Origin of the sequence: Prauserella flavalba (assembly GCF_003202235.1) — a bacterium.
In the GTDB taxonomy this organism is placed as follows: domain Bacteria; phylum Actinomycetota; class Actinomycetes; order Mycobacteriales; family Pseudonocardiaceae; genus Prauserella_A; species Prauserella_A flavalba.
The window spans coordinates 1-92,796 of the sequence record NZ_MASU01000020.1 but is presented as its reverse complement, the minus strand read 5'-3'; the positions used below and the strand labels follow the sequence as shown (position 1 = coordinate 92,796).

Sequence of the window (92,796 nt, the reverse complement as noted above, 5' to 3'; positions counted from 1 at the left end):
TGTCGACGACGCTCGAAAACGAGGCCGTAGCGACGCTCGAAAACGAGGCCACCCAGACAGATTGGATGGGTGATCTCGGTGGAGGACTGGGCGTTGATCCGGCGGCTGGTCGCGGACGGTGTTCCGCGGCGGCAGGTCGCGCGGCAGTTGGGTATCGGGCGGGCGACGGTCGATCGGGCGGTGGCGTCGGACCGGCCGCCGAAGTACGAGCGCAGGCCGGTGCCGACGGCGTTCACGCCGTTCGAGGCAAGGGTGCGGGCGATCTTGGCGGAGCATCCGGAGATGCCGGCGACGGTGATCGCTGAGCGGGTGGGCTGGACCGGCTCGATCACGTGGTTCCGGGACAACGTGCGCCGGTTGCGGCCGGGGTATCGCCGCCCTGATCCGGCTGACCGGCTGGTCTGGGAGGCGGGGGACGCGGCGCAGTGCGATCTGTGGTTCCCGCCCAAGCGGATCCCGTTGGAGGATGGGTCCAGCGCGTTGTTGCCGGTGTTGGTCATGGTCGCCGCGCACTCGCGGTTCATCACCGGGCGGATGCTGCCCACTCGGCGGACCGAGGACTTGCTGCTCGGCTCTTGGGAGTTGATCGGGCGGCTTGGGCGGGTGCCACGCCGGCTGATCTGGGACAACGAGCCGGGCATCGGTCGCGGTGGTCGCCTGGCCGCCGGCGTCGCGGCGTTCACTGGCACGCTGGCCACGAAGGTGGTGCAGCTGCCGCCGAACGACCCGGAGTCCAAGGGCATTGTCGAGCGCCGCAACGGGTTCTTTGAGACTTCGTTCATGCCCGGCCGTTCCTTCACCTCACCAGCCGACTTCAACACCCAGTTCGACCAGTGGCTGAGCCGCGCGAACGCGCGCATCGTGCGCACGATCAAGGCCCGCCCGGTCGACCTGATCGAGGCTGACAGGGCACGGATGCTCGCGCTGCCGCCGGTTCCGCTGCTGCTGGGTTGGCGGCACCGGGTCCGGCTCGGCCGCGACTACTACGTCCGCCTCGATGCCAGCGACTACTCCGTCGACCCGACCGCGATCGGGCGGATGGTCGAGGTGAGCGCGGATCTGGACCGGGTCCGGGCCCGCCTCGACGGCCGCGTGGTCGCCGACCACGCCCGGGTCTGGGCCCGCGGCGCCACCGTCACCGACCCGGCTCACAAGCGGATCGCGCAGGCGCTGCGTGAGCAGGCACGACAGCCACGGGTCGCCGCCACCGCCACCAACGCGGATGACCTGACCCGGGACCTGGCCGACTACGACCGCGCATTCGGGCTCAGCGGGGAGGTCGCGTGATGGCTGCCAAGACCACCCCGGAGTCGGTCAAGCAGATCCACTACCTCGCCGCCGCACTCAAGGCACCGCGGATCACCGAGACCGCGCAGCGGCTGGCCGACCAGGCCCGTGACGCGGGCTGGACCCACGAGGACTACCTGGCCGCCGTGCTCGAACGGGAAGTGTCCGCGCGCAACGCCTCCGGCGCCGAACAACGCATCCGCTCGGCCGCCTTCCCCGCCCGCAAGACCCTCGAGGACTTCGATTTCGACGCCCAACCCGCCATCCGGGCCCAGGTCGGCTCGCTGGCCTCAGGCGCCTTCCTGACCGAGGCACGCAACATCGTGCTGCTCGGCCCACCTGGCACCGGCAAGACCCACCTGGCGATCGCACTCGGCGTCGCTGCCGCCCGCCACGGCCACCGCGTGCTGTTCGCGACCGCGACCGATTGGGTCACCCGGCTCACCGAAGCCCACCGCTCCGGCCGACTGCCGCAGGAACTGACCAAACTGCGCCGCTACGGGCTGATCATCGTCGACGAGGTCGGCTACCTGCCCTTCGAGCAAGACGCCGCGAACCTGTTCTTCCAACTCGTCTCGTCCCGATACGAACACGCCTCGCTCGTGCTCACCAGCAACCTGCCGTTCTCTGGCTGGGCCGGCGTCTTCGGCGACCAAGCCGTCGCCGCCGCGATGATCGACCGCATCGTCCACCACGCCGACGTGCTCACCCTCAAAGGCGCCAGCTACCGCCTCCGCGGACGAGGAATCGACAGCCTGCCCAGCATCAGAACACAGAACCAGGCAGACTAGACACACCGACCGGTGGCCTCATTTTCGAGCGTCACAACGGCCTCAGATTCGGGCGTCGTCGACAAGCACCGTTGGTGCCGGCCAGCAGTGCGTTCTCCGCTCGTTGTCCGAACTGGGTGCAGACGGCGATGAGGTAGACCGCCAGGTCCGAGCAGATACAACAGCGCTGACGTTCGTCGCCATGTCACACGTGAAGGCTCTCGCTCGAATGTGGCTTCCGGGAACGAGCCAGGGGTGTCCGGAGGTGTGGATCGGTTCGCGGATCGTGCTGCGTCCTTGCTTCTTCCCGTCTGTTCCGCGGACCCCAGTTCTGGGACGTGTCCCCGGCTAACGCAGGCCGATGAGTTGGCACAGCGCGCGCCGAGCGACGACGGAGATCGCCGCGACCGTAGCCTGGTCGGACTCGGTATGCGTGGTGACCACCGTCGGCCCGGCCCGGTACAGGCTTTCCGCCGCCCTGGCGGCCCATAGAGCCGGACTGCCGCAGCACCCGTCAACGAAGGCACAGATCTCGACGTCCTGTCGGCGTTGAACGACTACGACCATCCGCAGCGGCGTGCCGTCGAGTCGGTCGAGCCGGGGCAGACACTCGTGATGGACCGCCGGGGTGCCGGGCGGGCCACCTCCGCCGGGCATATTCTGATCACCCGGTTGCTGCGCCTTGGTGCGGCGGCGATCATCACCGACGGCTCGTTCCGCGATTCACCGAGCCTGCGCGACCTGGAATTTTGCAACTTCCCGGCGAACGTCTCGGCCATGACAAACCTAGCCCTGCACAACGCCGTGGACGTGCAGGTGCCCATCGGCTGCGCCGGAGTCCTGGTCTTTCCCGGCGACGTACTCGTCGGTGACGAGGAAGGAATCATCTGCGTTCCCCGGGACATCGCCGAATCGGGCGAAGGACGCCGTCGAGCAAACCCGGCTCGGGGAATTCGTGCTCGCCAGGATCGACGACGGCGCACCACTGCACGGAACCTATCCACGCGACGAGAAAACTCTGGCGGAATACCCGTGCTGGCGCGAACAAGGCCAGTCGTGATGCTCGTCAGCCCTCGGCGTCCGCGACTTCCGGCGGGCGCGTGCGCCCGGCCATGAACAGGGCGAACGCACCGCCCAGGGTGGCGATGGCGGCACCGGCCAGCAGCGGGCCGTAGGAACCGAGCATGGTCACCACGAGACCGGCCGCGAACGGGCCCGCCGCCCGGGCGATGACGACGAAAACCGACAGCAACCCGTTGACCCGGCCGTAGTTCAGCACGCCGTAGTACTCGGCGACCATAGTGCCCCGCAATAACTCCGACAGTCCGAACCCGATCCCGAACAGAACCACGAACAGCGCGATCGACACGGTCGACCGGGTGCCGCTGCCGGCCGTGGTTAACGGGAGGAACAGCGCCACGCCCTGCGTCGCGAAGACCAGGCAGCTGGCGCGGTCGACCGGCATCCGGGCCCCCACCGCGGTCATCGCCAGCCTGCCGAGCACCTGCAGCAGCCCGATCGCCGCGGAGGCCAGGGTCGCCATCGCGAGCGAGTATCCCCGGCCGAGGAGGTAGGCCACGAGGCTGATGATCACCGCGAACTTGGCCGCGTTGACCAGGAACAGTGACATCGCGATCCACCGGAACGATGGCGTGTGGAACACGATCGAGCGCAGGCTGACCGGCGAGGTCACGGCGTCCTGCCGGGTGCGCGCCGTTGCCGCGGCGGCACCGTCCGGCACCAGCCCCAGGTCCGAGGGCCACCGGCGCAGCAGCAGCGCGTGTATCGGCAGGCCGACCAGCGCCACCGTGCAGGCCAGCACTAGCAGGGCGTCGCGCCAGCCGACGGTATCGACCAGCACGCCAGTCAGCGGGACGAACACCGTGCTGGACAGCCCGCCCACGACAGTGATGATCATGACGGCGCGGGGGCGATGCACCCGGAACCACGACGTCGTCACCGCGAAGGCCGGCTCGTACAACGTCATCGCCATCGCCACGCCCGCGGCCACGAACAGCCCGAAGAAGCCGGGCAGCGTCTCCACAAAGGACCATCCGACGAGCACCCCGATGCTCAGCAGGCTGCCGGTGGTCATCACGCTGCGCGCCCCGCGCGCGTCGATCCACCTGCCGACCGGCACCGCGACCAGCGCGGACACCAGCAGCCCCGCGGCATAAGCCGTGTTCATCTGCGACAACGACCAACCCAGCTCGAGCTTCATCGGCCCCACCAACACCGAGAAGCCGTAGATCAGCACGCCCCACGACACCAGCTCCGAGACGCTGAGGCCACCGACCATGAGCCAGCCGTAATAAACCCGACCACGCACTCGTTTGTCTCCGAAGATCGCTAGCCGGCTTGACCCAGGCACCGCCGTGCGATCTCCCGGCCGATGGGAAACGCCGCGGTTGCGGCCGGCGACGGCGCGTTGAGCACGTGCACGAACCGCTCGTCCTCGGCGAAGGCGAAGTCGTCAACCAACGTGCCGTCGTCGCGGATCGCCTGCGCGCGGACGCCGGCCGGTGCAGCGACCAGGTCCGCGGAGCGCACCTCGGGCACCAGTCGGCGTACCGCGCTCACGAACAGCGGCTTGATCATCGACCGCAGCACCTCGCCCCCGCCCTCGCGCCAGTAGCGCCGGGCGAGCACCCGCAGGCCGCGGTTGGTGGCCACGTCTCGCACGCCCGCCCAGTCGACCGAGGTCTTGCTATAACCCTCCCTGGCGAACGCGAGCACCGCGTTGGGTCCGATATGGACGCCACCGTTGATCATCCGGGTCAGGTGTACGCCCAAGAACGGGAAGGCGGGATCCGGCACCGGGTACACCAGGCCGCGCACCAGGTGCTCCCGATCGTGCCTCAGTTCGAAGTACTCCCCGCGAAACGGCACGATTTGTACCCCGTCGCGATGCCCGCCGATCCGCGCCAGCCGATCGCTGTGCAGGCCGGCGCAGTTGGCCACCCGCCGCACGACCACCTCGCCCCGATCGGTTTCCACCACGACCTCGCGCGCACCGCCGGAGAACCCGATCACCCGTGTCGAGCTCATCATGCGCACCCCTCGTTCGCGCAAGATGTCCGCGAGCTTTTTCGCCACCGCGGCGAAATCACAGGTTCCGGTGGCGGGCACGTGCAGACCGGCCAGGCCACGAACGTGCGGCTCGTGTTCCCGGATCTGCTCAGGCGTGAGCGGTGCACGGACAGCCCGTGGTGGATCACCCCGCTGTTGTGGCCGGTCTGGTGCTCGGCCCAGCCGTCCTCCTTCTCCAGCACGACAACCGAGCGGGACGGGTCGGCGTCGGTGATGGCTAGCGCAGTGGTCAGCCCCAGGATCCCACCGCCGACCACGGCGATGTCATGCGTCGGTTCGGTCATGACGCCCGCTCACACCCTAAACTCGAGCAGGGTCGGCCGTTGCCCGGCCAGGAACCGGTCGAGTTGTACGTCCAGCTCCTCGAGCGAGTCCACCACCTCGCCAACGCAGCCGAAGGACCGCGCGTACTGCGCGAAATCCGGATTGACCAGCGAGGTGCCCACAACGCGACCGGGGTACTTCTTCTCCTGGTGCGCGCGGATCGTGCCGTACATCGAGTTGTTGATCACGACCACGAGCACCGGGAGCCCATACCGCACGGCGGTGGCCAGTTCGTTGCCGGACATGAGGAAGCACCCGTCACCGGCGAACGCCACCGACGTCCGCTCCGGGAACGCGACCTTCGCCGCGATGGCAGCCGGGAGCCCATAGCCCATCGATCCGCTCGTCGGCGCCACCTGCGCCGGGAAGCTGCCGAAGGCAGAGTTCCGGTGCACGGAGACGGCGTAGTTCCCGGCGCCGCTGGCGATCAACGCGTCCGCGGGTAGCTTGGCCCGGACCGCGCGGACGAACTCCGCCAGGCGCGAGGCGTCGCCCTGGTTCTCGATCGCAACCCAGTCGCGGTACCGAGCCCGGGCGTCCGCGGCCCAGTCGGCCCACCGGGGCGCCGCCGGCGCCTCCGCGGTGCCCAGCTGTTCGCAGAACGCTTGGAGATCAGCGTGGATGGCCAGTTCAGGCTGGTAGACCCGGCCCAGCTCTTCCTCGCCGACATGGACGTGCACCAGTCGCTGGCGCGGGCGCGGCGACTTCAGCAGACGGTATCCGGCGGTGGTGATGGCATCCAGCCGGCAGCCGATCGCGAGCACGACGTCGGCGGAGGTAACCTGCTCGGCCAGGCCGGGGTTCACCTGCACTCCCAGATCACCGACGTAGCAATCGGAGGCGTTGTCGAAGGCGTCCTGCCGCCGGAACGCGTTGGCCACCGGCAGCCGCCACGCTTCGGCGAATTTCTTGAGCGCGTCCGCGACCCCCTGACTCCAGCCGGGCCCGCCGACGATCGCGATCGGACGCTCGGCCTCGGCGAGCATCGCCGCTACAGCGGCGATCTGCTCGCCGGACGGGCGCGGGCGGGCTACCGTGGTGGCCACCACTTTCTCAGCCTCGGCCTGTCCGAACAGCATGTCCTCGGGCAGCCCGATGACCACCGGACCCGGGCGACCACCGGTGGCCACCCGGAAGGCGCGGCTGATCAGTTCCGGCAGGCGTTCGGTGTCCCGGATGGACACCACCCACTTCGCCAGGTCGCCGAAGGTCTGTTCCAGGTTCACCTCTTGGAAGGTGTCGCGATGCCGGGCCCGGTTCGGCGGCTCGCCGACGAACAGGATCATCGGGCTGGAGTCCTGGGCTGCGTTGTGCACGCCGACGCTGGCATGGGTGACCCCCGGCCCACGGGTGACCAGGCAGATCCCCGGCCGCCCGGTGAGCTTGCCGGTCGCCTCGGCCATCGTCGCGGCACCCGCCTCGTGCCGGCAGGTGACGAAGGTGAACGGTGGCGTGGAGTCGTACATGGCGTCCAGCACGGGCAGGTAGCTCTCCCCGGGGACGCCGAACGCCGTGGTGACCCCGTGCGCAAGCAACTGGTCGACGACGAGCTGACCGCCGCTTCTTGCGGTAGGCATGTGAAACCCTCCCAAGGGTATGAAAAGGAAACCGACCGTGTGCCGCCGTCCGCGGGCAGGAGCCAGCCACCGAAGCGATACGCGGGCAGACTCACGAATGAATAGGCGATCTGTCCTAGCTGGCTACTGGCCGCCAGCTTCTTGTACTGGCTACTTGCCGGAACTCTCTTTCTCGGCAACGCGATCCGCGAACTTCAACAGCACCTGGATGTGGCCGCGCAGCAGCTTGCGCACCGTGGCGGCGTCCTTGCGACGGACCGCCGCGAGGATTTCCTTGTGCTGCGCGCCCTCGTCGATCGGGTCGGCGTTGTCGTCCCAGCTGGCGAGCGCGATCAACGCGATCTGATCCTGCAGCTGATCGAGGAAGGAGATGATGAGGTCGTTGTCGTGCTGTGAATAGAGCACGCGGTGGAACTCACGGTTCTCCGCGGCCACCGTGACCCAGTCCTTCTCCTTGGCGGCCGCCGCACTGCGCTCCAGCGCCGCCTTTGCCTTCGCCAGTGCTTCCTTGTCGAAGTTCGCGAGCGAACCGGCGACGATATCCGGTTCCAGCATCATCCGGGCCTGCTGGACCGACCGGATCATGTGCGAAGTCACCTTGCGCACGGTCATACCGTGGTAGGTATTGGACTCGACGAGGCCGCGCCGGGACAGGATGATCAATGCTTCCCGAACGGGCGTCTTGGACGTGCCGAGCACCAGCGCGAGTTCGCGTTCCACGAGCTGCTGGCCACTACTCAACTGACCGGTGAGAATCCACTCCCGCAATGCCGCCTCGACCAAGTCGGTGCGTGACACGGTCTTACCCAGAGTCGGGTTCTTCAGCTGCCGCAGATCGGGCATGAACTCATCACCACTACGCTGATTGCACCATTCGACTGGTTTGAATTGTTGTTCCACATCATATGTGTCCTCCGGTCATCATACCGATCGCCAAACCGACCAGAGTCGGTGTCCTCTGCAGGCGAGGAGCACGCCCGTGTCACCACTCAGCGCATCCCCGCTTTGGAGGGCCTCCCTAGCCAGGGCCGCTGAAGGCGGTCGAGCTATTCCACCCCCACCGGCGGCGCGGCCGCGGTGGAAAAGGTCGTCTCGAGCTGTCCCGCCGGGCCCCGCAGCCGGGTCTCCAGCTGGCCGCGCCAGCGGGAGTCGTCCCGGTCCGGGTAGTCGACGCGATAGTGATCGCCCCGGCTCTCCCGCCGGGCCAGCGCGCCTCCCACGATGGCCGAGGCGAGCAGGACCCGGCGCCCGGCGTAGCTTGGGCCGTCCCCCGCGCTGGCCAGCCGCGCGGACAGCTCGCCCAGCCGTTCCGCAGCCGCGGCCAGCTCGTCCTCGGTGCGCAGTATGCCGCACGCCGAGCTCAGCGCGGACCTGGCCGTGCCGAGCAGCTTCTGGTGCTCCGGCGTGCTTCCGGCAGGCAGCAACTCCGGTCGCGGGCCCTGCCGAGGCCCGCCGATCCCCCGCCGGTCGGCAGCGAGCTTCGCGGCGGTGTCGCCAGCGATCGCGCCCATCCCCACCACCTCGGCACCACCTGCACCGGCGAGCCGATGCGCACCGTGGATTCCACCGGCGACCTCGCCCACCGCGAGCAGCCCGGGGACGCTGGTACTGGCGTCGGAATTGATCCGCACACCTCCGTTCATGTAGTGCTGCGCCGGAAATACGGGAAGAACAGCGTTTTCCGGGCTCAAATCGAATGCGTTGAGTGCCTGGGTCAGGCCGGTGTATTGCGCGAGCGTCTCCGGTGCCATATCGCGCAAGTCGAAAATCAACGCGCCGTCCACGCCCCGCCCGGCGTTGACCTCTTCCACGATTGTCCGGCAGATTATGTCTTTACTCGGGGGGTTCGTCTCGGAAATCACCGGTCGCCCGTTGCTGTTGCGCAGCCGGGCGCCCTGATGCAGCACCGTGGTCGGCAGATCGTAACTCTTCTTGTGCGCCGAACTGAGCGTGACGAACGGTTCGTAGGAGATGAACTCCATCCCGACAAGCTCGGCACCGGCTTCCAGTGCCATGGCGTACCCGGTGCCCTGACTGCCGGGCGGGTTCGTGGTGCGCTCGAACAGCGCGCCCGCGCCACCGGTCGCCAGCACGATCACCGATGCCCGCACATCAAGCCAGTCACCGGTCCGGCCACGATGGACCAGGCCACCGCACACCCCTTCGGTTCCGGCGTCGAGCGCGACCAGCGTCGCGCCAGTGAGCAGGATGGCCGGAGCCGGACCGGGTTCGGCAAGCTGATCCAGGAGCACCCGGCAGATCTCGTGCCCGATCATGCCCTCGGAGTAGACCGCCCAGTCCGCCGAACTCCCGGCGCCGCGGCGACGCGCGAGCTTGCCGTCGACGCGGTGGAACCCCACGCCCAGGTTCACCAGCTCCGTGACCACCGCGCCGACGCGCCCGGTCAGCGCCCGCACCACCGCAGGATCGGACAGTGCCCCGCCCCCGATGAAGATGTCCTCAAACAGCCGCTCCGGGGTGTCCCCAGGGCTCGCTCCCAGCGCGGCGTTCAGGCTGCTGATCCGCGCCGACGCGCCGCCCGAACCCAGCGCGACAGCGACCCGGGCTCCCGCCCGCCGCGCCCGATAGGCCGCCATCAAACCGCCCAGCCCGCCGCCCGCGACCAGCACGTCGATGTCCAGGATCTCGATCTCACCCATGCTGCTCCCTCCGCAGGCTCAGGCGACGTCGCGGCGGGAGGCCAGGTTGCGGAACACGATGCCTTTCTGCACCTCGTCGGTGCCGTCCACGATGCGCAGGATCCGGGCGTCCCGGTACATCCGCTCGACCGGGTTCTCCTGGGACCAGCCCATGCCCCCGAAAATCTGCACCGCCAGGTCGGCGACCTTGCCCAGCGCCTGGGTCGCGACGAGCTTGGCCACCGCGACCTCCTTGGCTAGCTCACCAGCCAGCGCGAGGTCGTCCATTCCGCTTGCGCGTGCCTCGTCACACAGCTCGCACACCCGGAACGTGGTCGCCCGCGCGGAGAACCGCAGCGCCTCCATCTCCGCCAACATCCACTGGATGCCCTGCTTGCGGCTCAGCGTGTCGCCGAACACCACGCGGTTCTGGGCGTATTCATGGGAAAGTGTGATGAGCCGGTCCATCATCCCGCACGAGAACGCGGCCATGTTGAGCCGCCGTTGCGCAATGCCGGCCATGGCGAGGCGCATCCCGTCGCCCCGTTCGCAGAGCACCTGTTCGTTCGGCACGAAGCAGTTGTCGAAGATCAACTCGTGCTCATGCACCCCGCGCCAGCCCATCATATCCTGCTTGCCGCCCACGGTGAACCCGGGCGTGCCGCGATCGACCAGGAACGCGGTCATCTCCGGCTTGCGCTGACCTTCCTTGCGGTCGGTCACCGCGAACAGAATGGCGAAGTCGGCGTCTCCACCATGAGTGATGAAGTGCTTGACACCGTTGATCACATAGCCGCCGTCGACCTGCATTGCGGTGGTCTTCATCGAGGCGACGTCCGACCCGGCACCCGGTTCGGTCACCGCGAAGCAGTACTGCGCCTGGCCGCCGATGAGCGGGTCGAGATATTTCTTCCGCTGGTCCGGCGTGCAGGTGACCAGGATCGGGTGCGGGCGGCCGAGCAGGTAGGTGAACGGCCAAGAGGTGTGCCCGAACTCCTCCCACAGCGAGCTGAGCTCACTGAGGGTGAGGTCAGGCCCGCCGAAGGCCGACGGCATGTTCGCAGTCCACAGTCCCAGGTCCACCGAAGCCGCGGACAGCTCCTTCCAGACCTCGGCGGGCAGCCGGTCCTCGGTGTCCATCGTGTGCTCGAGGGGCTGTAGCCGATCCCGCACGAAGCTTCGGGTCACTGTTCGGAACTCGCGCAGCTCCTCGGTTGACAGCGGCATCGCTCGCGCTCCTCCTCAAAAGACGACGAAGTGCCCGGCCCCGAAAGGCTTGCTGAGCACGCATACTCCGCGCGATCGATGAACCTGAAGAAGCCGGCTTACGAATCGGCGGTCGGACTCGTCGGCAGACGGGCATGCCGACATCTCATGTATGCTACGCTAATATCTCATATTCCGGGTGTCAAACCCTTTCCCGAGGTTCCTCCGCCCCCTTCCCACGCTGGTAGCCGAACCTCGAGATCCTGGAGGTTCCCATGTCGGCCGTCGTCAGCCTGAACCCGCGCACCGGAGCAGTCCGGCAGCTTCTCGGCGAAGAAGCCAGTCCCAACGACGTGTCCGCCACCGCCGGTGCCGCGGCGGCGGCGGCACCGGAGTTGCAGCGACTCGGCCGGACCGGGCGCGCATCGATGCTGCGACTCATGGCGGAGGGTCTGGAGGCGGACGCAGCCGGCATCGTCGAGGTCGCCGACGCGGAGACGGCGCTGGGCGCGCCCCGGCTGCGCGGCGAACTCGGCCGTACCACCTACCAGCTCCGGTTGTTCGCCGACGCCCTCGACGAGGGTTCCTATGTGGAGGCGACGATCGAACACCCCAGGGAGACCGCGCTGGGCCCGCAACCGGACCTGCGCCGCATGCTCGTCCCGCTGGGGCCGGTCGCCGTCTTCGGGTCGAGCAACTTCCCGCTCGCCTTCTCGGTGGGCGGCGGCGACACCGCGTCCGCGCTCGCCGCCGGCTGCCCGGTAGTGGTCAAGGCGCACCCGTCCCACCCGGCCACCTCCGAGCGCACGTACGCGGTACTGGCGAAAGCCGCGTCCGCGGCGGGTGCCCCGGACGGGGCCATCGGGCTCGTGCACGGCCACCATGCGGGCGCGATTCTGGTGCAGCGCGGTGAGATCACCGCGGTCGCCTTCACCGGTTCGCAGCGGGGCGGGCGTGCCCTGCTCGACCTGGTCAACGCCCGACCCGATCCCATCCCCTTCTACGGCGAGCTGGGCAGCGTGAACCCGCTGGTGGTCTCGCCCGGCGCGGCGCGCACCCGGGCAGCAGGCATCGGGACAGGGCTAGCGCAAGCGCTCACCCAGGGCGCCGGACAGTTCTGCACCAAACCGGGGTTGGCCTTCGTGCCGGCCGGCGAGGACGGTGACCGCCTGTGCGCCGAACTGGCGCACCGCCTCACCGAACTCGCCGAGCCGCTGGTGGTCGCCAATCAGGGCATCCGCGACGCCTATTTCGACCAGGTCGCCGCGCTGTCCCGCCACCAGGACGTGGCTTGCCTGGTCGACGCGGTCCGGCCCGGCGGAGCCGGGTTCGCGGTGGCACCGCACGTGCTGAGCGTAGGCACCACGCAGCTGGACCAGAGCCTCCTGGAAGAGGTCTTTGGACCATACGGGCTGATCGTGCGGTACGGCACCGAGGACGACCTGCTCGCCGCGCTGCGCCTGCTCGAGCCCGCGCTGGCCGGAGCCGTGCACAGTGAAGCGGACGAGGTCGAGTTCACCCGCGCCGCGTTCACCGCGCTGGCCGAGCGTGCCGGCCGCATCCTGTGGAACTCCTACCCGCCCGGGATGGCGGTGACCTGGGCGACCCAGCACGGCGCCGGCTGGCCCGCGGCGACCGCACCGCACACCTCCGTCGGGGTAACCGCGGTCCGGCGGTTCCTGCGTCCGGTCTGCTGGCAGGACGTGCCGCCCGAGCTGCTGCCCGAGGAGCTGCGGGAGGACAACGTCGCGGGCATTCCCCGGCGCGTCGACGGCAAGCTGAGCGTCGGCTACTGAGCGCGAAAAAGGACTTCGCCCGCATCCTCGGTTCCTCACGCTGGCGGAGCGAGAGCAGATCGCTGACTGCGTCGGGCGGGCGAGTCGCTGCGGGCGCTCAGGCGGGCACTGGGGCGGCCGGCACGCACGATCAAGCGCGAGATCGATGCCCGTTCCGTCGGTGGTGTCTATCGGCCGCGCCGGGCGCAGCTTGCGTGGCCGCAGAGCCCCCGCGGCGCGAGGAGTTCAAGCTCGCCCGGGACGGTCCCTTGCGGGACTACGTCGCTCAGGCTGCCCAGCGGTGGTCGCCCGAGCAGATCTGTCACGCTCTGGCAACGAGTGCCCCGAGGGCGGCGGCATGCAGGTGACTGCGCAGAAGATCTACCAAGTTATCTATGTCCAGGCTTGTGGCGGGCTGCGGCGCGAGGTCGCTCCCGCGCTGTGCACCCCCTGGGCATCGACCTGTCCATCCACAGCGCCGCGGACCTTGAGCACGGGACCCAGCAACTGAACGGCCGACCACGCAGAACGCTCGGCTGGAAACTTCAGCCGAGCGTCTGCGTGATCTACTGACAACCACGTAGGGCCATCAGGTGTTGCGACGACCGCGAGAATCCGCCCTCGCACGGCGAGGCCCTTCTTCGTGTCTGGCGAGCCGTCCGCCGGTCATGACGTCGGGGGCTTGGTCAGGTAGACCCCTCGGCCGCTGGCGATCAGCACGCCGTCCGCGTTGATCACCGTCGCCTCGGCGACGGAGATCTGACGGCCGAAATTGACCACCTCGCCTCGGACGGTCAGGTCGCCCGGAGCCGCCGCGCGGTGGTAGTCGACCCGCAGGTCGATGGTGGGCACGCCCCGCCCGGTCCGGGAGTACAGCGCCCAGTCCGCCGCCACGTCGACCAGCGCCGCCAGGATCCCGCCGTGCGTGGGCTCGCCTTTCGGGCGGACTACCCACTCGGGTCGCCACCGCGCGGAGATCTCGATACTGCCCGGCCCGACGGCCTCCGCCCGTAGCCCCAGCCATCGGTGGAAGGCGCTGCGGTCGAACATCTCCTGCACCGCAGCCGTACTCAGTTCATGGGTTTCCACACTCACCCCGGTCTCCTCTCTACGAGAACGTCCGTATCAGCTCGCTGACCATCAGCACGACGAACAGCACGGCACTGAGCGCGAGCACGATATTGACCAGCGAGAACGGCGACTCACCCGGTCGCCGGACCCCGTATTTCTTGGCGTTGAGCAGGTACAGCAGGGCAATCGTGAGGAATGGCATGAAGAACGCGCCGAGCGTGACCCAAGCCAGTACCAGGAACACCGGCGAGCCGAGCAACATGACGGGAATGGACGGGAAGGTCAGCAGGAGCAGATAGACGCGGTAGGACTTGGTCTTCTGCAGGGGCGCCTTGTCGCCTTCGCCGCCAGCGTCGACTTCCTTGCCCTTGTTCACCACGTTGCGGACGAGGTCGGCGAACAGGTACGAGACCCCGCTCCACACGCCGAGGACCGAGCTGAACGCGATGGCCCAGAAGCCGACGAGGAAGAACCAGTACGCCGCGTGCCCATAGCTGTCACGCAGCGGTTCGGCCAGGGCGAGCAGTCCTCCTGCGGAGTCGACGGACCGGCCGAAGCCGTAGAGGAACGTGGCACCGATGACGAGCACCGAGATGGCGAAGATCGCCGTGGCGATGTAGCCGATCGCCGAGTCCAGGCGCATCATCGGCAGGAACTCCCGCCCGCGCCAGCCCTTGTCCCGCACCCAGTAGCCGTACGCGGTCAGCGTCAGCGTGCCGCCCACACCGCCGATGATGCTGATGACGTAGAACAGCGAGCCGTCCGGGATGCGCGGGACGATGCCAACGGCGATCGAGCCGAAGTCCGGCCGCACCAGCAGCGCCGCCCCCACCATGCCCACGAACATCAGGCCGACGCACACCTTCATGATCTGTTCGATCACCCGGTACCGACCGACGAGCACGATGATGAAGGCGGCGACCCCGTGAATGATCGCCCAAGTGTTCGCGTCGAACACTGGGAACATCGCGGTCGCGGAGAGCCCGACTACCGCCGGGCCGGCGGCCCCGAACATCAGCCCCCAGATCACCGCGTAGACCGCCACCAGCACGATGGCGACCACGCTGATCGCGCGGAATCCCTGCACGATGGTCTTGCCGGTGGCCAAATTCCATCGGCCGATGGCGATCGTGACGTAGTACTTGATGATCACGGCCACGAGGAAGGCCCACACCAGGCCGTGCTGGGTCTTCTCTCCTGCCACGATCGCAGTGACCATGTCGCCGACCCCGACGCAGGTCGCCGCGAGCACCAGGCCTGGCCCGACCTGCCGCAACGAGGGCCGGACCGGGTTGGACACGGCCTCCGCCGGCCCGGTTCTACCGGTCAGTGGCGCCGGCGGATCAATGTCCGACTTTTCCACCATTACGTGCAAACCTCCTGTGCGGTGGGCATTTCGGGGGGCGCGGCCGCCCAGGACGGCGACAGCGGAAGGAACCGGGACAGCCTTGAGCCATACACCGAAGACGCCGGTCGCGCCACCCGAATCGATCGGGTGCCGGAATGTGCCGGACCCCGGAAAAGACGGGAGAAGAAACGTCCAAACTCGCCGTGAAAATCAGCTCACCCAGCGAGTGCGAACGGGGGGTCGCGGATCAGTCCGTCCTGCCGGACGGCCGCGGAACCTGCAGTCCCGATGATCGGCGTGGTATCAGGAACCCCGTGTCTGACCGCACATGCATAGTGCCTCCTTAGCGCAACGCTGCTGACCTAGGAAGAGGCCGGCCCCGGCGATGCCGCCGAGTTCAGATACCACTAGCCGGCTACGGCTCGCCCATTCCACCTGGACGGCCGATCGTGCGGCCGTCGGCCACGGGTAGCCGGCGCTTTCTCGATATCCGCACCGACACGGCCGCCCGACGGCGGATATCAAGATATTGATATACCAGATGACGTGTCAAGGGCCACTTTGACAGAGCGCAAACCTCCTGCTTTGGACAGCATGGTGGTGACATATTGCATCTTGAGATATCATGTGCCAGCATATCGATGCTCGAGCTGGAACGTCCGCGGTCGGCCAGACCGCGACTCAGCCGCCATCCACGACCGCGTCCCGGTGGACCGATCAAAACCGGCACGGCCCCGCGAGCAGCTCGCACCCGCGACGACTAGTTGGTCCATCGCAGGTCTCATCTTCCAGGAACGGGTGAGAAAACAATGAAAAACGCTCCGCCCCGGCCACTCGACGGAGTTCTCGTCATCGATCTGACCAGGGTCCTGTCCGGCCCGTTCTGCACGATGCTGCTGGGTGACCACGGTGCCGAGGTCATCAAGATCGAGCAGCCGGAGGTGGGTGATGACTCCCGACACCAAGGCAACCCGAGGATGGGCGAGCAGAACACCGCGTTCCTCGCAGTGAACCGCAACAAGAAGAGCGTCACGGTCAACCTGCGCACACCCGAGGGCGTGGAGCTGATCAAGAAGCTGGTCCGCAGCGCGGATGTCGTGGTCGAAAACTTCCGCCCCGGCAAGGCGAGCCAACTCGGCATCGGGTACGAAGATCTGAAGGAGCTCAACCCCCGGCTGATCTACTGCTCCATCTCCGGCTGGGGACCGGACGGCCCGTGGGCGCAGCGCGCGGGCTACGCGACGACCGCCGAAGCACTGTGCGGGTTGATGAGCCTGACCGGCGAGGCCGACCGCGTCCCGGTGAAGATCGGCGTGTCCATTCTGGACAACCTCGCCGGGCTCTACGCTAAGGACGCCATCACCAGCGCCTTGCTACTGCGCGAGCGCACCGGCAAGGGGCAGAAGATCGACACCTCTCTGCTGGAGGCGGGGGTTTCGTTCACCAGCCTGAGCGCGATGGCCTACCTGTGCGCGGGGGTCGTGCCCGGGCGCTGGGGTAGCGAGCACCAGTGGAACGTGCCGTGGAAGGCCTTCCAGACCCTCGACGGTCACGTGATGCTAGCCACTGCCAACAACCGGCAATGGGAGAACACCTGTCGGGCCCTGGGCTGCCCTGAGCTGATCGACGATTCCCGTTTCGTTACCTCGACCGCACGGGTGGAGAACCGGCGCGAGCTCTACGAGATCCTGGACAAGGTCTTCGCCGGCTGGACCACGGACGAAGCGCTCGCGGCGCTGGAACGGGAAGGTGCCTCCGCCGCGCCGGTGAACACGTTGGACCGAGCGTTCTCCCACCCCCAGCTCGTAGCGCGGGACATGGTCATCGAGGTCGAACACGAGACCCTGGGCAAGATCCCCCAGCTCGGGCACGCCCAGAAATTCAGCGACAGCCCGTTGCAGGTCACCGCGCCGCCGCCGGTGCTGGGGGCGCACACCGACGACGTGCTAAGCGAGCTGGCCGGGTACGGCGCCGAGGAGATCTCCACGTTGCGTGCGCAGGGCGTCATCTGACCCGGCTCCGCAGGCGACCAACCCGACACCGACGATGGGAAATTCAATTGGCTGAGCACGGCACACGACCAGACCTCTCGTCCGGACCGCTGACCGGGATCACGGTGCTCGACCTGACCACCGCGTCCCCCGGCCTGTACACGTCCATGATCCTCGCGGACATGGGCGCCGAGGTGATCAAGATTCCTGCGCCCGGTAAGGCCCGGGCCAAGGCGACCTCCGGACCGGCCACCGAGTACCGGGCGGTCTCCCCGGGACACCTGGACCGCAACAAAAAGAGCATCCGGCTCAATCTCAAGAAGCCCGCGGGCAAGGAGGTTTTTCTTCGGCTCGTCGAGAAGGCTGACGTGGTGATCGAGGGTTTCCGCCCCGGCGTAACCAAGCGGCTCGGCATCGGCTTCGAAACCCTGCGCGCGAAGAATCCGGGACTGATCTACGCGGCGATGAGTGGCTACGGCCAGGACGGCCCGTCCGCACTCCGGCCCGGCCACGACCTAAACTACCTGGCGGAGTCGGGGATCCTGTCCCTGCTCGGTCCGCGCGGCTCCACGCCGAGCGTGCCGCTGAACCTGGTGGCCGATCTGGGCGCCGCGGCCGCGCACACGGTCGCGGGGATCCTGCTGGCGCTGTTCGCCCGGGAACGGGGGCACGGCGGTCAGCTCGTCGACGTATCCTATGTGGACACCTCGATAGCGTTGCTGTCCGCCACCCCCACGGCACGTGCGCATTTCGACGGGAATCCATGGGTGGAGCGTGGTGGCGACGCGATGTCCGGTGCGTTCGCCTACTACGGCTTGTACGCCACCGCCGACGACGAGCTGCTGAGCGTCGGCTGCCTGGAACCGTGGTTCTGGACCCGGTTCTGCGAGGCAATCGAACGGCCCGAGCTAGCCGAGTTCGCCTTCACGCCCGACCACTACTCACGGGGCCCCAACGACGACGAACTCCGGATTCGCGACGAGGTGGCGAAGATCCTGGCCGGGCGCACCGCCAGGGAGTGGCTGAACCACCTTGCCAAATACGACCTGCCAGTGTCGCCGGTCCGCGGCCTCGACGAGGTGGCCCGGGATCCGCAGACGCGGCATCGCGGCATGTTCGCCTTGACCGGCGACACCCCGGTGGAGCGCCGGCTGGGTATCCCGATCGTGCTCTCCGAAACGCCGGGCACGATCCGGTCCGCTCCCCCAGTCGTCGACGGGGATGCCGAGGCAATCCTGCGCGGGCTGGGCTACTCCGAGGAAGAGGCACGGTCTCTGCGCGGGGAAATCGGCCTGGGCTGACTCCGGCGGACGCTGAGGACGGGCGTCTCGCGAACCGGGTGGGAGCCTCCATCTTCGCCCACCCGCGGTACGGAACGCCCGTCCTCGTCTTGGGAGTGGCTACGCCTCCGCGCCGATCACGCCGCCGGGCTGGGGGGTGGGACGAGATCTTGGCGGCCGCCTCGCACACCTGTCGGCCGATCTCGACCTGCTCGGTGGCGGAGACCTTGGTGCGGGCGCGTCAGATCATCGGCTGATGCGCCCCGGGTTCTGTGCAGGCTTTGATTCCAGGAAGGATGCAGAGCATGCCGGCACCGAAGAAGTACAGCGACGAGCTGCGTGAGCGGGCGACGCGGATGGCGTTGGATGGGATCGCGGCCGAGGGGCAGCGGATGGCAGTCATCCGCCGGGTCGCGAGTCAGTTGGACGTGCACCCGGAGGCGTTGCGGACGTGGGTCAAGCGCGCCGAGATCGACGCCGGCACGGCACCTGGCCGCACCAGCGACGACGCTGCGCGGATCGCCGAGCTGGAACGCGAGGTGCGTGAATTGCGGCGGGCGAACGAGATCCTGAAGACGGCTTCGGCGTCTTTCGCCGCCGCGGAGCTCGACCGCAAGACCAAGTAACCTCTGACGATTCCGCCCATCGGCGGGAGGTTCCGCTCGCGGTGGTCTTTGACTATATCGATGGCCACCGCGAGCGTGTTGTTGAGGGGAAGAAACTCGGGGTCGAGCCGATCTGCGCAGTCCTGAAAGAATCGGGTGTACAGATCGCTCCGAGAACGTATTGGGCAGCGAGGAAACGCGCACCATCAAAACGCGTCCTGCGGGATGCGGAGCTGCTCACCGAGATTGAGCGCGTGTTCCGTGAGAACTACAGCGTCTACGGGGCACGGAAAGTGTATGCCCAGCTCAACCGTGAGGGAATCCGCGTGGCTCGCTGCACGGTCGAGCGGCTGATGCGGCAGAAGGGCCTGCAGGGTCTACGGCGGGGCAGGCGCCCCAGGACCACTATCGCCGCGGCCTCACCTTCGTCGGCAGACCTGGTCGGGCGCCGCTTCACCGCCGATCGCCCGAACCAACTCTGGGTAGCGGATATCACCTATATCCGGACGTTTTCGGGATGGGTATATGCCGCGTTCGTCATCGATGTGTTCTCAAGAATGGTCGTGGGCTGGCAGGTCTCGACCTCGTTGCACACGAATCTCGCCCTTGACGCGTTGGAGATGGGGATCTGGGCCAGGAAACGAGCCGGGCAAGACGTGACCGGACTTGTACATCATTCCGACCGTGGAGTTCAATATCGTGCGATTCATTATACTGAGCGCTTGGCCGACGCAGAAGTGGTCGCCTCCGTTGGTTCGCGTGGGGATTCCTACGATAATGCGATGGCTGAGGCATTCAGCTCGTTGCTCAAGGGCGAGTTGATCCATAACCCGATCGTTCTTGGTCGCGGATGGCAATCGATTCGGGATGTTGAGCTCGCCGTGGCCGAATACGTCGACTGGTACAACCACCGCCGCCTCCACGGCGAGCTCGGCCAACGCACCCCGGCGGCCATCGAGGCCGCCCACCGCACGTCAAGCTACGATCAACCCTTCCAGCCCGCCCGGGCTGGGTGACAGACAACAAGACCTGCACCAGACCCGGGGCGCATTACTGTGGACTGAGCCATCGCCTTGCACTCGTGAAGCTTGCACTTCGCCTTCTTACAGTCGTGTTCGCCCTCAACCTTGTGCTCAATGAACGGCATCCCATCACAACGCACCCGGCATCGCCGCAATTCGCCATAGAGCGTCTCGAGATTGCGCGCGCTGAGCTTGTTCACCGGCATCTCGCCCAGCGCAGGCCGAATCGTGCGCCCGATGTACCCGACGTACACATGTCGCGTCGTCGGCTCGATGTCGGCCGTCCGGAGCCACTCGTCAATCGCGTACGAGAACGACACCGTCGTGCTCGGTGCGCGCTGCTGGTCAACCTGCGCCTGCAGCTTCGTCATGACCTTGTCGGCGACCCGGTACGCCGCCTTGTCGGTGCCCTTGACGGTCTCCGACAGGTAGATCTCCTTGCCGGTCACCGGATCGACACCCGAGTACACCCGCACCTGCAACGAGCCACCGCGGCGGCGGATGTTGCCCCTGCCTCGGCGGTCGCTCCCCTGCCCTGCCCCAGTCATGACACACAGCGTCCGACGACAGCCAGGGCCACGTCAACGATCCACCCATGGACACGGCCATGGACAGATGATCTTGGGGCTTGGGGAGAATGCTGTTTTGACCTGGTCAGAAGGGTGGGCCGGGCGGGGCTCGAACCCGCGGCCAAGGGATTATGAGTCCCCTGCTCTAACCAACTGAGCTACCGGCCCCTGGGAGCGCTCCGGCTCCCGCTTGAGCCCGTGGTGACAACCTCCGAGCCCAGCGAGTCGCACTATATCTGGTGCTCCCGTGCCTCGAGGTAGCGCTCCAGCAGATCCGCTTTCGCGTCGCGGCCGAGCAGACGGTACGCCCTCGCCCACACCTCCGGGTCCCCGATCGGCAGGCCCTGCCACTCCCCCGTCACCCTGGTCGGCAGGGCTTCCACGCCGGCAGGGCCCGGCAGCGCGAAGTCGACCATCAGGTCCACTTCGCCGATCGCGTAGCGGCCCTGGTCGAGTGGGCGGTAGCTCAGGCCCGCCGCATCGAGTGCCGTCGTCACCGTTTCGGCGTCCGCGTCGACCGTCACGTCCCAGTCGTTGGCGACCTCCGCCAGGCCCAGCGCGACCAGCAGGCCGGAGCCGCCGACCGCCGGCGCCAGGCCAGCCTCTCGCAACGCGGTCACGACACGGGCGGCGGGTTCCAGGGGCGGGATGCGCATGCGTCAAGCCAAGCACAACCTCGCGGCCGCGCGCCGGGAACGCACAACTCGCGGCCGGGAACGCACAACTCGCGGGCCGGAGCGCACGACTCGCGGTCGGGAACGCACGACTCGCGGGCCGGAGCGCACGACTCGCGGTCGGGAGTGCACGACTCGCGGGCCGGAGCGGGACTCGCGCAGGGGGTCACCTCAGCAGGAGGGTGCCCGCCAGGATCACCGTCGGAGGGGTTTCGAGGGCCGCCGGGTCGGTGAGGGGGTCGCCGGTCGCGAGGAGAAGGTCGGCGTCGTAGCCCTCGCGGATCCGGCCCTTGCGGTCGCCGAGGCCGCAGGCCTCGGCGGCCAACGAGGTCGCGGTGGCGAGCGCGTCGGCGGCGGCCACGCCGCCCCGCGCGAGTTCCGCGATCGCGTGCGGGAGCATGCCGTGCGGTTTCGGGTCGGCGATGCCCGAGTCGCCGCCCGAGATCAGCCGCACGCCTGCCTGGTGCATCCTGGCCACCTGGCGCCGCCGGTTTTCCTCCGTCAGGCCGGTGCGCTCCAGCAGCTCACGAATCCTCTGTGGCGGTTCCAGATCGCCGACCACGCCGAGCGTCGGGCACACCACGATGCCGCTCGCGGCGAGCCTGCCCAGCAGCTCGTCGGTCATGCGGACGCCGTCCGGCACCAGGCACGAGCAGTGCTCGATGCCGTCCACCCCGGCCTCGATCGCCTGCTCGACGGTGGGCAGCCCGTGCGCGTGGGCGGTCACCCTCAGGCCCGCCGCATGCGCTTGCGTGACGATCAGCCGCAGCTCCTCCAGCGTGAACTGGCAGGCCATGATGTCGGTGCCCTCGGTCACCACGCCCCCGCTCGCCATCACCTTGACGACGTCGACGCCGCGCTCCACCCGCTCGGCCACCGCCGCCCGCAGCTGCCGCTCGCCGGACACCTCGCCGCCCATGTTCCAGCAGTGCCCGCGCGGCGTGGTGATCGGCGGGCCCGCGGACACGATCGAGGGCAGCCCCGGCGTGCCCCGCCAGCGCAGCGTCGCGAACCTCCGGTCACCGAGGTCGCGCACCGTAGTGACGCCCGCGGCGAGCTGCGCCCGCAGCCCCTTCTCGATCACGGCGTCCAGCTCGGCCTCGGTGTAGGAGGCGATCCGGTCCAGCGCACCGACGGCGCTGTCGCCGCACAGGTGCACGTGCGCGTCGATCAGCCCGGGCAGCAGTGTCGCACCGAGCACCTCCACCAGCTCCCAGCCGTCCGGCACGGGACCGAACGCCCGCACCGAGCCGATCCGACCGTCCTCCACCAGTACCAGCGCGCCGCCGCGAAGCACGCGTCCACCATCGAACGCGCGGCGCGCGCGAACCGCGAATCTGCTGCTCATGGCGACTCCCTCGCCCGGGAGTCGCGGCGAACCCGACGCCCGTTACACGTGTGCGGGCTGCTGCTGTCCAGTCTCGGTCGCGAGCGGGCGCTCCTTGATGAACAGGCACACCACCAGTGCGGCAAGAAACAGCGGCGCGAGGTACAGGAACGTCGGCGTCAGCGCGTTGGCGTAGGCGTTGACGAAGAACTCCCGCAGGTCGTCTGGCAGCGACTGCACCAGCTGCGGCGTGATCGCGTTGGCGTCGACCTGCGCGGGGCCACCCGCCGCCAGCTCGGGCGGCATGTCACGCAGCCCGTCGGTCAGCCTCGCCACGAAGATCGAGCCGAACACCGCGGTGCCGATCGAGGCGCCGATCTCGCGGAAGAAGTTGTTGGTCGACGTGGCCGTGCCGACGTCCTTGGCGGGCACCGCGTTCTGCACCACGAGCACCAGCACCTGCATCATGAGGCCGATGCCTGCGCCGAGCACGAACATGTACGCGCCCGACTGCCACACAGGCGTGGTCGCCGTCATGGTCGCCAGCAGCAGCATGCCGGCGAAGGCCACGATGCTGCCCGCGATCGGGTAGACCTTGTACCTGCCGGTCTTGCTGATCAGCTGACCGGACACGATGGAGGTGACCAGCAGGCCGCCCATCATCGGCAGCATCAGCAGGCCGGAGTTGGTCGCGTTCTCGCCGGTGACCATCTGCAGGAACGTCGGCAGGAAGGCCGCCGCGCCGAGCATCGCGAACCCCACGATCACACTGGCCACAGTAGACAGTGTGAACACGGAGTCCTTGAACAGCTTCAGCGGCACGATCGGCTCGGCCACCTTCGTCTCCACGAACACGAACAGCGCGGCGGAGACGACGAAGGCCACGCTCAGCCACAGGATCACGGGCGAGGACCACGCGTAGTCCTTCCCGCCCCAGCTCGTGACCAGGATCAGGCAGGTCACGGCCACGGCCATGAGCACGGTGCCGACGTAGTCGAGCCTCGGCTTGCTCTGCTCACCCTTCGGCAGCTTGAGCGACACGATGGCGACGACGAGCGCGATCAGGCCGAGTGGCAGGTTGACCCAGAAGCACCAGCGCCAGTCGAGGTGGTCGGTGAAGAACCCGCCGAGCAGCGGGCCGCCGACGGACGACAGACCGAACACGGCGCCGAACACTCCCATGTAGCGGCCGCGGTCGCGGGCGGGAACGACGTCGGCGATGATCGCCTGCGAGAGGATCATCAGGCCGCCGCCACCGAGGCCCTGCAGGCCGCGGAAGAAGATCAGCTGCGTCATGTTGGCGGCCAGCGCGCACAGCACGGAGCCGATGAGGAAGATCGCGATGGCGGCGACGAACAGGTTCTTGCGCCCGATGAGGTCGCCGAGCCTGCCGTAGACGGGCATGCCGATCGTCACCGCGAGCAGGTACGCGGTGATCATCCAGGCCTGGTGCTCGATGCCGTGCAGCTCGCCGACGATCGTCGGCATGGCCGTGGACACGATGGTCTGGTCCAGCGAGGCCATCAGCATGGTCAGCAGCAGCGACACGAAGATCGCGCTGACCTGCTTGCTCGTGAAGGATTGCCGGTCACCGGTTTCGGTGATGGTCACGGGGGTGCTCCAGTCGTTCAGCGCGGGGGGCGCGCGGCCATGAGCCGCCGTGCCGTGTCGGTGGCGGTGCGCAGGAAGCGATCGAGCGGGTGCTCGCCGTCGTCCCGGATCCAGCGTTGGAACGCGACCCGCATGAGCGAGGTGACGACGGATGCCGCCACCTCCGCATGGGGCCACGCCGAGTCGCCGCCACTGCGCCGGAGCAGTTCCTCGACCAGTTGCCGCTCCGCCGTCTCGAAGGCGCGCAGCTGTTGTGACACCAGCTCGGGATGGCGCTCCATGAGCTCGTGGTGCGCCTTGACGTCCTCGATCACCGTCGGCTCGGCGGGGGTGTGCCGCTGCACGGCGTCGAGCAGGGTCGCGACGAGCTCGTCCGGCGCGATCCGCTCTGGCAGGTGGCCGAGCACGTCGTCCACACCCTCGCCGACCTCGATGATCAGCGCCGTTTCCTTGGTCGGGAAGTGGTTGAAGAACGTCCTCGGCGCGTAGCCCGCCGCGGCGCTGATCTCGTCGACGGTGACGTGGTCGAGCCCCTTCTCCAGAGCGAGGCGCACGGCGGCCCGATGCAGGTCGTGCCGGGTCTGCCGCTTCTTGCGCTCACGAAGGCCGGGAGTGGTCGCTGGTTCCACTCCAACGATTGTTGCAGAAACTGCATTGATGCAGCAACTGCCTCGAATGTCATCGGCCCGAGGACCTGCGGAACGGGTCCTCGGGCCGATGACGCGGCAGCGTCACCCCCGATCGGCGGGGCGCAGGTCGAGCCTACGGAGCAGCTGGGCGTTGAGGGCCACGATCACGGTCGACAGGCTCATCGCGATCGCGCCCGCGGCGGGCGGAAGGACGAACCCGACCGGCGCCAGCACTCCGGCCGCCAGCGGCACCGACAGCAGGTTGTACCCGGTCGCCCACGTGAGGTTCTGCCACATCTTGCGGTAGCTGGCCGCCGACAGGCTGCGCGTCGCGAGCACGCCGCGCGGGTCGTCGGAGGCGAGCACCACGCCGGCCGACTCGATGGCCACGTCGGTGCCCGCACCGATCGCGATGCCGACGTCGGCGCGTGCCAGCGCGGGCGCGTCGTTCACCCCGTCACCCACCATGGCCACGCGCTCGCCGCGCTCCCGCAGCTCGCTCACCGCCGCGTCCTTGTCGGCCGGCAGCACCTCGGCGAACACCTCGTCCACGCCGAGGTCCTTCGCCACCGCCTCCGCGACATTGCGGGCGTCGCCGGTGATCATGACGACCCGGATGCCCTCCGCGTGCAGCCGTTCCACGGTCTCGCGCGACTCGGGCCGCACCTCGTCGGCGAGCGCGAGCGCCCCGGCGATCTCACCGTCGACCAGCACGTGCAGCACGATCGCGCCCCGCTCCGCCCACTCCCGCGTCTCGCGGGCCAGCTGCACCGGCGGCTCGGCACCACGTTCGCGCAGCAGGGCAGGCCCGCCGACGGCCACCGCATGACCGTCCACTGTGGCCTCGACACCGCGTCCGGTCAGCGACCGGAAGTCCTTCGCCTGCGGCACGGCACCGCGCTCGGTGGCCGCCTCCACGATGGCGCGGGCCAGCGGGTGCTCGGAGTCGCGCTCGGCGGCGGCCGCGAGGGCGAGGACCTCGTCCCGCGTATGCGTGCCCGCCGTGACGGTCGCCGTGACCGAGGGCCTGCCCTGGGTGAGCGTGCCGGTCTTGTCGAACAGCACCGCGTCGACCGTGCGCATGCGCTCCAGCGCGAGCCGGTCCTTCACCAGGATGCCCGCCTTGGCCGACAGCGCCGTCGAGATGGCGATCACCAGCGGGATCGCGAGACCCAGCGCGTGGGGGCAGGCGATGACCAGCACCGTCACCGTGCGTTCCACGGCGGTGGTCGCATCGCCCAGCGCAAGCCACACGGCGAAGGTGATCGCCCCGACGCCGAGCGCGAACCAGAACAGCATCGCCGCGGCCCGGTCGGCCAGCGCCTGCGCGCGCGAGCGCGAGCCCTGCGCGTCGGCGACGAGCCGCTGGATGCCGGCCAGCGCCGTGTCCTCACCGACCGCCTCGACGCGGACGCGGATGGCCGAGTCCGTCGCGACGGTCCCGGCGACCACCCGGTCGCCCACGTCGCGGCGCACCGTGCGTGACTCCCCCGTCACCATCGACTCGTCCAGCTCGGCAGTGCCCTCGACGACGCTGCCGTCGGCGGGCACCCGCCCGCCGGAGCGCACGAGCACCGTGTCGCCCACGCGCAGCTCGGCCAGCGGGACCTGCCGGACCTCGCCGTCCTCCACGCGTTCGGCCGTGTCGGGCAGCAGCTCGGCGAGCGCCTCCAGCGCGCCCGACGCCTGCCCCAGCGCGCGCATCTCCAGCCAATGGCCGAGCAGCATGATCACGACCAGCAGCGCCAGCTCCCACCAGAAGTCCAGCTCCAGGCCGCCGATGCCCAGTGTGGTGAGCCCACTGGCGACGAACGCGACCGTGATGGCGAGCGCGACGAGCGTCATCATCCCGGGTTTGCGGTCGCGCAGCTCCCCCACGGCGCCGGACAGGAACGGCCAGCCGCCGTAGAAGTAGACGACCGTGCCCAGCACCGGCGAGACCCAGCCCGCCCAGCCGGGCACCTCGTAGCCGAGCAGGTCACCGACCATGCCGGACGCCGCGACCACGGGGATCGCGAGCACCAGGCTCAGCCAGAACTTGTCACGGAACACCGCGGCGTGGTCACCGTGACCACCATGCCCGCCGTGGCCCGCGTGTGTGTCGTGCTTCTCGTGTTGCTGCGTCTCCACGACGACCTCCCTCTGCCGAACGTACGCCACCATACCCCTCGGGGGTATCAATGCCAAGTACCCCCCGCCCGTATTTGACCGCCGTCCTCCTTCCGTGTTGAGTAAGCGCATGCGAACCGTTCTGGTCGTTGGTGGGTACGGCGCCGTGGGCGCCACCGTCACGCGCTCGCTCGCCGGGTGGTCACCGGGCCGGGTGGTGTGCGCGGGCCGGGATCTCGCGCGAGCCCGCGCGCTCGCCGACGAGGCGGGGGCCACGGCGGCCCGCGTCGACGTCACCGACGTGGCCGGGTTCGAACGACTGCTCACCGAGCAGGACGTGGGCGTGGTGGTGCTGTGCGTCGAGCCGCCCGACGGGGCGCTCGCGCGCGCGTGCCTGAGCAACGGCGTGCACCTGGTCGACGTCGGCGCGTCGTACCACCTGCTGGCGCTCACCGAGGAGCTGACCGAGACCGCCCTCGCCGCGGGCACCACCGCGGTGCTGAGCGTCGGGCTCGCACCGGGCCTGACCAACGTGCTCGCCGGGCGCGCGTGCCGCGACCTCGGCGGGGCCGACCGGATCGACGTCACCGTGCTGCTGGGCGCGGGCGAGCGCCACGGCGCAGACGCGCTGCGCTGGACGCTCACCCAGCTGGTCGCACCCCGGCAGCGAGCGCCCCACGGTGCCGCCAGGGTGTTCCTGCCCGGGTACGGGTACCGCACGGTCCACCCGTTCCCGTTCTCCGACCAGTACACGCTGCGGCGCACGCTGGGCGTGGCCGACGTGACCACGCGGCTGTGCCTGGACTCCCGTGTGCTGACCACGCTGCTGTTCGGCCTGCGGCGCACCGGTCTGCTGCGCCTGGCGAGCAGGCCGGACGCGCTGCGGGCGCTCACGGCCGCGGCGGGAAAGGTCCACTTCGGATCAGACGGCTTCGCCATCTCCGCCGAGGCCGTCCACAACGGACACCAGGTGGCCTACGCGCTCACCGGCAACGCCCAGGGGCACGTCACCGGACTGGTCGCCGCGCACGTCGCGCACACACTGCTCGGCCGCGGCCTGCCGCCCGGCGTGCACCACCTCGACGAGCTGACCGCGTTCGCCGGGCTGCCCGAGCGGCTCGGGCTGCGCGTGCTCACCAGAACGGCCCCGTGAGCCGGTTCCGCCAAGGATTCACCACTGCCGACATCGAGTTGGTCAAGGAAAGCTGACTGCTAGGTTCAGCGCCACAACTACACGAAAGGTGTACGCCCATGCGCAGGCGCACGCTGTGGATCTCGCTGGGCTCGGCGGCAGCCGTGGTGCCCGCCGCGGCACTCGCGATCACGCTCTGGCCGACGGAGACCGCCACGCCGGAGCCACCCGCGACGCGACAGGCCACGGTGACGGAGTCCGCGGTGGCCGTGCGGGATCTCGACGAGGTGAGGGAGCTGAAGCTGCTCGCCACACCCGTCGCGAAGCCGGCGCCTCCCCCGCCGCCCCCGGTGACGGCGGCACCCGTGCCGGTGGCCGAGGACGCCGTGGTTGCCGTGGAGCCCGAGCCCGCGCCGGCGGTGTCCGCCGACAGCGGCGGCGACGGTGACAGCGACGACATCGCCAGGCAGCGGGCGATGGAACCCGCTCCGCGCCCGCCGATGACGGACTACATCGCCCCCGACATTCAAGAGGACATCGACGAGGCCGAGAACGGACCCGGCATCGATCTCGGCACGCTGGTCCCCGATCCCTAGGAGCGCGCTGAACAACCGCTGCCCTACTGCGCGACGCCCAGACGGCGCCTGGATCGCCGCTCGCTACGGGCGGAGTCGTTCAGCACGCTCCTAGAACGGCGCCGTGCCGTCGATCCAGCCCTGCAGCAACGGCGCCGTCCTCGCGATCACCCGCTCGCGGGGTTCGGCGCCGATGCGCAGCACGAGCCGCGTCGCGCCGAGGCCGATCAGGTGCGCGCAGACGAGCTCGGCGCGCAGCCTCGGCTCGGCACCGTCCAGGCGGCGGCTCAGCTCGGCGACGAACTGCCGCTCGAAGTTCTCGCGGAACGTCGCACCACCGGGGCGCGACGACGTGAACAGCGCGCGCAGCAAGGGATCGGCCTGCGTGCGCTCGTGGTAGTCGAGCAGGGTGCGCACGAGGTGCTCACCGAGTTCCTCCAGCGGGCAGTCGAGCAGCACCGCGGCGTCGGCCTCGAAACTGGACGCCTCGGCGAAGAGCTCTTCCTTACTGCCGAAGTACTTCAGCACCAGCGCGGCGCTCACGTCGGCGTCGGCGGCGACATCGCGCAGCTTCACGTCGGCGTAGCCGTGCAACGAGAACCGGCGGCGGGCGGCCTGGAGCACGGCGGCGCGGGTCAGGTAGGCGTCGCGAGGCGCTGTAGCGACCGGTTCCGGAGTGGACACGGCGTAAGGCTAACGTGACCCGCTCGCGGTCGCGGCCACCCGTGAGGGCACCGTCACGGCCTCGGCGCCCTTGCCCGGCCCCGGGATCAGCAGACCGATCACGCCGGCGAGCGCGGCGGCGCCACCGGCGATCACGAAGATGACGGTGTAGGCGTCGGTGGACGGGTACACGTGACCGCCGACCTCCACCACCATGCCCGCCGTCACCGTCGCGACGATCGCGCTGCACGTCGAGGTGCCGATGGAGCGGGCCAGTGCGTTGAGGCTGTTGGCCGCCGCCGTCTCCGACATCGGCACGGCGCGCATGATGAGCGCGGGCACGGCGCCGTAGGCCAGCGCCGCCCCGATGGCGGTGACGGTGACCACCACGATCACCCCGGCGAGCGGCGAGTGCACCAGCGGACGGGCCAGGTTGCCGACCGCGAGCACACCGACCCCGAGCACCATCGTGACGGCCGGACCCCAGCGGGCCGAGATCTTCGCCGACAGCGGGGAGAACGCCACCATCGCACCGCCCACGGGCAGCAGCGCGACCCCGCTGAGCATGAGTGAGAGGTCGAAGCCGTACCCCGTTCCGCTCGGCGCCTGCAGCATCTGCGCGCTCACCATGAACGACGCGAACATCGCCACTCCGATGAGCACCGAGGCGAGGTTCGTCAGCAGCACCGCAGGACGCGCCGAGACCCGCAGGTTCACCAGCGGCGAGGAGGGCACGCGCAGCTCGTAGTAACCCCACGCGAGGAAGAGCACGAGCGCCGCGCCGAAGAGGCCGAGCACGAGCGGGCTGCCCCAGCCCCACTCCGTCCCGCGCGACACGGGCAGCAGCAGGCACAGCAGCGCCGCCGACAGCCCGATCGCGCCCACGGCGTCGAACCGGCCGCCGCTGCGCACCGGCGACTCCGGCACGAGCAGCCACACGAGCACCATCTGGATCACGGCGAACACCGCGGAGCCCGCGAAGAGCCAGTGCCAGTCGGCGTGCTCGGCGACGAGCCCGGTGAGTGGGAGGCCGACGGCACCACCGGCTCCCAGGGTGGAGCTCATCACGGCGATGCCGGTGCCGACCCGCTCAGGAGGCAGTTCGTCGCGCATGATGCTGATGCCGAGCGGGATCACGCCGATCGCGACCCCCTGCAGGCCGCGTGCGATGAGCACCACCACGAACTCGCTGCTCACGGCGCCGAGCGCGCTGCCGACCGCCATCGCAGCAAGCGCGACGAGCAGCATGCGCCGCTTGCCGTACATGTCGCCGAGCCTGCCGAGCACCGGCGCGAACACGGCCCCGGTCAGCAGCGTCATCGTGATCAGCCACGCGGCGCTGGAGGGCGTGGTGCCGAGCAGGCGAGGGAACTCCGGCAGCAGCGGGACCGCCAGCGTCTGCATCAGCGACACCACGATGCCCGACGACGCGAGCACCCCGATCGCCGCTCTCGACCCGGTGGACGACCGTGCGGCCACGACTGAGCTCCCCTTTCCCTCGGCTGGCTGGCGACGGCGGTGAACCTCTGTTCACCGCGCCCGTTGAAGTAAACCTGTGTTCACCACCGGGGCGCAATCCGCCGACCAGCGGAGGGCGAAAGATCCCGCATGATTCCCGTCACCGGGCGGCGCGGGACTCCAGGTACCGCCGCTCGGGCAGGCTCAGCGTGCGGCGGGCGGCCCTGCGGTAGTGCTCGCGCGCGGACTCCGCGTCCCCGGCCAGCTCCAGCAGGTGCGCCCGGACGGCGTCGACCCGGTGGTGCCCCGCGAGCGCCCGGTCGCTTTCGGCCTCGGCCAGCTCGGCAAGGCCGCGCTCGGGGCCGTGGACCATCGCCACCGCGACCACGCGGTTGAGCGTCACCATCGGGCCCGGCGCGACGGCCTCCAGCAGGTCGTACAGCGTAAGGATCTGCCGCCAGTCGGTGTCCTCGACGCTCGCCGCCTCGTCGTGCACGGCCGCGATCGCGGCCTGCAGCTGGTAGGGCCCGATCGGCGCCCGCTCCAGGGTGCGGGTGAGCAGCTGCGTGCCCTCCGCGATCGCGGCGGCGTTCCACCGCGACCGGTCCTGCTCGGCGAGCGGCACGAGCGTGCCGTCGTCGCGGGCACGCGCGGGCCGCCGCGCGTCGGTGAGCAGCATCAGCGCGAGCAGGCCCGCCACCTCTCCGTCGCCGGGCACCAGCTCGTGCAGCTGCCGGGTGAGCCGGATCGCCTCCTCGCTCAGCTCCACGCGCTGCAGCGTCTCCCCCGAACTGGCGGTGTAGCCCTCGTTGAAGACCAGGTACAGCACGTGCAGCACCGCGCCGAGCCGCTCGGAGCGCTCCGCCTCGGGCGGGAGCCGGAACTCGGCACCGGAGGCCCTGATGCGCTGCTTGGCCCTGCTGACGCGCTGCGCGATGGTCGCCTCCGGCACGAGGAACGCCCGTGCGATCTCCGCGGTCGTCAGCCCGCCGACCGCCCTCAGGGTCAGCGGCACCTGCGACGCGGGCGTCAGCGACGGGTGAGCGCACAGCATGAGCAGCGTGAGCGTGTCGTCGACGCCCGGCGCGGGCTCCGGCTCGGGTTGCGCGGCCACCACCTCCTCACGCCGCCTGCGCGCCGACTCGTTGCGCCACAGCTCGATCAGCCTGCGCGAGGCGGTGGTGACGAGCCAGCCCATCGGGTTGGCGGGCACACCCTCGTCCGGCCACTGGCGCACCGCGGCGAGGAGCGCCTCCTGCACGGCGTCCTCGCACGCGTCGAACCCGCCGTAGCGGCGCACGAGCACGGCGACGACGCGCGGGGCCAGCTCGCGCAGCAGGCCCTCGAAAGCGGCGGGCTCGTTCACCCCGCCAGCTCGTCGAGCTCCACCACGGGACGCACCTCCACAAGGCCGAACGCGGCCTCCGGCACCCGCGCGGCGATCTCGACGGCCCGCTCGGTGCTCTCGCAGTCGACCAGGAAGAACCCGGCGAGCAGCTCCTTGGCCTCGGCGAACGGCCCGTCGCTGGTCAGCGTGGTGCCCTCGCGCACGGTGACCCGCGTGGTCTTCGCCGGATCGGCGAGCGCCTCGGACACGATCATCTCCCCCGACGCGGCGAGGTCGGCGTCCAGCGCGGCGTAGTCGGCGAGCCCCTCCCGCCGCTGCTCGGGCGTGAGCCGCGACCAGAGCTCACGCGACGCGGGATTGCCGTAGATCAGGATCACGTACTTCACCGATGCCTCCCGGAACTCCCGCGAATTCTCTCACCGATGGGCGTCGAAATCGCCGCTCCGGCTTCTACACCCCGGTGAGCGGCACCGAGAGGGGTGCCCGACCGAGGAGGATCCGATGAACAGCACCGTACTGAGCCGGGCCGAGGCCGAGGTCCGCGACGTGATCGCGGAACAGACCGAAGCGCTGCGCGCGGGCGACGCCGATGCGCTCGTCGCCCGCTACACGGCGGAGACCGTGAAGTTCGACCTCGCGCCGCCGCTGCGGCACACCGGCGCCGAGGTGCTCGACGCGGACGGCGTGCGCGCATGGCTGGCGACGTTCGACGGCCCCGTGGACGCCGAGGTCCGCGACCTCGACGTCACCGTGGGCGGCGACGTCGCCTTCTGCCACAGCCTGAACCGGATGTCGGCCGTGCCGCGCGGCTCGGCGGAGGGCTTCGACCTCTGGTACCGCGCCACCGTGTGCCTGCGCCGGATCGAGGGCACGTGGCGGATCACCCACGAGCACACGTCGACGCCGTTCTACATGGACGGCTCGTTCCGCTCCGCGATCGACCTCACGCCGTGACGGCGAGGCGGGCGGGGCACCGGCGAGCCCTGCCCGCTCTGCCGTAACGCCTTGCGTGCCGACCGGTTCCCTGCGAACTGGGCCGCCTGTACGAGCACGACGGTCACGGTCGGCGTCGAGGCGCTGGTAGCCGCCCTTCGCCGCCCCACCGCTCCGGCGACGGCCGGTCATGTCCACCACCGCAAGGCAAGTGATCCGCTGCTCGCTCACCCGGTCGTGCTATCCGGAATTCCTTTCTCTCCAGGAGAAATCCGCGTTCGTTCCGCGTGCTGGGAAGGGGTGTCCCGCACACCCCGCGTCCGCTAACTCTGGTCCGGACACAGAGTTTTCCGAACACAGAGGGAGATCCCATGACGCAGACACCGGCGAGCTGGTCGTTCGAGACGCAGCAGATCCACGCCGGGGCCACCCCCGACCCGGCGACCGGAGCGCGGGCGACGCCGATCTACCAGACGACGTCGTACGTGTTCCGGGACACGCAGCACGGCGCCGACCTGTTCAGCCTCGCCGAGCCGGGCAACATCTACACGCGCATCAACAACCCGACGCAGGACGTGTTCGAGCAGCGCGTCGCCGCGCTGGAGGGCGGGGTCGCCGCCGTGGCGTTCGCCTCGGGCCAGGCCGCCGAGACCGCGACCATCCTCAACCTCGCGCGCGCAGGCGACCACTTCGTGTCCAGCGCCTCGCTCTACGGCGGCACCTACAACCTCTTCCACTACACGCTGCCGAAGCTCGGCATCGAGGTGTCCTTCGTGGACGATCCCGACGACCTGGGTCAGTGGCGGGCGGCGGTGCGGCCCAACACCAAGCTGTTCTTCGCCGAGACGCTCGGCAACCCGAGGTCCAACGTCCTCGACATCGAGGCGGTCGCCGCTCTGGCTCACGAGGTCGGCGTGCCGCTCGTGGTGGACAACACGGTGCCCACGCCGTACCTGCTGCGCCCGCTGGAACACGGCGCGGACATCGTGGTGCACTCGGCGACGAAGTACCTCGGCGGGCACGGCACCGCCATCGCCGGCGTCGTGGTGGACGGCGGCACGTTCGACTTCGGCGCCCACACCGAGCGGTTCCCCGACTTCTCCGAACCGGACCCGAGCTACCACGGCCTGCGGTACTGGGAGGCGCTCGGCCCCGGCGCGTTCGCCGCGAAGCTGCGCGTGCAGCTGCTGCGCGACACCGGCGCCGCGATCGCCCCGCTGACGAGCTTCCTGGTGCTGCAGGGGATCGAGACGCTGTCGCTGCGACTGGAACGGCACGTCGCCAACGCGCAGGCCCTCGCCGAGTGGCTGGAGGCCCGCGACGAGGTGGCGGCCGTCTACTACGCGGGGCTGCCGTCGAGCCCGTGGTACGCGGCGGCCCGGAAGTACCTGCCGAAGGGCGCGGGCGCGGTGGTGTCGTTCGACCTGCGCGGCGGCGTCGAGGCGGGCCGGGCGTTCGTCGACGGCACCGAGCTGTTCAGCCAGCTCGTGAACATCGGCGACGTGCGCAGCCTCATCGTCCACCCGGCGAGCACCACCCACTCGCAGCTCACCGCCGACGAGCAGACCGTCACGGGCGTCACCCCCGGCCTCGTGCGGCTGTCGGTGGGACTGGAGCACATCGAGGATCTCAAGGCCGACCTCGAGGCGGGTTTCCGGGCGGCCAAGGACAAGCTGTGACCGACCGGACGGGCGGTCTCCTTCCGGTCAGCGGCGCCTGGCGCGAGGGAGACCCGCCCGGCCGGCGGCGGTGGTTCCGCTCCCCGCGGCCGCTCGCGCTGGAGCGCGGCGGTGTGCTGCCCGGCTACCGCCTCGCCTACGAGACGTGGGGCGAGCTCGCCGCCGACGGCTCCAACGCGGTGCTGGTGCTGCACGCGCTCACCGGCGACAGCCACGTGGCGGGACCCGCGCAGCCCGGCCATCCCGGCCCGGGCTGGTGGGACGGCCTGGTCGGGCCGGGCAGGGCGCTCGACACCGGCGAGCTGTTCGTCGTGGCACCCAACGCGCTCGGCGGCTGCCAGGGCAGCACCGGACCGGCGTCGACGTCGCCGGACGGCCTGCCGTGGGGCAGCCGGTTCCCGCACTTGACGATCCGCGACCTCGTGACCGCCGAGGTCGCGCTGGCCGACGAGCTCGGCATCGCCTCGTGGGCGCTCGTGCTCGGCGGGTCGATGGGCGGCATGCGCGCGCTCGAATGGGGCGTCTCGCAGCCGCGGCGCGTGCGGCGGCTCGCGGTCCTCGCCGCACCCGCCCGCTCCGGCGCCGACCAGATCGGCTGGACCTCGGCCCAGCTCGCGGCGATCAGGGCCGACCCCGGGTTCCGGGGCGGTGACTACTACTTCGCCCCGGACGGAGACGGGCCGCACCGCGGGCTCGGGATCGCGCGGCGCATCGCGCACCTGACCTACCGCAGCGAACCGGAACTGGCCGCCCGGTTCGACGGCGACCCGCAGCCCGGCGAGGACCCGCTCTCCGGCGGCCGGTTCGCCGTCGAGTCCTATCTGGACCACCACGCGGCGAAGCTGGCCCGCCGCTTCGACGCCAACAGCTATCTGCGCCTGGCCGAAGCCATGAACACCCACGACGTCGGCAGGGGCCGGGGCGGCGTCGCGGCCGCGCTGCGCGGGGTCACCGCCACGACGGTCGTGGCCGGAATCGACAGCGACCGGCTGTACCCGCTTCGGCAGCAGCGTGAGCTGGCCGCCGCGCTGCCGGGTTCCGGACAGCCGTGGGTGCTCACCTCGGAGTACGGCCACGACGGGTTCCTGATCGAGACCGGCCAGGTGGCCGAGCTGGTGACGACCCTGCTCAAGACCGTGTGATCGTCGTCATCGAACCGGACGTACTCAGAACGAGGATCGGAAGTTAGGGTAGCCACAGCTAAGAGCCGTCCCGCGAAAGGCCACCCGCCATGCGCACTGCCCTCTCCCCGGTCCGTCGAGGTCTCGCCGTGCTGCTCGCCGGTGTGCTCGTAGCACTCGCGGGCTGCTCGACGGGCGGTGACGAGGGCGGCGAGGACACGGGCCAGGCGCAGACCAACACGGGCACCGGCTTCCCCGTCACGGTCGACACCAAGTTCGGCGACGTGACGATCGAGAAGGCGCCGCAGCGCGTGGTGGCGCTCGGCTGGAGCGACGCCGAGGTGGCGCTCGCGCTCGGCGTCGAGCCGGTCGGCGTCAGCGACTGGCTCGCCGTCGGCGGCGACGGCCTCGGACCGTGGGTCGAACAGCGCTACACCAACCCGCCCGCCCAGCTCGGCACGATGGAACCGAACCTGGAACAGCTCGCCGGGCTGAACCCCGACCTCATCCTCGACACCCGCGCGAGCGGCGACCGCGAGCGCTACGACCGCCTCAGCCAGCTCGGTGTGCCGGTGGTGAGCGTCCCCGAGGGCGCCGACGCCTACCTGACCTCGTGGCAGGACCAGCTCGACCTGATCGGCAAGGCACTGGGCAAGCAGGACGAGGCCAGGCAGCTGCACGACGACCTCGAGGCGAAGTTCACCAGGGCCGCGCAGGACCACCCCGAGTTCAAGGACACCACGGTGGCCGTCGCCGCGCGCACCGCCGAGTCGTGGGGCGCCTACGTCAACGGTGACGGCCGGGTCGAGTTCCTGGAGCAGCTCGGGTTCGTCAATTCGCCGACGGTGCAGGAGCTCGCCGGTGACGACTTCTGGGTGCCGATCTCGAACGAGCGGCTCGACCTGCTCGACGCCGACCTGACGGTGCTGTTCCCCATCGGCGTCGAAGCCGACCAGGCCACCCGTGACCCGCTGTACCGGAACATTCCCTCGGTCAAGGACGGGCGCAGCGTGGTGCTGAGCGACCCCACGGTGTCGCAGGCGTTCTCGAGCGCCTCGGTGGTCGGCCTGTCCTACGCGCTGGACAAGACGGTGCCGATGTTCGCCGACGCGCTCGCGGGCTGACCGCGACGTGCCGGACCAGCCGGGTTTCACCGTGATCGCCGGGCCTCAGGGCTCCGGCAGGTCGGCTCTGCTGCGCGAGCGGGCGCGGGCGCTGCGGTCGGCCGCCACGTGCCTCGACGGCAAGGCCATCCACACGCTGCCGGGCGTGGAGGTCGCGGGGAAGCTCGGCCTCCTGCCGTCCGCGCCGGAGGGCATCACGGTGGCGGATGTCGTCGGCCTCGGCCCGGGTGCCGGCGACGAGGCCGTGGCAGGGGCCATGCGGGCCACCGGCACGCTGGAGCTGGCCGACCGGCCCGTCGACGAGCTGTCCGCCGCCTGGCGTCAGCGCGTGTGGATCGCGATGGCGCTGGCCCAGCGCACGGGCGTGCTGCTGCTCGACGAGCCGACGACGTTGCTCGACGTGGCCGAGCAGGTGGAGCTGCTCGACCTGCTCGCCGACCTCAACCACGCCGAGGACACCGCGATCGTCACCGTGCTGCACGATCTCAGCCTCGCCTGCCGCTACGCCGATCACCTTCTGCTGCTCAAGGACGGCGAGCCGGTGGCCGAGGGCGCGCCCGCCGCGGTGGTCTCGGAGGAGCTGGTGCGCGAGGTGTTCGGGCTGCCGTGCCGGGTGGTGCCCGACCCCGTCTCGGCGACCCCGCTGATCGTGCCCATCGGCAGGCACCACACCATGAAGGCGGTGTCCACGGAGGACGAGCTGCGCGAGGTGGTGGAGGAGCCCGCGCAGGTGATCCTCGACAAACCGGTGGCCGGGATCGACGACGAGTCGCGGCGGTTCCTGGAGGCTTCGCCGTTCTTCCTGCTCGCCACGAGCGCCGACGACGGCACCGTGGACGTGTCACCGCGCGGCGACCCGGCCGGCACCGTGCTCGTCCTCGGCGACGGCCGCACGCTCGCCTTCGCCGACCGCAACGGCAACCGGCGCGTGGACAGCATGCGCAACATCCTGCGCAACGATCAGGTCGGCATGCTGTTCGTCGTCCCGGGCGTCGACCACACGCTGCGGGTCAACGGCAGGGCCACGATCGTGCGTGAGGGCCCGCTGCTGGAGCGGCTGGCGGTGAACGGCACAGCGCCGGACCTGGCGATCACGGTGGAGGTCGGCGAGCTGTTCGTCCACTGTGGCCGGGCCTTCACGCGCTCGTCGTTGTGGGACACGGAAACCTGGCCGGACCGCGACGCCCTGCCCACGGCGGGCACGCTGTTCAAGAGCCAGGCGGAGCTGCGAGCCTCGCTCACCGAAGCCTAGGCGCGGGCACCACCACCCCGACCGCAGTGAAGGCCACCTTCACTGCGTTGACCGCAGTGAAGGTGGCCTTCACTGCAGCGGCGCCCCCACCTGCGAGGCCACCGTTCTACCGCACGCTAGGCGCCAGAGAGGAGGGCCCGGGCCAGTTCGTCATCGGCCACGAGGGTGTGCACGCACCCGGTCGCGACCGCCGCGCGCGTGGCCTGGGCGCGGTGGGCGCCGTAGCTGGACGTGATGAGCTTCGGCACCGCACGCAGGGTCTGCGAGTCGATGCCCACCACCCGGTCGTCGAGGTCGCTGGGCACGGGCTTGCCGTCGCGGTCGAAGACGCGGCCGGAGAGTTCCCCGCACGCGCCCGCGTCGGCGAGCCGCTGTTGCTCGGCCGGGGTGAGCAGGTCGTACACCGCGGATCCGCCCGGCTGCCACGCCCCGACGGAGATGAGCGCGATGTCGAGCTGCCGGAACCGTTCCATCGCCGCCGCGATCTCGGGCTGGCGGCGTAGCCCCTCCGCGGTGTCGACGTCGGACACGACGAGCGGCGCGTAGATCGGGTGCGCCGCGGCCCCGCCCGCGGCCGCGGCGACCGTGCGCACGACCTCGACCGACCCCGGCACGCCGTCCGGCGGGTACAGGGCTCCGGCGAGCTGGAGCACCGAGTGCGCGCTGAGCCTGCGGATGTGCCGGGCCATCGACACCAGCGCACGGCTCCACGTCAGCCCCACCACGCTGGCCTCGGTGGACTCCTCGGCCAGCGTGCCTGCCAGCGCCCTGCCGAGCTGGTCGACCCCGCCGCCCGCGCTCTCGATCACCACGGCCCTGTCGATGCCCAGTTCGTCACGCAGCCGGGCGGACAGGTCCGCATCGACACGGCCGGGCCTGCCGATCTCGATGCGCACGAGCCCGTCGCGGCGGGCCTCCTGCAGCAGCCGCGCGACCTGGAAGCGGCTCAACCCGAGCGCCTTGCCAATGGTGACCTTCGACTGTTCCTGGAAGTAGTAGCGCCGGGAGATCGTGATCGCCAGCGTGGTCTCGTCGCCGCTGGCGAGTGCCTCGCGTTCGACCGCCGACGGTTCTCCAGCCGGCAGCGGCGCGGATCCGTCATCGACCACGTTTCGTCCTCCTCCTGGCACGATTCCCGCTCTCAAGTCTCCCGCCCGTCGCGCCGTGAACCGCATCCGGGCTTGACTCCGCCCGCCGCCACGATCCATGATGCCTCACATCTGAGAGTTAAGTTCGCTCATATGAGAGCCCAACGGCGGGAGATCACATGGCCGAGGCGAGCACCGGCACCGCGACGGCGAGCCGGGCCACCACGCGACGCGCGCTCATCGCGTCGGTGTCCGGGTCGTTTCTGGAGTGGTACGACTTCTACCTGTTCGGCATCGCCGCGGGGCTGGTGTTCCCGACGCTGTTCTTCCCCGGCTCCTCGCCGACGGCCGCCATGATCCAGTCGTTCGGCGCGTTCGCGGGCGGCTTCGTCACCCGCCCGCTCGGCGCGGTGCTGTTCGGCCACTTCGGCGACCGCGTCGGCAGGCGGCGCATGCTGATGATCACCGTGAGCCTGATGGGCGGCGGCACGTTCCTGATCGGCCTGCTGCCCACGTACTCCTCGATCGGCGTGCTCGCCCCGATCCTGCTGATCACGTTCCGCCTGGTGCAGGGGCTCGGCATCGGCGGCGAGTTCGGTGGCGGCGCGCTGGTGGCGCTCGAGAACGCACCGCGAGGCAAGCGCGGGATCATGGGCAGCATCCACCAGATGGGCACGCCGATCGGGCTGCTCACCGCCACCGGCGTGTTCGCGCTCGTGCAGCTGCTGCCCAGGGACGTCGTCGAGGGATGGGCGTGGCGCATCCCGTTCCTGCTGAGCGGCCTGTTCGTGCTCGTCGCGTTCTACATCCGCAGGAACCTGCCCGAGACCGCCGCGTTCACCGGCGAGGAGCGCAGCGCGCCGCGGTTCCCGTTCCTGGCGCTGCTGCGCGAGCACCCGAAGAACATCCTCATCGCCACGGGCGCGCGCCTGGCCGATGCGGTGACGTTCAACGTCATCAACGTCTTCGGCATCGCGTTCGCCACCACGCAGCTGGGCCTGCCCGAGCACGTGATGCTCACCGGCTTCGTGATCGCCTCCGCCGTCGAGATCGCCACGATCCCGCTGATCGGCCACCTCTCCGACCGCGTCGGCAGGCGGCCCGTGTACCTGTTCGGCATCGTGCTGTGCGGCGGGCTCGGCTTCGCCTACTTCCCCATCCTCGACGGCGGCAACACACTGGCCGTCTGGGCGATCATCGTGGTGATGCTCGCGGTCGGCACCGGTTGCATGTTCGCGATCCAGGGCACGCTCTTCGCGGAGCTGTTCGCCACCCGCACCCGCTACACCGGCCTCGGCGTGGCCTACCAGTCCTCCGCGCTCATCGGCGGCGCCCCGACCCCCGCGATCGCGACGGCGCTCGCGGCCGCGTTCGCCCAGTCCTACTGGCCCGTCGCGATCTACATGGGACTCGTCTGCCTCGTCAGCTTCGGCTGCATCCTGCTCGCCTCCGAGACCTATCGCGACGAACTCGTGAACACCCCGCAGTGAAAGGAACGCGTCAGCACATGCCGTCAGCCAGCCGCCCGAACATCGTTCTGATCATCACCGACCAGCAACGGTTCGACACCATCGCCGCACTGGGCCACGACCACGTCGACACACCCAACCTCGACCGGCTCGTGCGCGAGGGCACCGCGTTCACCCGCACCTACGTGAGCGCGCCGTCGTGCTCGCCGTCGCGGGCGAGCCTCTTCACGGGCGTGTACCCGCACAGCCTCGGCGTGCTGCGCAACGAGGAGGTGTGGCGGCACTCGTGGGTGGAGACGCTGGCGGAGTCCGGCTACCGCTGCGTGAACGTCGGCAAGATGCACACGCACCCGTGGGAGACGCCGATGGGCTTCCACGAGCGCACGGTGGTGGAGAACAAGGACCGCGACCACCCGAACGTCCCGTTCTTCCACGACCAGTGGGACAAGGCACTGTGGATGCTCGGCGAGCGCAAGCCCACGCGCACGACCTACCGCGAGCGGGCCGACTACGGCGAGCGGCTCGGCGCGTTCGAGTGGACGCTGCCCGAGGACATGCACTCCGACGTCTTCGTGTCAGGGCACGCCCGCTGGTGGCTCGACACCTATCCCGGCGACGAGCCGTTCTTCCTGCAGATCGGCTTCCCTGGCCCGCACCCGCCCTACGACCCGGTGCCGCGGCACCTGGATCCCTACCTCGACCGCGACGTCCCGCTGCCCGTGGTGTCCGATGAGGACCTCGCCGGTCAGCCGAGTGCGCTCAAGGAGCTGCGCGAACACCACCAGGCCAACGACCACGACGCGATCGTGCACCTCGCCGCGCCCACCGAGGAGCAGTCGGCACGCCAGCGCAGGCACTACTACGCCAACATCACGATGATCGACGAGCAGCTCGGGCTGCTGCTGGAAGCGCTGGAACGGCGCGGAGTCCTCGACGACACGGTCATTCTCTTCACCTCCGACCACGGCGACTGCCTCGGCGACCACGGGCACAGTCAGAAGTGGACGATGTACGAGCCAAGCGTGCGCGTGCCCGCGATCGTGTGGGGACCCGGCCGCGTGGCGGGAGGCAGGAGGATCGACGCGCTGACGTCCATGATGGACCTCGGACCGACGATCCTGGAGCTCGCCGGGGTCGAGCCACCGGGGTGGATGGAGGCACGTTCGCTCGTGCCCGCGCTGCGTGGCGAGGACTGGCAGGGCCGCGAGTACGTGTTCTCCGAGCACGCGCGGGACATGATCCTCACGGGCACCGAGCTGATGACGATGGTGCGCGACGAACGCTGGAAACTGGTCGAGTTCATCGACTCCGAGGAGGGCCAGCTGTTCGACCTCGACGCCGACCCCGGCGAGCTGCGCAACCTGTGGACGGCGGAGGACGACGAGGCGAAGGCGGCCAAGGAGCGGCTGCTGCGGGTGCTCGCCCGCTGGCGTGCGCGGAGCGCGCTGCACACGGCCGACATGCACAGCGCGCACCGCTGAGCGGGGATCGCTACAGCGCGAACTCCACCCCGGCCCGCTCAGCGACGTCCCGCAGCTGGTCGACCAGGGGCCGCGGCATCGGGATTCCGTCGCGGGTGCGCTCCTCGCGTGCCCGTGCCTGCGGGTCGCCCGCCACCAGCACGGGCGAGGACGGATCGAGCGGCGGGGTCTCGTGCAGGAGGTCGATGGCGTCGTCGAGGTCGTCCTCGAACACGCCGGCCGCGCGGAAGAACGCCGGGTCCAGCGCGAGGAAGAAGTGCCCGATGTTGTGCGGCGCGTCCGGGTCGTCGCGCTCCCGGATCGCCGGGAACGTGCCGCCGCACAGGGTCGCGCCGAGGATGTGCGCCATCATGCTGAGCCCGTAGCCCTTGTGGCTCGACATCTCCGGCGTGCCACCCAGCGGGGTCAGCCCGCCGAGGTCGTCCTCCTTGATGATCCGCATCGCGACCGCCGCGTCCTCCACCGGCCGCCCCTCCTCGTCAAGGACCCAGCCGGGCGGCAGCGGTTTGCGGTGGTAGTCGTAGACCTTCACCTTGTTGACCGCGGCGGTGGTGGTGGCGATGTCGAGCAGGAAGTGCGGGTTGCGGCGGGCCGGGGCGGCGAACGCGATCGGGTTGGTCGCGAGCCGGGGCACCACGGAACCGGTCGGCGACGCGCACGAGAGGTTCGCCGAGCTGGTGACCAATCCGACGAGGCCCTCGGCCGCCGCCAGCTCGGCGTAATGGCCCGCGGCGCCGAAGTGGTGGGAGTTGACCACCGACACCACACCGACCGCGCTGGCGCGGGCCTTCTCGATCGCCTTGCGCATCGCGAACTCGCTCGCCGGGTGACCGATGCCGCCACCGGCGTCGACGAGCGCCGACGCGGCGTTCTCCCGCACCACCACCGGCCGCGCGCGCAGGTCGATCCTGCCCTCGCTCCGGAACTTCTCGTACGTCATCAGCATCGACACACCGTGGGAGTCGATGCCGGCGAGGTCGGTGCCGACCATGACGTCGGCGGTGGTCCCCGCCAGGTCGGTGTCCATGCCCCACGCCGTCAGGACGTCGACGATCAGCTGCCGCACCCGCTCGGCGGGAACTCGCACCGGCTTCTCCTTCGCTGTCAGGCCGCGGCGGTGTCCGCGCGGACGGTACGGGCGAGGTCGTTCTCGCCGAGGTGCTCGAAGACGTCGGCCGCGATGTGGGCTCCGATGTGGAGGCTCGACGTCGCCGCGGGCGACGGGGCGTTGAGCACGTGGATCGCGCGCGCGGTGCGGTCGATGACGAAGTCGTCCACCAGCTCGCCGTTGTCGCGCACCGCCTGTGCGCGCACGCCGCTGCCGTGGCGGCGCAGGTCCTCGCCGCCCAGCGTGGGCACGAGCTTGCGGACCTCGCGCACGTAGAGCCGCCACACGAGCGAGCGGGCCATCTCGGTGAGCCCGTAGCGCCAGTACCTCCGGGCGAGGCCGCGTAGCGCGGGGTCGCGGGCGAGCTGTGCCAGCAGGTGCCGGTCGACGTCGCGCCAGCGGTAGCCCTCGCGCGCGAACGCGGGCACCGCGTTGGGTCCCACGTGGACGGAGCCGTCGAGCATCGGGGTCACGTGCACGCCGAGGAACGGCAGGTCCGGATCGGGCACCGGGTACACGGGGTTGCTGACGACGTCCCTGCGTCCGGGCCGCACCTCCGTGTACTCGCCGCGGAACGGCATGATCCGCACCGTCGGGTGGTCGCCTGCCGCGCGCGCGACCACATCGCTGTGCAGGCCAGCGCAGTTCACGAGCACACGGGCACGGAGCTCCTCGCCGTCGGTGTGGATGACCGTGCGGTCGCCCCCGCCGGCGAACGACAGTGCGGGCGCGTTCGTGCGCAGGGTCGCGCCGAGCCCGGTCAGCTCGTCCGCCATAGCGCGGCACACGGCGCCGAAGTCGGTCATGGCGGTCTCGGCGATGGCGAGCGCCGCGATCCCGGCGACGTTCGGCTCCTGCTCGGCGATCTCGCGCCGGCCGAGCCGCCGCACGGTGACGCCGTTGGCCTGCCCGCGCTCGGCGAGCATGTCCAGGCGGGGCAGCTGCTTCTCCGCGGTGGCCACCACGATCTTGCCGGTGCGCCGCACGGGGACGTCGTGCCGCTCGCAGTAGCGGATCATCGCCTCGCCGCCCGCCCGCGCCAGCCGTGCCTTGAGGCTGCCAGGGCGGTAGTAGAGGCCGCTGTGGATGACGTTGCTGTTGTGGCCCGACTGGTGGGCTCCCCAGCGAGGTTCCTTCTCGAGGACGGTCACGGAGCGGCGCGGATCGGCGAGTAGGACCGCCCTCGCCGTGGCGAGGCCGAGCACCCCTCCCCCGATGACGGCGACGTCGACAGCACGGGACATCTCGCGGACCCTCCTCGCTCGCAGCCCACTGCAGTGAAGGCCACCGCTGTGTTGATCCACTGCAGTGAAGGTGGCCTTCACTGCAGTGGCGAACCGCTGCGAATGTATACAGTCGCAGCGTCCGTACGCAAGGGGTTAGACTCCGGCGGTGAACACAGCGGCCAAAACGGGCAACAGCGCGAACGTCATCGCCGAGCGGCTGCGCACGTCGATCCGGCACGGTGAGCTGCTCCCCGGCACCCGCCTCGTCCAGGAGAAACTGGCCGCGGAGCTGGACGTCAGCCGCATACCCCTGCGCGAAGCGCTGCACACGCTGGCCGCCGAGGGCCTCATCGAGGTGCTGCCCCAGCGCGGCATGCACGTCGCCGAGCTGAGCCGCGCCGACATCGTCGACCTCTTCGAGCTGCGGCTGCAGCTGGAGCCGCCGCTCGCCGACGAGATCGTGCGCGGCTGCCGTGATCGGGACATCGACGAGCTACAGGCGCTCGCCGACGAGATGCGCGCGATGGGCGCCGACGCGGCGGGCAGGGCGGTGGTCAACTACCGGTTCCACCGGCGGATCTACGAGCTCGCCGAGCGCAAGCTGTCGCTGCGCTTCATCGACCAGCTGCTGCACCTCGTGGAGCCCTACAGCCGCCGCTGGGTCCGCTCCGGACACGAGCTGGACCGCATCGACGACGAGCACGCCGCGATGGTGGAGGCGTTGCGCACCCGCGACGCCTCGCTGCTGCGGCGCGTGATCACCGCCCACGTCGAGGGCGCGCGGGACCACGTCCTCGCGCGCCACTCGGAGTAGGGCTCAGATCCCGAACAGGGCCGAGGCGTTCTTGCTCTCGATCAGCTCACGGTCGTGCGCAGGCAGGCCGCCGACCAGGCCGGCGATCTCCTCCATCCGGCCGTTCTTGTGCGGATAGTCGCTACCGAAGAGCACGTTCTGCGCGCCGAAGACCTCAACGGTGAAGTCGAGCGCCTGTCGCGTGTAGACGATGCTGTCGACGTAGATCTGCGACAGGTAGCTGCTCGGTGCGCGGTCGATCCGCGCGCGGCACTGCGGGAAGGCCTCGAAGCCCTTGTCGAGCCTGCTGATCAGGAAGGGCAGGTAGCCGCCCGCGTGCCCGCCGATGATCTTCAATCGCGGGTACCGGTCGAAGAAGCCATCCATGATCATGCGGGCGAGCGCGAGCGTCGTGTCGAAGGTGAACCCCGTGCTCCACACGAGGTGGTAGTCGGTCAGCGACATGTCCTCGAGCCCGGGAGGGGCCGTGGGGTGCACGAGTACGGGCAGGCCCAGCCGGTCGATCTCGGCCCACACCGGGGCGAAGCGCTCGTCGGTGAGCGGGACACCGTTGACGTTGGCGAGCACCATCACGCCGACGGCGCCCGCCGAACGGGCCCGGTGCAGCTCGCGCACGGCGTCGTCGGCGTACTCCCAGGGCAGCGACGCGAGGTAGCGGACGCGGCCGGGTGCGGCCGCGGCGGCACGGCCCATCTCGTCGTTCATCGCGGCGGCCGTGGCGGCGCTGGTCTCCCGCCCGCCCCAGTACACGTTGGGACACGTCAGCGACACCACGGCCACGTCCACCCCGGCGGCGTCCATGTCCCGGATGCGCGCGTCCCAGTCGAACATCTCGGGCGTGAGCGTGACGAACCCTGTGTCGCCGCGGAAGACGGCGTCGGCGCCCGCGGCGTTGCGGCGCACGGTGTACGGGCAGTCGGCGGTGTTCCTCAGCGTCTCCAGGTAGGCGGGGGTGAGCATGTGGGTGTGCACGTCGATGATCGGCACGGGATTCCTTTCTGCGGTCGCGGGGTTTCTCAGCGGATCGAGGCGAGGTCGCGGCGGCGCCCCTCGGTGGCGAGGTACGCGGCGAGCAGACAGACGGCGAGCGCGCCGATCCAGACGCCGCCGAGCAGGAGGATCCCGCCGCCCGCCGCGCCGACCAATGCGGCGGCGATGGCAGGCGTGAACCCGGCGCCGAGGGTGGAGGCGCCCTGGAAGCAGAGCGACGAGCCGGTGAACCGGACCGAGGTGGGGAACAGTTCGGCGAGGAAGGCGGCCAGCGGACCGAGGATGACGCCCTGGATGCCCTGCCCGACCATCACGGCGACGGTGAACCCGGCGACGGTGCCGCTCTGCACCAGCAACAGCAGCGGGTAGGCGAACAGCATCGCGGCGACGATCCCGCCGATGAGGATCGGCCTGCGCCCGAACCGGTCGCACAGCCGCGCACTGACGAGGGTCGCGAGGAACAGCGCGATGGCAGCGAGCGCCTTCGAGTTGAGCACGCCGGTCTTGTCGGCGCCCTGCGTCACGGCGTGGTTGACGGCCCACACGCTCGCGATGCCCGAGATGGTCAGCTGGCTGATGGCCACCAGCGTGCCCAGCACCAGGTTTCTCGGATGCCGGGTCAGCACCTCCACGATCGGGATCCGGCGGTGCTGCGCCTCGTCCTCGAACTGCCGGAACAACGGGCTCTCGGCCACCTTGAGCCGGATGAACAGGCCGATGCTCACCAGCAGGACACTGAGCAGGAACGGGATCCGCCAGCCCCAGCTGAAGAACTGTGCGTCGGGCAGGAGCGAGGCCAGCGACAGCGCACCCGCGGCCAGCAGTGATCCCGCCGGGGCGCCCAGGTTGGCGAACGACGCGGCGAACCCGCGTTTGCCGCCCGGCGCGTGCTCGATGGCGATGAGCATCGCTCCGCCCCACTCCCCGCCGACCGCGATGCCCTGGACGACACGCAGCAGCACGAGCAGCACCACGGCCACCGAACCGGCCTGCGCGGTGGAGGGCAGCAGGCCGATGAGGGTGGTGGCGATGCCCATCGCGAGCATCGATGTCACGAGTACGCCCTTGCGCCCGATCCGGTCGCCGAAGTGGCCGAACACGAGCCCGCCGAGCGGGCGGGCGACGTAGCCGGCCGCGAGCGTGCCGAACGCGGCGAAACTGGCCAGCGCGGGGTTCAGCTCCGCGAAGAACACCCGCGGGAACACGACCGCGGCCGCCGTCGCGTAGAGCATGAAGTCGTAGAACTCGATGGCGCTGCCCATGAAGCTGGAGGCGAGGATGCGCCGCATCTGGGGTCCCCGCAGCGTCTCCGGCTCTCGCTCGGGCGCCGCTGCCCTGTCGGTGTCCATCGTCAAGCCCTTCTTCTCCCCTGCCGTCGCAGGCCGGTCGCGCACTCACTCTGCGTGGCGGGCTTGATTGAGACAATGACAAAAGTCCGGAGAAGTTCTTTAAGATCCTTGAAGTGACCGGTTACACGCTCCGCCAGCTCCAGTACTTCACGGCCGCGGTCGAGGAGGGCTCGGTCACCTCCGCCGCGCGCCGCCTGCACGTCTCCGCCGGCAGCGTGTCGCTCGCGCTGAAGGACCTGGAGTCGACGCTGAAGGTGCAGCTCACGCTCCGTCGGCGCGGCAAGGGCGTCACGGTCACGCCCGCAGGCCGGTGGGTGTACGAGCACGCGCGTGAGCTGCTGGCCCGCTCTGCCGACATCGACTCCGTCGCACGCATCGTCAGGGGCGAGCTGGCGGGCCCGTTGCGCATCGGCTGCTTCAGCACGCTCTCGCCGTGGCTGTTCCCGCGCATCGTCGCCCACTTCGTCGAGCACCACCCCGGCGTGGACGTGCAGATCTCGGAGGGCCCCTCCGCGTTGTTGCTGGAACGACTGCGCGCGGGAGAGCTGGACGTCGTCCTCGTCTACCGCAACCACCTGACGCCGGGCATGGCGAGCGAGGAGATCGTGCCCGTCCGCGTGCAGATCGCGCTCGCGCCCTCACATCGGCTGGCCGCGCTCGACGAGATCCCCTTGCGCGAGCTGGAGGACGAGACCGCCATCCTGCTCGGGTTGCAGCCCGCGACCGCGCACGTCGAGTCGATTCTGCGTTCCGCGGGCTTCGAGCCGAAGGTCCGTTGGCGCAGCACCAACGTCGAGACCATCCGCTCGATGGTCGCCAGAGGCCTCGGCTACACGATCATCATGGGCCGCCCGCACGGCGACTTCACCTACGACGGACTGCCGCTGGCCTACCGCCGTATCGCCGACGACGTCGAGCCCAACGCGATCGTGATCGCCTATCCCGAGGGCACCATCCCGACGGCGACGGTCCGGGAGCTGATCGGCTTCTCCCAGCGCGAGTTCGCCCGCGAGGGCATGCCGATGCCGTGAGGGGCCTAGCCAGGGTCGAGGTTCTGGGCCACCTGGCTCGCGAGTGCGTCCAGTGCGCGGGGCGCGAGGTCGCCGTCACCGCTGAGACGTAGCCGTGCCGTGCTCGCGCCCGCGCCCTCGCCGTCGACGCGCAGCTCCGCCTTGCCTTCGGGCCACGCGAAGTACGCGCGCGGCGGGTCGAGGTGGCAGCTCACGTCGCCAGGGCTCACGCCGAGCACGTCGCACAGCCACGCCTTGGACTGGGACGGGTCGGCGGCGGTGTTGAGCACGATGGCGGGCACCGCGGCGAACCCCCGGCTCGCCTCGTGGCTGGGTGTGCGCTCCATCAGCGGTGCTCGCCGATGGGCGCCGTGGAGAGCAGGTCGTCCCGGTAGTCGCGGGGCAGCTGCGAGACCAGGTCGTCGAACTCGCCCTTGCTCACGCCCTCCTTGAGCGTGGCCACCACGGCACGGGCGTGCTCCCGTGCGCTGTCCTGGGTGCAGTCCCGACCCTCGGCCTCGGCCACCCTGCGGTAGAACTCCTCCACCCCGAACGGCTCGCCCCCGCCGGTGGTGGGCAGGGCCTCGGCGATAGCGGGCGGCAGCTGCGCCGCCAGGTCCTTCGGTTCGCCCCCGGCGAGCCGCTGTCCCAGCACTGACAGCGTGGCGCGGGTCGCCGACTCCGCGTGCCCGGGGTCGGAGAGGTTCACGGTCCTGCGTACCGCCGCAACGATCTCGTGTTGCTTCATCGCGCCTCCTCGTCACGTCGGGTTGCGCTCTACTCCCTCCGCCTACCCCGCCCGCGCCCGCGATACACGGGGTCTTCCCGAGATCGTCTCCGAGCGGGCATAGTGCGTGGGATGGCAGCAGAGTTGCGCAGTGCGGAGTGGTACTCGGGCGACGACCGCAACGCCTACATCCATCGCGCGTGGATGCGGCGCGGCCTGCCGGGCAGCGCGTTCACGGGGCGCCCGCACATCGCCATCGCCAACACGGCCTCCGACCTCACGCCGTGCAACGCGCATCTGAACGAGGTGGCCTCCTCGGTCAGGGACGGCATCCACGAGGCGGGCGGGATCGCGCTGAACCTGCCCGTCGTGTCGCTCGGCGAGACACAGCTGCGGCCCACCGCGATGCTGTGGCGCAACATGGCGGCGATGGCGACCGAGGAGATGCTGCGCGGCAACCCGGTCGACGGCGTCGTCCTGCTCGGCGGCTGCGACAAGACGATCCCGGCGCTGCTGATGGCGGCGGCGTCGGTGGACCTGCCCGCCGCCGTGGTGCCCGGCGGGCCGATGCTCACCGGCACGTTCCGCGGCACGCCGCTCGGCTGCGGCACCGACGTGTGGCGCCTGTCGGAGGAGGTCCGTGGCGGCACGCTCGACCGCGAGGACTTCACGCGCTCCGAGTCGGCGATGATCCGCAGCCGCGGTCACTGCAACACGATGGGCACGGCGTCGACGATGGCGATCCTGGCCGAGGCGCTCGGCACGGTGCTGCCCGGACTCGCCGGTACGCCCGCGCCCGACAGCAGGCTGCTCGAATCGGCGCACGAGACCGGCAGGCTCGTCACGGACCTGGTCGCGCGGGACCGGCGGCCCAGCACCGTGCTCACGCGCGCGTCGTTCCACAACGCGATCGTCGCGCTCGCCGCCACCGGGGGCTCCACCAACGCCGTCGTCCACCTGCTCGCGATCGCGGGACGGCTGGGCATCGAGCTGACCCTCGACGACTTCGACCGCATCGGCTCCCGCGTGCCGCTGCTGGTGAACCTGCAGCCCGCGGGCAAGTACCTCATGGAGGACTTCCACCGTGCCGGCGGGCTCCTGCCCGTGCTGCGCGAGGTGCGCGACCTGCTCGATCCCGCGGCGCTGACCATCACCGGCAAGGCCCTCACCGACCACCTCGACGACGCCCGCAGCTGGGACCCCGACGTGATCCACTCCCGCGCCGAACCGGTGCAGGAGGAGGCCGGAATCGCCGTGCTGCGCGGGAACCTCGCCCCGGACGGCGCGATCATCAAACCGGCGGCGGCGTCCCCGCATCTGCTCCGCCACCGCGGCCGGGCGGTCGTGTTCGACTCCATCGAGGACTTCCACGCGCGCATCGACGACCCGGACCTCGACGTCGACGCCGACTCGGTGCTCGTGCTGCGTGGCTGCGGCCCCAAGGGCTACCCCGGCATGCCGGAGGTGTCGAACATGCCGCTGCCCGCGAAGCTGCTCGCCGACGGCGTGCGCGACATGGTCCGCGTGTGCGACGGCCGGATGAGCGGCACCGCGTACGGCACCGTCGTGCTGCACGTCGCTCCCGAGGCGGCGGCGGGCGGCCCGCTCGCGCTCGTGCGCACCGGCGACGTCGTCGTCCTCGACGTCGCGGCACGCAGGATCGACCTCGACGTGCCCGAGCCCGAGCTGCGCGCGCGGACGCCGAACCGGGCCACCCTCGACGGTTTCGCCAGCCCGCGCCGTGGCTGGGAACGGCTTTACGTCGACCACGTCGGGCAGGCCGACACGGGCGCCGATCTCGACTTCCTCCGCGGCTCCAGCGGCTCGAAGGTCAGCCGCGAATCCCACTGAGACCCGCCTGGCCCGCTCGTCCGGACCGCAGTGCCGGACCGCAGTGAAGGCCACCTTCACTGCGTTGAGCGCAGGCAGGGTGGCCTTCACTGCGGTTGGGTCCACTTCGGATCGTGGCACTTACCGGCCAGGGTCGCTCAGCTCAGCGGCGCTCGCGGCTAGCTTTACCGGCATGGGATGGACCAATCGGGCCGCGCTCGCCCTCGCCACGGGCGCTCTGCTCGCCTCGTGCGCGGGCGAGCAGGACGCGGCGACCCCGCGGAGTTCGGCGGCCGCGTCGCCCACGACCACGACCTCCGCTCCGGCGCCCACACCGGAGGAGCTGCCCGTCGAACGCGACATCCGGGACGCCTACGAGGCCGCGCTGGCCGCGCATCCCGGCACCGAGGGGCTGGATCGCTGCACCCGCCAGACGCCGCTGACCGACACGGTGTGCGGCACGGCGTTGTCGGCGGCGGCCGACGTCGCCGACGCCACGGCGCAGACACTGACGGCCGGAAACCCCGAGCACGCGCACCTGCTCTACGGCGCGGTGCTCACCACCGCGAGCGAGATCCGGTCCACGGTCGGCCAGCTCGCCGGGTCGATGCCCTGCTACGGCCTCAACGACGAACCCGCACCGCCCCCGCAACTGGCCGCCGAGGCGCAGAGCATCTGCGCCGAGGGCGCCGACATCGCCAAGGCCCAGTGGCGCATTTTCCTGAGCACCGTGGGTGCCTGACCATCGGAGGAACGCACATGGAACAGACGCAGTACCGGCCCAGCAGGGTCTCGACCGTGCTGGCCGTGGTGTTCGGCGGCCTGGTCGGCCTGCTCTGCCTGCCGGTGTTCGTCAGCGTGTTCGGTGTGCTGGGCGACGTGCTGGTGCTGAACCCGCTGCTGGTGACGCTCTTCGCCGCGCTCTACGGCGCCTGCGCCGGGTTCTCTCTCACCGGCTGTGTACTACTGCTCCAGCGCAAACCCGCCGGTGTCAGGGTGAGCTCGATCGGCAGCGTCCTCGCGCTGGTGATCGTCCTCACCGAGCTCGTGGTGAACGCGCTGCCGGAGTACGCGGGGAGCACCACTCCGGCGGACAGCCAGCGGGCCGGAATGCTCGTGCTGTTCGGGGTGCTGGCACTGGTGCAGGCGCGGCGCAGGGACACCAGGCACTGGGTGGGGCTTGACGCCTGACCTACGCCGCAGGCCCGTAGCCGAGGACCTTCACCGCCGCGCCGTTCTTGCGGTTGGACAGGGAGATGTCCACCCACGTCGCGTTGTTGCCGTGGTCGCTCTCCACGAACGTGCCACGCGGGTCGGCGGTCGCGATCAGCCGGTACTGGCCGTTGGAGAGGTTGGTGATGTCGATGTACTGGTCGGGCAGCGTCCAGGGATAGCGGTCGCCCCAGCCGACGGACAGTCCCATGGAGACGGTCAGCGAGCTCTCCACACCGCAGCCGCTCGCCGAGTGGACCGGTGACTGCGGTGCGCCCGGCAGGGAGAGCCGGTATGCGGTCGTGTCGAAGAAACAGAAGCCGCCCTTGGAGCTGGTGCCGACCTTGACGCCGTTGTCGAGCCGGACGAGCTCGTAGGACTCGAGGTCCCTGACGTGCCAGTGGCCGTGGCCGTCGCCGCCGAACTGCAACGTGGCAGGCACATCGGTGACCGTGCGTGAACCGTCCGTCTGCGCCACCGCCTGGGAGACCGTGAACGCCGAGCCCGTGGAGGTGCGGCTCGCCGACAGTTCGAACGGGCCCCTGCCGACGTTGACGATCGTCGCCGAGAAGCGCAGCTGGCGCTGCCCTGCGGCCGTGGTCGCCACGGTCAGATCGGAGATCGGTGCCATGCCCAGATCCGGGGGCAGCGGCTCAGTGGCACCGCCGAGCGTGGGCGCGGAGGTGAGCAGGGCGGCCGAGAGCATCGAGACCAGCGCGACCGACCGAAGACGACGGAACACCGCGATACCTCCTGGAAAGGGGTGGGCCGGGCGCGGGTGCGCCCGGCCGGACCGCTACTTGGGGTCGGGGAACTTCTTGTCGTCGACCGAGAAGCACAGGTGGCTCAGGCCGTAGGGGCGCCCGTTGTTCGGGTTGATCGGCGCCGTGAGGCCGGAGTCGGCGGTGACGGCGGGGTCGTAGTGGTACCAGTTGGCGTTGGGTCCGCCCTTGACGATCACGTCGGACACCAGGGAGCCGTCCGTGGTGAAGCTGAACGACGAGCCCGTCACCACGATGGTCACGGGTCCGTACGTGCCGCTCACGACGGGGTCGATCTTCAGCCCGCCCTCGCACGACGGGTTGCCGCTGATCTGGATGGGCTCGGTGGAGGTGGCCGACGCGCTCAGCGTCGCCCCGAACAGGGCGAGCACGACGGTCATCAGCCCGAGCACAAGGGTTCTGGAAAGCCTGGTCACGGTTACTCCTCGCTCCGTTGCGACAGCGTGGTGGGGATCGCAGCCACAGAAACCGTTGTTGCACTCCGTGATCTGCATCACTCGAATGGAGTAACCGGTAGGTTCGGGGCATGACGACATCCGCAAGGTCCGTCCGCATCGAGCGCGTCGCCGCAGGACGCTACGTCGCGCACAATGCCGGCGGCGCCACGCTACCCATCGGCGGCGACGACTTCAGCCCCGTGGAGCTGCTGCTCGCCGCGATCGGGGGCTGCACGGCGATCGACACCGATGTGGCCACGAGCAGGCGCACCGAGCCGACCGGGTTCACCGTGACCGTCAGCGGCGACAAGGTGTCCGACCGCGAGAGCGGCAACCGGATGGAGAACCTGTCGGTGACGTTCCACGTGCGTTTCCCCGAGGGCGAGCAGGGCGACGCGGCGCGCGCGATGCTGCCGCGCACGGTCGCACTGTCCCACGACAAGCTGTGCACCGTCAGCCGCACCGTCGAGCGCGGCACGCCGGTGCGCACGGTCATCGAGTAGCCGCGGTCAGGTCAGGTGGTCGAAGTCGCCGCGCACCCAGCCGATGTGGCGGTCGGCGGAGCGGCGCACGACCGCCCTGGCATCCTCGGCGATCACGTTGTCGAAGTTGCCGTAGAGCCGGTCGAACTCGAACCGTTCGAGGTGCGCCGTGACCCGCTCGACCACGCCCGCCGAGAGTGGGATGCGGTTGGGGTAGCTGCGCATGAAACTCACCGAGACGCGGTCGGGGTTGGCGAAGACGGTGTCACTGCTCAGCAGCACACCGCGGCCGCCGGCGCCCGCCGCCCAGTGCACCACCGCGCTGCCGGGGAAGTGCCCGCCCGGCTGGGTCATGGTCACGCCAGTGACGGGTTCGACGGTGCCCGACCACGGCTTGATCGCCGGGTCGTGCCGTGCGACCCACCCCAGGTCGGGTTCGGAGACGAGCACGGGCACCCCGCCCAGCGCCCTGCTCCACTCCACCTGCACGCCGAACATGTGCGGGTGGCTGGCCGCGATCGCCACGACCTCGCCCAGCTCCCGCACCCGGCGCACGGCGTCGTCGTCGAGGAAGCCGATCGGGTCCCACAGCACGTTGCCCCCGGGCGTGCGCAGCAGTTTCGTGAGCTGGCCGATGCCCACCGGGGGAACGCTGCGAATGCCGAAGAGACCGGGTTCGAGCGGCACGATCTCGACCGCGCGGCCCGCCGACCCGAGTTGCTCCAGCGTCGTCCACTGCTGGCCCTCGGCCGGCACCCACTGGCGCTCGTCGGCACAGATCGCGCAGACCTCCACGCGCTCGTCGTGCTCCACCGCGCACGTCCGGCAGATCCAGAAGCTCATCGCCTTCTCCCTTCCCCAGAGGGTCCATCCTCCCCGGGGAGGGTGAAAGACGACAGGGTGCTGCTGGCCCCGTTGGCGAGCGCGCGGCGGCGGATCGCCCTGGGCAGCCGTGGCAGCAGCCGCAGCGAGAAGGCGGTGAGCGCGACGTGGGCGGGTGAACGCGGGACGCCGTTGCGCAGCACGCGCGGCGCGACCCCGCGGCAGCGGAGCACGTAGTCGCGCATGCCGTGCTCGTAGGCGGCGAACGCCGCGGTGTGATCGCCGCGGGCATCCGCGAGCGCGCGGGCGAGCACGTATGCGGCGGCCATCGCCAGCGTGGTGCCACCGCCGACGGCGGGGCCCGGCGAGTACCCGGCGTCGCCGACGAGGGTCACGCGGCCGCGCGTCCACGTGTCCATCCGGATCTGGCCGATCGCGTCGAGGTAGAAGTCGTCCGCGTCGTCCACGGCGTCGAGCAGCCGGGGCACCTCCCAGCCCGCACCGGCGAACTGCTTGCGCAGCAGGCGTTTCTGCTCGGCGACGTCACGGTGGTCGTAGGCAAGCTCGCCCGCGCGGAACAGCAGCACCGCCCGCGCCTGCCCGGTGCCGGGCACGGCGTACATCGCCACCACGCGGTCCACGGCGTTGTACAGCACCGTCCGCCCTTCGAGCCCGAGGTGGTCCGGCAGCGTGAACACCGCGAGGTAGCCGCCGAGGTGGTGCAGGAAGTCGCGCTCGGGCCCGAACGCGAGCCGCCGCACGTTCGAGTGCAGGCCGTCGGCGCCGATCACGAGGTCGAATCGCCGGCTGAGCCCACTGTCGAACGTGACGTCCACTCCCCCGGCGTCCTCGGCGAGCGTCCGGATCGAGTCGCCGAAGACGTACTCGACGTCGTCGCGGGTCGCGTCGTGCAGTGTCGAGGCCAGTTCGCCGCGCATGACCTCGAGGTGGTTGCCGTCGGCGAAGGCGTCGGACAGGTCGGCCAGGTCCGTGTCGATGGCGCGCCTGCCGGGTCGTTCGAGCCGGATCGCCGCAGGCGGGAGCGCGGCCTCGCGCAACGCGGGCACGATGCCCATCCGCCGCGCCACCTCCATCGCGGGCGCGAACAGGTCGACCGCGTGGCCGCCGAGGCCGAGCCGGGGGCGCGGCGTCCGCTCCACGACCACCGGCGAGAACCCCGCTCGCGCGAGCCAGTACGCCAGCACCGGGCCTGCCACGCTGGCCCCGGAGATCAGCACGTTCATCGATACCCCCATTCGTTGACCTACCGGTAAGTAAACCGTTTACCTTCCGGTCGGTCAATGAACTAGGGTGTGACCGTGGCGAGACCGAGGACGAGCCGGACCAGGGAGCGCATCCAGGAGGCGGCGCTCGAGCTGTTCGCCGAGCAGGGCGTGCGGCAGACGAGCCTGCGCCAGATCGCCGACCGGCTCAGCCTCACCAAACCCGCGCTGTACTACCACTTCGCGTCCCGCGAGGAGCTCGTCGCGAGCCTGCTGCAACCGCTGACCGACGACCTCGACGCCCTGCTCGCCGAGGACGAGGCCGCGGGAGACGTCGACGCGCGGGAGCTGCTCGGCCGCTACTTCGACGTCTCCTACCGGCATCGCGCCGTCACCGGCCTGATGCTGCGCGACCTGCCGACGCTCAGCGAGTTCGGTGTCGTCGAGCGCATCGTGGACTGGCGGCGCCGCCTCACGACGCTCCTGGTGGGCCCTGACGCCGACGTGGCCGCACGGGCACGGGCGATCGTGGCGCTCGGCGGGCTCGGCGACTGCCTGGTGCTGCTCGCCGACACGCCCGTCGACGAGCTGCGGACCGCCGCGCTCGACGCCGCCTGCGCGGCACTCGGTCACCCCGCGGGGTGACCGAGTGTCTACTGTGGATCAGGGCAGCGCGGGCGGCTCGTAGGGCAGGGTCTGGCCGAACAGCCAGAGCAAACCCAGCACCAGTGGGAGGTTCACGGCGAACTGTAGAGCGGTGAACCCGACGATGTGCTTGGCCCGCAACCGCATCAGGCCGAGCAGCGGCAGCATCCAGAACGGGTTGAGCAGGTTCGGCAACGCCTCCGCGGCGTTGTAGATCTGCACCGTCCAGCCCAGGTTGTACTGCAGATCGTTGGCCGACTGCATCACATAGGGCGCCTCGACGATCCACTTGCCGCCGCCGGAGGGCACGAAGAACCCCAGCAGCGCCGAGTAGGCGCCGATCACCAGCGCGAACGTGCCGGGCGTCGCGATCTGCACGAACGCCGTGGAGATCGCGTGCGCCACCGTGTGCCCTTCGGCGTTCTCGGCCGAGGTGAGGATGCCGGCGATGCCCGCGTAGAACGGGAACTGCAGCAGGACCCCGGCCGTCGCGGGCACCGCCCTGCCCACCGCGGTGACGAACGCGCGAGGCCGCCATTGCAGGAGCATGCCGAGCATCAGGAACAGCAGGTTGTAGGTGTTGAGGCCGGAGATCGCGACGATCGGGTCGGTCGAGGTGAACTCCTGCGCCAGCCAGCCCACGCCGAGCACCACGACCAGCAACGTGAGCACCGGGCTGTACTCCAGCCACTCGGCCGGACGGCGCGGCCGGAACCGCTCCGGTTCCGCGTCCTCCAGCCCGACCCCCATCGCCTGCGCCGTGCGCGCGTGGCGGGCCTTCGGCGCTGAGAGGAACGCGATGGTCACGTTGACCACCACCAGCGTTCCGGCGAGCGTCAGCGACTGCCAGGTGAAGATCGTGTCGGCGAACGGAATCACGCCCGTGACGGGCATCAGCGACGCCGGGATGCTGCCGGGGTTAGCCTGCAGCTGTGCCGCCGAGGAGCTGAGCCCGAGCGCCCACACTCCGCCGATGCCTAGGTAGGCCGCCGCGCCCGCGGCCCGGTAGTCCATGCCCAGCTCCTCCCGCCGCGCGATCCGGCGGGCGAGCAACCCGGCGAAGATGATGCTGATGCCCCAGTTGAGCAGGGACGTGAGCATCGCGACCAGCGCCACAAACGCGACCGCGCCACGGCCGCTGCGCGGCAGGGCCGCCAGCCGTTCGATGAGCCGGGACGCGGGCGGCGAGGTGGCCACGACGTGCCCGCCGATCACCACCAGCGTCATCTGCATCGCGAACGGGATCAGGTCCCAGAAGCCGTCCCCGAAGGCCTCGCTCACCCCGGCGGGACTGACCCCGAGGGCCAGCGCGCCCACCGCCGAGACGACCACCGCCACGAGCACGAACACGAACGCGTCGGGGAACCAGCGCTCCATCCACGCCGACACCCGCAGTGCCGCGCGCCCGATCGGTCCTTCGCGCTCGATGCCGTGCACCGGCGCGGTCAGCCTGTCCATGACGGCCTCACCCATGCTTCCGCGGGGTCACCGGAAGGCGACCCGCCACACCCGCCGCGGCCTCCAGCTCCGCCGCGTACGCCAGCAGCCGCGCCTCGGACCCGGGCGGACCGACCAGCTGCACGCCCACCGGCAGCCCCTCGTGCAGGCCGCACGGCAGCGCCACGACCGGGCAGGCGGTCAGCGACACGAAGAACGTGATGGCGATCCAGTCGATGTAGGTGTCCAACGGGGTCCCGGCGATCTCGGTCGGCCAGTGCCGCTCGACCGGGAACGGCATGACCGGCGCCGTCGGGCACACCAGCACGTCGTAGTCGTCGAAGAAACGCACGACCTCGTGGAAGAGCTCGCCGCGGCGGCGCTGCGCGCGCAGCACGGCGTCGGTGCCCTGGCGCAGGCCCCGTTCGATGTTCCAGACGATGTCCGGCTTGATCCGGTCACGGTGCTCCCCCAGCAGGGGACCGTGGCTCGCGGCGACCAGCTCGGCCCGCAGCGTCTGGAAGGTGTCGTAGGCACCGGTGAAGTCCGGGCACGCGTGCTCGACCGTCGCGCCGAGATGCTCGAAAGCCGCCATCGCCCGCTCGGTGCGCTCGCGGATCACCGGCTCGACCGGGAGCAGGCCGAGGTCCGGGCTGAACGCGACCCGGCGCGGCGGACCGTATCCCGACATCGCTGACAGGAAGCTCCCGGGCAGATCCGGCGAGGTGAGCGGGTCGTGCGGGTCCCAGCCGACCATCGCGTCCAGCATCAGCGCCGCGTCCCGCACGTCGCGGGCCATCGGACCCTCGACCCAGAGGCCGTCGAACGGAACCTTGGGGCTGCGGCGGGGAATACGCCCCGGGGTAGGGCGGATCCCGACGACTCCGCAGTAGCCCGCCGGGGTGCGCAGGCTACCGCCGAGGTCGTTGCCGGTGGCGAGCCAGCCGAGTCCGGCCGCCACCGCCGCGGCCGAGCCGCCGGAGGAGCCGCCCGCGGTCAGCCGCGGGTCCCACGGGTTGCGGGTCGCGCCGAAGACCGGGTTGTAGGTGTGCCCGCCCGCGAACTCGGGCACGTTCGACTTGGCGAACGGGACCGCGCCGTTGGCCTCCAGCCGCCGCACCATCGCGTCGGACTCGGGCGCCGGCGTTCCGGCGAAGATCGGCGAGCCCATGCTGGTGGGCACACCGGCGACGTCGTTGTAGTCCTTGACCACCAGGGGAAGGCCCGCGAGCCAGCGCGCCGGGTCGCCCTCGGCCCCGATGCCCTCCGCCGCGCGGTGTGCGAGATCGAAGAACCGCTCCGGGATCGCGTTGACGACGGGCTCCACCTGCGCGGCCCGCTCCTCCAGCGCCTTGAGCAACTCGGCCGGGCCGAACTCCCGGGCCCGCAGCCCTGCGACGACCTCGCGTGCGGTGGCCGCGATGAGCTCAGACATGCACCACTCCTCATCGTTGAGAACGAAGTGGCCTCAAGAGTGAGTATCAGCGACGTTTGCGGCAAGAAGCATTGCCAATGTGGAGGAAGCAGCCAACACTATGGCGCGTGCCTCCAACTACACCGGCCGCTCTTGACGAGCTGGACCGCCGCATCGTCGCCGCGCTGCACGTCGACGGCCGCGCGACGTGGCGCCGGATCGCCGCCGTGCTCGGCCAGCCCGAACGCACCGTCGCGCGCCGCGGCAACCAGCTGCTGGAGCAGGGCCACGTCGTCATCCACGGCATGGCGGACCCGCGGCGGCTGGGCCGGGGCGAGCAGTACCTGCTGCGTGCGACGTGCGAGCCGAAGGCGTCGTGGTCGGTGACCGCGGCCATCGCCCGCCGCACGGAGACGGTGTTCGCGCACCTGCTGTTCGGCACCGCCGACCTGGTGGCCGACATCTGGTGCCCTCCGCACCGCGTGACGGCGTTGTTCCTGCAGGAGCTGGCGGCGATCCCCGGGATCGCGCGGATCGACACCCTGCCGGTGCTGCGCTACGTGACGACGTTGCACGACTGGGACTTCGGCGCGCTGACCCAGGAGGAGGTGGCGGCGCTGCGCGAGATCCCGTCCGCGTCGCCGTGGCCTGCCCCCGGCTCGCCGGTCAACCTCCCCAAGCAGGACCGGATGCTGATCACAGCGCTCGCCGAGGACGGCCGCCGATCCTACGACGAGCTGGGCCGGCTGTGCGGGCTCAGCGAGCAGACCGCGAAACGGCGCGTCGAGGCCATGCGCCGGGACGGCCTGGTCGCGATCCGCGCGGTCACCGATCCGGCCGCGGTGGGCCTTCCGGTCGGGGCGATCGTGTGGATCCAGAGCCGCCCGGACCGCGTGGAGACCATCGCCGCCGAACTGGCGGCTGCCCCGTACGTGCGCTACGCCGCCGTGCTGATCGGCGACTACCAGCTCGTGGCCGACATCCGGCTGCCGGACAAGCAGGCCCTGCAGGAGGTGCTCGCCGGTGCGCCGTGGACCCGGCACGCGCGCTACCTGCAGACCTCGCTGATCATCGACTCCCTCAAGCAGAGCGACATCCTCAGTGGCGTGCTGCACAGCTGAGCCGGCCTACGCCGGCATCGTGGCGAGGCTCCAGAATGCGGCGTAGCGGCCGCCCCGGCGCAACAGCTCCTCGTGGCCGCCCTCCTCCACGACCCGGCCGCCGTCGAGGAAGACGATGCGATCGGCACCGCGCACGGTCCGCAGCCGGTGGGCCACGAGTACCACCGTCCGGCCCGAGAGCAGCCGCTCGAGGCCGGCGTGCACGGCCGCCTCGTTCACCGGGTCCAGCGCGGAGGTCACCTCGTCCAGCAGCACGATCGGCGCGTCCTTGAGCAGCGCCCGCGCGATCGACACCCGCTGGCGCTCACCGCCCGACAGCAGCGCGCCACCCTCGCCGACGTTCGCCGCCCAGCCGCCGGGCAACCGCTCCACCACCTCGTCGAGCCCCGCCCCGCTCGCCGCCGCCCGCACCTCGGCGACACTCGCCTCGGGGCGGCCGAGCCGCACGTTCTCCTCGATCGTGCCGTCGAAGAGGTAGACGTCCTGAAAGACGATCGCGATCCGCGCCATGAGCGCCTCGGTCTCGATCTCGCGCACGTCCGCGCCGCCCACGCGCACCGTGCCCGCGTCGACGTCGTGGAACCGCGCGAGCAGCCGCAGCAGCGTGCTCTTGCCCGCACCCGATGGCCCGACCACGGCGAGCCGCTGCCCCTCCGGCACCGACAGCGACACCTCATCGAGCACGGTGCGGTCGCCGTGCCGGAAGGTGACCGCGTCGAACTCGAGGCCATGACCGTCCGGCTCGACCGGCTCACGCGTTTCCCGCAGCGGCTCGGTGCTCAGCACCGCGTCGAGCCTCGCCAGCTCGGAACGCGCACCGCGGAGCTTGCCGCCGATATCCGACAGCGACAGCAGCGGATCCGCGCACCGCGCGGCGAGCACCAGTATCGCCAGCACCTCCGCCACGCCGATGGTTCCGCCGAGGGCGAGGTAGGTGCCCAGCATCAGCACCACGGTGAACATCGCCTGCACCGCGAGCGTGAGGCCCACCGTGCCGGGTAGCGCCGACAGCAACGTCCTGCGGGATGCGCGCTGCACCTCGCGCAGCGAGTCGTCGAGCATCGCGAACCGTTCGTGGGTCCGCCCGCCCGCCCGCAGCACCGGCTGTGCCTGGAGGTACTCGATGACCCGGCCCGCTGCCTCGTGGTCGCGTTCGTGGCGCTCAGCGTCGTGTGCGGCCATCGAGCGGCCCGTCCGCAGCTGCACCGCCGCGACGACCGGTGCGGCGGCCAGTGCGGCCAGGCCCAGCTGCCAGTTGAGCGTGAGCAGCACGGCCACGATCGTCAACGGCGTCACGCAGGCGGAGATGAACGGCGCCAGCAGGTGCGCCACCACGCCCATCGCGCCCAGCACCCCGCGGCTGCCGAGCACCGACACCTCGCCGACCCGTGCCGCGCTGAACCAGCCGATGGGCAGGCGGGCCAGATGGTCACCGAGCCGGTGGTACATCCCGAGCAGCAGCGACGTCCCGACCCGGAACCCGGACAGGTCGCCGAGGTAACGCAGCACGGCGAACACCGCCACCGCGCCACCGAACCCGGCCAGCCACGGCCACGCGCTCGCGGGGTCGCCGCCGAACAGCGCCCGCAGCACGGGAACCAGCAGCGCGTAGGACAGTCCCTCGGCGATCGCGGTGATCGTCATCAGTGCCACCGTGCGGCGCACCGGCTTCGCGTACTCGGGTCCGAGCACCCGCAGCAACATGCGGATCATCGGGGCTCTCCTCCTCCGTGGGACTGCCAGAACGACGCGAACCTTCCGTTGCCCGCCAACAGTTCCGCGGGGCTGCCGCGCTCGGCGACCTTCCCGTGCTCCAGCATCACGACGGTGTCGGCGTCGGCGATGGTCTCCAGGCGATGCGCGATGACGAGGATCGTGCGCTCGCTGTTCAGCGTCGTCAGTGTCCGGCGCACCGCCTGCTCGGTCTGCGGGTCGGCGAAGGCGGTCGCCTCATCGAGCACCAGGATCGGCGCGTCGGCGAGCACGGCGCGAGCGAGCGCGATCCGCTGCGCCTCACCGCCGGAGAGCACGGCGTCCTCGCCGATCACCGACTCGTATCCCCGCGGCAGCGCCAGGATCCGCTCGTGGACGTTCGCCAGCCGGGCGGCACGCACCACGTCGCCGAGGCCGGCGCCCGGTGCCGCGAGCGCGATGTTGTCCGTGACCGGCGCGCGCAGCAGCACGGTGTCCTGGAAAACGAAGGAGACCCTCCGGTAGAGCTCGCGACTGCCGATCTCGCGCAGGTCGACTCCGCCGAGGGTGACCGAACCGTGCGTGGGATCGAAGAACCGCGGCAGCAGCCGGACCACTGTGGACTTTCCACTGCCCGACGGTCCGACGAGCGCGGTGACCGTTCCCGGCTCCAGCACGAGGTCGATGCCGCGCAGCACCTCGTGCCCTGGCTCGTAGGCGAAGCGGACGTCCCGCAGCTCCACCCGGTGCCCCCGCGGCGTGACCGGTTGCGAGGGTTCCGGCAGCGACGGCACCGCGAGCACCTCCCGGATCCGGCCGACCGCACGCCGCGCGGCCTGCAGGTCGTCGAACCCGTGGCCGAGTGCTGCGACCGGAGCGGTCAGCCCGAGACCGAGCAGCAGAAAGGGCAACAGGTCGGCGGGGGCCAGGCCGCCGCCCGTGATCAGGACGGTGCCACCGATCAGTACGACCAGGAGCACGAACGGCGGAGACAGGGCCAGCTGCATTCCCGCGGCGATCACGGAGAGGCCCCGCACCCACCGGAAGAAGACGCGAGCGAAGTCCTCCGTCGCGGTGCGGAACCGGCGATGCGCCCGCCCTGCGCCGCCGAACGCCTTGACCACCGCGATGCCCTGCACGAACTCGACGACGGAGTTCGCGATCCGGCCCATCGCCGCGTCGAACTCCTCCTGCTCACGCAGCCGTGCCGGGGTCATCATCAGCGGGACCAGCGCCACCGCGAGCACCACCGGGATCAGCGTGATCAGCGTGAGCCGCCAGTCGACGGTGAACAGGTAGACCAGAGACACGAGCGGCACCACGAACGCGGCGACCAGCTCGCTGGGCGCGTGCGCGATGAACGGGTGCACCGCGCTCACGTCGTCACCCACGACCTTCGCCAGCTCCCCGGTCCGGCGGCGGGCCAACCAGCCGATCGGCACCCTGCCCAGCCGCGCCGCCAGCGCCCGGCGCAACGACAGCTGCACCTGGTCGTCGACGAGGTGCCCGATGCCCGCCGAGGCGGCCGTGAACAGCAGGCGAACGAGCAGCCCCGCCACGCCCGCGAGCACGACGAACCAGACGTGCCCGCGATCCACCGGCCCCGGCGAGAGCAGGGTCCGGCCCAGCTCGGCCACCGCCAGCAGCGGCGCGAGCCCCGCGACGGCACCGATCACCTGCAGGACCACCACGGCCGCGAAGCTCCCCGCGAAGGGGCGCAACAACCGGGCCGCGCTCGGCGGCTCCCCGGCAGTGGCGGTGGACGTGAACGGTGTGCTCGCCCCGGCGAGGTCGGTGGCGGTCATCAGCCGGCCAGCGCCCGGCCGACGACCGCACCGAGTTCGGCGAGCTGGCGCTGCGACACCTCGGCGGACAGGATCGCCTGCGACCCGTGGAACGTGCCCGCCCACTGGTGCAGCTCCACCGGCACCCCCGCCCGCAGCAGCCGCAGCGCGTATTCGATGTCCTCGTCGCGGCTCGGGCAGAACTCCGCGGTGGAGACGTAGGCGGGCGGAAGGCCGGCCAGGTCGGTCGCCCTGGCCGGGGCGGCGTAGCGCGTGGCGGGCCCGGACCCGAGGTAGTGCCGCCACGCCTCGGTCACCTTGTCGCGGTTCATCCACGGCGTGTCGGTGAAGGTGCGCGCCGACCAGGTCTCCTGCCGGTCGTCCAGACCAGGCTGGTTGAGCAGCTGGAACCGGATCGGCGGCCCCTGCTCGTCACGCGCCCGCAACGCCACGCCCGCCGCGAGGCCCCCGCCCGCGCTGTGTCCCCCGACGGCGATCCGCGCGGGGTCGATGCCGAGCTCGGCGGCGTGCTCGGCCGTCCAGTTCAGCACCGCGTAGGAGTCGTCCAGCGCGGCGGGGAACGGGTTCTCGGGAGCGAGACGATAGCCCACCGAGATCACCACGGCACCGGAGAGCTCGGCCAGCCGCGCCGCCCACGGGTGCTCGGTGTCCAGGTCCCCCATGACCCAGCCGCCGCCGTGCATCCAGACGAGGGCGCCCTGAGCCAGGTGTGGACGGTAGATCCGCACCGGCACCTCCGGATCGGCGGGCACCGTGCGGTTCTCGACGTGGATGTCCGTGAGATCGGGTGCGGGAACCGCGACGGCGAGCTCGGCGAAGTTCTTGCGCGAGGTCTCCAGATCGGTCAGGTCGGTCTTGGGGAACAGGGCGAGGAAGGCTTCGAGTTCGGGATCCATGCCGACCATCCTCTGCGCAGGCGAGCGCGGAGGTCAGCCGCCATCCGTCGCGTGATCGGCCCTGCTCGCGCACCGATCGCGCATATCCTGAGGGCATGGAGGCACTGGCGCAGCGGCTGTCGCAACTGGATTCCCACGTCGAAGGCGCCCTGCGCGTCGTCATGTTCTACGACACGCTGATGCGCAGGCGCGTGGACCTGCCCGCGCTCGTCCGTGCCTCGGCGAACCTGGCCGAGTGCGTGGCCGGGATCCGCCTGCACGACAAGGGGACGGTGATCCGCTACGCGCCCGACGGCAAACCCGCGCCCGAACCGGCGAAACCCGCGTCCACCACGATGCCGATCACGCTGGACGGCGAGGACCTCGGCACGGTGTGGCTGGAACGCGCGACCACACCCAGCTCGCTCGACGACGTGGTGCTCGACCGGCTCGCCATCGCCGCCGCGGCCGTGGTGGAAAGGTACGGCCCGGCCCGCACCACGATGGCCGACCCGGCCCTCGTCGAGCTGGTGATCAGCGCGGACAGCGACGAGGCGGGCCGCAACCGGGCGCTGCGGCTCCTCGGCTTCGCCCCCGAGGAGCCCGTCCGCGTCGCGGCCGTCCGGTCCCCGCATCCGCTCGACCGGGTCGGCGCCCTGGTCTGCCCGGCCGGACTGGTGAAGGCCGCGCCACTCGACGGCGTGGGCGTCATCCTGGCCGCCGACCTGGATCCGGCACGGTTCCCGGCGGGCGTCCGCGCGGGCATCGGCGCCACCGGCAGCCCGGAACGTTCGTGGTGCCAGGCCCGTACCGCCCTGCGCTTCGCCACCGGACGCCTGCCCGTCGTCCGCCACCACGACCTCGGATCGCTGGCCCTGCTCGCGGAGGTACCCAAAGAGGTGGCACGAGCCAACACCGACGTCGCCGCGATCGCCCGCCTGGCCGTCAATCCGGAGGACCTGGAAACACTGGACACCTACTGCGCCACCGGTTCCCTGCGCCAGGCATCCGAGCGGCTCCACCTCCACCACAGCAGCGTCGCCCGCAGGCTCGAACGGATCGGGCAGGCCCTCGGCGTCGAGCTCACCGAACCCACCGGGCTGACGAGGGCCAGGCTCGCCCTCACCGCGTGGCGGCTACTCGACGACTGACGACGACGGCCGGGCGGCATGCGCGGCAGCTGAAGCTGTACCACCGGGCAGCGCTCTCCGGACGGCTGCGACAGCTGGCGAGGCCTACCCCGAACCCCCCGCCCGCGCCATCGCCCGCAGCAGCAAGCCCACGCGCCCGCGCACCGCCAAACCCACCCGGCAGCACGACCCGAGTCGAGGACGGTAAGCGTCAGGGTTGCGGTTGCTTCAGCTGGCGCCGAGGTTGCTCGGGGCCACCCCATTGGCAGCGAAGAACATGCCACATACCTGCTTCAGCTCTTCGTGCTCGTCGTCCCCGACCCGGAACCGCCAGTACTGCCACGGGGTGCGTGCTCGACCGTCACCCACCCCACGGAGAGACGAACCACGAGACCTCGCCCGTCTCGGGGTCGTAGCTGCGCCGGGGCAGCGTGCCGATGTCGGCGCCGTAGACATGGATGCCGACGCAGGGCACGTCGCTGCCGCATTCCACCAGGTGCACGTCGTCGTCGGTGGTGCAGCAGACCGTCACCTCGCCGGGACCCCAGTCCGCGGCGGGGAGGGCCTCGAGCGGTTCCCTCGGCCGGCCCGGCTTGCGATAGCGGGTCTCGTGCTCGATCCCGGAGTGGATCCCGACCACACCCCAGGTCTCGTGACCGTGCACCGGCGTCCTCTGGCCGACGTTCCACACCGCGCACGCGATGGAGAAGCCGGCGTCCGGATGGACGTACAGCGGACGCATCACGTACCTGTCCTCGCGCGGCCGCACCACGGCTTCCGAGAGCTGCAGTCCCGAGGCGAGCAACTCCCGGAGCCGGTCGGCGACCTGCTCGGTCGTCCTGCTCTCGTCGGCCCCCTCGGCGACGATCAAGCCGACGTCGGCGATGAAGGCGCCGAGGTCGTACGTGGCGGTTCGCGTCATGCCCGTCCTCCTCCGTTCCGGCCGAGTTCGCGCAGGACGTTCCGGTCGATCTTGCCCACGCGGTTGACGGGCAGGTCCTCGAGGTAGTGCACGCGGTCCGGCACGTACGGCCGGGACAGCTCGGCACGGAGGTAGTCGCGGATCTCGGCCTCGTCCGGCGGGCTGGACGCCGAGGCCGGCACCACGTAGGCACGGGGAACCTGGCCGAGGTCCGGGTGCTCGACGCCGACGACGGCGCACTGCGCGACACCGCTGTGCCTGGCGAGCACGGACTCGATCGCCCCGGGGGCGATGTTCTCGCCGCCTCGGATGATCACGTCCTTGATCCGGCCGGTGATGGTGAGGTAGCCATCGGCGTCGAGGCGACCGAGATCGCCCGTGCGCAGCCAGCCGTCCTCGATCGGGCTGTCCTCGCCGCCGACGTAGCCCTCCATCAATGCGGGCCCGGCGATGCGGACCTCCCCCTCCTCACCCGCACCCACGCGCTCGGCGCCGCCGGGCGCGAAGATGCCGACCGACTGTCCGTTGAGGACCGTCCCGACGCTGCCGACGCGCCGCGCTCCGGGCGGGTTCATCGTCGACGTGCACGTCGCTTCCGACAACCCGTAGGACAGTACCAGCGGCACGCCGAACGCGCTCTCGATCCGCTGCTGCTGCACCGGCGTGATCGGCGCCGACCCGCAGCGCAGGAAACGCAGGCGGCGCCGCCGGTAGCCGGGGCCGAGGTGGTCGAGCGCCCGCAGGTACATCGTCGGCACCCCGGTGACGATCGTCGGCTCGTACCGCGCGAGCTGCGACTCCAGCGCGCTCGCGTCGAACCGTTCGACGAGCGCGACGGTGGCGCCGGCGAGCAGCGGGGCGATGAGCTGGTTGTTGACGCCGTTGGTGTGATGCACCGGCATGATGTGCAGCAGCACGTCGTCAGGCGTGATACCGGTCCGTTCGAGCACGCCTTCGGCGTTGCAGCGCAGGTTCGCGTGCGTGAGCTTGATCGCCTTGGGCCGGCCCGTGCTGCCGGAGGTGAACAGCATGACGGCGTGGTCGTCGTCACCGGGCCAGCGGAGCGGCTCGGAGTGCGGCGAAGGCGTGCTCGGGAACAGCGAGGCGATGGGCTGCGTGGTGTGCTGCGGGACGTGGAAGTCCCCGCCACCGGTGACCACGCGCGCGATGCCGAACTCCTCGATCCGGGCGGTGGTGGCATCGAGACTCAGCCTGGGTTCCAGGAAGCACGCACACACGCCGGCCCGCAGCGCGCCGAGGAAGGCCGCGACGGCGTCCGGATTCTTCGCCGCCGCGATACCCAGCGTGGAGCCGGGAGGGAGCCGCCAGCCGTGGATGGTGGCCGCGGCGGAGGCCGCCCGGTCGGCAAGGTCCCGATAGGAGACGCGACCGAACTCACCGACCAGCGCGGTCCGGCCCCGCGCGGCATGCTCGCGCAGCGCGTGCTCGATGCGCTCGGCGAAGGAACCGTCCACCATCAGAGCACCAGTCCCGCGTCGCGTTCGAAGACACCGTCCGGGTCGAGCTCGCGGAGTGCGGCGGCCTCGACCTCGGTCGGGGGTTCGGTCGGCGCAGCGGTCGCGGCGTCGAACGCGAAGCCGGTGCGCTCCACCACCTGCTCGAGCGTGACGGCGGGATGCCAGGAGTCCAGCCGCAGTCGTTCGCCGTCGTGGACGAACACGGCGATGGGTGTCACCACCCCGTGCATGCCGCCGGACGCCGTGACGAAGTCGAGCTTCTCGACCAGCGCGCGCGGAGAGTGCTCGGTGCGCCAGGTGCAGCAGCGCCGGGCGGTGGGCAGCATCACCGCCGCACCGCCTCCTCCCGGGAGGCGCACCTTCGGATGGTGCCAGTCGCCGATGCAGGAGACGTTCGTCTGCCCGTAGCCGTCGATCTGCGCCGCGCCGAGGAAGCAGAGGTCCATGCCGCCTCGCGCGCACAAGTCGTAGAAGTCCTCGTTCGCGAAGATCGAGCGGGTGCCGTGCGTGAGCACGGGGTCCGAACTGGACAGTGGCGCGTACGGCGGCTCCGGGTCCACGCCACCCGCGACGTTGAGGTAGGTGAAGTCGAAGGGGTAGGCCTTCTTGGCGAGCAGGCACGCGAGCATCGGGAAGCTGGAGTTGACGCCGCTGAAGGTCACCTCGTGCGGCCGGACGAAGCGAGCCAAGTTGGTCACGACGTAGGAGAAGGGGGACCAGTCGTCGGTCATGGGGCTAGCTCCTCGACTCGGGGGCGGTGGCGAGGTGGGCGGTGAGGCTGTCCTCGTCGTCGACGAGGTAGTCGCGCACGGCGTCGTAGTCGATGCCGTAGTCGGGCGCGCAGGACCCCGGCCACGCGCCACCGGGCACCACGCACGCGGCGTCGACAAGGAAGTGGGGAACCAGCGTGAGCTCCGGCCGTGCGCGGAACTCGGACTCGTCGACGACTCGTTCGGCGACCACGAGCACCGTGCGCGCGGACCGGGTCATGATGCGGTCCCAGTGGGTGGTCCCGAACACCCGCGCGTCGCCCTGCTCGGTGACCTCGTTGACGTGGATCACCGCGACGTCCGGCCGGATGGGCGGGATGACCCACACAGTCGTGCCCGAGCCGTAGGGATCGGGCAGCTCCGCCCATTTGTTGAGAGCGGCGAGCTCGGAACCGTGGACACCGGCGATCGGCTGGAACGGCACGCCGTAGGCCGAGGCGCGCAGGCCCGCGGTGAGCGTGGCGCACGCGTGCTCCTCCAGCTCGACGGCGCCGTTCTCGATCGCCTTGCGGTACCAGGGCGCGAGGCCGAAGTTGCCTTCCATCGCGACGATGCCTGCCCTGGCCCGGCGGACGCTGCCCGCCCGGCAGAGCACGTCGATGTCGTAGCCCGGCGACTGCTTGATGATCTCCAGGTCGCGCCGGCCCGCGCGGATGAGCTCCCTGACGACGGCGAACGGCCCTCGGTGCAGGAAGCTGCCCCCGAGCGCGACGGAGTCGCCGTCCTGGATGTGGCTGGTGAGCTCTACCAGCGATACGAGCTTGCTTGTCACGCCGCGGTCCCCTCTCGGAATCGTTCGATGCGTTGCCGGAGCCCGGGTACTGACGCCGAGCGCACCAGGTCGGCCAGGTCGGCATCCGCGTGGTCCGGAGTCAGCGCCCGGTGGAAGGCCGCGCGAGCCTCGGCGCCGATCCGGCCTGCCTCCTCGACGGCCCGCGCCTGCCGCTTGTCCCAGTCCCCGGGCTCCACGATCTCGGTCAGCAGGCCGAGGTTCCTCGCGTTTTCCGCGTCGAGCGTGCTGCCGTCGCCCTGGATCCGGCGCGCGGCGGCCTGCCCCACGCGGTCGGCCAGCCGCCGCGTGCCGAGCACGATGCCGAACGCCAGCCCGGGGAGCCGGAAGGTGCTCTGGGCGGTACCGACCCGGTGATCGCACGCGCAGAGCAGGTCGGCCGCGGCGCCGAACACGCGCCCGTGGACGAGAGCGAGTGTGTCGAACGGCGCGGAGTGGATCAGCTGCAGGAGCTGCTCGATCCGGACGAACCGGCGCAGCAGCTCACCGTCGCACGTCTCGGAGAGACCGCCGAAGTCGAAGCCGGCGCTGAAGGTTCTGCCCTCGCCCCGGAAAGTGACGAGGTCGGTCGGTGTGTCGTACGCGGAGCGCACCGCCTCGATGAGGGCCTCGACCAGCGCTTCGGAGAGTGCGTTGCGTTTCGCGGGCCGGTTCAGGGTGAGGGTGAGCGACCGGCCGTCCCGGTCGACGAGCAGCTCCTCCATCAGCCCTCCCCCAGCTCGGCCAGGACCTCGGCGTTGTGTTCCCCGAGCGCGGGCGGGCGCCGCCGGATCTTGGGCGCCTCGCCACCGAAGCGCAGTGGTGAGCCGAACGTGCGGGTGGTGCGTCCGCCCGGCAGGTCGAGCTCCGACACCCATTTCATGTGGTCCACCTGCTGATCGGCCAGCGCCTGCGAGTAGCTGTTGACGGGAGCGCACGGCACGCCCGCCTGTTCGAACAGGGCGATCAGTTCCGTCGTGGTGTGCCGCGCGAACTGCGCTTCCAGCAGGGCTCGCAGTTCGTCCTGGTGCTGGGCACGGGATGCCGTCGAGGCGAACCGGCCGTCCTGCGCCAGGTCCGGCCGGTCGAGGGCGGTACACGTCGCCTGCCAGAGCTTGTCGTTGCCCGCCGCCATGGCGAAGTGCCCGTCGGAGGCGGCGAACACCTGGTACGGCGCGTTGCGCGGGTGCGCGGACCCCAGCTTGGCCGGGTCGTCTCCCTTTCCGAAGTACTCGCTCACCTGCAATGCGGCGATGGCGAGTGACGAGCCGAGCATGGAGACGTCGATGTGTGTCCCTCGGCCGCTGCGGTCGACCTCCCGCAGGGCGCCGACCACGGCGAGGGCCGCGTACAGGCCGGTCGCGAAGTCGGAGATCGGCACACCGCACTTCACCGGCGCGCCCCCGGGTTCCCCGGTGACGCTGATGATCCCGCTCATCGCCTGGATGGTGAGGTCGAAACCGCCTTCGCGTGCTCGGGGCCCGGTCTGGCCGAACGCGGAGATCGAGGCGTACACCAGCCGGGGCTGCTCGGCGCTGACGGTGTCGTAGCCGAGACCGAGCTTGGCCATCACGCCGGGCCGGGAGTTCTCGATCACCACGTCGGCCTGTGCAATGAGCCGGCGCGCTCTCGCGTTGTCCTCGGGATCCTTCAGATCCAGGGCGACGGATCGCTTGTTCCGGTTGAGGGAGGCGAAGTTGTCGCTGAAACCGTCGGTGATCGGCGGCCAGTGCCGCATCGTGTCACCGGTGCCGGGCTGTTCCACCTTGACGACGTCCGCGCCCAGATCGGCGAGCAGCATGCCGCAGTAGGGGCCGGAGGCGACCGTACAGAGTTCGACCACACGGATGTCACGCAACGGAACAACCATCAGCACACACCTTCACCTTCGTGGGACAACAGGGGCGGGACTCATGACCGGGAGGCCCGTGGCGGCGGATACGCGGCGCAACCCATCTCCTGGGAGATCGCCCGGGCGGCCTCGATCACCGCGTCGCGGTAGGCGTCGTCCGACTTGGGCTCGACGCGCTCGATCGGGCCGGACACGCCGATCGACGCCTCCGCCCTCCCGGCCGCGTTCACGATCACGGCAGCCACGCCGCCGACGGACGATCGCCATTCGCCGTGGTTCACGGCGTATCCGGACTCACGGACGGTGGCCAGCTCGGTCACGAGCTTCTCGCGGGTACGGATCGTCCGATCAGTCCACTGTGGAAGGTCGGGACCGAACATCTCGGCGAGCGCCGCGTCGCTCACCTCGGCGAGCAACGCCTTTCCCGAGGCCACGCAGTGCGCCGGCGCCCGGCCACCGATCGACGAGTACGCCCGCACCGGCTGGGGGCTCTCGATCTTGTCCAGGTACACCACCTCGGCCCCGCTGAGCATCGACAGGTGCACGGTCTCTTGGGTGAGCTCGGCCAGCCGCCGCATGTGCGGCTCAGCGCAGCGCTTGACGTCGACCCGCTCCATGACCGAGCTCGCGAGCTCGAACAGTTTGAGCGTGCATTCGTAGGTGCCTGCGGCGCCTTGCCGGGCGTAGCCGGCCGCGGCCAGGGTCTGCAGGGTGCGGTGCACGTTGCTGCGCGTCAGCTCGAGCTCGCGGGCCAGCTCGCTGACCCCGCGCGGCTCGTCGCTTCTCGCGAGCGTTTCCAGCACGCGCAGTCCTTTCATCAGAGTGCTGTCCATAGCGTTCTAATATACAGGACAGCGTTTCAAAATACGATACTCACAGCTCAACGGTGCCGTCAATCCATTGACACGGCCAGGCAGCGCGACACACACTGCTCTCCGTTTCCGAGATATAAGACGCTGTTACAAATATTGGAACACAGGAGGGCTGATGTCCGGCTCCCGATCAACGGCGAACCCGCGGAGCAACGTCATCAAGGCCGCGGCGGGAAACTTCCTCGAGATGTACGACTTCGCGGTGTACGGCTTCTACGCCGGCGCCATCGCGACCGCGATCTTCCCGACCGGCAACGAGTTCGTCTCCACGATGCTGTCGTTCCTGACCTTCGGCGTCGGCTTCCTCATGCGCCCGCTGGGCGCCATCGTGCTGGGCGCCTACATGGACCGCAAGGGCCGCCGGGCCGGGCTCATCCTGAGCCTGATCATCATGGGGATCAGCGTCGTCATCCTCGCCGCGGTGCCCACCTACAGCACGATCGGCATCGCCGCACCCATCCTCGTGGTGTTCAGCAGGCTCCTGCAGGGCTTCTCCGCGGGAGCGGAGTCGAGCGGCGTGTCCGTCTACCTCGCGGAGATCGCCAAACCCGGACGCCGTGGCTTCTACGTGAGCTGGCAGTCCGCCAGCCAGCAGATTAGCGTGGTCTTCGCGGCCCTCGTCGGCGTCGCGCTGTCGGCGGCCCTGACCCAGGACCAGCTCAACGACTGGGGCTGGCGCATCCCGTTCCTGATCGGGTCGCTCGTGCTGCCCTTCATCTTCTGGGTCCGGCGCACGCTTCCCGAGACCGAGTCGTTCACCGAGCGGACCAGCCACAGCACACCCAGCGTGCGCACGATCTTCCGGACGTTCGCCTCCGCCTGGCCGATCGTCTCGCTGGCGGTCGGGCTGGTGACCCTGACGAGCGTCATGTTCTACCTCATCACCGCCTACACCCCGACCTTCGGGGAACGCGAGCTGAACCTGGGATATCTCGCCTCGTTCGTCGCCACCGTCTGCGTCGGGTTGTCGAACTTCTTCTGGATCCCCGTGATGGGCGCCCTCTCCGACCGGGTCGGCCGGACCCGGCTGCTGATCACGGCCTCCGCACTCACCGCGCTCGCCGGCTACCCGCTGCTGACCTGGCTCACCACGGCTCCCTCGTTCGGCAGGCTGCTCACCGTGCTGCTCATCTTCTCCGCCCTGTACGGCGCCTACCAGGGAGCCATGGTCGTCACGCTCACCGAGATCATGCCCGAAACCGTGCGGGTCACCGGATTCGCCATCGCCTACAGCGTCGCCCAGGCCATCTTCGGCGGATTCACGCCCGCCATCGCAACCTCGTTGATCGAACTGTCGGGCGGGAACGCCGCCATCCCGGCGGTGTGGCTCTCCTTCGCCGCCGTGATCTCGCTCGGCGCCGCGCTGATAGTCCACAAGCGACGGCTGGCGAACATGGGCACCAAGGCGGCCGAGACACCGGCCAAGCAACTCGCCTGAGCCATCTTGAGAGCTGGTAGGTCACGGTCCCCCGGTGGCTGGGACATCGGTGGTGCGGTGGGTGTGCTCGGAACCTATGTCGATGCTGCGATCGAGTCGGCTGAGGGTCTCGGCACGGTGCGAGGCGATCAGGGCGGTGCCGGTGAAGTCGGCGATGACGTTTGAGATCGCGCGTTCGGTGCCGGGGTCGAGGCTGGCGGTGACCTCGTCGACGAGCAGGATCCGGGGCTGGCGGACGAGGGCGCGGGCTAGGCAGAGGCGGGCTTGTTGTCCGCCGGAGAGCCGGAGCCCGCTTTGGCCGAGGTCGTCGTCGAGACCGATCCACTCGGCGGTACCTACCCGGTGGAGTATCGCGGTCAGCTCCTCGTCGGGCAGCGGTGTGGTGCCGCGGAGGAGATTGTCGCGGACGGTTCCGTGGAACAAGGTCGCGTCCTGATCGACCAGTGCGACCGCCCCTCGGAGGGCAGTGTCGTCGAGCTGGTTGAGGGGCAGGGTCGCGCCGTCGCGGGCGACGAGTTCGATGCTGCCCGAGGACGGGTCCCACAGTCGTGCGGCGAGGGCGAGGAGGGTGCTCTTGCCGGAACCCGAGGGTCCGGTCAAGCCCACGTGTTCGCCGGCAGCGATGTCCGCTGACCAGGACGACAGTGTTGTTGGCCGGTCGTCGTAGGAGAAAGACACGTCGCGGAACCGCAGGCCCAGCGGCCCGTCGGGGAGCGGCCGCGGCGAGGTCGGCGCGGTGACGACCGGGGGCCGGTTGATGCCGTCGGCGACACGCTGGGCGCTGGCCACCAGTGGGTGCAGTTGGGTGAGGGTGGTCGTCGCGTCGGTGGTGGCCGAGACTCCCGCGATGGCGAGTGCGACCAGGGCTGGGAGCAGCGCCGGTGACAGTCGCGGCTCGGCGGTGCTGGAGAGCACGCCGACGGCGAGTGCGCTCGTGGCGATCACGCCGATGACGACCGCGGTGACGATGAACTCACGGATGGCGGTGACCAGTTGCGTCAGCAGTTCGCGTCGCCGGGCGATCGCGGTGATCCGGGTCGTGGCGTCGACGGTGTCGGCGATGATGCGCGAGGTCAGACCGTAGGCCAGGACTTCACGCAGGGCACCGAGCGCGTCAACGATCCGTACTGACAATGAGGAGCGTTCCTGTTGTTCGGTCGCGCCCAGCCGCCGGATGACTCCGGCTCCGTAGAACGCGCTGGTGGCGACGAGGACGCTACCCGCGAGCAGGACGATGCCCGCTTCGGGCAGGAATGCGAACGCGGTGGCCAGGCAGGTGAGGAACACGGTGATGGAGGCACCGAGTTGGGCGATGGTGTGGGCGTAGAAGAACTCCAGCTTCTCGATGTCGTCCATCGCCACGCTTGCGGCATGTCCGGAATGCTCACGGCGTCGGCCGGGGACGCTGCGTGCGTAGGCGTCGAAGAGCGCCATCCGCAGTCGCGCCAGCACCCGGTAGGCCAGGGCGTGGGAGACGTCCATTTCCCGCCAGGTCAGGACTGTCCGCACCACGACGAGGCCGGTCAGTACGATCCACCATCCCGGCCCGGGCAGGGCGCGTTCGACGACCGCGTGGCCGACGGCCCACGCGGTGAGGACCGACAAAGCCGCCAGCGCCATGGCACTGGCGGTGCCGATGAGATAGCTCCCGAGCATGCCCCGCCATTCGGGGCGGAGCACCGGCAGCAGTGCACGGAAGGTGCGCGGCGGAGGGATCGTGGTCACGGGGTGCTCCTGTCCAGCTGACCGAAGTCCAACCGCAGCACGTTGTCCACCCCGGTGAGTGTTTCGGGACGGTGGCTGATCATGATCACGATGCGCTCGGCGGCGACCCGGTGCAGTGTCTCGATCACGTCGGCGGCGCGGTCGGGATCCAGGGCGCTCGTCGGTTCGTCCACGAGCAAGACCGGCCGGTGCGCCAGCAGCGCGCGAGCCAGGGCGAGGCGTTGGCGTTGCCCGCCGGACAGACTCGACCCTGCTTCGGTCACCTCGGTGTCGAAGCCGCGGGGAAACGCCTGGATCTCCTCGAGGATGCCAGCCGCACGGCAGGCAGCGATGAGCTCGGATTCCGCTACGGTCCCGGTGACGGCGAGGTTCTCGCGGATGGTTCCGGCGAAGAGCACCGGCCGTTGGGAAACCACCGCGATGTCACCGCCCCGCAGTGCCCGCCCGTCCAGGTCGATCGTCCCGGCATCCGGGGTGAGAAATCCAAGGAGAAGGTCGAACAGGGTTGATTTACCTGCCCCCGAGGGGCCGACGATGGCGCTCAGCGTGCCCCTGCGCGCGGTCAGATGGAGACCGTCGAGTACCGGGCCGTCCGCGTCGGCGTAACGGAAGCTCAGCGCCTTCACCCGCAACTGCCTCGCCTGCTCGGGTGCGACCGCGCGGCCGGCACCGGCCGCCGAGGTGGGCTGTGCCGTGTCTGTCGCCCCGGCGAAAGCACCGATGCGGGCCAGGCCGGGGATCGCGGTCAGGCCGAGGAACCCCGCATGCCAGTGGCGGGAGAGTTCCCGGATCGGACGGAACGCTTCGGACGCGAGCAACAAGATCAGGTAGACGTCCATGGCCGGCGGTTGCCCGGTGACGGCCTGGGCAAGCGCGGCGACCGCCGCGGCGGCGATACCGGCTTGGATCGCGAAGTCCGTCACCCCCGTCTCGGCCAGCGACACCCGCATGACCCGTTCTGTGGCCCGTCGCAATGCTTCGGAACGTGCGTGCAAGCGCCGGCGGGTGGCGGGCACGTCACCGAGCGTACGTAGCGTGGACATGCCCCGAAGGGATTCGAGCAGGTCGGCGCTGACAGCTTCGTAGCTGTCCCAATGATCGAGTCCGCGCCGGGCCATCATCCGCTTCCACGCCATCGGCCCGGCCAGCGCGAGCACGACCCCGACGGCCACGCACAGGCCCGCCCAGGGTGACAGCACCACCACGGCGATGATCACCAGCGGGCAGGTGAGGAAGACCTGAGCGATGACGGGGATGTACTTCGACACGTACGCGTCGGTGCCATCGATCCCATCGCCGAGCGTCGCCCGCATCGATCCGTCCCGGACGGTCGTGTCGTGCAGACGGTCGGGGACCAGCGCGGCCCGCATCGCCCGGCGGCGTACGGTCTCCCGCACGTGTCCGCCCAGCCGCGCCGCCGCCGAGGTTTGAACCAGCGAGAGCACCAGTCGGGCCAGTGCGATCCCGACGATGGCCCCCAGAGCCACGAGCACGTCCTGCGCCTGCCCGTCCAGGACCGCCGACATGGACCACGCGATCGCCACGGCCTGCCCGACATGGGTGGCGAAGACGAGCACCAAGAGAGCGATGCTCCACGCCAGTGCGGCAGGGAACCGGGCCGCTTCGCGCCATAGCTCGCGCACGATCATCATGCGGCGGCCTCCTGGGCATCGTTTGTGTGACCGTGCCCGTTGCTCGGCAGCATCGCGAGGGCATGGGTGATCCAGCGCCCATGGCCGGCGGCGATTCCGGAGACCGGCCGGCTCCGCCACCGGCCCGACAGCACTCCCTCGTAGCACAGTGACGCGGCGCGACGATGCGCCTGCCACACGGCCTCGGCGATGTCCCGAGCCGGGGCCTGCGCGGGCACCGACCACGTCTCGACCCGGTCCGCCCCGAGGACCCAGGCCTGTCCGGACAGGCGCGCGACCTCCACGGCGCGCGGATCCGGGCGACGGCCCGTGGCCTGTTCGAACTCGCTGAGCGCCGGAGAGCGCCGGGTGGCCAACGCATGGCTGCGGCCGACATCGACTGTCCACGATGGAGGAAGTTCGACGGCCGCCAGCGGGATCTCGGGGACGAGTCCTCGGTTCAGCCACGGCTGAGCGCAGGCCGCGCGCGGAACACCGAGCAGCGCCCGCAGCCGCGGCCCGGGACCGGTCGAGGTCCTCAGCCGCTCGGTGACGAGAAACTCCACCGCCGTCTGTGCATAGGCGACATCGGCGATCCAGAGCGGCCACGCGCGGTGGCGGTATCGTCCGAAACTGCGGCCGGGCTGTACGGTCAGCACCAGTGTGGTCTGCGCGGTGGCGGGACGCGAACGCTCGTTGTCCCATCCGACCCGCCGTAGGAGATTCCCACTCTCGTGATCGAAGAGGTAGCGGCCAGGATCGAGACCGTCGAGGCCCGCGCTGCCGACCACGAGATGGCTGTGCACGGGGTAGGCGGCACCCGCCGACGGCACCGGTCGTTGCCGGATGCTGGTGGCGGTTCCGTCGGGCAGGTGGTGGTAACCGGGGCTGTGCCACAGACCGTCGAACAGGCTGCGCAGACGCTCAGGGACGGCGACGGGCGCCGCCCCTGCCTTCTGCCACGGGTTGACGCGGGGTCCGGGTGCCACCGGGGGCCCGGGACTCTCCGGAGTGAGGGCGCGTGCCAGGGGTTCCGGGAGGCTCGACATCGCCGGTATCGCGTGCCGCCGGGTGCCGTCTGCGGGAGTGCCTGTGGTCATGGGGGTCATTGGCGGGCCTACATATGCGGGGGCGGGATGAGGGTGAGGTCTGCCGGGCCGCCGTCCCATGAGGTGCGCCATCCCCGGTCGAGGGCGGCCTGCTCGAAGCGGGGCATGCCGAGGTAGGCGAAGGCTGCCGGCGCGTTGGGGACGAGACCGGTGATGATGGTCCGGACGACGCGCAATGGGGTGCGGCGGATGTCGCTGGTGGTCAGGTCGCGGGTGATGACGCCATGTCCGCGTGCGCTCAGGCGCTGGTAGACCTCGTCCATGGTCACCGCCGTCAGGTCGGTGATCGGGCGTACTCCGCCGGCCGGAGCGGTGAAGCGGCGCGCCTCGTCGTGGACGCGGGGATCGAGCCAGAGCTGGACATGCGCGCCGAGGTCGATGATGTGCTCGCAGTGCTGACCCGCGGCGTCGAGATAACGGGCGTCGTCGCGGAAATCGAGGTACAGACCGCGGGCCATCAGGCCTTGCTCGACAGCACGGAACACCCACCCGTCGGCACTCGTGCAGCCTTGGGTGTAGATCCAGGTGTGCACGGCTTCCAGGACAGCTTTGCGGGCGGCTTGTGCCGGGTCGAGGGCGGCGGAGAATCCCGCCGCGTACAGGCCACGGTCCCGATCGTGCACGAGAGCGGCGACGGCGGGAGCGAACTCCGAGGGCATGACCACCAGCGAGACGGTCAGGCTACTGCCGTCGAGATCGTCCGCGAGGCCGGGCACGCTGGCGGGGTCGATGCCGATCGTGGGTCCATCGAGGTGCCACCACACTTCGAGCGCGTCACGTTCGATGATCTCCAGGACGCCGCGGTCGCGGGCGTCCTCGGCGCCTTGTCCGGTAGCGATGCCCGCGTAGTTGAGGTGATGGATGCGCCGCAGCTGCCGGAATCGGGATTGCCGCCAGTTCAGGTAGACCAGTGAGGCAGGGACCCACACGTCCGCGGAGTGTTCGTCGGTGCAGCGGGTCCACAGTGTGGGCGTGTGTTCGGTGCATCGCTCGTAGGGGAAGTTCTCCCGGTCGTACTGCCAGGGGGCGAACACCGGCAGCGCACTCAGCGGGATGGGCGTGAGCGCATCGTCGAGCAGCTGGGCCCTGGTCGCGATGCGGAGCTCCTCGGCAGGGAGCTCGGCGGGGAGCCAGTTGCCGCAGTACCGTTCGACGCCTTCGGCGACCGCCGCGATGCGGGCCTGTTCCACATCGCCGAAGGAGGTGCCCAGGGACACGCGGTCAGCCGGCCATTCGCCCAGCCGGCGGGCGTCCGAGACCGCGGCGGTCAAGGCGAGGTAGGCGGTGGGCGCACCGGCGGGGTGCGGCACCCGGCGGACGGAGCGGATGACGCCGCATTCTGGGTCTACCAGCGTCTCGACGGGCAGCACGTGCTGGCGGGGCGGTGATGTCGTCGCGAGCTCACCCTCGGCGTGCTCACGCGGTTGGCCGGCGTTGACGGGGATCATGGCGCAGTCCTTTCGTGACGCCAAGCCCCGTCGGCGGGATCGAGCGTCGAGCGAGTGTGAGGCGCGTCCCGCAGGACCTCGGTCCACCCCGCCGCGGTTCCGGACAGGTCGTGGGCCGACAGCCACGCCTCGATGATGCCGCCCAAGCCGCCGGCAGCGCGGAAACGGCTCCGCAGCTCGGGGTCGGCGATGTCTCCGGCCAACCTGTGGCCCCAAGGCCCGGTGACGAAGTGGCTCGCCGCGGTCCAGGTGCGCGCCAGGCGGCGGGCGTCGTTGTCGAAGAAGTCGTCGTCGCCGCTGATCACCAACAGCGGGATGCCGAGGTCGTAGCGTGCGGCCAGGTCGATCCGCTCGGCCTGCCACAGCCGCCGCCATTGCGCTAGCGCGTGCGGTGTCCAGCCCCAGTTCTTCGCAGCATCGACAACACCGGCGTCGTCGGCTTCCGCTGTGCGCCGGGCGAGTTCGGCCGCGGACAGCGGGTTCTGGGCACAGCGGGTGCGGCCGTGTTCGTGCCACCATCCGATCCGATGCCGGATCTGCGGAGTGCCTGAGCTGTCCCACGCGGTCTCGGCAAGTCCCAGCGCCGGGACGAGCACGATCACCGCCGCGACCGTGACGCTGCCGACGTGTGCTGCCCCGCGAGCGGCTTCCAGGGCCGCGTGCGCGGCATAGGATGCACCGAACAGAACGATCGGCAGTCCGGGGTGCTCGCGGCCCAGCTGGGTGAGCACCTGGCCCCCATCGTCCTCCTCGTGCTGGTAGGCGGTCCAGTCGCCGCCGGACCGGTACCGTCCGCGGACGTCCTGGATCAGGCAGTGGTAGCCGCGCGCCGACCAGGACCTCGCCGTCGCCGCGTGCTGCCGCGCGTCGTAGGGGGTTCGGATCACGACCAGGCCTGCCGGGGCCGCACACTCCCAGAACTGCCCTCGAAGCTCAGTGCCGTCGCGCATGCGGCACACATGCTCGCGTGGCTGCATCGGTGTCATCACCGTCGGATCACCGGCTCATCGGGCACGTGCGGCGGGGCGTAGCCCAGGACGGGGTGTTCGCTGACCGTGCCGGTCGCCGGTACGAACTTCCACAGCGTCTGTCGGTACTCCTCCAGCAGCGCGGTCTCCTGCGCCCATGCCAAGGAAACGGCGAGGATGCGGCCGACCAGGAAGATGCGCGCGCTGGACGGCATCGGCCTGCCGTCCGCGGGGGCCGCCCGCTGCCAGGCGGCCAACTGTCCGGGCACGAGGCTGGCCGCCAAGCGCCGACGCCGTACCTGCTCGCTGCCGGGGTCCTCGGCGGTCACGCCGATCGGATCGACGAAACAGTTCCCACCTTCCCGGTAGGCGCGCAGCCACGCGACCCCCGCGCCCGGCAGGACATCCAGCCGGTCCCAGTCGGCCCGTTCCGCGGGCGAGTCCGCATAGGCGATCACCAGAACCGGAGCGACGGACCCGCCCTCACCAGTCACCGGTTCGCCTTCCGGCCCCGGGTGCCGGGTCGCCAGCAGTTGGGCGCTCGTGGCGTACCGCTGCGTGCTCACACCCCATTCACCCAGTGCCTGGGCCAATTCGTCGATGACAGCACCGGATCCGAGCAACCCCACCGTGCGCCTGGAGACCGGCCACCGGTGTCGAGCGTCGGCGGCCTCACGTGAGGTCATCTCCTCCTGGAGCGCGGCGAGGTAGGCCGCGGTCGCCTCGTCACCGGCCGAGGCCCCGGTGAGGACGTCCCACAGCCCCGGCGGCGGCGCCTGCAGACGCAGGAACCGGCCCGCGGACGTGCGTACCATCGCGGTGCCATCGAAGTCGATCAGCACCTGCGCGCCAGTAGCGGGCACGTGAGCGACAGGAGTTTTGGGGACCATAGACGGCCTTTCGGACAGGCCCGGTCGGGCAACCCCAAAAGGGCTGCCCGACCGGAGTGTGTTCTCGCTGACGACGTGGTCAGTCGAACGGGTTCTCGACGAGCGCGTTCGAGTGCGTGGCCGACAGGTGCGCCAGCTGCTCGGGCTCCTCGATCTCGGCGACAATCTGCGTGTCCATTGCGGACTCCTCTCGATAGATGAGCCGTGCCGGCGGGAAGGCCGGCCCGAGTTCGCGAGGCGAACACCTCGACCCTAGTTGATAACGATTTTCATATCTAATAGGTTTGGGAGCATGGATACTCCGCGGCTCGTGGTCGCCGACTACCGGGCAGGGAGCGTGTACGCCGTTCACGGCGCTGCCGTGCGCCCGTTCGGCTCCGGCGTGCTGGCCGAACACGCGGGCGTGTTGTCGTTGCCCGAACGGGCGGGCCGCCCTCGCGGGTGGGCGTTCGTCGACGACCGCGGCGGCGCGCTCGTGGTGCACACGGGCGACGAGCGACGGCGGATCCCGGTCGCGATCCCCGGCGAACATCTCGCTTGCGATGTCACGGGCCGGTATGTCGTGATCACGACGGGGATGGGCGCGAACCCGGACGTGTGGAGCGATGTCGTCACCGTCGTCGATGTCGACCAGGACGAATCGGTGCGCTTTCGCACCCGGGTCGGCGAACCCGGCGTCCTTGTCGTTCCCGACCAGCGCGACGGCGAACCGGCGATCGTGCTACGGCACCGAGAACCCGGAGCCATCGAAGCGATCCCGCTCCGCGACGGCCTGGACGTAGGTTCGCACGTGCCAGAACTGAGCGGGCGGGCCACAACAGATCTCGCCGCTGACGGGCATGGTGATGCCGTCGATCACCGGACGGGGATCGCGGCGACAGCAACCAGCCGAGGCCTGGAGCGGTTCGTCATCGATCAGGGTGTGCCCCGCATGATCGGCCGCACCCCGTGGCCGGTTCCGGGGCGAGCGTTCTACCTGCGCTTCGATCCAGCCACGGGCCGAGCGGTCGGCGTCGTCCGCGGCGGTCCCACCTCCCCGGGTCAGTGGACCGCCTGGACGAACCATCTCGTGGACGTCGATCTCTCCACCGGCCACACGCGCAGCACGGGACTTCCCCCGGGGCTGGCGTTCCGGTTCGCTCTCGGCGGAGGGCGGGCAGCGGTGGCCACGATCCATCCCGACGGCGACGAAGTGACGATCGTGGACCGCTCCGGCACGGATCTGCACCGCCTCCGCACGGTTTCACTGCCAGCACTGTCCCGTCCACCGGCCGCCGGACACCTCCCGTGGGATCCGGTCGGCGACTCCCCGGCCCAGCGCAGGGCGATCGCCCTCGACCCCACCGGTTCGATGGTGGCCGTCACCCGCGGCGGAGACAGTCAGCTGCACCTGATCGGCCACGACGGAATCGACACCCTCACCGTGCCCACGCCACTCGACGAGGGCGGGCACCTGTACTGGCACGGCGGCGCCGTCGACCCGGTCGGCCGGTGAACCGTGACTGAGGTGATCGTCCCGATCGACCCTGCGCTGGATGCCGCCTTGTCCCGCTGGGAGCAGCACGGCCGGCCTGGCCTGCCCGAAGGCGGTTTCACACTCAGCCGCCTACCTGGGCGGCAGCGTCGCGGCATCTATCACGCCGACACTGGTGAGGCCGTCATCGAACCGGACGGGCACATTCTGCGCATGGCCGCGGCCCCTGATCGCCGCCACATCGCGATCCAGCTCGCCGAGCACGCCGATGAGAACGCGAACCTCGCGATCGTGGACGTCGCATCCGGTCAGGTCCACCCGTATCCGGGTGTCCGCTGTCGCTACGAGCCCATGGTGTGGGACGCGCACTCGCGCACGGTCGACCTCGTCGCCCGAGAACCCCAACGCCTCATCAGCCTCGATGTGACCGCCCATCGGGTCACGACCACGGAACTGACCGCTGAGGCGCGCGTGCGGCTGTTCCCGGCAGGCCCGCGCGGGCTCCTCTGCGAAAGCCGCCCGGGCACACCCACTCGCATGGTCGACCGTGCCACCGGCAGACACTTCGCCTCGTTCCCGGCAGTCGTCCGGGCCGTCGGCATCGGCGACGACGTCCTCATCGACGACGGCACCACGCTTCATGTCCTCGACCCGCCCGGCGGGACCGAGAAATGGTCCTGGCAGGATCCTGCCCTGCAGATCACGTCCCTCGCGGTCGCAGGCCGGCACGTGCACATTGGCGCCGTCCGGGACGGCCACAGCGTCCTCCTCCGGCTCGCCGACGGACACGTCATCGACGAGCGCCTCGTCAGCTACCGAGGAGCTCCGGCCGTGGCGAGCGGGGTGAGTGCCGACGCCGGCCGGGTTCACGTTCTCATCGAAGCACCGGCGCTGCCCCCACGCATCGTCCCAGCCGTCGAGCTGCTGGCAGACACCGCCGAGACCAGCAGCCGCGAGAACGCCGCGGCCGCCCGCACCCACTGGCACACGGTCACCGCCGACGACGGCGAGACCATATCGGTGGCGATCACCTCTCCCGTCGACATCGACGGGCCGACTCCGCTGATCCTTACCTGCTACGGCGGATTCGGGGTGCCGAGCCTCCCCGTGTTCGAACCGACCATCCCCGCCTGGATCGAACACGGCGGCCGATACGCCATCGCCCACGTCCGGGGCGGCGGCGAACGCGGCAAGGCGTGGCGCGATGCCGGTCGCGGGAGGAACAAGCACCGCGGGATCGACGACCTTGCCTGCGTCGCCCGCGGCCTCGTCGAGGCCGGCTACACCCGGCCCGACCAACTGGTACTGGCCGGCGCGTCCCACGGAGGTGTGCTGGTAGCCAGCTGCGCACTCGGCTTCCCGGACCTGTGCGCCGGTGTCGTCAGCACCGCGGCCCCGCTCGACCTGCTCAACCTCGACGCCCATCCGCTCGGGCACCACTGGATCAACGAGTTCGGCGATCCGGACAGTCCCGGTGGCATCGACGAACTGCGCCGCATCTCACCGTTACACCGCGCCCACACTCTGCCTGACCGGATCCGGCTTCCGAGATTCCTCGGCATCGTGCTCGCGGAGGACTCCCGCGTCAACGCCGATGCCACCCAAGCGGTCGTCGACGCCCTGCGGGACAGAGGCGGCGACGCCGCCGTGTGGCGTGCCGACCGCACCGGCCACGGGAGCAACCATCTCGACAGCCTCCATCGCCTCGGCGCGACGGTGCTCAGCTTCGCCGCCATCACCACCGGGCCAGCACGACCCACGACGTCGCCGACCGCAGAAAGCACACACCACAGATGACATCGGTAAACCACCGAAGCCCGGACCCGGCCTCTCCCCGGCCGGACCCGACGAGTTCACGACCAGAAACCGACGGGAGCGCCACCACGACGGGCCCGAACCCGCCCGAACCGCCCCGGCGGCTGCGTCGCCGTGGAGCCCTCGCCGTGCGGATTCTCATACCCACGCTGACGCTGTCGCTCCTGGCCGTGATCGTGGTCTCGGCGAGCATCGGCACCATCGGCGTGCCGCTGGCCGACAGTCTCAAGATCATCGTCGGGCATCTCGTTCCCGGAATGCCGTGGATGTCCGACGGCTCGCTCAGCAGCGTGCAGGACAACGCGGTGTGGCAGTTCCGGCTACCGCGCAGTGTGCTCGCCGCGCTGACCGGGGCCGCACTGGCGCTGGCGGGCGCTCTCATGCAGGCCGTGGTCCACAACTCGCTGGCCGAGCCCTACATCCTCGGTGTCTCCGCGGGAGCCGGAGTCGGAGCCGTGTCGTTCATCGTGCTCGGGATCGGGCTCAGCTCACTGGGGATCGGGGCGTCGGCGTTCATCGGCGCGGTGATCGCCACCGCGGCCGTCTACGTCCTGGCGCGCAAAGGCGGTCGTATCGCACCACAGCGGTTGATCCTCGCCGGTGTCGCCCTCGGCTCGCTGTTCAGCGCGATCACCAGCTACCTGACCATCTCGACCGATGCGCAGAACGTCTACAGCATCATGTTCTTCCTGCTGGGATCGGTCTCGGCGGCGGCGATGAGCCACCTGTTGCTGCCCGCCATCGCCCTGTGCGTCGTGGGGCTCTTCGCCGCGCTGCGCGCCAGGGCGCTCAACGCGCTCCTGGTCGGCGATGAGGCCGCCAGCTCGCTGGGCATCAACGTCAACCGGCTGCGCAGCGGCATCCTTGTCGCCGCTGCGCTGCTGACCGGCTCCGCGGTCGCCGTGTCCGGCGGCATCGGATTCGTCGGGCTCATCGTCCCGCACATCGCGCGCATCATCGTCGGTTCCGATCACCGCAAGATGCTGCCCATCGCCCTCCTCGCCGGCGCGGTCTTCCTGACCACCTGCGACCTGCTTGCCCGCACCCTCTCCGCCCCTTCCGAGATCCCGCTCGGAGTACTCACCGCGCTGGTCGGTGCGCCCTTCTTCCTGTGGCTGCTGCGGCGCGACCGCGCCGACAGCGTGGGGGTGAGCCGATGAGAGTCGCCATCGAGAACCTCGATGCCTACCGCGGCGGACGCCGCATCGTCACCGACGTGAGCATCGCGGTGCCCTCCGGCACCGTCCTCGGGCTGCTCGGCCCCAACGGCAGCGGCAAGTCCACGCTGCTTCGTGCCGTCTCCGGCATCGACGCGCCCTCGGCAGGAACGGTCCGCTACGACGAGACCCCCATGACCGCCCTCACCCGCAGGCAGCTCGCGCAACGTGTCGCGGTGATGACGCAAGAACACAGCGAGGAATTCGAGATCCCCGTCCTTGAACTCGTGCTCCTCGGACGCATCCCGCACGGGCGAGGCTTCGGCCGGGACTCCGAGGCCGACATCGCCCTCGCCTGCGACGCCCTGGCCCGGGTCGGCGCCAGCCACCTGGTCAACAGGGCCTTCTCCGCGCTGTCTGGTGGGGAACGCCAGCGCGTGCTCTTCGCCCGGGCACTCGCCCAGGACACGCCGGTGCTCGTCCTCGACGAGCCGACGAACCATCTCGACATCGCCCACCAGCTCGAACTGCTCGACCTGATCCGGGCCACCGACAGGACCGTGCTGATCGCCCTGCACGATCTCAACCTCGCGGCACGCTCCTGCGACGCCATCGGTGTGCTTAACGACGGGCATCTGGTCGCTCACGGCACGCCCGAGCACATCCTCGACACCGACCTCATCCGCTCCGTCTTCCGGGTCGAATCCACCGTCGTCAGTCACCCGGACACCCGGCAGCCGCACTTCCTCTTCGACTCCCGCAGCCCGCAGCCGACCGGGCGCGCCCACGTCCACCCCTTGGACTCCATTCAGGAAGGGACCACCACCCGATGACCACCCACCAGACCACCTCGTCTCGGCGTCCGCGCCGCCGGCCCCTGACGGCGACGCTCTCGCTGCTCGCCGTGTCATCACTGGCCCTGACGGCGTGCGGAACCGGTGTCACCAGCGACACCGCCTCCACCGGCGGCTCAGGCGAGACGGTGACGATCACGAACTGCGGACGAGAGCTGTCCTTCGACACCACACCGGCCCGCATCGTAGGCATGATGCCGTCACAGACCGAGCTGCTCCTGCGCCTCGGCGTCCAGGACTCTCTCGCCGGGCAAGCCCAGACCGACACCTCGCCCCTTCCGGGCGACATCGCGCAGCAGGCCGCCGACATCCCCGTGCTGAGCACCGACGCGCCACCAGCGCGCGAAGACCTGCTCGCCGCCGAGCCCGATCTCGTGGTCTCGCCCACCGAGTACGAGTTCACCGCCGAGCAGGGCTTCGCCAGCATCGACCAACTGGCCCAGAACGGCGCTCAAGCGTATGTCGCCACCGGTGGCTGCGCTGACCGGCGCAACACCGCCGAGGTCACCGACGTCCTCACCGACGTCACCAACCTCGGCAACATCCTCCGCGTCCCCGACGCCGCCGCTGACCTCGCACAAGACGCCCAAGATCGGCTTGCGGCCGTGGAGACCGCAATCGCCGACCACCCACGCCTCTCCGTCGCACAGGTCTACGTCGAAGGAAACTCCCTCGGCGCCATCGGAGCCGGCGTCGAAGCAGACATCATCAGCAAGGCCGGCGGTGAAAACGTCTTCGACCCAGACGCCCCCGAATTCGCGGACTTCTTCGCCGCCGAGATCAACCCGGAAGAAATCATCAGCCGCAACCCGGACGCCATCGTATTCGGCACCGCCAGCCCCCAGCAGGAAGAACAAACCCGCACCTACCTGCGCACCACGTTTCCCGACATCCCGGCCGTCAAGAACGACCTTCTCATCGCGGTACCGCAAAGCGACCTGTACCCCGGAACGCTCGGAAACATCGACGCCGTGGAAACCATCTCGGCCCGTCTTTACCCCGACGCGTTCAAGTAGGGCCATATCTGAACCACGGCGCTACCAGGTGTCGAGCGACAGCCGAGTGGATCGACTGGCCCGACACCCGACGCCCGCACACCAGGGTCTGGGTCTGTCAGAAAAACGGCTCTGTCGCTGATCTTGTGGAGTGTCTACCTGGTTTCTGACTCGAAGCATCATAGGGTGGCGACTGTGCAGTGTGGACAGTCATAGCTTGTGGCCTCACCTCGGTGAGTTGATCGTAGAACACATCGAGCGGAAGGTCGACGAAGTCGTCGTCTCCGCGCGGGTCCGCGGTCATCGTGCTCGTTGCCGTCACTGTGGGAAGTATTCTGGGCGGGTCCACGGCCGCTACGACAGGACGTTGGCGGATGCTCCGGTGGCAGGGGCTGGCGTGGTGGTTGTCCTCCAGGTGCGGCGTTTCCGTTGCACCAACGGAAAGTGTGCCGCCGTGACCTTCACCGAGCAAGTCCCGGGTGTGACCACTCCACACTCTCGAGCGACGCCGTTGTGGCAGGACATGGTGGCGCGCATTGGGCTGGCGCTGGCCGGCCGCGCCGGCGCGCGGTTGGCAGCGGCGATCGGCATCAATTGTGGCCGAGACACGATCCTGCGGCGTGTCCGGGCTCCACCGGACCCGCCGCGCGGTGAGGTGACGGTGGCGGGCGTGGACGATTTCGCCCTACGATACGTGAGGGCACACGTGCCACCACCACCCGCGAGCGCTGGCACCACGTCCACGACCTCCTCGACCGCGGTGTGGGAATGCTGGAGTGCGCACGACGACTGAACCTCGCCCTTAACACCGTCAAACGGTACGCACGCATCACCGAACCAGAGCGTCTCGTGCGCGCCCCGGTCTATCGGCCCACGCTGGTCGACCCATACCGAGAACATCTCCGCCAACGCCGTGCCGATGACCCCACCGTCGGCGTGACACAGCTACTCAAGGAGATCAAAGCCCTGGGCTACCAAGGCAGCGCGAATCTCCTCGCCCGTTACATCAACCAGGGACGAGTCGAAAACGATCGGGCCTCGATCTCGCCGCGCCGCCTCACCAGCCTCATCCTCACCCACCCTGATCGCCTGACCGACGTCCAACGACACCTGCGCGACGAACTCACCAGCGCCTGCCCCGAGATGATCGATCTCGCCGATGCCGTCCACGGCTTCGCGGAACTGCTGACACCCAGCCCAGGCAACGCCACCCGGCTACGCGCGTGGATCACGACCGTGCGCAGCTCTGACCTGCCCTACCTGCACTCCTTCACCCGCGGACTGGGCAAAGACGCTAGCGCCGTGACCGCCGCGCTCACCCAGCCTTACAGCAACGGCCCCACCGAAGGCCACGTGAACCGCATCAAAATGATCAAGCGACAGATGTACGGCCGAGCCGGACTCGACCTCCTCCGCAAACGCGTACTCCTCACCAACTAATAAGAAGACATCACAAGATCAGCGACAGAGCCGAAAATCTGACACTCCCTGGATTGGGCCGAGAGCTGGGGAAAGCTCCAGAAATGGGCCCACATGCTGGGCTTCGGCGGCCACTTCTCCACCAAAAGCCGCCACTACTCCACCACCCTGACGGCGCTACGGGCCGTGCGGAAGGCCTACCAACGCGGCGAACCACCCGAGCATCCCGGTCATACGCCGGCCGATCCTGACCTGACCGGCGACGACGCCACGGTCACCTTGAACTGGCTGTTCGACGGCGTCGGCTGGCTGACCATCGGTGACGCCGCACTCGCCAACACCGCCGCCGCGAAAGCTCGCGAGCGACGACGAATCGCAAAGGAGGAGATCGAAGAAGCCATTGCCAAGTATGGAAGGATAAACCCATTGAGTCGACTATGGACAGTTGAGGACGTCGCCGAGTACCTCGGAGGTCCGTAACACGAGCGGTGTTTCTGGCGGTTTCGATTAGTAGGTCTCGGCTCCCGGCCAGCGGTCACCGAAGGTGACGGCGAAAGCGTTGATCACGGGCTTCCAGCGCACTGCCCAGCGGGCGGCTCCGGTGCCGGTCGGGTCGAGGCTTCGGGTGACAAGGTACAGGCACTTCATAGCCGCTTGCTCGGTCGGGAAATGCCCGCGTGCCCGTACCGCGCGGCGGTAGCGGGCGTTGAGGGATTCAATGGCGTTTGTCGAACAGATCATCCTCCTGATCTCGATGTCATAGTCAAGGAAGGGCACGAACTCGGTCCAGGCTTTGCGCCAGAGTCGAATCAATGCTGGGTAGGTTTCCGACCATTTATCATCGAGCTCGTCCAATGCAACTTCCGCGGCATCCGCCGTCGGTGCAGAGTAGATCGCTTTTAGGTCCCGTTTCAGCTCGTCCGCGTATTTCCTCGATGTCAATCGGAACGAATTCCGGATAAGGTGGATTATGCAGGTTTGCACGATCGTCTGCGGCCACACTTGTTCGACCACGTCGGGAAGTCCTTTGAGACCATCGCAGATCAGGAAAAACACGTCTCGGACGCCCAAGGCCACGAAGTTAAGCCGGGACGGGGCCTGTCAATGGGCTGTTTTCCATTCGTCGGCCAGGGTGTATTTGCCGTAGCCGACTTTGCGGAGCACGCCTTCGGTGGCCCATTGGTTCATCTGCGTCGCGATGTTCGGGACGTCCAGGTGCGCGGCGACTTCGATCGGGCGCCAGACACGGTCCGGCTGACGGGACATCAGGTGGAAGACGCGGTTGCGGTGCCCTGCGCCCATCGGCCTGGTCCCGCGGACAGCCTTGCGGCGATCTACGGGGTCGTCTGATCTGGTCGACGGTGGGCTGGTAGGAGCGGGCCGGACTATGAGGACCAGGCTCGTGATCGGGCGACTGCGGCGGGGACGACGCTCATCCGGTTTGACGGGATAGCGGGTGCGACCTGCCTTGACCGCTCGGGCGCTGGTGCGGCGACGTCGAGGAGGCAACAGACCGGCCAGGATCGCGGTGCCGACGACACCGATCAGTGCGTCGCGCGCGGCGTCTTGTGCCGGCGCGGCAAGGGTTAGCTGATCTCGCGCGGCCTCCAGAGCGATGGTGAAGCTGGCGCGGTCGGGATCGGAGCCTGGCCGGGACTCCACCGCGTCGACCATGGCCGTGCGTAGGAGCTGGTAGACGGTGAGCTGGGCCCACAGTTCTTGCTCGAGACCGATGGGATCGTGTGACCGCAGTACGGTTCCGCGCAGCAGGGTGTGCCGCAGGGCGTAGAAGGCGGACTCGACCTCCCACCGTTCGTGGTAGAGCCGCACCAGCGTCTCGGCGGGGTCACGACGGCAGTCCAGCAGCGTGGTGGCGATCCGGTAGTGCTCCACAACCCGTTCACCGCTGCTCGCAGTCATCGTGATCTCCGCGTCGATGACGCGGAGCTTCAAGCGGCCCAACCGGGTCAGGTAGGAACCATCGGGTAGTGCGGCAAGGATCGCCGGCCGGCGTCGGGCGGTCACACGGATAAGGAGCTGGGCGCCAGTCGCGGCGGTGTCGGCGAGGAAGTCGTCGGCGTCGAAGCCTCTGTCGGCTAGTACGAGCATGGTCGCGTCCAATAGCGGCAGCAACTGGCGTGCATACCCGGTTTCGTACTGGCTGATCGGTCCGAACGCGGCGCCGAGCACGCCGCGCGTCCCTGTCTCGCACAATGTCATCAGCCGAAGCATGGGATAGCCCGCCCAACCCAGCCGCGCCTGGATCCTCCCCAGCCAGGCGCGGTTGCGCTCGCAGTCGGGGACCTTCACCGCGCTGCAGCCATCGAAGGCGACGGTCCGCCAGCGCCGGTAGCACACCCCTGCCGTGGTCGGTTGCGCCAGAGGACCAGCCACGATCTCGAACAAGGCCTTGAACGGCGCGGGCCCGAGCCGCCGACGGAGGTCACGAAGAGCCTTCTCACTCGGGCAGAGGCGGACATAACTCCGCAGCCCGGCGGTCAGCTTGTCCCACACCCGCGAGTACCCCAACGACGGGAACAGCGTGAGCGCCAAGACGAAGTACACCCCGACCCGAGACGGCAGGCACCGCAGTCTCCGCTCCACGGTTCGGGTTTCGGCCAACACGGCGTCGACGAGCTCCACGGGGAGGTAACGAGTCAACTCGCCCAGATGCCCCGGCGCCATCCGGAATCGGGCATCCTCCCCGGTGAGCCGGGACGAAGAAAGGGCACACTGATCGCGCAACGGGACCTCTCGCAGCAGGATGATCTTGGTCGATCCCTGCCTTACCAGAAGCCTCGATCACCTCGCCGCGCAACACACCTGCGGAGCACTTGACAGGCCCCGCCCGA

The 92,796-nt window shown here is 70.0% G+C and carries 83 protein-coding genes, 1 tRNA gene and 3 pseudogenes; 35 read left to right on the top strand and 52 right to left on the bottom strand.

The window, feature by feature from the left end; genetic code table 11:
* Positions 1-69: 69 nt before the first annotated feature.
* The 3 genes from istA to BA062_RS35800 all read left to right on the top strand — a co-directional run bounded on the left by istA (position 70) and on the right by BA062_RS35800 (position 3,173).
* Positions 70-1,287 (top strand): IS21 family transposase, encoded by a 1,218-nt coding sequence (gene istA, locus BA062_RS35810; protein ID WP_210406951.1) that lies wholly within the window; start codon positions 70-72, stop codon positions 1,285-1,287.
* Entirely contained in the window at positions 1,287-2,078 is a 792-nt protein-coding gene (istB, locus tag BA062_RS35805; RefSeq protein ID WP_110339647.1) for an IS21-like element helper ATPase IstB, read from the top strand. The genes istA and istB overlap by 1 nt, the downstream gene beginning before the upstream one ends.
* 528 nt (positions 2,079-2,606) lie before the next feature.
* A complete protein-coding gene (locus BA062_RS35800) occupies positions 2,607-3,173 on the top strand; it encodes an RraA family protein (RefSeq protein ID WP_168214187.1) in 567 nt (188 codons plus the stop codon).
* Here the strand turns inward: BA062_RS35800 and BA062_RS35795 are convergent.
* The 7 genes from BA062_RS35795 to BA062_RS35770 form a co-directional block, all read right to left on the bottom strand.
* Entirely contained in the window at positions 3,124-4,356 is a 1,233-nt protein-coding gene (locus BA062_RS35795) for an MFS transporter (RefSeq protein ID WP_110343582.1), read from the bottom strand. The genes BA062_RS35800 and BA062_RS35795 overlap by 50 nt on opposite strands.
* A 50-nt stretch (positions 4,357-4,406) precedes the next feature.
* The gene (gene lhgO / locus BA062_RS35790; protein ID WP_342768977.1) at positions 4,407-5,201 is read right to left on the bottom strand and encodes an L-2-hydroxyglutarate oxidase; all 795 of its coding nucleotides are present in this window, start codon (positions 5,199-5,201) and stop codon (positions 4,407-4,409) included.
* The gene (locus tag BA062_RS41245) at positions 5,105-5,431 is read right to left on the bottom strand and encodes an FAD-dependent oxidoreductase (RefSeq protein WP_323808395.1); all 327 of its coding nucleotides are present in this window, start codon (positions 5,429-5,431) and stop codon (positions 5,105-5,107) included. Before BA062_RS41245 ends, lhgO (BA062_RS35790) begins: the two co-directional genes overlap by 97 nt.
* Before the next feature lie 9 nt (positions 5,432-5,440).
* Entirely contained in the window at positions 5,441-7,048 is a 1,608-nt protein-coding gene (locus tag BA062_RS35785) for a thiamine pyrophosphate-dependent enzyme (RefSeq protein ID WP_110343581.1), read from the bottom strand.
* Positions 7,049-7,198: 150 nt separating this feature from the next.
* The gene (locus tag BA062_RS35780; RefSeq protein ID WP_110343580.1) at positions 7,199-7,891 is read right to left on the bottom strand and encodes a GntR family transcriptional regulator; all 693 of its coding nucleotides are present in this window, start codon (positions 7,889-7,891) and stop codon (positions 7,199-7,201) included.
* 203 nt (positions 7,892-8,094) lie between these two features.
* Entirely contained in the window at positions 8,095-9,708 is a 1,614-nt protein-coding gene (locus BA062_RS35775) for an FAD-binding protein (RefSeq protein WP_110343579.1), read from the bottom strand.
* A gap of 18 nt (positions 9,709-9,726) precedes the next feature.
* Positions 9,727-10,914 carry an acyl-CoA dehydrogenase family protein gene (locus tag BA062_RS35770; RefSeq protein WP_110343578.1) on the bottom strand — a complete coding sequence of 396 codons (1,188 nt, stop codon included), beginning with the start codon at positions 10,912-10,914 and terminating at the stop codon, positions 9,727-9,729.
* A gap of 254 nt (positions 10,915-11,168) precedes the next feature.
* Here BA062_RS35770 and BA062_RS35765 point away from each other — a divergent pair, with 254 nt between their 5' ends.
* Complete coding sequence (locus tag BA062_RS35765) at positions 11,169-12,689, top strand: aldehyde dehydrogenase family protein (protein ID WP_110343577.1); 1,521 nt, start codon at positions 11,169-11,171, stop codon at positions 12,687-12,689.
* Between the two features lie 22 nt (positions 12,690-12,711).
* A pseudogene (locus BA062_RS40825) lies at positions 12,712-13,149 on the top strand (transposase); the annotation flags it as partial.
* A gap of 185 nt (positions 13,150-13,334) precedes the next feature.
* Here BA062_RS40825 and BA062_RS35755 read toward each other — a convergent pair.
* On the bottom strand, positions 13,335-13,763 hold the full coding sequence (locus BA062_RS35755) for a PaaI family thioesterase (protein WP_228714275.1): 429 nt from the start codon (positions 13,761-13,763) through the stop codon (positions 13,335-13,337).
* A gap of 13 nt (positions 13,764-13,776) precedes the next feature.
* Entirely contained in the window at positions 13,777-15,105 is a 1,329-nt protein-coding gene (locus BA062_RS35750) for an Nramp family divalent metal transporter (RefSeq protein WP_110343576.1), read from the bottom strand.
* 791 nt (positions 15,106-15,896) lie between these two features.
* On the opposite strand from BA062_RS35750, the gene BA062_RS35745 reads away from it, so the two are divergent.
* The 3 genes from BA062_RS35745 (at position 15,897) to BA062_RS35735 (ending at position 19,979) form a co-directional block, all read left to right on the top strand.
* Positions 15,897-17,099, top strand: coding sequence for a CaiB/BaiF CoA transferase family protein (locus tag BA062_RS35745; protein ID WP_110343575.1), 1,203 nt, complete (start codon positions 15,897-15,899; stop codon positions 17,097-17,099).
* Between the two features lie 47 nt (positions 17,100-17,146).
* On the top strand, positions 17,147-18,379 hold the full coding sequence (locus tag BA062_RS35740; protein ID WP_281271678.1) for a CaiB/BaiF CoA transferase family protein: 1,233 nt from the start codon (positions 17,147-17,149) through the stop codon (positions 18,377-18,379).
* Between the two features lie 284 nt (positions 18,380-18,663).
* Positions 18,664-19,979 (top strand): IS3 family transposase gene (locus BA062_RS35735; protein WP_425452998.1). Its coding sequence is split into 2 segments (ribosomal slippage): positions 18,664-18,945 and positions 18,948-19,979, totalling 1,314 coding nucleotides; the frame shifts between segments, so codons are not numbered across the junction.
* Here BA062_RS35735 and BA062_RS35730 read toward each other — a convergent pair.
* From BA062_RS35730 to BA062_RS35695, 7 genes are all read right to left on the bottom strand, one after another.
* The gene (locus BA062_RS35730) at positions 19,949-20,434 is read right to left on the bottom strand and encodes an N-terminal phage integrase SAM-like domain-containing protein (protein ID WP_245960175.1); all 486 of its coding nucleotides are present in this window, start codon (positions 20,432-20,434) and stop codon (positions 19,949-19,951) included. The genes BA062_RS35735 and BA062_RS35730 overlap by 31 nt on opposite strands.
* 214 nt (positions 20,435-20,648) lie before the next feature.
* Positions 20,649-20,722: transfer RNA gene (locus tag BA062_RS35725), tRNA-Ile, on the bottom strand.
* Between the two features lie 62 nt (positions 20,723-20,784).
* A complete protein-coding gene (locus BA062_RS35720; protein WP_110343573.1) occupies positions 20,785-21,210 on the bottom strand; it encodes a hypothetical protein in 426 nt (141 codons plus the stop codon).
* A gap of 184 nt (positions 21,211-21,394) precedes the next feature.
* On the bottom strand, positions 21,395-22,576 hold the full coding sequence (locus BA062_RS35710) for an amidohydrolase family protein (RefSeq protein ID WP_110343571.1): 1,182 nt from the start codon (positions 22,574-22,576) through the stop codon (positions 21,395-21,397).
* Between the two features lie 42 nt (positions 22,577-22,618).
* The gene (locus BA062_RS35705; protein WP_110343570.1) at positions 22,619-24,166 is read right to left on the bottom strand and encodes an MDR family MFS transporter; all 1,548 of its coding nucleotides are present in this window, start codon (positions 24,164-24,166) and stop codon (positions 22,619-22,621) included.
* 17 nt (positions 24,167-24,183) lie between these two features.
* Positions 24,184-24,795, bottom strand: coding sequence for a TetR/AcrR family transcriptional regulator (locus BA062_RS35700; RefSeq protein ID WP_110343569.1), 612 nt, complete (start codon positions 24,793-24,795; stop codon positions 24,184-24,186).
* A 102-nt stretch (positions 24,796-24,897) separates the two neighbouring features.
* The gene (locus BA062_RS35695) at positions 24,898-26,925 is read right to left on the bottom strand and encodes a heavy metal translocating P-type ATPase (RefSeq protein WP_245960174.1); all 2,028 of its coding nucleotides are present in this window, start codon (positions 26,923-26,925) and stop codon (positions 24,898-24,900) included.
* A gap of 109 nt (positions 26,926-27,034) precedes the next feature.
* Here BA062_RS35695 and BA062_RS35690 point away from each other — a divergent pair, with 109 nt between their 5' ends.
* Together BA062_RS35690 and BA062_RS35685 are read left to right on the top strand one after the other, a co-directional pair.
* Positions 27,035-28,057, top strand: coding sequence for a saccharopine dehydrogenase family protein (locus BA062_RS35690; protein ID WP_110343567.1), 1,023 nt, complete (start codon positions 27,035-27,037; stop codon positions 28,055-28,057).
* A 98-nt stretch (positions 28,058-28,155) separates the two neighbouring features.
* Positions 28,156-28,632 (top strand): hypothetical protein, encoded by a 477-nt coding sequence (locus BA062_RS35685; protein ID WP_110343566.1) that lies wholly within the window; start codon positions 28,156-28,158, stop codon positions 28,630-28,632.
* 90 nt (positions 28,633-28,722) lie between these two features.
* On the opposite strand, the gene BA062_RS35680 is transcribed toward BA062_RS35685, so the two are convergent.
* The 4 genes from BA062_RS35680 to BA062_RS35665 all read right to left on the bottom strand — a co-directional run bounded on the left by BA062_RS35680 (position 28,723) and on the right by BA062_RS35665 (position 32,466).
* A complete protein-coding gene (locus tag BA062_RS35680) occupies positions 28,723-29,295 on the bottom strand; it encodes a TetR/AcrR family transcriptional regulator (RefSeq protein ID WP_110343565.1) in 573 nt (190 codons plus the stop codon).
* Between the two features lie 9 nt (positions 29,296-29,304).
* Positions 29,305-30,753 carry an MFS transporter gene (locus BA062_RS35675; RefSeq protein ID WP_245960173.1) on the bottom strand — a complete coding sequence of 483 codons (1,449 nt, stop codon included), beginning with the start codon at positions 30,751-30,753 and terminating at the stop codon, positions 29,305-29,307.
* Between the two features lie 139 nt (positions 30,754-30,892).
* Positions 30,893-32,098 (bottom strand): RNA polymerase sigma factor, encoded by a 1,206-nt coding sequence (locus BA062_RS35670; protein WP_110343564.1) that lies wholly within the window; start codon positions 32,096-32,098, stop codon positions 30,893-30,895.
* Entirely contained in the window at positions 32,095-32,466 is a 372-nt protein-coding gene (locus BA062_RS35665) for a YciI family protein (RefSeq protein ID WP_110343563.1), read from the bottom strand. The genes BA062_RS35670 and BA062_RS35665 overlap by 4 nt, the downstream gene beginning before the upstream one ends.
* 115 nt (positions 32,467-32,581) lie before the next feature.
* On the opposite strand from BA062_RS35665, the gene BA062_RS35660 reads away from it, so the two are divergent.
* The 5 genes from BA062_RS35660 (at position 32,582) to BA062_RS40820 (ending at position 38,189) form a co-directional block, all read left to right on the top strand.
* The gene (locus tag BA062_RS35660) at positions 32,582-33,034 is read left to right on the top strand and encodes a YybH family protein (RefSeq protein WP_110343562.1); all 453 of its coding nucleotides are present in this window, start codon (positions 32,582-32,584) and stop codon (positions 33,032-33,034) included.
* Positions 33,035-33,384: 350 nt separating this feature from the next.
* A complete protein-coding gene (locus BA062_RS40380) occupies positions 33,385-34,692 on the top strand; it encodes a bifunctional o-acetylhomoserine/o-acetylserine sulfhydrylase (protein WP_110343561.1) in 1,308 nt (435 codons plus the stop codon).
* On the top strand, positions 34,689-35,834 hold the full coding sequence (gene metX / locus BA062_RS40375; RefSeq protein WP_110343560.1) for a homoserine O-acetyltransferase MetX: 1,146 nt from the start codon (positions 34,689-34,691) through the stop codon (positions 35,832-35,834). Before BA062_RS40380 ends, metX begins: the two co-directional genes overlap by 4 nt.
* A gap of 89 nt (positions 35,835-35,923) precedes the next feature.
* Positions 35,924-36,937: an iron-siderophore ABC transporter substrate-binding protein gene (locus tag BA062_RS35645; protein WP_110343559.1), complete on the top strand. Its 1,014-nt coding sequence runs from the start codon at positions 35,924-35,926 to the stop codon at positions 36,935-36,937.
* 7 nt (positions 36,938-36,944) lie between these two features.
* A complete protein-coding gene (locus tag BA062_RS40820) occupies positions 36,945-38,189 on the top strand; it encodes an MSMEG_1061 family FMN-dependent PPOX-type flavoprotein (RefSeq protein WP_110343558.1) in 1,245 nt (414 codons plus the stop codon).
* 116 nt (positions 38,190-38,305) lie between these two features.
* Here BA062_RS40820 and BA062_RS35635 read toward each other — a convergent pair whose 3' ends face one another.
* Positions 38,306-39,298, bottom strand: a complete 993-nt coding sequence (locus BA062_RS35635; RefSeq protein ID WP_168214185.1) for a sugar-binding transcriptional regulator — start codon at positions 39,296-39,298, stop codon at positions 38,306-38,308.
* Positions 39,299-39,456: 158 nt separating this feature from the next.
* Here BA062_RS35635 and BA062_RS35630 point away from each other — a divergent pair, with 158 nt between their 5' ends.
* Positions 39,457-40,767 (top strand): MFS transporter, encoded by a 1,311-nt coding sequence (locus tag BA062_RS35630; protein WP_110343556.1) that lies wholly within the window; start codon positions 39,457-39,459, stop codon positions 40,765-40,767.
* A 17-nt stretch (positions 40,768-40,784) separates the two neighbouring features.
* Entirely contained in the window at positions 40,785-42,227 is a 1,443-nt protein-coding gene (locus tag BA062_RS35625) for a sulfatase family protein (RefSeq protein ID WP_110343555.1), read from the top strand.
* Positions 42,228-42,237: 10 nt separating this feature from the next.
* On the opposite strand, the gene BA062_RS35620 is transcribed toward BA062_RS35625, so the two are convergent.
* The gene (locus tag BA062_RS35620; RefSeq protein WP_110343554.1) at positions 42,238-43,314 is read right to left on the bottom strand and encodes an Ldh family oxidoreductase; all 1,077 of its coding nucleotides are present in this window, start codon (positions 43,312-43,314) and stop codon (positions 42,238-42,240) included.
* A 17-nt stretch (positions 43,315-43,331) separates the two neighbouring features.
* The gene (gene lhgO / locus BA062_RS35615; protein WP_110343553.1) at positions 43,332-44,579 is read right to left on the bottom strand and encodes an L-2-hydroxyglutarate oxidase; all 1,248 of its coding nucleotides are present in this window, start codon (positions 44,577-44,579) and stop codon (positions 43,332-43,334) included.
* 148 nt (positions 44,580-44,727) lie between these two features.
* Between lhgO (BA062_RS35615) and BA062_RS35610 the strand changes: the two genes are divergently transcribed.
* A complete protein-coding gene (locus BA062_RS35610) occupies positions 44,728-45,375 on the top strand; it encodes a GntR family transcriptional regulator (RefSeq protein WP_110343552.1) in 648 nt (215 codons plus the stop codon).
* 3 nt (positions 45,376-45,378) lie between these two features.
* On the opposite strand, the gene BA062_RS35605 is transcribed toward BA062_RS35610, so the two are convergent.
* The gene (locus BA062_RS35605; RefSeq protein WP_110343551.1) at positions 45,379-46,362 is read right to left on the bottom strand and encodes an amidohydrolase family protein; all 984 of its coding nucleotides are present in this window, start codon (positions 46,360-46,362) and stop codon (positions 45,379-45,381) included.
* Between the two features lie 29 nt (positions 46,363-46,391).
* Positions 46,392-47,714, bottom strand: coding sequence for an MFS transporter (locus BA062_RS35600; protein WP_110343550.1), 1,323 nt, complete (start codon positions 47,712-47,714; stop codon positions 46,392-46,394).
* A gap of 113 nt (positions 47,715-47,827) precedes the next feature.
* Here BA062_RS35600 and BA062_RS35595 point away from each other — a divergent pair, with 113 nt between their 5' ends.
* Positions 47,828-48,745, top strand: a complete 918-nt coding sequence (locus BA062_RS35595) for a LysR family transcriptional regulator (RefSeq protein ID WP_110343549.1) — start codon at positions 47,828-47,830, stop codon at positions 48,743-48,745.
* Between the two features lie 5 nt (positions 48,746-48,750).
* On the opposite strand, the gene BA062_RS35590 is transcribed toward BA062_RS35595, so the two are convergent.
* Together BA062_RS35590 and BA062_RS35585 are read right to left on the bottom strand one after the other, a co-directional pair.
* Positions 48,751-49,071 (bottom strand): hypothetical protein, encoded by a 321-nt coding sequence (locus BA062_RS35590; RefSeq protein ID WP_110343548.1) that lies wholly within the window; start codon positions 49,069-49,071, stop codon positions 48,751-48,753.
* Positions 49,071-49,472, bottom strand: a complete 402-nt coding sequence (locus BA062_RS35585; RefSeq protein ID WP_110343547.1) for a DUF2267 domain-containing protein — start codon at positions 49,470-49,472, stop codon at positions 49,071-49,073. The genes BA062_RS35590 and BA062_RS35585 overlap by 1 nt, the downstream gene beginning before the upstream one ends.
* 111 nt (positions 49,473-49,583) lie before the next feature.
* Here BA062_RS35585 and BA062_RS35580 point away from each other — a divergent pair, with 111 nt between their 5' ends.
* From BA062_RS35580 to BA062_RS35570, 3 genes are all read left to right on the top strand, one after another.
* Positions 49,584-51,302 carry a dihydroxy-acid dehydratase gene (locus tag BA062_RS35580; protein ID WP_110343546.1) on the top strand — a complete coding sequence of 573 codons (1,719 nt, stop codon included), beginning with the start codon at positions 49,584-49,586 and terminating at the stop codon, positions 51,300-51,302.
* Between the two features lie 172 nt (positions 51,303-51,474).
* Positions 51,475-52,023 carry a hypothetical protein gene (locus BA062_RS35575; protein WP_110343545.1) on the top strand — a complete coding sequence of 183 codons (549 nt, stop codon included), beginning with the start codon at positions 51,475-51,477 and terminating at the stop codon, positions 52,021-52,023.
* A gap of 17 nt (positions 52,024-52,040) precedes the next feature.
* On the top strand, positions 52,041-52,472 hold the full coding sequence (locus BA062_RS35570) for a hypothetical protein (RefSeq protein WP_110343544.1): 432 nt from the start codon (positions 52,041-52,043) through the stop codon (positions 52,470-52,472).
* Between the two features lies 1 nt (position 52,473).
* Here the strand turns inward: BA062_RS35570 and BA062_RS35565 are convergent, their stop codons facing one another.
* Together BA062_RS35565 and BA062_RS35560 are read right to left on the bottom strand one after the other, a co-directional pair.
* On the bottom strand, positions 52,474-53,235 hold the full coding sequence (locus BA062_RS35565; protein WP_245960172.1) for a lysyl oxidase family protein: 762 nt from the start codon (positions 53,233-53,235) through the stop codon (positions 52,474-52,476).
* A gap of 54 nt (positions 53,236-53,289) precedes the next feature.
* Positions 53,290-53,691: a hypothetical protein gene (locus tag BA062_RS35560; protein ID WP_146240128.1), complete on the bottom strand. Its 402-nt coding sequence runs from the start codon at positions 53,689-53,691 to the stop codon at positions 53,290-53,292.
* Between the two features lie 110 nt (positions 53,692-53,801).
* Here BA062_RS35560 and BA062_RS35555 point away from each other — a divergent pair, with 110 nt between their 5' ends.
* Positions 53,802-54,215 carry an OsmC family protein gene (locus BA062_RS35555; protein ID WP_110343542.1) on the top strand — a complete coding sequence of 138 codons (414 nt, stop codon included), beginning with the start codon at positions 53,802-53,804 and terminating at the stop codon, positions 54,213-54,215.
* Between the two features lie 6 nt (positions 54,216-54,221).
* On the opposite strand, the gene BA062_RS35550 is transcribed toward BA062_RS35555, so the two are convergent.
* Together BA062_RS35550 and BA062_RS35545 are read right to left on the bottom strand one after the other, a co-directional pair.
* Positions 54,222-55,037, bottom strand: a complete 816-nt coding sequence (locus tag BA062_RS35550; RefSeq protein WP_110343541.1) for an MBL fold metallo-hydrolase — start codon at positions 55,035-55,037, stop codon at positions 54,222-54,224.
* The gene (locus tag BA062_RS35545; protein WP_110343540.1) at positions 55,034-56,260 is read right to left on the bottom strand and encodes an FAD-dependent monooxygenase; all 1,227 of its coding nucleotides are present in this window, start codon (positions 56,258-56,260) and stop codon (positions 55,034-55,036) included. Before BA062_RS35545 ends, BA062_RS35550 begins: the two co-directional genes overlap by 4 nt.
* A 75-nt stretch (positions 56,261-56,335) precedes the next feature.
* Here BA062_RS35545 and BA062_RS35540 point away from each other — a divergent pair, with 75 nt between their 5' ends.
* Entirely contained in the window at positions 56,336-56,884 is a 549-nt protein-coding gene (locus tag BA062_RS35540; RefSeq protein ID WP_110343589.1) for a TetR/AcrR family transcriptional regulator, read from the top strand.
* A gap of 18 nt (positions 56,885-56,902) precedes the next feature.
* On the opposite strand, the gene BA062_RS35535 is transcribed toward BA062_RS35540, so the two are convergent.
* Entirely contained in the window at positions 56,903-58,342 is a 1,440-nt protein-coding gene (locus BA062_RS35535; RefSeq protein ID WP_110343588.1) for a short-chain fatty acid transporter, read from the bottom strand.
* A 7-nt stretch (positions 58,343-58,349) separates the two neighbouring features.
* Entirely contained in the window at positions 58,350-59,756 is a 1,407-nt protein-coding gene (locus tag BA062_RS35530; protein WP_110343539.1) for an amidase, read from the bottom strand.
* A 107-nt stretch (positions 59,757-59,863) separates the two neighbouring features.
* Between BA062_RS35530 and BA062_RS35525 the strand changes: the two genes are divergently transcribed.
* Entirely contained in the window at positions 59,864-60,856 is a 993-nt protein-coding gene (locus BA062_RS35525; RefSeq protein ID WP_168214183.1) for an Lrp/AsnC family transcriptional regulator, read from the top strand.
* Positions 60,857-60,862: 6 nt separating this feature from the next.
* Here the strand turns inward: BA062_RS35525 and BA062_RS35520 are convergent, their stop codons facing one another.
* From BA062_RS35520 to BA062_RS35510, 3 genes are read right to left on the bottom strand one after another with little or no spacing between them, the layout of a single operon-like run.
* Positions 60,863-62,569: an ABC transporter ATP-binding protein gene (locus BA062_RS35520; protein WP_110343537.1), complete on the bottom strand. Its 1,707-nt coding sequence runs from the start codon at positions 62,567-62,569 to the stop codon at positions 60,863-60,865.
* The gene (locus BA062_RS35515; protein ID WP_110343536.1) at positions 62,566-64,353 is read right to left on the bottom strand and encodes an ABC transporter ATP-binding protein; all 1,788 of its coding nucleotides are present in this window, start codon (positions 64,351-64,353) and stop codon (positions 62,566-62,568) included. The genes BA062_RS35520 and BA062_RS35515 overlap by 4 nt, the downstream gene beginning before the upstream one ends.
* On the bottom strand, positions 64,353-65,249 hold the full coding sequence (locus BA062_RS35510; RefSeq protein WP_110343535.1) for an alpha/beta hydrolase: 897 nt from the start codon (positions 65,247-65,249) through the stop codon (positions 64,353-64,355). Before BA062_RS35510 ends, BA062_RS35515 begins: the two co-directional genes overlap by 1 nt.
* A 95-nt stretch (positions 65,250-65,344) precedes the next feature.
* On the opposite strand from BA062_RS35510, the gene BA062_RS35505 reads away from it, so the two are divergent.
* Entirely contained in the window at positions 65,345-66,379 is a 1,035-nt protein-coding gene (locus BA062_RS35505; protein ID WP_110343534.1) for a PucR family transcriptional regulator, read from the top strand.
* A gap of 340 nt (positions 66,380-66,719) precedes the next feature.
* Here the strand turns inward: BA062_RS35505 and BA062_RS35500 are convergent, their stop codons facing one another.
* From BA062_RS35500 to BA062_RS35470, 7 genes are read right to left on the bottom strand one after another with little or no spacing between them, the layout of a single operon-like run.
* The gene (locus tag BA062_RS35500) at positions 66,720-67,280 is read right to left on the bottom strand and encodes a cysteine dioxygenase family protein (protein WP_110343533.1); all 561 of its coding nucleotides are present in this window, start codon (positions 67,278-67,280) and stop codon (positions 66,720-66,722) included.
* Positions 67,277-68,758: a class I adenylate-forming enzyme family protein gene (locus tag BA062_RS35495; RefSeq protein WP_210407099.1), complete on the bottom strand. Its 1,482-nt coding sequence runs from the start codon at positions 68,756-68,758 to the stop codon at positions 67,277-67,279. The genes BA062_RS35500 and BA062_RS35495 overlap by 4 nt, the downstream gene beginning before the upstream one ends.
* The gene (locus BA062_RS35490) at positions 68,758-69,489 is read right to left on the bottom strand and encodes a CoA-transferase subunit beta (RefSeq protein WP_110343532.1); all 732 of its coding nucleotides are present in this window, start codon (positions 69,487-69,489) and stop codon (positions 68,758-68,760) included. Before BA062_RS35490 ends, BA062_RS35495 begins: the two co-directional genes overlap by 1 nt.
* Before the next feature lie 4 nt (positions 69,490-69,493).
* Positions 69,494-70,300, bottom strand: a complete 807-nt coding sequence (locus BA062_RS35485; RefSeq protein ID WP_110343531.1) for a CoA transferase subunit A — start codon at positions 70,298-70,300, stop codon at positions 69,494-69,496.
* Positions 70,297-71,022, bottom strand: a complete 726-nt coding sequence (locus tag BA062_RS35480; protein WP_110343530.1) for an enoyl-CoA hydratase/isomerase family protein — start codon at positions 71,020-71,022, stop codon at positions 70,297-70,299. The genes BA062_RS35485 and BA062_RS35480 overlap by 4 nt, the downstream gene beginning before the upstream one ends.
* Positions 71,022-72,167, bottom strand: a complete 1,146-nt coding sequence (locus BA062_RS35475) for a CaiB/BaiF CoA transferase family protein (RefSeq protein WP_110343529.1) — start codon at positions 72,165-72,167, stop codon at positions 71,022-71,024. Before BA062_RS35475 ends, BA062_RS35480 begins: the two co-directional genes overlap by 1 nt.
* A gap of 41 nt (positions 72,168-72,208) precedes the next feature.
* Entirely contained in the window at positions 72,209-72,982 is a 774-nt protein-coding gene (locus BA062_RS35470) for an IclR family transcriptional regulator (protein WP_110343528.1), read from the bottom strand.
* A gap of 154 nt (positions 72,983-73,136) precedes the next feature.
* Between BA062_RS35470 and tcuC the strand changes: the two genes are divergently transcribed.
* The gene (tcuC, locus tag BA062_RS35465) at positions 73,137-74,459 is read left to right on the top strand and encodes a tricarballylate/proton symporter TcuC (protein ID WP_110343527.1); all 1,323 of its coding nucleotides are present in this window, start codon (positions 73,137-73,139) and stop codon (positions 74,457-74,459) included.
* Between the two features lie 21 nt (positions 74,460-74,480).
* On the opposite strand, the gene BA062_RS35460 is transcribed toward tcuC, so the two are convergent.
* From BA062_RS35460 to amiA, 7 genes are all read right to left on the bottom strand, one after another.
* A complete protein-coding gene (locus BA062_RS35460) occupies positions 74,481-76,184 on the bottom strand; it encodes an ABC transporter ATP-binding protein (RefSeq protein ID WP_210407098.1) in 1,704 nt (567 codons plus the stop codon).
* Positions 76,181-77,836: an ABC transporter ATP-binding protein/permease gene (locus BA062_RS35455; RefSeq protein ID WP_110343526.1), complete on the bottom strand. Its 1,656-nt coding sequence runs from the start codon at positions 77,834-77,836 to the stop codon at positions 76,181-76,183. Before BA062_RS35455 ends, BA062_RS35460 begins: the two co-directional genes overlap by 4 nt.
* Positions 77,833-78,804: a nitroreductase family protein gene (locus tag BA062_RS35450; protein ID WP_110343525.1), complete on the bottom strand. Its 972-nt coding sequence runs from the start codon at positions 78,802-78,804 to the stop codon at positions 77,833-77,835. Before BA062_RS35450 ends, BA062_RS35455 begins: the two co-directional genes overlap by 4 nt.
* 128 nt (positions 78,805-78,932) lie before the next feature.
* Positions 78,933-80,294: a YcaO-like family protein gene (locus BA062_RS35445; protein ID WP_245960171.1), complete on the bottom strand. Its 1,362-nt coding sequence runs from the start codon at positions 80,292-80,294 to the stop codon at positions 78,933-78,935.
* Between the two features lie 74 nt (positions 80,295-80,368).
* Positions 80,369-81,322 (bottom strand): CocE/NonD family hydrolase, encoded by a 954-nt coding sequence (locus BA062_RS35440; protein ID WP_110343585.1) that lies wholly within the window; start codon positions 81,320-81,322, stop codon positions 80,369-80,371.
* A 35-nt stretch (positions 81,323-81,357) separates the two neighbouring features.
* On the bottom strand, positions 81,358-82,203 hold the full coding sequence (locus tag BA062_RS35435) for a hypothetical protein (RefSeq protein WP_210407097.1): 846 nt from the start codon (positions 82,201-82,203) through the stop codon (positions 81,358-81,360).
* 106 nt (positions 82,204-82,309) lie between these two features.
* Positions 82,310-82,408 (bottom strand): streptamidine family RiPP, encoded by a 99-nt coding sequence (gene amiA, locus BA062_RS40815; protein ID WP_245960170.1) that lies wholly within the window; start codon positions 82,406-82,408, stop codon positions 82,310-82,312.
* Positions 82,409-82,486: 78 nt separating this feature from the next.
* Here amiA and BA062_RS35430 point away from each other — a divergent pair, with 78 nt between their 5' ends.
* From BA062_RS35430 to BA062_RS35400, 8 genes and pseudogenes are all read left to right on the top strand, one after another.
* Positions 82,487-83,725, top strand: coding sequence for a hypothetical protein (locus tag BA062_RS35430; protein WP_210407096.1), 1,239 nt, complete (start codon positions 82,487-82,489; stop codon positions 83,723-83,725).
* 3 nt (positions 83,726-83,728) lie between these two features.
* Positions 83,729-85,501 (top strand): prolyl oligopeptidase family serine peptidase, encoded by a 1,773-nt coding sequence (locus BA062_RS35425; RefSeq protein ID WP_110343521.1) that lies wholly within the window; start codon positions 83,729-83,731, stop codon positions 85,499-85,501.
* 146 nt (positions 85,502-85,647) lie between these two features.
* On the top strand, positions 85,648-86,679 hold the full coding sequence (locus BA062_RS35420) for a FecCD family ABC transporter permease (RefSeq protein ID WP_245960169.1): 1,032 nt from the start codon (positions 85,648-85,650) through the stop codon (positions 86,677-86,679).
* Positions 86,676-87,509 (top strand): ABC transporter ATP-binding protein, encoded by an 834-nt coding sequence (locus tag BA062_RS35415; protein WP_110343520.1) that lies wholly within the window; start codon positions 86,676-86,678, stop codon positions 87,507-87,509. The genes BA062_RS35420 and BA062_RS35415 overlap by 4 nt, the downstream gene beginning before the upstream one ends.
* Positions 87,506-88,546, top strand: coding sequence for an ABC transporter substrate-binding protein (locus tag BA062_RS35410; RefSeq protein ID WP_110343519.1), 1,041 nt, complete (start codon positions 87,506-87,508; stop codon positions 88,544-88,546). The genes BA062_RS35415 and BA062_RS35410 overlap by 4 nt, the downstream gene beginning before the upstream one ends.
* A gap of 130 nt (positions 88,547-88,676) precedes the next feature.
* On the top strand, positions 88,677-89,318 hold the full coding sequence (locus BA062_RS40810; RefSeq protein WP_342768975.1) for a transposase family protein: 642 nt from the start codon (positions 88,677-88,679) through the stop codon (positions 89,316-89,318).
* Positions 89,216-89,965, top strand: a pseudogene (locus BA062_RS40805) (ISL3 family transposase); the annotation flags it as partial. The gene BA062_RS40810 and the pseudogene BA062_RS40805, both read left to right, overlap by 103 nt.
* Before the next feature lie 93 nt (positions 89,966-90,058).
* Positions 90,059-90,424 (top strand): replication initiator, encoded by a 366-nt coding sequence (locus BA062_RS35400; protein WP_245960167.1) that lies wholly within the window; start codon positions 90,059-90,061, stop codon positions 90,422-90,424.
* Between the two features lie 27 nt (positions 90,425-90,451).
* On the opposite strand, the pseudogene BA062_RS35395 reads toward BA062_RS35400, so the two are convergent.
* Together BA062_RS35395 and BA062_RS35390 are read right to left on the bottom strand one after the other, a co-directional pair.
* Positions 90,452-91,012: pseudogene (locus BA062_RS35395) on the bottom strand (IS256 family transposase); the annotation flags it as partial.
* 33 nt (positions 91,013-91,045) lie between these two features.
* Positions 91,046-92,704 carry an IS4 family transposase gene (locus BA062_RS35390; protein ID WP_425452904.1) on the bottom strand — a complete coding sequence of 553 codons (1,659 nt, stop codon included), beginning with the start codon at positions 92,702-92,704 and terminating at the stop codon, positions 91,046-91,048.
* Positions 92,705-92,796 lie beyond the last annotated feature (92 nt).

What these genes read in the sequence shown, in the direction of transcription:
- istB (WP_110339647.1), top strand. Translation starts at nt 1,287, where the DNA reads ATGGCTGCCAAGACCACCCCGGAGTCGGTCAAGCAGATCCACTACCTC.
- BA062_RS35795 (WP_110343582.1), bottom strand. Translation starts at nt 4,356, where the DNA reads ATGGTCGGTGGCCTCAGCGTCTCGGAGCTGGTGTCGTGGGGCGTGCTG.
- BA062_RS41245 (WP_323808395.1), bottom strand. Translation starts at nt 5,431, where the DNA reads ATGACCGAACCGACGCATGACATCGCCGTGGTCGGCGGTGGGATCCTG.
- BA062_RS35785 (WP_110343581.1), bottom strand. Translation starts at nt 7,048, where the DNA reads ATGCCTACCGCAAGAAGCGGCGGTCAGCTCGTCGTCGACCAGTTGCTT.
- BA062_RS35780 (WP_110343580.1), bottom strand. Translation starts at nt 7,891, where the DNA reads ATGCCCGATCTGCGGCAGCTGAAGAACCCGACTCTGGGTAAGACCGTG.
- BA062_RS35775 (WP_110343579.1), bottom strand. Translation starts at nt 9,708, where the DNA reads ATGGGTGAGATCGAGATCCTGGACATCGACGTGCTGGTCGCGGGCGGC.
- BA062_RS35770 (WP_110343578.1), bottom strand. Translation starts at nt 10,914, where the DNA reads ATGCCGCTGTCAACCGAGGAGCTGCGCGAGTTCCGAACAGTGACCCGA.
- BA062_RS35765 (WP_110343577.1), top strand. Translation starts at nt 11,169, where the DNA reads ATGTCGGCCGTCGTCAGCCTGAACCCGCGCACCGGAGCAGTCCGGCAG.
- BA062_RS35750 (WP_110343576.1), bottom strand. Translation starts at nt 15,105, where the DNA reads ATGGTGGAAAAGTCGGACATTGATCCGCCGGCGCCACTGACCGGTAGA.
- BA062_RS35745 (WP_110343575.1), top strand. Translation starts at nt 15,897, where the DNA reads ATGAAAAACGCTCCGCCCCGGCCACTCGACGGAGTTCTCGTCATCGAT.
- BA062_RS35720 (WP_110343573.1), bottom strand. Translation starts at nt 21,210, where the DNA reads ATGCGCATCCCGCCCCTGGAACCCGCCGCCCGTGTCGTGACCGCGTTG.
- BA062_RS35710 (WP_110343571.1), bottom strand. Translation starts at nt 22,576, where the DNA reads ATGAGCAGCAGATTCGCGGTTCGCGCGCGCCGCGCGTTCGATGGTGGA.
- BA062_RS35690 (WP_110343567.1), top strand. Translation starts at nt 27,035, where the DNA reads ATGCGAACCGTTCTGGTCGTTGGTGGGTACGGCGCCGTGGGCGCCACC.
- BA062_RS35685 (WP_110343566.1), top strand. Translation starts at nt 28,156, where the DNA reads ATGCGCAGGCGCACGCTGTGGATCTCGCTGGGCTCGGCGGCAGCCGTG.
- BA062_RS35660 (WP_110343562.1), top strand. Translation starts at nt 32,582, where the DNA reads ATGAACAGCACCGTACTGAGCCGGGCCGAGGCCGAGGTCCGCGACGTG.
- BA062_RS40380 (WP_110343561.1), top strand. Translation starts at nt 33,385, where the DNA reads ATGACGCAGACACCGGCGAGCTGGTCGTTCGAGACGCAGCAGATCCAC.
- BA062_RS35645 (WP_110343559.1), top strand. Translation starts at nt 35,924, where the DNA reads ATGCGCACTGCCCTCTCCCCGGTCCGTCGAGGTCTCGCCGTGCTGCTC.
- BA062_RS35630 (WP_110343556.1), top strand. Translation starts at nt 39,457, where the DNA reads ATGGCCGAGGCGAGCACCGGCACCGCGACGGCGAGCCGGGCCACCACG.
- BA062_RS35625 (WP_110343555.1), top strand. Translation starts at nt 40,785, where the DNA reads ATGCCGTCAGCCAGCCGCCCGAACATCGTTCTGATCATCACCGACCAG.
- lhgO (WP_110343553.1), bottom strand. Translation starts at nt 44,579, where the DNA reads ATGTCCCGTGCTGTCGACGTCGCCGTCATCGGGGGAGGGGTGCTCGGC.
- BA062_RS35600 (WP_110343550.1), bottom strand. Translation starts at nt 47,714, where the DNA reads ATGGACACCGACAGGGCAGCGGCGCCCGAGCGAGAGCCGGAGACGCTG.
- BA062_RS35590 (WP_110343548.1), bottom strand. Translation starts at nt 49,071, where the DNA reads ATGGAGCGCACACCCAGCCACGAGGCGAGCCGGGGGTTCGCCGCGGTG.
- BA062_RS35585 (WP_110343547.1), bottom strand. Translation starts at nt 49,472, where the DNA reads ATGAAGCAACACGAGATCGTTGCGGCGGTACGCAGGACCGTGAACCTC.
- BA062_RS35580 (WP_110343546.1), top strand. Translation starts at nt 49,584, where the DNA reads ATGGCAGCAGAGTTGCGCAGTGCGGAGTGGTACTCGGGCGACGACCGC.
- BA062_RS35575 (WP_110343545.1), top strand. Translation starts at nt 51,475, where the DNA reads ATGGGATGGACCAATCGGGCCGCGCTCGCCCTCGCCACGGGCGCTCTG.
- BA062_RS35570 (WP_110343544.1), top strand. Translation starts at nt 52,041, where the DNA reads ATGGAACAGACGCAGTACCGGCCCAGCAGGGTCTCGACCGTGCTGGCC.
- BA062_RS35555 (WP_110343542.1), top strand. Translation starts at nt 53,802, where the DNA reads ATGACGACATCCGCAAGGTCCGTCCGCATCGAGCGCGTCGCCGCAGGA.
- BA062_RS35550 (WP_110343541.1), bottom strand. Translation starts at nt 55,037, where the DNA reads ATGAGCTTCTGGATCTGCCGGACGTGCGCGGTGGAGCACGACGAGCGC.
- BA062_RS35545 (WP_110343540.1), bottom strand. Translation starts at nt 56,260, where the DNA reads ATGAACGTGCTGATCTCCGGGGCCAGCGTGGCAGGCCCGGTGCTGGCG.
- BA062_RS35535 (WP_110343588.1), bottom strand. Translation starts at nt 58,342, where the DNA reads ATGGACAGGCTGACCGCGCCGGTGCACGGCATCGAGCGCGAAGGACCG.
- BA062_RS35530 (WP_110343539.1), bottom strand. Translation starts at nt 59,756, where the DNA reads ATGTCTGAGCTCATCGCGGCCACCGCACGCGAGGTCGTCGCAGGGCTG.
- BA062_RS35520 (WP_110343537.1), bottom strand. Translation starts at nt 62,569, where the DNA reads ATGATCCGCATGTTGCTGCGGGTGCTCGGACCCGAGTACGCGAAGCCG.
- BA062_RS35515 (WP_110343536.1), bottom strand. Translation starts at nt 64,353, where the DNA reads ATGACCGCCACCGACCTCGCCGGGGCGAGCACACCGTTCACGTCCACC.
- BA062_RS35510 (WP_110343535.1), bottom strand. Translation starts at nt 65,249, where the DNA reads ATGGATCCCGAACTCGAAGCCTTCCTCGCCCTGTTCCCCAAGACCGAC.
- BA062_RS35505 (WP_110343534.1), top strand. Translation starts at nt 65,345, where the DNA reads ATGGAGGCACTGGCGCAGCGGCTGTCGCAACTGGATTCCCACGTCGAA.
- BA062_RS35500 (WP_110343533.1), bottom strand. Translation starts at nt 67,280, where the DNA reads ATGACGCGAACCGCCACGTACGACCTCGGCGCCTTCATCGCCGACGTC.
- BA062_RS35495 (WP_210407099.1), bottom strand. Translation starts at nt 68,758, where the DNA reads ATGGTGGACGGTTCCTTCGCCGAGCGCATCGAGCACGCGCTGCGCGAG.
- BA062_RS35490 (WP_110343532.1), bottom strand. Translation starts at nt 69,489, where the DNA reads ATGACCGACGACTGGTCCCCCTTCTCCTACGTCGTGACCAACTTGGCT.
- BA062_RS35480 (WP_110343530.1), bottom strand. Translation starts at nt 71,022, where the DNA reads ATGGAGGAGCTGCTCGTCGACCGGGACGGCCGGTCGCTCACCCTCACC.
- BA062_RS35475 (WP_110343529.1), bottom strand. Translation starts at nt 72,167, where the DNA reads ATGGTTGTTCCGTTGCGTGACATCCGTGTGGTCGAACTCTGTACGGTC.
- BA062_RS35470 (WP_110343528.1), bottom strand. Translation starts at nt 72,982, where the DNA reads ATGGACAGCACTCTGATGAAAGGACTGCGCGTGCTGGAAACGCTCGCG.
- tcuC (WP_110343527.1), top strand. Translation starts at nt 73,137, where the DNA reads ATGTCCGGCTCCCGATCAACGGCGAACCCGCGGAGCAACGTCATCAAG.
- BA062_RS35455 (WP_110343526.1), bottom strand. Translation starts at nt 77,836, where the DNA reads ATGATGATCGTGCGCGAGCTATGGCGCGAAGCGGCCCGGTTCCCTGCC.
- BA062_RS35440 (WP_110343585.1), bottom strand. Translation starts at nt 81,322, where the DNA reads ATGCGCGACGGCACTGAGCTTCGAGGGCAGTTCTGGGAGTGTGCGGCC.
- amiA (WP_245960170.1), bottom strand. Translation starts at nt 82,408, where the DNA reads ATGGACACGCAGATTGTCGCCGAGATCGAGGAGCCCGAGCAGCTGGCG.
- BA062_RS35415 (WP_110343520.1), top strand. Translation starts at nt 86,676, where the DNA reads ATGAGAGTCGCCATCGAGAACCTCGATGCCTACCGCGGCGGACGCCGC.
- BA062_RS35410 (WP_110343519.1), top strand. Translation starts at nt 87,506, where the DNA reads ATGACCACCCACCAGACCACCTCGTCTCGGCGTCCGCGCCGCCGGCCC.
- BA062_RS35400 (WP_245960167.1), top strand. Translation starts at nt 90,059, where the DNA reads ATGCTGGGCTTCGGCGGCCACTTCTCCACCAAAAGCCGCCACTACTCC.